The sequence below is a fragment of the Streptomyces sp. NPDC021093 genome (assembly GCF_044333135.1).
GTDB lineage: Bacteria > Actinomycetota > Actinomycetes > Streptomycetales > Streptomycetaceae > Streptomyces.
Genome location: NZ_JBIRQJ010000001.1, coordinates 726,824 through 842,166, shown reverse-complemented (window position 1 = coordinate 842,166; position 115,343 = coordinate 726,824). Strand labels below are relative to the sequence as shown.

Here is a 115,343-nt window from a genome sequence, read left to right as displayed (position 1 = left end):
CGCTGTTCAACCTCACCGGGGAGAACGCGCGCAAGGCCTTCCGCGAGCCCCAGATGGTGACCGTCGCCAACGCGCTGCGCGACGCCTCCGCCACGTACTCGGGCAGCAACAACACCTCCATCGGCCAGCTGGTGATGTTCCTGCGCGCCGGCTACTACGTGCAGGACAACAACGCGGACGTCGTGGGCGACTACGGCACCGCGCTGAACGGTGCGGCGCTCGGTGCGCTGGACGCCTTCTTCGCCTCCCCGCGCAGCAAGGACGTCACCGACGCCAACGGCGAGATCCTGAACGAGGTCGTCACGCTGATCGACAGCACCCACACGGCGGGCCGGTACGCCCCTGTCGTGAAGTGGATGCTCGGCGGCTACGACGGCACCTGGCCCGGCCAGATGAACCTCGCCATGCAGCACGTCGAATGGGTCGTCGAGAACGGCTTCAAGGCCAAGAACGACGCCCGCGGTTGGCGGGCCGCCCTCAAGGCCGACCCCGCGATCCTCGACACCTGGGCCGGCTTCATCACGCGCAACGGCGCGCAGTTGAACCGCCTGGACGTCGTCAGCAACGTCGGCCGCTTCCTCGGACACTCCCTGGACGTACCCGAGTTGAAGGACCGGGTCCGGCCGCTGCTGAAGGACCTGATCAACCGGTACCCGAACGTCGGCCCCACCGCACCGATCACCATGAACCTGGGCTGGGCCACGCGCCAGTACGACAGGAACAACTGCGCGGCCTACGCCATCTGCGACCTCGGCGAGCGCGTGCTCCCGGCGATCCTGCCGACCCAGCACACGTGCACTCCGGGCCTGAAGATCCGCGCCCAGGACATGTCTCCCGGCCAGCTGGCCGCCACCTGCACCAGCCTGGTCAACCAGGACGCCTACTTCCACCGGATCATCGGCGACAAGAGCGCCGTCCCCGGTGACGTGAACACCAACCTCGAAGTCGTCGTCTTCGACGAATACGCCCAGTACTCGCTGTACGCCTGGGCCATCTACAACATCGACGTCGACAACGGCGGCATGTACGAGGAGGGCGACCCGGCCGCCCCCGGCAACCAGGCGCGCTTCATCGCCCACGAAGCCCAGTGGCTGCGCCCGGAGTTCCAGATCTGGAACCTCAACCACGAGTACACCCACTACCTCGACGGCCGGTTCAACATGGCCGGTGACTTCGAGGCGGGCATGACCACGCCGACCATCTGGTGGGTCGAGGGCATCGCCGAGAACATCTCCTTCGGCTACCGGAACGAGCGCAACGCCGACGCGATCGCCGAGGCCGCCAAGAAGACGTACAAGCTCAGTGACCTCTTCGACACCGTCTACGGCGGGGAAGCGGACCCCGAGGCCGGCTCGAACCGGGTCTACCGCTGGGGTTTCCTCGCCGTCCGCTACATGCTCCAGGCACACCCCGCCGACATCGAGACCGTACTCACCAAGTACCGCGCCGGTGACTGGACCGGCGCCCGCACCTTCCTGAAGCAGACCATCGGCACCCGCTACGACGCCGACTTCACGACCTGGCTGACGACCGCCTGCGCGACCGACGACTGCGGCCCGCTGCCGGACGCGTCGTCGCCCACCACGCCGACCACCCCGCTCTGCACCCTCAGCGACCCCCGCCAGTTCGACCAGAACTGCCGCCGCGACAACCTCGCCGTCGCCACCGGCGGCCTCAGCTATCACTTTGTGAACCTTCCGGCCGGGGTCAAGCAACTGACCATCACCAGCAGCGGCGGCACCGGCAACGCCGACCTGTACTACGGCGGCGGCAACTGGGCCACCACCAGCAGCTACCAGGCGAAGTCCACCAACACGGGCAACAGCGAGACCCTGACCATCGACAACCCGCCCTCCGGCTGGGTCTACTTCAGCCTCGCCGCCACGCAGGGCTTCGGCGGCGTGAGCGTCGCCACGCAGTCCAAGTAGCGTACGTCGCCACGCAGTCCACGTAGACCGTTCCGCCGGGAATTGCCCGGCCCCGGCCCGGCCCTACTGCGTCGGCTCCCAGGCTGCCGCGCACAGGGACTCGGCCACGGCCGCCGTGTAACGGGCCGCGGTGAGCCAGGAGATGGCGAAGCCGACGGTGTCGGCAGGGAGGAGGCGGCCGAAGAGGTCGCGATCGCGTTGGGCCGCCGAGGCGCACAGGGCGGTGAGGAGTCCGGCGGCCGTGGGGAGGCCCGCGCGGCGCATGCGGCGGGTCTCGGCGGTGACGTCGCCGAGCATGCCGAGGGCGGCGCGGCCCGCCAGGACCGTCTGTTCGACCCGGCGTTCCAGGAGGTGGAGGGGCGAGTGCGCGTCGGCCCCTCCGGGCTGTGGCGGGGCGGGGTGCACGGGGGCCGCCGGGTCGGGGAGGTCGGCGCGGCGCAGGCGGTCGAGGCCGAGGTCGATCGTGCCCTCGCCGGTGGGGTGCGAGCAGGCGAGGAGGGTGAGCCGGGGGTGGGGGGCGGGCACCAGGCGGCCGATGATCCTCAGCCGTGTCCCCGGCGCCGTGGCCAGCAGCATCAGGTTGTTGCGGTGGGCCAGCGCGGGGTCGTCGTCGGCCACGGCGAGCCGGACGGGAATGCCTCCCTCGCACAGCGCGAGCAGGCAGGTGCCGCCCGACTCCCTTACCGCGCCGAGGAGTTCGACGTCCAGGAAGAGCAGATCGCTGTCGCCGCCGTCCGGGTCCGCGAAGCGGGAGGTGGACCGCAGGGCGCGGGCGGCCTGTTCGGACGGCGGCGTCTCCCAATGGGCGGCGAGCGGCTGCTCCGTCCATGCCGCACCCCGGGCGGTGACGGCCTTGACGCCCTTGCCCGCGCCCAGTCTGCCGTCCGGCGAGACCGTCGCGCCCGAGACCGCCAGACCGGCCCGGCCCAGCTCCCGGTGGGTGAGCGCGCTGTCCCCCAGGCGCACGGCCCGGTCGGCCACGCCCAGTGCGCGGCCGACACCACCTGGTGCCACGTCGCCGACCGTACAGAGGCGGCCGTCGGCTCCGGCGACCCAGGTACGGACGCCGCCGTGCCCCGAGTCGGTGACCACGGGTTCGGTGAACAGGCCGTACAGGCGCAGCGAGCCTTCCGGGCTGTACGGGCGGCGCGCGCGGCCCCTGACGGCGGCCAGCTCCGCCCCGGCCGCCGTCCCCACCCGGTGTGCGGTGCCCAGGAGTTCGGCCAGGGCCGTGACGAGGTCGGCGGTGCGGTACGACGGATCCCCTGCGCGGGCCGCGCGCAGCAGCGTGACGACGGACAGCGCGGCGCCCGCGGCACGCGGCAGGTGCCGGAGCCGGGCGGTGTGCGCGGCGCGGAGGAGAGCCGACTGGGTGACGGCACCGGCCCCGTCGACGCCGGCCTCCAGCACGGCGGCACCCGCCGACCACAGGGCGTCGGCCGCGGCACGCTCGGCGGGGCTCGCCACCTCGGGTGAGGAGGCAGAGTCGGGGGTGGCGGCTGAACCTGGGGTGGCGGCTGAATCCGGGGTGAGGGCGGAGTCGGGGGTGGGGGCGGAGTCCGTGGCGGAGGCGGAATCCGTGGCGGAGGCGTGTTCCGGGACCGCCGGGGTGGGCCGGTCGGCGGGTTCCGGCGCCGGGTCCGCCATGGGGGCGGCGCAGGCGGCGGCCGCGCGGTGGACGCATGCCGGGGCGAGGAGGCAGCCGCAGGTGATGGCGTCCGCCGTCGCCACCACGCCGCCCGGGGCGTGCAGGCGCAACTCGGTCTCGTCGTCGACCGCGATCGTCACCGTGTCCCCGGCGCGGTGCGTCGGGCGGGTGCCGAGCTTGGTGACTGCCGCGTCCAGCCGCTTGCGCAGCCGGGGCGAGAGATTCTCCACCAGCGTGGCCGTGACCTCCGGCGCGACGGATGGCAACTGGACGGTGGTCATGCGGTCTTCTCCCCAATCCAGCGGGCCAGTTCGAGTGGGCTGAGGGCCGCCACGGGCATGCCGGCGGCCACGAGCTGCCCGGCGACGCCCGTCGAGTAGCGGGGCCGGCCGGCGTCGTCGAGACTCGCGCACCCGAGGACGTGGCAGCCGGTGGTCACCAGGGCCCGCACCTCGGCCAGCAGTCCGCCGAGCGGCGCGCCCTCCTCGAAGTCGCTGATGACGACGACGAGGGTGCGGGCGGGCACCGTGATCAGACTGCGGGCGTGCCGCAGTCCGGCGGCGATGTGCGTGCCCCCGCCCACGCTCACCTCCAGCAGGAGCGAGAGGGGATCGTGCACATGGCCGGTGAGGTCGACGACCTCCGTGGAGAAGGCCAGGAAATGGGTGCTCAGGGTCGGTACCCCGGCGAGCACGGAGGCGGTCAGCGCGGACCAGATCGTGGACGCCTCCATGGAGCCGGAGACATCGGTGACCAGGATCAGCCGCCAGTCGGCCGACCGCCGGGCGCGACTGCGGAACACCGGCTTCTCGGGGATCACCCGGACCGTCCCGTCGGCCGTCCGGCGGGCGGTGGCGAGGTTGGCGCGCAGCGTGCGCGGCAGGTCAAGGCGGCCGCCGGGGCGGCGGGTGGGCCGGGCCAGCATCGTGCCGGTGAGCGCGGGGCGCAGCCGGGTGGCGAGCTGCCTGGTCAGTTCGTCGACCAGGTGGCGGACCAGGGGACGGAGTGCCGCGAGGCGGGCTTCGGGGAGGCCGCCGGCGTACCGCAGGACCGTCCGGAGCAGTTCCACGGAGGGGGTGGCGGCCGCCGGGTCGAGTTCGGCGAGTACGTCCTGGCGACCTGTCACGGCTGCGGCGGCGAGGACCTCCTCGCGGATGCCGGGGCCGAACAGCGCGGCCAGTTCCTCGGACCACTCACGGACACCGGGGAACGACGGTTCCCTGCCTCCGTGCGGTCCGGAGCCGCCCCCACGACCGGGTCCTGGCAGGCCGCCGCGGGATCCTTCGCCGTGTCCCGAGCCGTACAGCTCGTCCAGCGCGCTCGCCAGGCGGGCGGCGCCGGAGGGCAGTTGGTCGGGACGCCGGCCGAGCACGAGCCGCCACCGGTCGGCGGGCGCGAGGGTGAGCGCGGGGGTTGCCCCGGTGGAGGGTGCGGCGGCGGGTGTGACGGTGGGGCGCGTCGCTGTGGGGTGGCCGGACAGCGGTGGGAGCCGGTCGTCGTGTGCGGGTGAAGGGACGGGCAGGCCGAGGCCGGTGGGAAACCGGTCGTCGTGCACGGGCGGCGGGACGGGCAGGCCGAGGCCGGTCAGGAGCTCGCGGGCCGCGAGGTCGGCGGCCGTTCGGCGGGCCAGCTCCGCCGGGTCGTCCGCGTCGAAGGTGTCCACCCGTTCGCCGAGCCGCTCCTCGATGGTGTCGAGGAGCCGGTCACGGGCGGCCGGGCTCAGGGTGTCGAAACCACCGCGCAGGGCCGGCAGCCGGGCCAGGAACGCGGTGTCGTCCAGCTCGACGACCCGGTGCAGCAACGGGTCCAGGGCGCCGGCGCCGACGGTCAGGAGCGGGCCCGCCACCGTCAGGACGCCGGTGAGGCGGGCGGTGAGCGCGGTCCGGGAGGTGCTGTCCACTGCTCCGTCCACCCAGGAGGCGACGCGCCCGCCGAAGGCCTCGGCCTCGTCGTGGCCCGTGAGGACCCTGACCGCTCCGGCGGCCGCGGCGATCAGCGGGGTGCCGTCGGTGGCCAGCCGGGCGAGGGCGTCGGTGAGCCGGATGCCCCCCAATCGGTCCGCGCGCTGGGCCAGTTCGAGCAGCGCACGGGCGTCAGCGGACTCCTCGGAACCGGTCAGCCCGTCGACCTGGCGGACCGCCGCCGAAGTCAGGAGCTCGGCCGCGTGCGCGGTGCGGGCTCCACGGGCGGTGGCTGGGGCAGCGGCGGACGGGGCCGGGGGATTGTCGGGCGCGGCCAGGCCCGGCAGGTGGCCGGCGTCGATGCGGTCCAGCAGGTCGAGCCCGGCGAGGAGTTCGGGAAGGGTGCCGCTCGCGGGGAGTACGGCCGCCAGTTCCGTCAACCGTTCGTCGGCCAGGCCGGGGAGCCCGCACTCGGCGGCTTCCGTGAGGCCGCCGACGACCTGGGCAGCCGTCGGGCCGCCCTCCGCGCGCTCGGCCGCGTGCCGCTGCCGCAGCACGCCCTCGGCCGCCTGGGCCGGGGTGACGCCGCGGGCCCCGGCCGCGGTGAGCATTGCCGCCGTCGCCGGGGTCCACCGCACCTGCCAGCGCGTCGTGAGTCCTTCCGTGCCCGCCGCGCCGGTCACCCCCTGCTCCTGCGCGTAAGGGATGCCGCACACCGTCAGCCTGCGCAGCAGCAGTTCGCGGCGCCGGTCCAGGGTGGAGCGCGCCGGGTCGAGCCGGAGGTCTCGCGGTGTCTTCTCGTACGCGTCCCCCGGGCCGGGGAGGGAGAGCGCCGAGGTCTCGGCCTCGACGGCGGGGCCCAGTCCGCTGCGCGGCGCGGCGGGCGCGGGCCGTCCGGTACGGGCTCCGACGAGTACCCGTTCGAGGGCCTGGGCGACGGCGCGGCCCGTACCGTAGGTCTCGCCGCGTCCCAGTACCGTCTGCACGGCTTCCAGGAGTTCACCGCGGCCGGGGGCGGGCAGGTCGCGCAGGCGGGCCAGGTCGCCGGCCACCCGCACGACCTCCCGGCCGTCCGCCGGGCCGTAGGGGTGGCCCTGTTCGCGCAGCGCGGCGCAGACGCGGACCGCGGTGCGGATCAGCGCCTCGTGCAGCGCGGCCGGGTCCCCGGCGGCGTCCAGGACGGTGTGCTGCCACTCCGGGTCCCGGATGCCCGCCGGGTAGCCGGACCGTGAGTCGAGCAGCGGGTACGTGTACGGAACCAGGGAGACCGTGCACGTCGCCGTGGACGCTTCAGGTGCGCCAGGTGCGTCAAGCGCCTCCGGTACATCCGGTACGTCCGGTACGGGGCCTTCGGCGGTCCCGGCGGCGGACGGCAGCAGCGCCGGGGTGTGGAAGGCTCCCACCACCACGGCGGGCCGCCGCCCGCTCGCCAGTGCCTCGGCGACATGTCCGCGCATGCACGCCTCGCGCGCCAGGTCCGTGCCCTGCACCCCGCCCCGCGCCTCGGCCTCGTGACGCAGCGCCCAGCCGGTGAGCAGGGCGGCACGGCGGAGCGCCTCGGGTGTCGAACCTGGCGCGGATGCCTCCACCAGCCGGTCCCACAGGTCGTCGCCGTCCCGGCCGGTGAGCCGGGACCGGAGTGCGGCGGACAGCCCGTGCCCCTCCCCCGGCGCGGGCGCGGAGTCGGCGCCCGGGGCGGGCGCGGGGGTGTCCTGGCCGCTCCCCGTCCACGCCCGGTCGGCCAGCGGCAGATCGCAGGCCACGGCCGGGACCCCGTTTCTCGCCGCCCAGCGCAGGGCGACCAGTTCGGGCGAGAAGTCCGCGAACGGGTAGAAGGCAGGCCCCCGTTCGCCTGCCGGGCCGGTCCCGGGCCCGTCGGCGGGCACGGCGGCCAGCGCCACCGGGGCCTCGGTCTCCTCGTGTGCGAGCCAGCCCAGCCAGGGCTGGAACTCGGCGGGCAGTTCGACGAGGAGGACGTCGGGGGCCGCCGCGTCCAGCAGTGCGGGGAGGGCGGCCGCCAGCGAGGGCGCGTGGTGGCGCACCCCGACCAGGAACGGCAGCCCGGGTCCGGTCGCCGCGAGGGCCGCCACCGCGGCTTCCGGGGTGGCGGGCCCGTCCGCCGGGACCTGCGCCGGTGAGGCTGCCGACGCTCCGGCCTGGGACGACAGCTCGGTGGTGGTGGGCGACACCTCAGTGGTGGGCGACACCTCAGTGGGCGACACCTCGGCCGTGGTCGTTGCTTCGCCCGTGGTCGTCGCTTCGTCCGTGGGCAACACCTCGGCCATGGACGACGCCTCGGCGGTGCACCGCGTCTCGGGGGTGCACCGCGTCTCGGCGGTGGTCGACTCGCTCATCCGTCAGTTCTCCAGGACCGTGCGCAGGTCCCACAGGGCGCGCCAGGTGGCCGATCCCTGCTCCGCGCGCCTGCGTACCGGCCCGTCCCAGTACCCCAGCAGCCGTGCCGCGTCGGCGGGGTCGTCCTTGCGGACGACGCCGAGCAGATGGCCGGGCAGGAGGGAGAGCACGTCCCGGTCGCCGGGGAAGTAGGCGGCGGCCAGGCCCAGTGCGCCCGCTACGGAGACCGCCTCCGCCGTGCTCATCACCGTGGAGGGACGCTCGACCTCCCAGCCTTCCACCGAGCGGCCGTCGCGCAGGTCCCGGAAGGCGGTGACCAGGGCTTCGAGGACCGCGTCGTCCACCTGGTAGGCGGCGCCCACGCGTTCGACGGCGGCCCGCGACTGGCGCCGGACGAGTGCGGTCTCGGCGTCCACGTCCCCGATGGGGCCCACGGTCTCGAAGTTGAAGCGCCGCTTCAGCGCGGCGGACATCTCCGAGACGCCCTTGTCCCGCAGGTTGGCGGTGGCGATGAGGGTGAACCCGGGGGCCGCGTGCATCTGGGCGCCCTCGCCGCCCGCGAGTTCGGGAACCGCGATCCGCCGCTCGGAGAGCAGTGACACGAGGGCGTCCTGGACCTCCGGCAGGCAGCGGGTGACCTCCTCGACGCGGGCGACGGCCCCCCGGGTCATGGCGGTGAGCACCGGGGAGGGCACCAGGGCCTGCTCGGTGGGGCCCTGGGCGAGCAGCAGCGCGTAGTTCCAGCCGTACTTGAGCTGGTCCTCGGTGGTGCCCGCGGTGCCCTGCACGGTGAGCGCGCTGGTCCCGCAGACGGCCGTCGACAGCAGCTCGGAGAGCATGGACTTGGCGGTGCCGGGTTCGCCCACGAGGAGGAGTCCGCGCTCTCCGGCGAGGGTGACCACGCACCGTTCGACCAGGGCGCGTTCGCCGACGAACTTCTGCTCGATCACCAGGCGGCGCGGCACCCCGGCTCCGGGCCTGGCGCCCTTGGGCAGGCCCAGGGCCTCGCCCGTACTGCCCATCACGAAGGTGACGACGGCACGCGGGGTGAGCAGCCAGCCGGGCGGGCGGGGCCCGGAGTCGTGGGCGGCGAGGAAGGCCAGTTCGGTGGCGTACCGGTCTTCGGGCAGCGTGACCTGGCGGTGTGCCCGCCCGGGCGCAGTCGCCTGGCCCGGGACGCCGCCCGTGGTGGTGCTGTCCACGGTGGTCGTGGTGTCGTTCGTCATCGGCGGCGGCCCTTCCGAGGTGCGCGGGTTTCCAGTTCTTCGAAGGCGGGGGCGTCGCCGCCGCGCACCCGTGCCCAGGCGGCTGCGTACAGCGCGGGCACGGGGAGGTGGGGCAGGGTCCGGCTGGATCCCGCCACGGGGTACAGGCGTTCCTTCCAGGTCTCCAGCGGCAGCCCGGGGGCGCTGCGTTCGAGCCAGCCGCAGGGGAGGAACAGGGTGCGGCCGGCGCGCGAGCGCTTCGCCTCCACGACGAGGTCGGTGGCGGCGAGTTCGGCCCGCGCCTTCTTGATGCGGGCCGGCTTCCACCCGGTCCAGCGGACGCAGTTGCGGTCCGTCGGGTCGGGCAGGGCGAGCAGCATCAGATAGAGGGCGGCGGCGTCCTCGCTCAGGCCGAGCGTGTCGGCCGCCTCGGCCACCAGGTCCGGCACCGCACGCGTCGGGTCCTGGGCCGGGTGGTGCGGGGAACCGTCGGGGGCGCCCGCCGAGGCCAGCGCGTCGGTCTCCTCGCCCAGCAGTGCGCGCAGGGCGAGCAGATTACTGCTGCGGTGCGGGCCGACGGTGCCCTCGACCAGGCCGAACGCCGGGTCGTCGGGGCCCGCCAGGCCGGCCGGGCGGATCAGCAGCCGCTCGTTGTCCCCGTAGCCGGGGGCGAGGAGCAGGGCCGTGCCCGCCCGGACCAGACCGTCGGCGCCAGCGCCGCCGGACTCGGGGAGCCCGTGGGCGGCGCGGATCACGGGGCCCGTCCCGTCCCCCGACTCGGTCCAGTCCAGGCCGAGTTCCAGTACCAGGTGCGGGTCGGCGAGACGGTCGCGCAGGACCGCGAGCCCGACGGGCAGGTGCGCCCGCAGGGGGTGCCCGTACGGCAGCGTGTAGGCGAGGGCGCGCAGGGCGTTCAGAGCCAGGATGAGTGCGCCGTGTGCTTCCACCCGGCACAGTCCCGGGCGGCCGGTGCCGTCCTGGACCTGGGTGCCGTGGGTGAGCCAGTTCCGGGAGCCCGCGTTGAGGATCAGGTCGACGGCGGCCGGGGTGGTGTCCGACAGGTCGAGGTCCAGTTCCTCGGGAACGCGTACGAGGGAGGCCAGGCGGTCCTGCCAGACCTCGGCGGCGGCCCGGACGTCGGGGCCCGTGGACCACAGCTCGGCCGGGTCGGCGGGCAGCAGCGCCCGGCGCAGGGCGTGCAGGTCCTCGTAAGGCAGGGCGCCCAGCCTGGCCTGCGCCGCCTCGAAGGCACGGGTCTTTGCCCCGAGCAGGGCGAGCGCTTCGGCTTCGGGCTCCGCGACGGCCGCCGACAGCAGGGCGGTGGACTGGAGGGGCCCGATTCCGGTGGCCGCGTGGAACGCCTCGGCGGCTTCCGGGCGCCAGGGCGCCGGGCCCTGCTCCCGTACCAGGGTGATGAGTTGGGTGAGCCGGTCACGGGCGATCCCCTGTCCGAGCATGTGCTCGCGGTCCAGGGTGAAGCCGGGAACGGGGCCGAAGGTGCCGGTCGGGTCGTGGTCCAGGGCGAGCCAGCGTGCCGCGTCGTTGCGCTCGTTCCAGCCGTGGTGGGCGACGACCACGACGGTACGGGCGCCTCTGCGCAGCACCTGGCCGCGGCGGTGCACGGCCTCCTGGCGTCCCGTCCCCGGTGCTCCGTCCAGCGGCTCGATGAGTTCCACCTGCCGGACCGTGCCCGCCGGGTCGGCCAGCGGGCCTGCCGCGAGGGTTTCCAGCAGTACGAGGAGCCCGGCACGGTGCTCGGGAGAGGTGGTCTCCGAGGCGGCCCGGTAGGCCAGTTGGGGCAGCTTGTCGAGGAGGGAGATCCAGGTCAGGGAGTCTTCGGGCACGGTGAACTCGTCCCGCTGCCAGCCGTCCACGGAGGCGAAGGGGACCTTTGCGGGCGTGGGCGGGCCGAACGCGGGCTCGCCGCCGAGGACGTGGTTGACGGCGAGGATCTGCCGGATGGTGGTCCAGCGGCTCCCCGCTCCCCACCAGCCGCCGTGGATCCGCTCGGAGCCCCAGGCGGTGGCGTTGCACAGGGTCGTGTCGTCGGCGTGCTCGGGCTCGTGGTCGAAGAACATGCCCCGGGTGCGCGCGGTGTCCCGGGGCGTGGCCGGCCGCGCGGGCTCCGGCGGTGCCAGGTAGCGGGCGGCCGCGACGGCCCGCTCCACCGCGTTCCGGACGAACGCGGTGACGCCTGTGCGCAGCCGTGCGTCGGACACCTCGGGCAGCACCCGGACGACGGCCTCCTCGCTCATGTCGTGGGCCGAGGGCCCGGTGTACTCCTCGACGGCCCGGAACGCCTCCCGGTGCCGGGCGACCGCGGCGGCGACCTCCTCGAACAGCTCTCCCGCCCGGGAGTCCGACAGGTTGCGCAGGGCGGTGGAGCCCCGCTCGTCCCTCGGGCGCAGGGCGTGCCAGTACGGGACGGGAGGCACGTACGGAGTGCCCGCCGCGTCGTTCCCGCCGGTGGAGTCGGTGCTGACGGACCACAGGCAGCCGCCGGCGCCGTCCGTGTCCGCCGGGTGCGCTTCGACGTGCCGGTGGTTCAGGGCCGCGACCGGCCGTGCTCCACCGGGCAGGGCGAGGGCGCCGAGGGGCACCGGCGAGCCGCCGCCGGGCAGCGGGTGCGGCAGGGCGACCGTGCGGCCGTCGGGGGTGCCGGCGACGATCCGGTGCCCGTCGGCGGGGGCTGCCGTGCCGGGTTCGGTGACCGTACGGCGGACCCAGCGGCCGAGGACCGTGCCGTCCGTGCCGAACGGGGTGCCCTCCAGACCGGGTTGGAGGGGCAGCACCTGGCAGTGCTCGGGGAGCAGCCGGGTGCCGTCGCGCACCCCGGAGCGGAGAAAGGCGGGGAGGGAGGCGCGGCCGTGCGTGCCGGTGGCCGGGTCGTACTCCAGCCACACCCGCTGGGTGCCCTGGTGGCCCTCCCGCCAGAGTCCGGTGCCGTCGGAGATGACGGCGCGCTGGGGCGGGAGGGAGGTGTCGCCCGCGTGCAGGGCCTTGCCCCCGGTGGCGCTGCCGCCGCCGGGCAGCGGCAGCGAGACCTCGTCGGACGCGCCGGAGCCGCCCCAGCGGGGGAACTGCTCGCCGCCGACGGTGAACACCTCGGCGGGACGGTGCGACCAGTAGCCGCGCTGCTTGCCGTCCTCCCACCAGCTGACCAGCAACTCGCCGTCGACGTAACGGAAGGCGAGCGTCCGCCAGTGGTCGACGGTGGCGGGCAGCCGCAGGGTGTGCCGTAGCAGAACGCCTTCCGGGCCGATGACGACGGCTCGTTCGAGGGTGTTGAGGATCAGCGCGGGCCAGGCGCCGGTGACGCCGATGCCCTCCGACCTGTGGTGCCGCTGATGCGCGGCGGTGGCCGCCTTGGCCTCGGCGGCCAGTTCGGCGTAGGCCTCGTCGAGCGCGGGCCAGCCCAGTTCGTCGAGGACGCCGGTGCGCAGGGTGGCCGCGAGCAGCGGCACGACGTCGTGGCCCTTGAGGAGTCGCACGGCCTCGGGGGCGACGTCCGCGACCACGGAGCGGAACGGCGAGAGCCTGTTCAGCGCGGTGCGCAGTCCGGGGAGCCCTCGCGAGGCCGTGTACTCCTCGGCGCGCGCGGTGAGCCACTCGCGGAGGATTTCCGAGAGCACCGGGTGTGCGGCCGACTTGGCCAGGCCCGATTCGCCCTGCCGCCCGCGTCCGTCGCCGAGGCTGCCGACGCTCTCGCTCAGCAGTGCGCGGAAGACCGGCTGTGCGGCGACGGCGGTGAGGTCCCGCGCGCCGGGTGCGGTGTCGGTGAGCCACGGGCCGACCGGGAGCAGGGGCGGCCGCACGGTGTCCGAGTCGTGGCCGTCGGGCTCGGCGACGGGGATGCCGGAGGCCAGACAGAGGTCGAGGAGGTCCAGGTCGGCGGTGCGCTGCCAGCGGCCCTGGAACAGTTCGACGGGGGACCCTTCGGCGCGCAGCCGGTCGGCCGTCCTGGCGACCAGGTCGAGGGTCTGCGGGCTGCGGCCCGGGGTGGCCCGGTTGCGTCGGCGGTGCGCCTCCCAGCGGGCGAGCCAGTCCGCCGGGGACACCGCCGCGGCGGAGCCGGAGGGTCCGGAGGGTCCGGAGGTCTCCGGGAGGGCGGTCAGCAGGTCCTCGGCGCCGGACTCGGCCAGCAGCGCGAGCCACTCGGACTCGCCGTCCGTGTCCCCGCCGCTCTCGCTGAAGGTCTCCGGGAAGAAGCCGAGGAGCCGGGCCCGTACGCCCGCGTCCCGTCGGGCGAGGGCGACGAGCGCGGAGCGGTAGGCCGTCCAGAACGAGGCGGGGGCGCGGACGACTCCCGGGGACCCGATCAGATCGGCCACCAGCTCGCGTTCGGCGGCCTCGCGGTCCAGCCCTGCGCCCTTGACCAGCGCACGCACGTCCTGCGGCAGGGCCGCGTACGGCGGCATGCCGGCCGCGCAGCGCTCGACCAGCAGACGGCGGAACTGCGCCCAGGCGTCCGCCGGTTCGAGCCGGGCCGCCAGGTCCCGCACGTACTGTCGCAGCGCCTTGACGGTCAGCGCGCCGGCGAAGGCGAACTCCAGGAAGACGGCCCGCTGCCGGTCCTCGTCCACGACCAGACCGTGCACCCGCTCGGCCTCGCGGGCCTTGCCGAAGAAGGAGGCGGCGTAGGTGGTGTTCTCGGCCTGGAGGAAGAGGCGTGCCACCTGCTCGTAGTAGGTGGGGAGGAAGTGGGGCACGGACCGGCCGAGCCGGGTGCCGAGTTCGTCGAAGCCTTCCTTGGCCGCTCCGGCGCGGGTCCTGGCCTGCCGTCCGAGCCGCTCGATGTCCTTGACCAGGGCCAGGGCGTGGTGTCCGTTGGCCGGGTCGTTGACCAGTGCCCAGGCCGGGAAGCCCAGCGTCTCCCGGCGCACTTGGCCCACGACGGGGGCCTCGGCGGTCCGGGCAAGACCGAGGAACTCCAGGGCCAGGTCCTCGGCTTCGCCGAGAGTGCCGGGCACCAGCCGGACCACGGGGCGGTCGCCGAGGGCGGTGTGCGTGTAGGAGCGGGCGGTCAGCGCGTCGGCGTCGTCCCGGTCGGTGGTGCCTGCCGGGAGAATCGCGCCCGCGTCCAGCAGGGCCGCCGCGCGGGCCCCGGCGACGGCGGTGTCCTCGCCGCGGGCCTGGGCGGGGAGGACCGTCGTCTCCGTGTCCGCCGTGCTCATCGGGGTGTTCGTCGTCGTGGTGCTCATGCCGCCCGCTCCTCGTCCGTCACGTCGCGGCCGGCGTAGAGCGCCGCCGCCATGCGCATGCCCTCGGACCACGCGACGGCGCCCACCTCGGCGGCCGTCAGCGCGCGCCCCGCGGGGTCGGTCCAGCCGAGCGGGCCCGTCTCGGTGTCGTACTCGCCGTATCCGTCGTTCTCGCCGATCCAGATGCGTGCCTCGACGGTGACGCCGTCCTCGACGACGGGGCAGACCGCGTATCCGCCGCGCGACCGGTACCCGAGCTGGGTGACGCGGCCGTGCAGGAAGCGCAGTTCCTTGAACACGCCGCCCGCGTAGGTGTCCACGGACGTGGTGTCCCGGGAGAGGCCCGACGGGCGGCGCCACACCTCGCGGAACAGCTGCTCGACGTTCTGGCCCACGCCCAGCTCGACCGCGAAGTCGCGCAGTTCGTCCAGGTCGTCGAGGAGCACCGGGTGGGGCACGCTGACGACGTCCGGGGTGATGCGGACCGTGTCGCCGTCCAGGTCGACGAGGCCGAGTCCGCGGTCGGGGTCGACGTCGCGCAGGAACCCGGCGACACCGCCGTCCGCGCCGGTGACCACCACGTCCCGCAGGGCCGCCTGCCACGCGGGGTCCGGCCAGACGCGGGCGAGCACCGCCGTGGGGACGGGCAGCGAACGCACCATCCACTGCTCGACGTCGGTCAGGCACTGGCGTTCGTGCCGTTCCAGCCACTCGGTCAGCTGCCGGAGTCCGACGACCGCCGGATCGTCCTTCACCTTGGCCGGGACGGACTTCAGCCGTCGGCCCTTCCCGTTGCGGCAGACCACCTTGCCCGCCTCCAGGGCGACTTCGTAGTCGCCCGCCGGAACCCACCCCATGCGCTGTTCTCCCCGTCGTTCCGGACGGCCGCCGAACCGGCGGCACGTTGATGAAACCCGTCAGCGGCAACGCACCGTGACGAGTGGAAGAGACTCTAGGCGGCCCCACTGACAATGAGTTCGATCGCATTCCGCTCCGTCGTACGGGCCCTCGCCCCGGAGGGGACCGCCCGCGGAGGAACGCGTCCGGGACGTTCGTTGTTCGTCGCGCGTCATGTTGCCGCCGACCGCGTCCACGGGCACCGGAAACCGGACGGAGTTCGAGCGCGTCCTGAACCTCGATAGGCTCGTTCGCTGAACTGCACGGACACGGGGGATGGCATGAGCCAGGTGCTCTATACGGAACGGTCGTGGAATCCGCTGGCGCGGACCGTCGAGCTGACGGAGGAAGAGCTGCGTCGCGGCGGCAGGGTGACGCCGCTCGGCGAGCTGAACCTGCCGGCCATGGCCGAGGCGTTCCACCGCGGTCACTGGCTCGGCGGCGGTGGTACGGAGCGTCCGCTGAACCTGTTGACCGCGGGCAGCGGTGTCGTCCCGGTCACCCGCGTCACCGGCACCACGGCTCCCGTGAAGGTGCGCCAGGCCGCCGAATTCGCCCGGGCACTCGGAGAGTTGGCGCTGCGGCACTGCGGTGGACCCGCGCAGGTGAACGCCCTGGCCGAGCGGGCGCGGGCGGAGGGAGTGCCGCTGTGGATGGCCCGGCGGTACGCGCACGGGCCGGTCGGCCCGGTGGGCGTGGCAGTGGACCGCCGACTGGTGCGCGTGGACGTGTGGGGGCCGGGCGCTCCCGTCGTACGGATACGGGCGCCGCACGGCTTCCTGAGCAGTGCCGCCGACCAGGCGCAGGGACTGCGGATGACCGTCGGCGACGTACCTGCTTCCCTGGTCTTGAAGAAGAAGCTGCGCAAGTCCAAGAGCTACGCACGGGCGCGACTGCCCCAGGGGGTCTGGGAGTTGCGGCGGGCGGACTACACGAGTTCCTGGCTGCTGCGCGACGAACAGCGGGTCGCCCTGATCCAGCGGCCCCCGCGCCGCACCCGCCGCGACCCCGACATCCTGCTGCTGCCTCTGGCGACCGTGCGCTACGAGAGCCCGGACCCGCTGGACGCGGTCATGGCCCAGGCCTTCGCGGTCGCCTTCGGCATGGGCGACACCACGGGCACGGCCCGCTTCCGGCTCTCGCGCCCGCACACCCGCGCCGGTGAGCCGGTCGCCACCGACGACGCCTGGGACCGCCCCTGGTTCAGCAACCTGGGCAGCGGCAGCGACGACAACGAACCGGGCGGCTCGGACGGCTGGGGCTCCGACGGAGGAGACGGCGGCGACGGAGGCGGCGGGGGCGGCGACGGGGGCGGGGGAGACAGCGGTGGCGGCGGCGGGGGCGGCGACTAGCGGCAGGGCCACGGCTTGTTCACGGGCCGCCTGACGGGAGTCCGGCCGACGTGACCGGCGGCCTGTCGGCCGGGCCGGTTCAATTCGGCTCGTGGTCGTGGCCGTGGGCGTGGGCGCGCTGAGCGGGTGCGTCTTCCGGCTCGGCGAAGCGGAACTCCGGCCCGTGCTTCGGTGGGCGCGCCCTGCGGATCGTAAGGACAAAGTGGTTTCGGTAAGCCGCATCACCTGGGCGGATCGGACCCTGCCGACCAGCTCGACGGGCAGGTCCAGGAGGTACGGCCCGCCTCCGGAACCGCGACGAAGGAGTAGGGCCCGCCCGGGAGAAACCGGGACGCGGGCTTCGCACGGCAGTAGACGTGGCAGAGGCCGGTCCGCGAGAAGGCGGACGGATTCCGGTGTGGGCCCGCATTCGGGTGGCGCCTGTCGGCCTTCCTCAGCCGCTTCCCCGTCGGTCGACGGCCGCGGCGCTCGCGCGGCATCCGGCCATGTTCGGCCGCCCCGGGACCGCATTCGGCCACGCGGAATTGCCAGAGCCACATTCACATGCGCGCCGACATCTCCGGCCCCTCTCCCCCACCATGTTCTTTTCTTGATCAGGAATTACATTGACGATTTACAATCCTGAATCATTTCACTACCCGATTCAGCCAACCTGAACGGATCAAGCCCGGGGTGACATGGCACCGATGCGCGACGGGCATATCTTTCGTGTCCGATGGATAGTTGATCGCTCCTCAGGTTTCACGGGCACTCTCCCTCGCGGTTATACGTCTATACCTCCCTGGTCTTTCATGGTCTTTGGCGACCCCTCATGACTCCCATGACTCTCATGAGAGTCATCATGCTGCCGAACGTGGGCCACCGCCCAAGGCGGTAAAGAACTTCTCCCGCACCTCCGAGTCCACGCCTGTTGAGAGCCGCGCCATTTCAGACTGCAGTACTTCACTTGACGCTGGTCGCTGAACAGGAGTCCGCGATGGCCACCTCGCACGAGCCACAGACCCCAATTCCCGGAACGGGTCATGGTATCGGTCGGTTTCGGCAGCAGTTCGACGGCGGTCGTCTCCTCACAAGTCCCGCTCGCCGCCGAGCGACCGGCTCTCCCTCCCTGGGGTGTGCCCTGTGAACGGGACGCCCATAGCCGTTGTGGGTATGGGGTGCCGGTTGCCGGGCGGGGTGAATTCGCCGGAGGAATTCTGGGCGGCACTGCTGGCCGAGCGGGATCTGGTCAGCGAGGTGCCGGCGGACCGGTGGAATGTCGGCCCGCTCTATGACCCGACGCCCGGAGTGCAGGGCCGGACCGTCAGCCGATGGGGAGGATTCCTCGACGATGTCGCCGGATTCGACGCGGAGTTCTTCCGTGTGACTCCGCGTGAGGCCGTATGGCTGGACCCACAGCAGCGACTTCTGTTGGAAGTCGGCTATGAGGCTCTCGAAGACGCCGGTATTCCACTGGAGCGGGTAGCGGGATCCGAATGCGGGGTATTCGTCGGTCAGAGCTCGGCCGACTACTGGTCGATCATGGAGGGCGACAGCCGACGGTTCGGCTTCTACGGCATGACGGGAGCATGGGCCCGGTCGGTGATGTCGGGTCGGCTGTCGTTCGCGTTCGATCTGCGCGGGCCGACACTGTCGATCGACACCGCCTGCTCGTCGGGACTGGCCGCGTTCGACGTCGCGGTGCGGTACTTGCGTTCGGGCGGGCCCATGGCGTTGGTGGGCGCCGTCAACCTCACCCTGATTCCGGACGGCTCGATCATCTACTCGGGCAGCCGGATGCTGTCGGCCACAGGACGCTGCAAGTTCGGTGACGCGGACGCCGATGGTTTCGTACGCAGTGAGGCCGCCGGCGTGGTGGTGCTCGAACCACTTGACCTGGCGCTCGCCCATGGCGACCCCGTCTCCGCGATTCTGCTCGGCTCGGCGAACGGCAGCGACGGCCGAGACGGTGGACTGCTGGTGCGCCCCGGCCCCGACGGGCAGCGGCGGGTGATCGAGCGTGCCTGCCGGGACGCCGGGATCGACCCGGCGGACGTGGACTTCGTCGAAGCGCACAGGCCCGGCACCCAGGCCGGGGACCCGGTCGAGCTGACCACGCTCGGGTCGGCGCTCGGTACGGGCCGACCGGTGGAGCGGCCGCTGTTGGTGACCTCCGCGAAGACCAACCTGGGGCACGCCGAGGCCGCTGCCGGAGTGGTCGGCGTCATCAAGGCGGTGCTGAGCCTGAAGAACCGGACGGTGCCGGCCAGCCTGCATCTGAACCGGCCGAGCCCCGCCGTCCCTTGGGAGAGCCTTCCCTTGAGCATCGTCAGGTCCGCCACGCCCCTGCCGAATTCCGGGCGCTCGGCACTGGCCGGCGTCAACAGCTTCGGCATCTCCGGGAACAGCGCACATGTGGTGCTGTCGGCTGCTCCGGCAGCCGTCGGGGACCACGACGGAGCGGGCCGTCGCGATGCCGCTCCGGTCGAGGACGGCGCGGAGACCGCTCGGCCGGAGGCCCTGCTGCTGTCGGCGGCCGGCCCGGAGGCGTTGCTGGCCGTGGCTGAGCGGTGGGCGCAGTTCCTTGAGTCGTCCGATCTCTCCTTCACCGATGTGTGTCACGGCGCTGCGGTCCGGCGCACTCATCATCCGTTCCGTCTCGCGGCCGTCGTGGACTCGTCCGCGGACGCGGCATCGGCGCTGCGGGACTACGTGGCAGGTGTGCCGGGGACGGTGACGGTCGCGGAGGCCGGCCCACGGCCGCGGGTGGCGTTCGTCTTTCCGGGCCAGGGCTCTCAGTGGGCGGCGATGGGCCGGACCCTGCTGTCCGGCGAGCCGGTGTACGCGGCGGCGTTCGACGAGTGCGGTGCCGCGATAGCCGACGAGACCGGGACGTCGATCCGGAAGTTGATCGAAGAAGGATCGGATGAGTGGCTGACGCGCACGGAGGTGGTCCAGCCCGTTCTGTGGGCGGTTCAGGTCGCGCTGTCGACGCTGTGGAGGTCCTGGGGCGTCCAGCCCGACGCGGTGATCGGACACAGCATGGGTGAGGTCGCCGCCGCGTGCGTCGCCGGTGCGCTCAGCATCCGCGACGGGGCCGCCGTGATCTGTCGCCGCAGTGCCCTGGCTGCGCGCTTGCGCGGGCGCGGCGCGATGGCGTGGACCGAACTGACCGCCGCCCAGGCCGAGCAGGCCGTCGTCGGCCGCGGGGTGGTCGCCGCGGCCTTCAACGGCCCGCGTGCCACTGTGTTGTCCGGTGCTGCCGAGGCAGTGTCGGACCTGGTCGCCGAACTGGAGGGAAGCGGGACGGTCGCCCGGCTGGTCAATGTCGATTTCGCCTCGCACTGTCCGCAGATCGACGAGATCACCGATGACCTCCTGGCCGCCCTCGACGACTGCGCTCCCGGCCGAGCCACCGTGCCGATCCGGTCCACGCTGCTGGGCCGGATCATCGAAGGCACGGAGATGGACGCCGCCTACTGGGCGCGCAATATTCGCGAACCGGTCGATTTCACCGGCGCGGTCCAGGACCAGCTCGCCAATGCCGGCGCTGACATCGGCGCTGACATCGGCGCCGACACCGACACCGGCGCAGAGACGATCTTCCTCGAAATCAGCGCGCATCCCGTGCTGACCGCGACGATCCGCGCCCACGGCCCGGCAGTCCGTGCCCTCGGCTCGTTGCGCCGCCACACCGGCGAACGCGAGGCCCTGCTGGGCACCCTCACCGAACTCCATGTCGCCGGCACCCCCATCGACTGGTCCGCCGTCGCTCCGGGCGGCCGCCACGTTCCACTGCCCCGCTATCCGTGGCAGCACCAGCAGTACTGGCTTCCCGCTGCCGATGAGCCCGATGAGTCCGATGAGCAACAGCCCCCGTCGTCGGCCACGCACGACCGGCGGACCGCTGATCCCGCGTTGCATCCGTTGCTGGGGACGGTGCGGGTGAGCGAGACGGACGGCTCCCGGCAGTGGACCGGCCGACTCGATCTGGCGGCCAACGGCTATGTGCTCGACCACTGTGTCCAGGACGCCGCGATCCTGCCCGGCACCGGCTACCTCGATGTGCTGGCCGCAGCCGCTCGGAGGATCTACGGCCCGGTCCCCGTGGCCCTCACCGAGGTCCGCTACCTGCGCGCGGTCTTCCTCGATCCGGCCGAACCCCGCGAACTGCGGGTGACGGCCCGGCCGGAGGGGTCGGCGTGGCACTTGACCATCCACAGCCGCACCGTCGGCGAAGCCGAGTGGACTCTGCACGTCGAGGCGACCGGCCGACCGGTGGACGGGCCGGAGAGCCACGGCGAGGAGGTGAACGGGCCGGAGAGCCACGGTGCGGAGTCGGAGCCGGGCGGCCCGGCCCGGCTCGACGACGCGAAGACCCGCTGCACCGAGCACCAGAGCGGGCCGGACTTCTATGCCCACCACGCGGCACGCGGCAACCAGTGGAACGGCACCTTCCAGGGGCTCGTCGAGGTCTGGCGCGGTCAGGACGAGGCCGTGGCCAGGGTCCGCCTGCCCGAGGCCGTGGCCAGGGTCCGCCTGCCCGATGCCGGGTCCCAGCGGGGGGAGCTGTTCCATCCGGCCCTGCTCGACAGTTGTGCGCAGGCGATCGCCGCAGCGCGCCCGGAGATCGCCGCGAGCGCGGACGCCGCTTTCGTACTGCGCAGCATCGGCGCCTATCGGCTGTACCGGCTCCCCGGCCCCGACGAACTGTGGAGTCATGCGTTCCTGCGTCCTGGCCACGCGGCCGATTCCTGCGTGGCGAGCTTCCGCATATACGACGGCGAGGGCCTGGTCGCCGAGATCGACGACATGCGCATGCACTACCTGATGGGCCGTGCCCCGGCCCCCGCGCCGACCACGCGTGAACAGAAGTCCCCGCCGCCGCGCAAGAACACGGACTCGCCCGCAGCGGCCCGCGACTGGCTGTACCGCCAGGAATGGGTCGCCGCCGAACGGCGCACCGAGGAGGATCCCGCAGAAGGTCGCTGGCTGGTGTTCCAGGACGGTGGACACGTGGGCCGCGACGTCGTCGACGCCCTGCGGCGGCGGGGACACGAAGTGGCCACCGTGACCGCGGCAACCGCTTTCGCCCACTCCGACGACAGCCGTCTGCGGTTCCGGGCCGATCCGACGTGTCGGCAGGACATCGCGGCTGTCGTCTCGGCCGCCTGCGCGGGCGGTCCGCTCAGCGGCGTGGTGTACCTGTGGGGCCTGGACTCGACCCGGTCCAGCGAGCCCACCGGCTGGGAGCTGGAGCGCGCCCTGAACCTGGGCTCCACCGGAGTGGCACATCTGGCGCAGGCACTTCACCGGACGGCCCCGTCCCGGCCGCCGCGACTGTGGCTGGTGACCCGGGGCAGCCAGTACGTCACCGACACCGACTTGGTGACCGGTGTGTGCCAGGCGCCCGTCTGGGGGCTCGGGCCCGCCCTGGCCGGTGAACAGCCGGAGTTGCGCACCACCCTGATCGACCTGGACGAGCGCGACAGCACGGTCGCGCCGCTGGTGCGGGAGCTGTTGACCGCGGACGAGGAGGACCGGGTCGCGTTGCGCGGCGGCTCCCGGTTCGTCGCGCGCCTGCGTCGGACCGAGACGGTGTCCGCAGACCGCCTGCGTCGGACCGAGACGGTGTCCGCAGACCGCCTGCAGCAACCGGGTCCGGGTCCGCGGACCACCTGCAGCGAACCGGGTCCGGGTCCGCAGACCACCTGCAGCGAACCGAGAGCGGGTCCGCGGACCCAGCCCTTCCGTTGCGGCTGTCCCAGCCCGAGCACGGGGTGCTGACCGGGCTCCGTTTCACCGCCGCCGCCCGGCCCAGCGAGCCGCCACCGGACCAGATCCTGATCCGGGCCGAGTACGCGGGCCTCAATTTCCGCGACCTGTTGTGCGCCACCGGCGCCTATCCGGGCCAGAACGGTTCGACCCACCTGGGCCTGGAATGCGTGGGAACGGTCACCGCGATCGGTGCCGACGTGGCGGACGTGGCGGACGTGGCGGTCGGCGACCAGGTGGCCGCCATCGCCGAAGGTGCCTTCTCCACCCACGTGCTCAGCCGGGCCGAGCTGGCCGTTCGGCTGCCCGGCGGGCTGCTGCCCGTGCAGGCGGCGACGATGCCGATCGCGTTCGCCACCGCCTATCACGCGTTGCACGTGCTGGGCCGGGTGCAGCCCGGTGAGCGGGTACTGATCCACACCGCTTCGGGCGGCGTGGGGCTGGCATCGATCCAGGTCGCGCGCTGGCTCGGGGCACGGGTGTACGGCACCTGTGGGCTCGCCAAGCACGACGCGCTCGCGGAGTTCGGCCTTGAGGACGTCGCCGACTCGCGATCTCTGGCATTCGTCGACCAGTTCAGTACGGTCACCGACGGCCACGGCTTCGACGTCATCGTCAACACCCTGGTCGGCGACAGGGTGGCGGCCAACCTGTCGCTGCTGGCCCCCCACGGGCGGTACATCGAGCTCGCCAAACGCGACATCGCCGACGGTGCGATGCTGCCGATGGAGGCGTTCCAGCAGAATCGATCGTTCCACGCGCTGGACATCGTCGACCTTGCCCGCACCGCGCCCCTGGTGCTCGGCAAGACGCTGCGCGCGGTGTTCGCCGGATACGAACGGGGCGACTTCCTTCCCCTGCGGTCCCGCCGGTTCGAAGCCGGTCAAGTCGTGGACGCCTTGCAGCAGATGACCAAGGCACAGCATGTCGGCAAGTTCGTCATCGCGCTGCCCCGCACCGCACCGACAGCCGAACCGGCCCCCGCCCCCGGCAGGGCGACCACCTCATCGGGCACCCACCTGTTGACCGGAGGTCTCGGCGGCCTCGGCGGCCGTCTCGCCCACCATCTGGTCGACGCCGGGGCCCGCGACCTGGTCATGCTCGGCCGTGGATCGCTGTCGTCCGCACCGGACTCGCCGGGACCCGCTCTCCTGCGCGAGCTGCGCGGCAAGGGGGCCCGGGTCGACTACCACGCCGTCGACGTCGCCGACACGACCGCGCTGACCGCACTGCTCGCCGCCCGCCGTGCTGCCGGAGCGCCCCCTGTCCGGGCCGTCCACCACCTGGCGGGCGTGCTCGACCAGTGCGCCGTCGCCGACCTGGACGCGGAGCAGCTCGCGGCCGGCGTCCGGGCCAAGTTCGCCGGCGGCTGGTCGTTGCACCACGCGGTGGCGGACGAGCCGGTCGAGGAGTTCGTACTGTTCTCGTCCGGGTCCTCGGTACTGGGCTCCCCGACCTGTGGGGCGTACGCCGCGGGCAATGCCTTCCTGGACGCCCTCGCCCGGTACCGCAGGGCTCAGGGCAAACCGGCCACGCTGCTCAACTGGGGCTACTGGCAAGAGGTCGGGATGGTCGCCCGGGAGAAGACCGCCGGGCGGGACATGACCCCACGCGGCATGGACATGTTCGCTCCGGAGGACGCCCTGCTGTTGTTGGACGCGCTGCTGGACCGCGATGCCGCGGAGGCCGTCATTCTGCGCGCCGACTGGCCGGTCTGGTCGGCGGCGTACCCCGCCGCGGCGCACGCCCCGCTCCTGCGCGACCTCATCGGCTCCACCCCGGTCCCGGCACAGCCGTCGGCCGGCCCTGCCCGCTCCCGCCCCGAACCCGACCTGTCGGCCTCCGTCGCCGCACCCGCTCCCGTCGCCGCACCGGCGCCCGTCGCCGCACCGGCGGCCGTCACCGCACCGACTTCCGTCACCGCATCAGCGCCCGTATCCGCACCAGTGGCGGCGAACGCCCCCACTGCGGAGGAAGCCGACGGAACCGTCACCGATGTCCTGCTCGCACACATCGCTCAGGTGCTCGGGCTCCGGTCCGGCCGAGTCCGGCGCGATCGATCGCTCACCCAGCTGGGCGTCGACTCCCTCACCGCCACCGAACTGCGCGCCTTCATCGAGCACCGGTTCGGGGTGTCGGTGCGCGTGGTCGAGATGCTGCGCAGCGGGACGACCCCGGAGTCGTTGGCACGGCTCATCGCCGCAGGTCCGGCCGAGCAGGTGTGAGGTCGCCGAGTCCGAGGTTCGGCAGACCCACCGACAGGAGGAAACCCCATGCTCCATGACGACATCGCCGGCCGGACGGGGAAGGGCACGGATCCGGGCGAGCCGTTCCCGCTCACCCCGATGCAGCAGGCCTACTGGATGGGCAGGCATCAGGGCCAGGTGCTCGGCGGTGCGGGATGCCACGACTACTTCGAGGTCGACTGCGCCGACATCGACCCGGAGCGCCTGCGGATCGCGATCCGGGGACTGATCGCACGTCAGGGCATGTTACGGATGCGGGTACTCGACGACGGACGCCAGCAGATCCTGGAGACGTCGCCCTGGCCCGGCCTGACCGTCCACGATCTGCGGGCGAGGCCCCGGGAAGAAGCCGAGGAGGAGCTGCTGAGGCTCCGGGAGAGGCTGGCTGACCATCGGCTCGACCCTGACGCCGGCCTCGTCTTCGACATCCAACTGTCCCTGGTCGGCGCGGACTTCAGCCGCATCCACTTCCTGACGGACCTGGTGGCCGTCGACGGGCACAGCATCCTGATCCTGCTGGCCGACCTCGGCCGCAACTACGCCGATCCGTCCCGTCCGCTGCCCCCACTGGACTACGGGTTCCCGCAGTACCTCGCCGACGCGTCGGCCGAATTCGCACAGGACCGTGCGGATGCCATCCGCTACTGGCGGCGCGTACTGCCCGATCTGCCCGGCCGCCCCGCGCTCCCGCTCGCCCGGCAGCCGGAGACCGTGACCACCCCGACGATCCGCCACATCGAGAACACGATCTCGCCCGACGAGTGGAGCCGGTTGTGCGACAACGCCCGCGCCCACGGCGTCACACCGGCGACGGCGCTCGCGACCGCCTATGCGGAGACGCTGGGGTTCTGGAGCGCCGAGCCGAGGTTCCTGGTCAACTTCCCCGTGTTCAACCGGAAGATGATCAACCCGGCGGTGCCGCAGCTGATCGGGGACTTCACCAACCTGGTCCTGGTGCCGGTCGACGTCTCCACGCCGATGCCGTTCGCGGACAGGGCCCGCGTCGTGCACGACAGTTTCCTGGACAACCTGGAGCACTGCGACTTCTACGGCGTCGAGGTACTGCGGGAGCTGATTGCGGCCCGCGCCGATACGGCGAACCACGCCCCGGCGGTGTTCACCTACTTGATGGGCGACGGCAGGACCACCGACCCCGAGGGTCGACAGCGCCTCGGCAAGATGGTCTACACGACGGGGCGGACCCCTCAGCTCTGGATCGACTGCCAGGCCGTCCTTCTGGAAGGTGAGCTCACGCTGTCCTGGGAGGCGATCGACGAGCTGTTCCCGCCGGGCGTGATCGAGGACATGGCCCACGCCCAGAGCCAACTGGTCCGTCGGCTGGCCACGGCCGAGGCGTGGTCGCAGCCCGCCCACCTCAACGTGCCGCGCGACCAACTGCCGGCGCGGGCAGCGGTCAACGCCACCACGGCCCCGGCTTCGAACTCCTTGCTGCACAGCGGGTTCTTCGACCACGCACGGCAGCATCCCGGCCGTGTCGCACTGGTGTGGGGCGAGGACGGCCACCTGACCTACGGACAGCTCGCGGACACCGCGCTGCGGGTCGCCGCGGCTCTGCTGCGGCACGGCGTGCGACGGCAGGAGCCGGTCGCCCTCTCCCTGCCGAGGGGCCCGGAGCAGATCGCCACCGTGCTCGGCATCCTGGCGGCGGGAGCCTGCTACGTACCCCTGACGGCCCAGCCGGTGGCCCGCCTGAGGCTCATGGCCCGCAGCGCGGGCGTCCGCTGCCTCATCACCGACTCCCGCGACGCCGAAGGGATCGACGCGGAGCCGCTCGTCTACGCCGACCTCCTGTCGACTCCCCCGCTGGCGCGACCGGTTCCGGGGACGCCGCGGGACCTCGCCTACACCATCTTCACCTCGGGTTCCACGGGCGAACCCAAGGGCGTCGAGCTGCCGCATGCCGCGGCGGTCAACACCATCGACAGCGTCAACCGCCGCTTCGACGTCTGCCGGGACGACCGCGCCCTGGCCGTGTCGTCCCTCGACTTCGACCTGTCCGTCTACGACGTCTTCGGGCTGCTCTCGGTCGGTGGCTCCCTGGTGCTGCTCGACGAAGGCCAACGCCTGGACCCCGAGGCATGGGTGGCACTCGCGTCCTCGCACCGCGTGACCCTCTGGAACTCCGTACCCGCGATTCTCGACATGCTGCTGACCACCGTCGGCCCCGACCGGTCCCTGCCCGACCTCCGGCTCGCGCTGGCGTCCGGCGACTGGATCGATCCGGAGTTGCCCGGCAGGCTCGCCGCCGCGACCGAGAACCGCTGTCGGTTCATCGCTCTCGGCGGACCGACCGAGACAGCCGTGTGGTCGAACGTCTTCGAAGTCGTCGACCAGCCGGACGACTGGCCGTCGATCCCCTACGGCTTTCCCCTGCCCAACCAGCGCCACCGCGTGGTCGACCGGCTCGAACGCGACCGGCCCGACTGGGTGCCCGGAGAACTCTGGGTCGGCGGGCTGTGCCTGGCCGACGGCTACCGCGGCGACCCGGCACTGACGGCGTCCCGGTTCGTCGAACGCTCCGGTGAACGGTGGTACCGGACAGGGGATCTCGTCCGCTACCGCCCGGGCGGCATCCTGGAGTTCCTCGGCCGCCTCGACCATCAGGTCGAGATCGGCGGGTTCCGTGTCGAACCCGGCGAGATCGAGCACGTCCTGACCGAGCACCCGGCGGTCCACAAGGCGGTGGTGGTCGCACCCGCGATCGGAAAGCAGCGTTCTCTCCGCGGTTTCGTGCAGCTGCGCGACCCCGCCCCCGGTCAGGGCCCCGACGCCTACGACCTCGGCGAGGTCGAGCTCGACCCCCTGGAGCGCCTGCGCTTCAAAGCGAGCCGCCACGGGCTGCGCGAGGTCGACGGCCGTGCGTTCCCGCTCCTGGACGCTCTCGAACCGATCGGCCGTCGAAGCTGCCGTCGCTACAGCTCCGCCCCCGTGACAAGGTCCGCGCTCTCCCACCTGCTGTCCGCGCTGCGTTCCACCGAGGCCACCGACTGCGCGCTCCCCCGCTACCGCTACGCGTCGGCCGGTGCGCTGTACCCCGTACAGGTCTACCTCCATGCCCGGCCCGGCCGGATCCAAGGCCTGGACGCCGGGGCCTACTACTACGATCCGCGCGGCCACCGACTGGTGCGGACGGCAGAGCGCGACGGGCTGCCCGACGATCTGTTCCCGGCGAGCAACCGCGCGCTGGCGGCGCACTCCGCGTTCACGCTGTTCCTCGTCGCGCAACGGCGGGCCGTCGACCCGCTCTACGGACGCGTCGCGCGCGACTTCTGCCTCCTTGAGGCGGGGCTGATCACCCAGTTGCTGGAGACGACCGCGGCACAGACAGGCCTGGGCATGTGCCAGGTCGGCGCCGACGCCGCCCACCCGGCCCTGCGCGAGACCTTCGCCCTGGACGACGGGCACGAGCTCCTCCACACGGCGGTCGGGGGCGTGCCCGAGGCCGAACAGGAGGACCGGGAGCGGGCCGACCCGCAGCAGACGATCGCGGAACTGCGGAGAATGCTGGCGGCGAAACTGCCGCAGCACATGATCCCGGCCTCCCTCGTCGCGGTCGATTCCCTGCCGCTGACCGCCCGCGGCAAGGTCGACCGCACCGCACTGCTGCGGCGCGCCGCGGCCCCCGCGGCAGAGCGGAACTACCGGGAGCCCGGAAACGACATCGAGCGCACGATCCTGGAAGTCGTCCGCCAGGTCCTCGACCTGGAGCAGGTCGATCCCGACGGCCACTTCCTCCAGATCGGGGCGAACTCGGTGGAACTGACCCGGATCTTCACCGTGTTGAGGGACCGCCTCCCGCAGCACGACTTCAGGCTCCTGTCGCTCTTCGAGCACTCCACCCCCCATGATCTCGCGGACTGGCTCGCCGGCGGGGCCGAGCCGGAGGCCGACGCGGCCGAGGAAGGGCGGGCGCGCGCCAGGCGCCAACAGGACCAACGGGCTGCGGCGAGGGCCCGGAGGAAGCGGGGATGAGCACCGTGGACACGGCGTCCGAGATCGCCGTCATCGGAATGGCGGGCCGTTTCCCCGGGGCGACGAACCTGACGGAATACTGGCAGAACCTGCGCGGCGGCGTGGATTCCATCACCCGGCTCACCGATGCGGAACTGATCGCCGAAGGGGTTTCCCGGAAGACGCTCGAAAACGAAGGCTATGTACGGGCGGCGCCGACCCTGGAGGGAATCGACCTCTTCGATGCCGGTGCCTTCGGGTTCACCGGGCGGGAGGCGACCCTCCTCGACCCACAGCAGAGACTGTTCCTGGAGTGTGCGCAGGAGGCCGTCGAACATGCCGGGCTCCGCATCTCGACGGCGGACTGCGCAGGGATCTACGCCGGATGCAACCTGCCCTCGTACTGGATCTCGTACTTGACGGCAGCCCCTGAGATCAGTTCGAGCAGCGAGAGCTTCCAACTGCTGATCCACAACGAGAAGGACTATCTGGCGAGCAGAACCGCCCACAGGCTGGGGCTGACCGGACCCGCGGTGAACGTGCAGACGGCGTGCTCCTCCTCGCTCGTCGCGGTGCACATGGCCTGTCAGGCCCTGCTGGGGCACGAGTGCGACGTGGCACTCGCCGGAGCGGCCACCGTCCGGGTGCCGCACCGCGTCGGCTACGTCTACGAGAACGGGCTGGCCCTCTCCCCGGACGGCAGGTGTCGCCCCTTCGACGCGGCGGCGGCCGGTACCGTGCCGGGCAACGGCGTCGGAGTCGTCGTGCTCAAACGCGCGAGCGACGCCGTGCGCGACGGTGACACCGTACGCGCGGTCATCAAGGCGACCGCCGTCAACAACGACGGGGCCGACAAGATCGGGTTCACCGCGCCGAGCGTTCTCGGCCAGACCCAGGTCATCGCCACCGCGCTGGAACTCGCGGGTATCGATCCGGAAACGGTGACGGCGATCGAGGGGCACGGCACCGGAACCCACCTCGGCGACCCGATCGAAGTCGCCGCACTCACTCGCGCCTTTCGCGCGTACACAACGAAAACAGGATTCTGCGCACTGAGTTCGGTGAAAGGGAACATCGGCCACGCGGAGACCGCAGCAGGAATCGCCGGACTGATCAAGGCCGTGCTTCAGCTCCAGCACGGGCAATTGGCCCCCACCGCTCATTTCGAGCGCGCCAATCCAAAGCTGGAGCTTGAGGATTCCCCCTTCTACATCAATGACAGGCTGTCCGACTGGAAGCCGCTGGCCCGCTCGCCGCTGCGTATCGGAGTGAGTTCGTTCGGAATCGGCGGGACCAATGCCCACGCCGTTCTGGAAGCGGCTCCCGTCGTGCGGGAGCCGACCGTCCGGCCAAGAGCCGTGCTGCGGACCCGGGCGGCGCTGGTCCCGGTGTCGGCCAAGTCCCCTACCGCTCTGCGCCAGTTGGCTCAGCGGATCCGTCATCACCTGGGCGCCCAACCCGAGTGGGAGGCGGCCGATGTCGGATACTCACTGGCCACCGGGCGAACCCCGCTCGACCAGCGGGCGGCCCTGGTGGCCGCCGACCGCCAGGAGTTGCTGGACGGTCTGCACGCACTCGCCGAGGGGAGGCCCCTGCCCAACCTCGTCACGGGCGTGGCCTCCGTCGGCCGACGCGGCAGGACCGCGTTCCTCCTCAGCGGCCAGGGGGGCCAATGGCCCGGTATGGGCAAGGGGTTGTACGAGGCGTCCCCGGCATTCGCCGACGCGTTCGACGAGATCTGTGCGGTCCTGGACGGTCATCTGGACCGGCCCTTGCGGGAGATCGTCTTCGCTTCCCCCGGCAGTCCGGAAGCGGAGCTGCTGGACCGGACCTGCTACACCCAGCCTGCCGTGTTCGCTCTGGAAGTCGCCCTGTTCCGGATGTTGGAGGGGATCGGGGTGCGCTGCGACTCCGTCGCCGGACACTCCATCGGCGAGGTGGCCGCCGTCCACGTCGCCGGAGCGCTGACGCTGGAGGACGCCTGCACGCTGGCCGCCGCCCGCGGGCGGCTCATGGAGTCGCTGCCGGCCGGCGGTGCCATGGCCGCCGTGGGTGCCGACGAGGACGACGTCGCCGAATCGCTGGCCGGGGTACGGGACAGGGTGGGCATCGCGGCGGTGAACGCTCCGGGCGCCGTCGTCGTCTCCGGCGACCAGGACGCGGTCGACGGGATCGTCCGCCACTGGCAGGCCAACGGCCGCCGCGCGAGCCGGTTGACCGTCAGCCATGCCTTCCACTCGCCACGGATGGAACCGATCCTTGCGGACATACGCAGCCTCGCGGGCGGTCTGTCGTTCCGTACTCCGCGGATCCCCCTCGTCTCCACCGTCACCGGTCGCTCCGTCGGCCTCGAAGAACTCCGGTCCCCCGACTACTGGGCCCGGCAGGCCCGTCACACCGTCCGGCTGCACGAGGCCGTCCGCACCTTGTGGGAGGACCGGCACCGCACCTTCGTCGAGATCGGCGCGCACCCCGCCCTCACGCCCGCCGTCCAGCAGACCTGTGAGGGCCTGCGCCCGGCCGACGGATCGGGCCGGGACCCGAACGGGGCTGACGACGTCGTCGTCACCGGCACGCTGTGCCGCGAACAGGACGACGTTCGCCGGCTCCTCACCACCCTCGCCCACCTCTGTACCGGCGGGACGGAAGCCGACTGGTCACAGCTGTACGCCGGACGCGTCTCCCGCCGGGTCGACCTGCCCACCTATCCGTTCCAGCGCCGATCGCACTGGCTGCGGCCCGCGGTCTCCTCCCCGCCGGTCGCGGACCGCCCCGATGGAGCCGAGACGGAGTTCTGGCAGGCCACGGAGCGCGGTGACATCACCGCGGTGGCGTCACTGCTGGAGATAGCCGCGGACACCACCGTGGCCTCGGCCCTGCCCGCCCTTGCCCGCTGGCGACGGGACCACACGGACCGGACCACGGTCGACCGGTGGCGGTACCACGAGGTGTGGGTTCCGGTGGCCGGACCCGAGACGGTCGCCCTGTCAGGGGTGTGGCTGGTCGTGGCCCCGGCCGACCCGGCCGCCCAGGACGTGATCACCGGATGCGCGCAGGGGCTTGAGCGGTGCGGTGCGACCGTTCGGGAACTGCTGCTGGACACGACCGACCTGACGCGTGACCGGCTCGCCGAACGTCTGCGGGACGGGCTCGGCGACTGCCGACCGGCCGGAGTGCTCTCCCTGCTGGGGCTGTCCGAACAGCCGCACCCCGAGCACGGATCGCTGCCGGTGGGACTGGCCGGCACGCTGGCACTGATACACGGGCTGACGCGGGCCGGGGTGGAGGCACCGCTGTGGTGCGCCACCCGGCAGGCGGTCTCCACCGCGCCCTCCGACAGCCTCGTCCACCCGGTACAGGCCACCGTATGGGGGCTGGGTCGCGTCGCGGCACTGGAGTACCCCCCGTACTGGGGTGGGCTCATCGACCTCCCCGAACGCATGGATGACCGGTGCGGGGCCCGGCTGGGCACCGTCCTGGCCGGTCACCACGGTGAGGACGAAGTGGCGGTACGCACCGGGGGGTTGTTCGCCCGTCGCATCGTCCCGGCTCCCCCACCCGAGCCCGCTGATACGCCGACCGAATGGCAGCCGAGCGGGTCGGTGCTGGTCACGGGCGGTACGGGAGAGCTGGGTGCGCGGATCGCCCGCTGGCTGGCCGGCCGTGGCGCGCGGCATCTGATCCTGGCCAGCCGCAGGGGGCCGAAAGCACACGGCGCCGGTGAACTGCGTGCCGAGCTGGCCGCGCTCGGCGCCGAGGCCCGGATCGTGGCGTGCGACGTGGCGGACCGCGCCGCCCTGGCCGCGCTGCTGGCCGACGTGCCTGCCGAGCAGCCGCTCACCGCCGTCGTTCATGCCGCGGGCGTACTGGACGACGGAGTGCTGGAGTCGGTGTCACCGCACCGCCTGGCACACGTACTGCGGCCGAAACTGGTGGGCGCCCTCAACCTGCATGAACTGACCAGGAGCCTGAACCTGTCCCGCTTCGTACTGTTCTCCTCGGCCACAGCGTCCTTCGGGAGCCCCGGTCAGGCCGCCTACTGCGCGGCCAACGCGTTCCTGGACGCGCTGGCCCGCCACCGCAGGGATCTGCGGTTGCCCGCCACCGGCCTGGCATGGGGCCTGTGGGGAGGCCCGGAAACGCCCGAGGGCGAACCGGCGGTACGCGAGGGCATGCGCAGCCGGACCGACACCGACCAGCTTCGTCGACATGGCGTCACGCCCATGGACCCGAGGCTCGCGCTGACGGCGATGGGCCGGGCCCTGGACAGGGACGAGGCCGACCTGCTGATCGCGGACCTGGGGTGGCCACGGTTCGGCGAGTGGCTCACTTCGATGCGCTCCAGCCACCTGTTCGACCGCATCCCCGGCCACTCCTCGGCAGCCGACGAGTCCGACGGCGGCGGCCGGGCGACGGAGTGGCGACGCAGGCTCACCGCGATGGGAGCGGAGGAACAGGAGCAGGCGATTCTGGAACTCGTCCTGGCGCACACCGCCGCAGTGCTGGGACGTCCGGATCCCGAGGGGGTGGAGGTGAGTTCGGCGTTCCAGGAGCTGGGTTTCAGCTCGCTCAACACCATCGAACTGGCCAACCGGCTGAACGCCGCCATGGGCATCAGGGTGCCGGCGGCAGTGCTGTTCGAGTACGGCAGCCCGGCGGCCCTCGGCCGGCACCTGCGCATGTGGCTCCTGGACGGCGTCGAGGAGCCCCCGCGCTCGGTCACCGAGCAGATCGACCAGTTGGAGGAGGCACTTTCCGCCGCGGCGGCCGAAGGCGAGCGCGAAGTCGCACTCGCCCGCCTCCGGTCGCTGATGACGCGTTGGGACAGCACCCGGCTTCCCGGCGGCACGGCGATCGAGACCGCGACCGCCGAGGAGCTGTTCGACCTGATCGACAGCCAGGTCGGCGCGCCCGTCGACGACGCGACGCCGGACGACGTTCCGCCACCGGAAGGAGGCGCGTCCCCATGACCGACGACGCCAAGCTGCTCGCCTACCTCAAGCGGGTCACCGCCGAACTCCAATACGCCAAGCGGCAGTTGCGCGATCTGGAAGACGCTTCCCGGGAGCCGATCGCCGTCGTCGGCATGGCCTGCCGCGCGCCAGGAGGCGTGGACAGCCCGGAAGGACTGTGGGATCTCGTGTCCGGCGAGGTCGACGCGGTCCGTGAGGTCCCCTCCGACCGCGGCTGGGACCTGGAGCGCGTGTACGACGCGGACATGGGCGGCGTGGGCACGACCTACACCGTCGACGGCGGGTTCCTGGACGACGTCGCGGGTTTTGATCCGGAGTTCTTCGGCATCTCGCCGCGCGACGCCCTGGCCATGGACCCTCAGCAGAGGCTCCTGCTGGAGTGCGCCTGGGAGGCCTGCGAACGCGCGTGCATCGATCCGACGTCCTTGATGGGCAGCGACACCGGCGTGTTCGCCGGCGGACTGGCCACCGACTACGGCAAGGGCGTCACCCGGATTCCGTCCGGCATGGAGGGTCTGCTGCAGATCGGACGCATCAGCAACATGCTCGCCGGGCGCATCACCCATGCGCTGGGCCTGCAGGGCCCGGCACTGGCCGTGGACACCGGATGCTCCTCCTCGCTGGTCGCCCTGCACCTGGCCTGCCAGGCCCTGCGCGCGGGCCAGTGTTCGCTGGCCCTGGCCGGTGGCGTCATGGTCTATTCCACTCCCGAGCACTTCGTCGAGTACAGCCGGCTCGGCATGCTGTCCCGGCGCGGCCGGTGCCGGTCCTATTCGGCCGCCGCCGACGGCATGGGCTGGGGCGAGGGCGCCGGAATGCTCCTCCTCGAACGCCTCTCGCACGCCCGCCGCCACCGCCACCGCGTGTTCGCCCAGATCCGAGGCACCGCGCTGACCAGTGACGGCCGCGGCAACGGGCTTCTCGCCCCCAACGGCCTGTCCCAACAGCAGGCGATGCGCCGCGCCCTGCGCGACGCCGGAATACCGCCCCACCACGTCGACGCCGTGGAGGGCCACGGCACCGGCACCGTACTGGGAGACACACTCGAAGCCAGGGCCCTGCAGCAGGTGTACGGCCGCGACCGCCACCCGGAACGGCCGCTGTGGCTCGGCTCGGTCAAGTCGAACATCGCGCACAGCCAAGCCGCCGCGGGCGCGATCGGGATCATCAAGATGTCCATGGCCCTCGGGCACGGAGTCCTGCCCAGAAGCCTGTACTCCGACCTGCCCGTGCCGGATATCGACTGGGACCGAGCCGGGGTCCGGCTGCTGAAGGAGACCGTCTCCTGGCCCTCCACCGGCCGTCCTCGGATGGCCGCCGTGTCGGGGACCGGGGTCAGCGGAGTCAACGCCCACGTCATTCTCGAACAGGCCGCCGACCAGGACGTGCCGCGCCGACCGCCGTCACAGGATCCGCGGGCACCCGCGGTGCCCCTGGTGATCTCCGCCAGGACCCCCGCGGCTCTGCGGGCCCAAGCGGCGCGCCTGCGGGCATTTCTTCAGGACCGCCCCGAACTCGACACCGCGGACGTCGCCCACTCCCTGGCGACCACCCGCACCTCGTTCGCACACCGCGCGGCCGTACCGGCCGAGGACCGCGACCAGGCCTTGCGCGCCCTGGGCGCCCTGGCCGAGGGAACGACGGAGCCCGGGCTCATACGGAATCCAGGCGGCCGCGGCCGCGCCGCCGGGCTTCCCCGAGTCACAGCCGACGCGGTCGAGGCCTACCTGAACGGCGAGACCGTCGGCTGGAAGACCGTCCTCGCGCAGACGCCACCGCTCGAAGCGGGCACGCGGCCGGTCGAAGCGGACACGCGGCCGGTCGAAGCGGACACGCGGCCGGTCGAACTGCCCACCTACGCCTTCCAGCGCCGGCGCTACTGGCTGCACGATCCTCGGCCCGCACCCGCCACCGAGGTGCCCGGAAGCGACCTGTCCCTGCAGTACCAGGGCATCGAACACCGTGGTGCCCTCGTCGTGGCCGGCCTGACGACCCCGACCAACAACGCCGACGATCAGGACGGCCTCGTGGCGGTCACCCACGTATGGGAGCGGTTCATCGCCGACGGCCTCGCCGACCGGCTGACCGGCGCGGCGGGCAACAGCGCTCTCCACGCGGTCTACACCGACTACGAATCGGATCACAACGGCGACTTCACCTACCTGCTCGGCTACGCAGTCGACGACCCCGCCGCTCTCCCCGACGGCATGCAGATACGGAGAATCCCCGCATCCAAGTACGCGGTATTCACGTCCGGCCGAGGCCCTCTGCTGAAGACCGGCCTCGCGGCATGGCGACGCATCTGGGAACTGGAGGACAGCGGTCGGCTTCCCGGAGAACGCACCTACGTCGCGGACTTCGAGGTCCATGAGCACCACGACCCCGACCTCCAGGACGGTCTGTCCCGTATCTACGTCGGAATCAGGTAGCCAGGGCTCGGACGAACCTGTCCGGGAAGCCGGAAGCCCATCTGCCCGGGAAGCCGGAAGCCCACCTGCCCGGGAGCTTCCCTGCAAAGGATCCGCGCCCAACGGCGTTTCCCCCGGCTCAACTCTTCACTTCAAGAGAGCCGCACCCCACGGTGATGGTCCAGCTGATGCCGTGCGGGGCGAGGGAGCCGAGGAAGCTGGTCGGGTCGTACGCCTGCGCCGGGGCAAGCACGCCTGGTTCGGCGCCGTCCTCGGCCAGGCGGCGGGCGGCTTCGACGGCGATCACGGCTGCGCTGCCGTAGGTGTCGTGGCCCCGCACCACCCCGCGGACTGAGAGGCCGTCGCGGCGGACAGCGTCGATGAGGTACGTGAACCGCTGGGTGCGACGGTCCTCCTCGGTGGGCCCTTCGGGCAGGCTGTCGATGATCCCCGGAGTGAGCGGGGTGTCCAACTGGGCGGCGACCGCGGCGTCGACGTGGCTCTCGACGTGCCGGACCGGTATGTGGCGTGGGATGGTGACCACCTCTGACAAGGGGTATTTCGCCACTCCTGTCGGTTGCAGGGCGTCGGGAAGGGTCACCGCGGTGTGCCGGGCGGGGGTCCCGGTACGCCAGCCCCCGTCGTCGTAGCTGAGGCCGCCCGCCTTGATCTCGTCGATCGTATCGACGGCCGAACGCAGCGAGCCGCGAGAGAACCCGCCCCCGCCGGTGATGAAGTGGCTGACGGTGATCTCCTCGATCTCCTCCATCGGCTGGGCGCGTTCGGCGAGCAGGTGGGCGATCAGGTCCCCGGGGAGGCAGCCGTCGTTGGTGGCGGGGACGACGGTGACCCCGGCGCGTTCCGCGTCTTCGGCGAAGGTGTCGAAGACCGCTTTGGTGTAGAGCTGCTCGCCGGCGGTGTCGACGTAGTGGCAGCCGGCGGCGATGGCCGCTCGGACCACGGCGGGGCCGGAACCGGTGAACGGTCCGGCGCAGTTGATGACCGCGTCGCAGCCGCGGAAGGCCGTGACGAGGGCGTCGTGGTCGTCGGTGTCGGCCACCAGCTGCTCGGCGTCGCCTGTTCCCGCAGCTCCTCCCCCAGCCGTTTCCGCAGCCCCTCCCCCGGCCGTTCCCACGGTCGTCGCGGCCTCGCGCAGGCGGGTGGCGTTGCGGCCGACGAGCCGCATGTCGATGTCGCGGCGGGCCAGTTCCGCAAGGACGAGCTTTCCCTGGTAGCCGCTTGCGCCGTAGACGGCGATCTTCACGTGAATCTCCTGGTTCGAGCGACAAGTGATGCTGAGTGATGTCGTGTGTCGTAAGTCGTGTGTCGTGCGGGGCAGTTGACCGGCTCGCCGACGAATTCACCGTATGGCGGTACGAGTGAGACGCCCCATGCGTGAGCGTCCACCGAACATGCGCGACCGTCTTCGCTGGGACCGTGCCGATACGCTGGCCGGGTGGATGTGCTCTCCGACGCGGTCACCGTCATGCGCACCGGCCAACCGCATTCCGGCCGGGTACGTCGGCTGGCGCCGTTCGGCATGCGGAACCCGCCCGTCGCGGGGGCCGGGTTCCACATCGTCCTGCAGGGATCGTGCTGGCTGTTCCCACCGGACGGCGCACCGATCGTCCTCGGCGTGGGGGGATGTGGCCTTCCTGCCCCACGGAGCCGCCCACGGCCTCGCCGACAGCCCGTCGACCCCGCTGGTGGACGCCGTCGCCACGTCACCGGCTGAGATCCCACCACCCGGCCAGGACGACAACGGGCCAGCAACCGGCCGGACGGACGGTTCGGCCGCCACGACGGTCATGCTCTGCGGCGCGTACCTCCTGGACCGGTCCCGGGCACATCCGCTGCTCGACGATCTACCGGAGGTCATCCACCTTCCGGCCCGGGTCGGACGCCACCCGGGACTGCGCGCCGCCGTCGACCTGCTCGGCGGTGAACTGGAGCAGCCACGGTCAGGCAGCGACGCCATGCTGCCCGCGCTGCTGGACGTGCTGCTGCTGCACATCCTGCGCGCCTGGTTCGACGAACAATCCGCCGACGCCGCCACCGGCTGGGCAGCGGCGCTGCGCGATCCCGCCGTCGCCGCCGGGCTGCGCGCCATCCACAGCGACCCCGGCCGGCAGTGGACGGTCGCGGAACTGGCCGCCCGGGGCGGGCTGTCCCGCGCGGCCTTCGCCCGACGGTTCGCCGCACTGGTCGGCCAGCCGCCACAGGCGTACCTGACCTGGTGGCGGATGACCCTCGCGACCCGGCTGCTGCGCGAAGGCGACGCGACGTTGGCCGCGGTGGCCAGGAAGGTGGGCTACACCTCGGAGTTCGCCTTCGCCCACGCGTTCAAGCGGGAGTACGGAACAGCGCCCGTCGGATTCCGCCGATCCGCCTCCGGGCGCACGTAGTCCGAGCAGGACCAGAAGGGTGCCTTCGGCGGGCTGCGGGGCGGTGGATAGCGTGCGGGCATGGTGATGACGGGGAAGCGGCGGGTCCTGTACCGGCAGGGCAGTGGGTTCTGGCGGATGACGGCGAAGTGGGTTCTGGTCTTCGGGGCCCTGTATCTGCTGGACGGCGGGCTGCTCCGGTCGTGGGGCGACGCTCTGGTCTGGCCGTTGATCGGGATCCTGCTGTGGGTGCCGTTCGGGATCGGCGTCGCCTGGTACCCGAAGAAGGACCAGCAGGTCGTGCTGACAGCGCATGAACTACGGGTGCGGCGCAAGCGGCTGCCGATGGAGAAGGTGAACCTGCTGCACGTGGCGCGGCTGTGGCTGGAGGGGCAGTCGACTGCGGACGCCCAGCCGGTGCTGGAGTGGATACGGTTCGACCGGGTGGTGTGGGTGCCGATGCGGGACGGCCGGGCGTTCGGTGTGGAGTTCCGCGATCCGGCCGCGTTCGCCCAGGCCTTCGGCGCCTTCGCGGTCGCGGCGTGCGGCGGTCCTGACATCGTCCGCGCGAGGGCCGCAGCGGAGACCTACCCGGATCCGCTCCCGATACGGCCCCGTACTTCCGCCGCCGACGACGGCTCCTGGCTGGACCTCCTGGACATCTTCAACTGACGCCAAGCGCCGGACGCGGCGCCGAAGCCGCCCGCGAACGACGTGACGGCGAACATAGCCGACATCCCGCACCATCCCTCACCGAGCGCGAGCGGAGCCCCGCCCACCCACCAGAACCAACGCGGTGGGCACGCCCGAAGACGCCGTATCGTACGTGTCGATTATCGCAACGTTGCGTTAGCACACGCATATGGTCTGGTGGCGCAGCACCGAGAACGGGGAGGCATTGCATGGCATGGGAGGAGTGGGAGCAGCTCAAGGCCACGACAGCCGAGCAGCACACCACACGAATGCAACTGAACCAGGTGGATCCCGGCGTTGCGGGCGACACCGGAACTCTGGTGTCGAACAAGGCGGCCTGGGCCAAAGCGGGCCAGGACATCGGCTCGTTCCAAGAGGGCATAAGCACGGCCCTCGGGAAGCTCTCCGAGGGCCAGAAGGGCCTGGTGGCTGACGCAGGTTGCGAGACTGCGGGCGCCCAGAAGGAGGTTCACGATTCCTGGGAGGCCTACGTCAAGAGCGTGAGCGGACGGTGCGGAAAGCTCGCGGGTCTGCTGGAGAAGATCGGCAACGACCAGGTGAAGACCGACCAGGCGGTCCTGGCCGAGATCGGCGGTCTGAAGGTGGAGTACGGCGACACACCCGCAGTCGGCGGAGACGGCAAGGGACGGTAGGACGTCATGGATCTTGCAACACTCAAGGCCCTCAAGCCGACGGAGTACGCGGAGGCGGCCAAGGGCCACCGCAGCGTCTCGGACATGGCGAACGCGGCCCATGACCGCGTCACGAATGAGATCGCCGCGGCCATGCGGAAGGCGTTGAAGGGCGAGGCCGCGACGGCGGCGATCGGCCAGCTCACGGAGCTCGGGAAGAACTTCCACTACGTCCAGACCGAGTGCGGTCTCATCAGCTCGGCCCTGACCGCGTTCTCGTACGAGATGGAAGCGGCCAAGAAGAAGCTCGACGGGGCGCTGGCGGACGCGCAGGCCGGGGGCCTCACCGTGAACGCCGACGGCTCGGTCAGCTACCCGCCGGGCGGGGAACAGGGCAAGGACGGCAAGACCCCGGAGGGCGGCAAGTCCGTCAGCCTGGCGGACGACACCGCATCCGCCGTCCGCCGCCAGGCGGCCAACCTCGACCCCAACCCCAAGGCCCGCCTCGCCCAGGACTGCGCGGACAGGATCGCGGCGGCCCTCAAGGAAGCGACCGAGGTCGACACGAAGTGGGCCCCGAAGCTGCGGGCGCTGAAGGCGGACGACGATCTGACCGTCAGCGACCGGGACTGGGCCGACGTCTCGTCGGACAGCAAAGGTGTGGAGGCGGCCGGCAAGGAGTACCTCGACTCGCTGCCGCAGCCGCCCGCGAAGGGTGACCCGAAGGCCAACGCGGAGTGGTGGAAGGGCCTTGACGCCGACGAGAAGGCGGCGTGGATCTCCATGCGGCCGGACTCCGTGGGCAACCTCGACGGGGTGCCGTCCACGGTCAGGGACGAGGCGAACCGGATGGTGCTCGCCGAGGCCCGGGGCACCGCGCAGGTCGAGTACGACGCATGGCTCAAGAAGAATCCGGAGCCCACGCGGCAGACGGATTACATCAACCCCATGACCGGCACCATCATGAAGAACGTCAAGGTCGACAGCGTCGCGTGGAAGAAGTGGGAAGAGGAACGCAAGAACGCCCACAAATCCATCGACGGCATGGACGCGATCCAGAAGCGCTTCGACCAGACCGGCGAGAGGGGGCTTCCCGAGGCGTACCTGCTGGGCTTCAGCACCAAGGACGACGGCCGCGCGATCGTCGCCACCGGAAACCCGGACACCGCGGATCACCAGTCGGTCTACGTCCCGGGTACGGGAGCGGAGCTCGGAAATGCCTCGGGCGACCTCAACCGCTCGGTCAACGTGTGGAGAGAGGCCGACGCCAACGCCGGGGGCAAGTCCGTCTCCAGCATCACCTGGATCGGGTACGACGCACCTGACGACGTCGTCAAGGACGCCCCGTTCGAGCACTACGCGTACGACGGCGCACCGGCGTTCAACCAGTTCTTGGACGGCCTGGAAACGTCGCACACCGGCGACGAGGCACCGCACCGCACAGTGATCGCCCATTCGTACGGGACGACCCTGGTCGGCGCGGCGGCCCAGACAGGAACCCTCAACACGGATGACGTCGTCTTCGCGGGAAGCCCCGGCGTCAAGGTGGCGGGCGCCGACGAGATGGACGTCCCCAAGGGACATGTGTGGAACCAGGAAGCCGAAGGGGACGTGGTCCCGGATCTCGGCCGCTATGGACACGGCGGGGGCGGCCTCAACTTCAGAATTCCCAGCGATGAGCAATTCGGTGCCAACCAGATGACCACGGACACCGAAGGCCACAGCGGTTACTGGGACGAGGGGTCGAGAAGTCTGAAGAATCAGGCCCTAGTGGTGGTGGGCAGGGACGAGGACGTGAAATTGGAGCCGCCGCCCAACCCATTGGCAAGTGAAGAAGTCAGGCGTGCGAAGTAGGAGAGCTCAGAAGTGACGACCAGAATGCGTGCCTCTGTGCTCGCCGTACCCCTTGTACTTACTGTCCTGACAGGATGTGGCATGACTGAAGACAAGAGCGATGAAATCCCGTTCGCAGGCACGAGCACCTCGTCAGACGCCGCCGACGCGATGGAAAAGGTCTCCAGCGGTATCTACGATCTGCTGGGCATGAAGGGAAAGGCGTCAGACAGCCAACCGGGAGTGATGGACTGCTCGGGCAAGGACACAAAGACGTACTTCCGCATCTTCCATCCATGGTCCTTCAAGGCTGCCTCGGTGAGCGACCTCGACAAAGCGATGGAGCGACTCAAGAGTGAACTTCCCAAGCACGGCTGGGAGATCAAGAGTTATGGACCGGATACCAGCAAGAACAAAAACATGAACCTGATCGCCGACAATGACAAGAAGAAGGTCAGCATCGACGTCACCAACATGGCGAAGGGCGATGCGCCGATGCTGAGCCTGGATCTGGTGTCCGGCTGCTACAAGGTCCCGGACGGCAAAGAGGTCGAACGCTTCTGAGAGGGACTGGATTCGGGCTCGTACCGAGGGAACTGTGCACGGATGCGGTGGCCGCCAGCGTCCTGACGTCGGGGTCCGCCGCGCGGGGCACTGCCTGGCGCCGTCGTACCTGCGGCGGCGGTGCGCCCGCAGCCGGGCCACGCCGCAGCGCCCCGGACCCGAGGAAGGGGCCGGGGCGCGCGTCCGGTGAAGGGCTACCGGTAGATGACCTCGATCGCGGACGAGCCGCCGCTGACCGAACCCCGGTTGCAGGTGGCCCAGTTGTAGTTCTTGCGGTACTGGGTGCTTTCACCGCCGCCGGCCCATGTGCACCAGACCCTGACCTTGAACGTCTTTCCGCTGCATCGGGCCCAGCCCTCGGCCTTTCCGTAGCCGCCCTTGGTGCAGGCAAGGGCGGCTTCCTGCTCCGCAGTCATGACCGCTCCAGGAGCCGGCATCGCCACTGCGGCGGTTGCCATGGGGGTGGCGACGAGTACTCCGCCGAACGCCGCAGCTGTGGTCACGCCCAGCAGGACACGGTTTCGTAGAGACACGATTTCAAACCTCCGTGCAGAGGAGGGCTGTTCTGGAGAGCCCTCGAACCGACTTTGACGTGACACATCTTTGGCCTGCCCAAGTGCGTTCACGAGGCGCTTGCGCTGTCCCGGACAGCCCCGGACAGCCCGAACGGCGCCCATCAGGTCGTCCGCTCGCTGTCCGGGACAGGCCGAGGTGTCGGCGTACGGCTTGGGCATGGATGCGGTCGGTCCGTATCTGGGTACGGGGCGGCGGGATGATGAGTGCGCCTACTCACGCCAGGGCGGTTGCCGACGGCCGACGATGACGATCAACACTGTCGAGCCAGGGAGACCGAACATGCTCAGCCGCCTCGCCGACGCACTGGCTCCCGCCGTGGGGCACCTCACCGTCACCGCCGACGGCCCCGAACTTCCCCCCGGCAGTATCGTCGTCGCCAATCACACGTCCCTGGCCGACCCCCTCGTCGTGCTCGCCGCGCTCCACCGTCTCGGGGTCCGGCCGGTCGTCATGGCGGCAGCCGGGCTGTGGCGCGTCCCGGTACTCGGCCGCGTGCTCGCCCGGGACGGGCACATCCCCGTCCACCGCAGGGACCGGCGTGCCGCCCACGCCCTGGACGAGGCCGCGGACGCCCTCCGGCAGGGCCGCCCGGTGCTGATCTACGCCGAGGGCGGTCTCCCCCGCCGCCACGACGCCGCGGAAGCGGCGCCCGGGACCTTCCGCAGCGGCCTGTCCCGGCTCGCCCACCGGACCGGGGCACCGATGGTGCCCGTCGGGCAGGCGGGCGCCCGCAGGATCAGCTCCGGAAACGTGCCCAAACAGCTTGCGGGCCTGTTCACCGCACCGCTGCGCCGGCCCGGGCTTCACGTCCACGTGGGAAGTCCGCTCCAGCTCACCGGGCACGGCGCGGCGTACACGGAGCGGGCCCATGCAGCGGTGACGGCCGCCTGGCGCACGGCAGCCGCACATCTGGGGGAGCACGCTCGGCCCGCCGCGTAACGCAGGGAGCCCGTCTGCTGCCGCCGCGGGCCGATCACATCCGCCGGGCCCCGTGCCAGTGCTCCTGGGCGATCGCGTACTCGGCTGTGCGCAGGCCGGTCAGCCCGAGGTCCTCGAACCCGTGCCGGAGCAGCACACGAGACCCCTCGCTGCCGAGTCCCCGCCGCCAGCAGCGCCGGTGAACCTTGAACCCCAGCTGCCCTTCCACCAGTTCCCGGTCGCCAGGTCCCGGCGGCCGCAGAATCCAGGAACCGGCGAAGCGTCCCTTGTCGGACAGCGGGACCAGCTGGACCCGTTCGGCAGACAAGATCGCTTGGGACATGGCACCGAGCATCTCCAACACCAAGGTGAACAAACGCTCCGGATGTCCGCGGCACCTCCGTGTCGCCACCGACTCGGGCCTCATCCACGCCGCGGCTGCCAACGCAGGCGTCTGGCCACGGTTCTTATCTGGCGGGCCTCCGTGCGGTAGCCGGTCCGGGCGAGGTGGCGGGCGAGGGACCGCCAGTGGTCGATGAGTTCGGACGACTGGCGGGCACGGTGGTCCGCGGGAAGCACCGTCACGAGCTGGACGGATTCGAGGGCGAGCAGGGGGACCACGGTGTCGTTGCCGAGTGCGGCGTGGCACTTGGCGAGCCTGGCCACGATGTGGATGAGGGCCTCGCGGTGGTCGGCGGACCCGTCGGGGACGGATCCACGGTGGATTTCGAGGGCCTCGGTGAGAGCGGCGAAGGCCTCTTCGTGGCGGCCGGTGTCGGTCAGGCGGACGGCCATGTTGGTGAGGCACCGGGCGAGTTCCGCGCGGTGGTGCCCGGTGGGGTCGAGGCGGCGGAGGAGTGCCACCGCCTCCCTGGACAGCGGGAGCGCGTCCTCGGGCCTGCCCAGGTCGGCGAGCCGGGTGCCGAGGCTGTCGAGGGCGTCGGCGAGGCGTGGGCCGCCGAGGTCCGGATCCTCGGCGGTGATGTCGCGGAAGAAGCCGACGGCCTCGTCGGCGGCGCGGAGCGCCTCTTCGTGGAGTCCGTGCCAGGACGTCACGAGGGCCAGGTTGTGCAGGGAGACGGCCAGGGCCAGGCGGGTGTCCACGCCGTCGTCGGCGACCAGTTCCCGGCGGGCGAGCCACATCGCCTCGCGGCCCAGGCGGACGGCGGGCTCGTAGTCGCCGGCCTTGGCCAGGTCGAGACTGAGCTGGGTGTACTGCTCGATCTTGAGGAGCTCGGGCCTGGGCATCATGTCCTCCGAGGGTCGCGACCGGCTCGGGCGAACCCCGCTTCCGGGGCGTCCCACCTGCATGATCCCCCGGCGGTATGCGGCGGAGGCCTGAGGGTCGCACTTGAGTGCCAACTCGCGCAACGGGAAAGGAAGTTGGCGTCGGCCGTCAGCGCCGACCTCCGGGTGCTCACACGGTGGCCCCGCCACCGGCTCGGAGTCGTTGTCAGTCCTCTGAAGTAGCCTTCCCACCTCCACCGCACACCACCTGGAAGGACCGAGAGAGTTGACTGCGCTGTCCCCGTTCCCACTGCCTTTTGCCGCTTCCCGCACCGCCTCGTCCGCGCGGCCCCGGACACTGCGGGAGCTCGAAATGATGCAGTGCAGCGCCCACATACGGTCGAAGCCGGAGTGGTTCGCCAAGATGGACGACGCGGAGATCGTCGCCAGGTGGACGAGCGAAGCGGCTGCCCAGGGCCTCACCGAGGCGCAGATCCGCTATGTGCTGGCCGAACTCGCGCACTACGCCGGGCTGAGGGACGAGCGGAGCGGCATCGAGGTGTCCGCCGTGGACGGGGTGTGGCATTCGGACACGCTGGTCGACGAGGGGCTCAGGTCCCGGCTGCGCGAGGCGGTCCGGGTGCTGGAAGAGGTCCCCGAAGCGGACAAGGACTGGCACCCGGGTTCCGACGGCCAGGTACTGGACCTGGTGCACCCCTCACTGTTCTGCAACGTACGAGAGGTGAGCGGCGGACCCGAGCGGGCCTGGCAGCGCCCGGAGACGAGCAGGTGGACGCAGTACGAGTTCTCCGACAAGTTCCAGTGGCTGCCCACGGATGCCGAGGTCGGCGAGGACGGCGAGGCCGTCTTCCGCTCGTACGTCAACAATGTCCACCCCGTTGACCACCGCGAACTCGCCGCAGTCCTGCCCGTCCTGTTCGGCCGTATGCGCCCGCTCTTCGAGAAGGTGCTCACGGACCTGAACGATCCCCGACCGCTGCGGATCAACCCCAATCCCTACTCGTGGTACGACGGCACCGAGCCCGTCGAACCCGACGGTGACAAGGGCGACGACGGCTACGAAGAGGCCTGCAGGGCCTACGAAAGGGCCATGGACGACTGGTGGCAGGACCGCGTTCCGGCCGTCCCGGACGCCCCGGAGTTCAGCCCGCCCGCGTTGCCCGACGACACCGCGCGAGTCGACCTGCGCGGCCGCCGCCTCCAGGTCATCGCGAAGCTCGCCACCATTCACCTCACCCCGGACAGGCCCGAGTACGCCGGTGGTTCCTGGCACGTCGAGGGGATGATGAACGAGCGGATCGTCTCGACCGGCATCTACTACTGGGACAGCGAGAACATCACCGAGAGCCGGCTGAGCTTCCGGGCGGCACTCGACGAGCCGGACTACGAACAGAACGACAACACCGGTGTGAGCGAGGTCTACGGTCTGGACGACGAAGACCCCCTGAACCAGGTGCTGGGATCGGCACCGACCCCGGCGGGCCGCTGCCTGGCGTTCCCGAACGTCCTGCAGCACCGCGTCGGAGCGTTCCGCCTCACGGACCCCACCCGGCCGGGACATCGCAAGATCCTTGCGTTCTTCCTGGTCGACCCTTCACAGAGCGTCGTCTCGACATCCGACGTACCGCCGCAGCAGCCCTGGTCCGACACGTCCACCATGACGCTGGAACAGGCCAAGGCGTACCGCGAACAGCTCATGCAGGAACGCAAGTTCTTCGTCGCCGAACACAACGAGCAGCTCTACGAGCGGGAGTTCTCCCTCTGCGAGCACTGAGCCCGCGGGTTGATCGGGCGCGGCTGGTACCGCCCACGGGCGAGCGCCTCGTCGTACGACACCGCGGGTGCGAGGTACGCGAACGGGGCGCTCGGCGACGGGTGGAACAGAAGGCTGCCGTCCTTGAACACACGCGACGGAGTCGCCGATACCTGCGGCGACGGCAAATCCAGCACACGATCCCCGCGCCGAGACCGACGAACCAATCGCCGACGGTACGGGAGCCGAGTCAGTCGCCCCGCTGCTCTCGACGTCGAGTCACTGTGCCGGAGCCCGCGGCGCGGCCGTGGTGGCGGAACGCGAAAGACTGGCCTGCCTCCAGTGCGACAGGCGCTTCGAGCACCACGGTCACCTCGGCTCCGTGAAGCGGCCGGACCGTGTCGACACCCTCGGGCAGCGTGACGGTGCCCCACACCGCGGCGGTGCGGATATGGAAACGGAGGCGATCGCCGGAGACCACGTCCGCACCGCCTTGCTCCTCGGACAGCAGGGTGACGTCGGCGGTGAATTGGGCCTGGGCGCTGACCGAGCCCGGCGTCGCGAGCACCTGGCCCCGCTCGACGGCGTCCGTGGCAACGCCGCGCAGCAGCAACCCCACGTTCATCTCCGCACCCGCCGCTCCGACACGCACCTGATGCTGCTCGATGTCCGCGATGAGGACCGTCGCGCTGCGGCCCAAGCCGATGATCTCCACCGTGTCGTCCTTGCGTACCCGGCCGCGTTCGATCCGGCCCGTCACCATGACCGCCCTGCCTTGTTGCAGGCGGAAGACGTCTTCGACGGGCATCAGGAACGGGTTCTCTGCTGCGCTCTCCACTGACTGGCCTGAAGATCCACCCATGCGCGCCTCATGCTCCCTTGCGACCGTGCGCGAAAGCCGCGAACGAGAGCCCGAGGCTAACAATGGTCGCCGACCGCACAGCCCGGAAGCGACGCAGGCGTTGATCGCCGCTCCGGGCCGGGGTCCGTCCCCGCACGAGCGGAGACAGCCCGCCGGGCTTCCCTTGCTCTGACGTGCGTACCGCTCTGTCATGCGTGGCTCAAATATGGCAGGGCTGTTCCGGCACCTGCCTAGGTTCTGGAGTACTGATCACATCAGGGGCCGGCAAGGAACCAGGAGCTGAGAGTGGAATCCGAACCGATGCCTGCCTGCCCCCCGCCCTCCACACGGAAAGCCTTCCATGCGCCAGATCCCCACCTGCATCTTCAGCAGCAACCAACCGCCCCAGGCACTCCACGGACACGCAACCGACCGGTACGTACAGATCGGTTCACTGAGCAAGACACTCACCGGCACCGCGCTGGCCCAGCTGGCCGAAGCCGGGATACTCGACGTGGACGCCCCGGTCGACGAGTTCCTGCCCGCCCCGCCGGGCACCGGAATCACCCTGCGGCATCTCGCCCTGCACACCTCCGGCCTGCCCCGTGTTCCTCCGGGCCTCCAACGGCGCGACCCCTACGTCGCTTTCGACGCAGCCGCCCTGCAGGCTGTGCTCGCGAAGCTGGACTCGTTCGTCGGCACCGAACCGGGCAGCACCGAGGAGTACTCCAACCTCGGATACGCCATTCTCGGAGCCGCGCTCGTCTCCGCCGCGGGCATCCCGTACCAGGACCTTCTGACCCGGTACGTCCTCGCTCCGCTGGACATCACCGAGGTGTCCGCGACTCCTCCGCCGGACCGAAGCCTGTACAGCCGCGGGCTCTTCGGCCGCCCGATCCGCCCCTGGACCATGACGGGCGCGATCCTGCCCGCAGGAGGTCTCTGGGCCACTCCGAGGGCTGCCGCCCGCCTGGTGTCCGCCCTTCTCGTCGACCGGGCGCTGGGAGAACCTGCCCTCTCCTGGCAGAGGTCCGGGAACGTGCTCTGGCACAACGGCGCCACCGGTGACGCCTCCGTCTTCGCCGGCGCCGTCTCGGACGGCAGATGGGTGCTGGTGCACCGTCTCAGCGGGCGGGCGGACCAGACGGACACATTGGGCAGCACCCTCCTGAAGCAGGCCGCACCCAGCCCGCCCAACTAGCGATCTTCATCGTGATTTCGCAGGTCAGTTGAGTGTCGCGCTGGGTACGGACGCCGGGACCCTCGTGGCGTCGATTTCGACGCGTTCCCCGGCCGCACCGCCACGCTGGCCCGTCCCCGCAATCCCCCGTAGGAAGTACCCAGACCCACAGGAGTGATCGAACGCAGCATCACAGCACGACACCCTCGGCCGCACCAAGGACCGCCGGGCTATTCGAGATCTTGTTCTAGATTTCGTCCCCGCGCACCCGTGACGGCGACAGGAACGGCCCAGTTAACCGATCACCTGTCCGCATAGCGCCCGAGGAGCAACCATGCATCGTCTTCACCGCCCTGCCTTCGTTCATCCTGCGTTCGAAAACTCCGCTCCTTGCACGGGTGCGTCCGCTTGCCTTGCTGACAGTTGCTCCGGACGCCTCTCCGGCGGGTCCCGACCGGATATGAGGTACCGGGCATGACGGAATCCACAACCCTCCCGGTGTCACTGGCCCGGTGGGTGGAATCGGTGGTGGGCCCGGTCCACGCCGTACGCGACGCCTCGCACGCGCGCCCGGACCACGAGGCCCGGGCCGAGGCCGCACACGCCGTCGAGGCCACGGTCGCCGGTCTGGAGAGGCACCTTGCCGCCGTCGGCGAGCACCTGTCCGTGGCCGAAGTCGGCCTGCTCCGCCGTCTTGTCGGCGCTCTGCCCTTCCTCCTCGCCACCGGAGTACGGCCCGAGAACCCGGCGCTGGGCCCGGCATTGCTCAGTGGTTACGGGCGTCCGTTCTCCGCCGTCGAGCAGCAGGCCCTGGTGGCGTTCTGCGCCGCCGACGCGGCCAGCACCTTGGCCCACGGCCTTTCCCGCGGCGACCCCGAGGTGACCGCGCGTGGCCGACGTACCGTCGAGCGCCTGGCCGAGGAGGGGTGGCGATGAGTGAGGAGCACCATCTGCTGATCGCGGACGTGGCCCAAGTCCTGCTGCGTGCGCACGGGTTCGCCCTGTGCGTACGACAGAATCCCGACGCCGCGCTCGCCCGGGGACGGCTCACTGTCGTGGGGGGCCGTCTGAAGGCCGGGGAACCGCTGGATCATGCGGCCCGGCGGAAGGCGGAGGAGGAGACCGGAGTCCGCGTCAGCCCCCGTCACCAGGAGTTCTGCGGGCTCGTCCATCGTCACGCTCCGGGAGGGACCGACCGGATCACCGCCGTGTTCGTGGCGCAGTCCTGGGCGGGTGAGCCGCACAACGCCGAGCCGGACAAGCACGAAGGGCTGTTCTGGGTGTCGATGGAGAACCCTCCGCCGGACTGTCATCCCCATACCGCCGCCGTCTTCCGGATGCTCACCGAGGGCCCCTCGTACCGGGCGCTGAACTGGCCCAGCACGGGAGGCGCACGGTGAAGAGGTTCTTCGGACCCGTGCGGATGGCCGAGCCCAAGGTCTCCGATGCCGAGCGGGAGTTGTTCGGCGGACCGCTGCGCTACGACATGGGCTGGTCCAAGCACGAGCATGCCGCGCTCGACCTGACCATGCTCTCCGCACTCCGCTCCATGCCGTCACTGGTGGGTGCGACGCTGCGCATGGCCTGGCACGCCGACCGCCGGGGGCTCGTCGCCGTGATGGTCAGCGAGATCGGCCAGGGCATCGCCGCGGCCGTCGGTCTGCTCGCCGTCAACGCCGTCATGCACGCCCTGCTCGGCGGCTCCGGCACCCCCGCCCAGCGGGTGTACGCGCTGCTGCCCGCTCTGCTCGCCGCCGCGGCCATCGCCGTCGTCAACTCCGCCCTGGCCGGGTGGTCCACCGCCCGGGCCGGCCGCCTGGAGCCGGTCGTCGAGCGGATCGCCACCACCCAGTACCTGGCTGCCGCCGTTTCCGTCGAGTTGGAGGCCATCGACGATCCGGAGTTCCGCAGGCTCATCGACATCGCCCAGCAGGGCCCGGGGTCCGCGCGCCGCATGATCGGCGTCAGCGTCGCCGCGCTGAACAGCACCATCTCCTTGGTGGCCACGGCGGGTGTGCTGACCGTCCTGGACCCGGTGCTGCTGCCCATGCTGGTGCTCATCGCCGCACCGCGTGGCTGGGGTGCCATGCGGGTGGCGCAGGAACGCTACGTGTCGGTGATGAGCTGGATCGAGCACGTGCGGGCGAGCCGTCTCCTCGGCAATCTGCTCACCGACCGCACCGCCGCCCAGGAGGTCCGTATCCATGCCGTCGGCGAATTCCTGCTCAGCAGGTACACGGGCATGGCCAGGAGCGCCGAGGCCGAGCAGGAACGGCTGGCCTCCAGCAAGGCGGTCACCGAGTGGGTCGCCGCCGCGCTGTCCGGTCTGGCGATGCTGGCGACGTACGGGACCATGTTCTGGCTGATCCTCGGCGGCCGGATGAGCCTTGCCGTGGCGGGTACCGCGGTCATCGCGGTGCGTTCCGGCTCGGCGAGCCTGGGTGCGCTGGTGATGAACGTGAACCGTTTGCACGAGGAGTCCCTGTACGTCCGCGACCACGGGCGCTTCCTTTCCCAGGCCGCCGAGCGCGCCATCCCCGAGGGCGGCGCCCCCGTCCCCGGGAAGGTCGACCGGATCGCCCTCGACCAGGTCACCTACCGTTACCCCGACCGCGAGAGCCCGGCGCTGGACCGCGTCTCCCTCACGCTGCCGATGGGGTCGGTCACCGCCGTGGTCGGCGAGAACGGCTCCGGCAAGAGCACCTTGATGAAGGTCCTCTCGGGCCTGTTGCTGCCCCAGGACGGAACCCTGCGATGGGGCGACGAAGACGTCGCCGGGCTCGACCGCGCCCAGCTCTTCGCACGGGTGGCACTGCTCACGCAGGATTTTCAGCGCTGGCCGGTGACCGCGGAGATGAACATCCGCTTCGGGCGCCCCGCACACGCGGCCTCGGCGGAGGACCTTCAGCCGTCGGTCGACTACGCCGGAGCCGGTTCCGTCATCGCCAAACTCCCCGACGGTCTGCGGAGTCTGCTGGCCCGGATGTTCCGCGGAGCCATCGAGCTCTCGGGCGGGGAGTGGCAGAAGGTGGGGCTGGCTCGCACGCACTGGCGCAGTACGACGTCGAGGGCGGACAGCGTACTCATCGTGGACGAACCCACCTCCGCGCTCGATCCGGAGGCCGAGATCGAAGCGTTCGGCCGCATCCGCCGGCTGGCCGCCCCCGACCGGGCCGTCGTCCTTGTCACCCACCGCATGTCCGGCGTCCGGCACGCCGACCGCATCTACGTCCTGCACCGGGGACAGCTGGCCGAGCACGGCAGCCACGACGAACTCATGGCCGCCCGGGGCCGTTACGCCGCCATGTTCAACGCCCAGGCCGCCCAGTACGCCCCCACCGCACGCGTCCCCCATCCCGCCTCCCCCACCGCGGCGCATCCCGCCTCCCCCACCGTGGCGGATCCCGCATGACCCCACCCGCTGACGCCGCCGGGCGGTGCCTGCCCGACGTCTGAACATGCCGGTGGGCGGGGAACGCCGAAGCGTTCCCCGCCCACCGGACGGACAGTGCTACCTGCCCGTCAGTTGCCCAGTGCCCCTACCCGCGCGGCCGGGGAGGCCACGGCGGGAGCGGCCCGCCACGCTGCCGCGCGGCGTCCGACGCCCGCCGCAGCACCTCCGTGGGCGGTGACCACGCGTACCCGAACTCTCGTTCCGCCACCGAGTCGAAGATGTGCTTGCACGCCTCCGCCTCGGACAACCCGACCGCGTGGAGGCGTTCGGGGGCCCCGCGTTCGCCGATGGGGGAGCCGAACCACCATGTGCCGTCCGCCTCCGGCGCCGCCATGTCGACCCCGCTCTCGGGGAGCGGGCGGTCGTCGAATCCGCCCAGCTTCCACCCCTGCGGTGCGCGGCCCAACTGCTGGAAGGCGGCGTGGAGTTCGGCGGCGGTCATCGCCGGCTCCCCCCGCTCCTCCCGTACGGACCACAGGCTGTGCCACTGTTCGCGCAATGCGGCGAACCGCGGATCGCGCAGGGCCGCGGCACGGTCCTGCTCGGCCCGCTCGCGCTCCCAGTGCGCCCGCCACTCGGCCTTGGCCTCGGCGAACGCGGCCCCGTCGGGGCGGGTCAGCTCGCGGTAGAACACCTCGCACGCCTCCGCCTCGGAGCCGTAGGTGCCCAGCGTGGTCGTGTGCCCGAAGGCGATGTCGACGTCGTCCCCGCCGAACACCCACCACGCGGTGGTGGAGCCGACCAGCGCGAGCCCGCCACGCAGGTCGTACGGCCCGGGCGGGCCCTCGACGTGGCCGCCCGGCGGGAGGAGGAACCCGCCGGGCTCCACACCGCTGCCGATCGGATGCAGGGCGTACCCGGCAGGGTCCACACCGGCCGAGCGCAGTGCCCGGTCGAGCTGGTCGGTGTTCACTAGTCCGTCACTTCCACGATGTACTTGTTCTCCAGGAGCCACTGGACGTTGACGCTCTTGGGCAGCTTGTACTGGACGCCGCCGCCGGGCTGGCCGAACCAGGGGGCGATTTTACCGCCTTCGATGGTTCCGTACCGGTCCGCCTCCGCCTTGCCCCAGTCCCTGGTCCACTTGTACACGTGGTACCCGCCGCCCATGGCGGTCTTGTCGGCGCTGACATTGGCCGGGGGCAGCGCCCGCTGGCTGTAAGGGGTGCCGTCCTTGGGGGCGAGGAAGCCTCCGCCCTCGACGCTGAGCTTGCCTGCGGCATCCTTCGTGATCTTGCCCGGGGTGCCGAAGCGGTCCATCTCCTCGCCGACCTTCGGGGAGTGCGGCTTGGACGGGCCCTGGAAGCCGTCGGGGAAACCGGCGGCACGGTCGGGGTAGTTCACCCAGCCGGTGCCCTTGTTCCAGAACTGGTGGAACCATTCCTCGATGGTCAGGTTGCCGAACGGCTTGTACCCGGCCATCAGCTTCTGGGCATCGGGGCGCATGCCTGCGGTGATCTTCGGCATGTCGATGACCTGGTTGAACGTGAACGACAGGCCGCCGGTCCCGCTCTTGTCGGCCTTGATCGCAGAGGTGATCAGGCCGTTGAGGACGCTGGAGTGCTGGGCGCTGATGCCCTTGCCCGCCTTGAGGTCGTTCAGCGCACCCTTGGCCTTGCTGATCTGCGCGGCCGTGAACTTCATCTCCACGAGGGGGTCGGTGACGATCTTCGCCGGGCCGCGGATTCCGCCCAGCGGAGCCATCGCGCCCAGCTGCATCCCGGCTTCCGCGCACTGCTGGCCCGTGGCCCGGAGGATCGGCCCGCCGGTGGCCCGAGCGCTCGGCGAGGCGACGACCGGGGGTTCGGTGGTGGAGGTGTCGCCGGTGACGCACTGCATGAAGATCTTCGGCAGGTCCCCGAGCATCTGGCCCATGAACTTGTCCCAGCCGTCGGTGATCCGGTTGTACTCGCGGCTGAACTCCTCGGACTGCGACTCCCCGGCGAACCCGTCCCAGTGCGTCTCCGCCGCGGGGCACTTGTTGCCGATGTCCGCGGCGACGCCAGGGGCGGTGCAGTAGAACATGTCGACGTTCAGCACGTAGTCGGTGCGGAACTTCTGCGTGCAGTGCAGACCTCCCTCGCAGCCGCCGACCGTCGACACGGTGGCCTTGTTGTCCTGCACGCGGGCGGCGATGAACTGACGCGGCACACCGAAGTAGCCGTTCTCCGGCAGGGCGATGTTGTTCAGGTTCAGCTGCTTCACGGCATCCGCGCCGTGGGCGAGGGCGTTCTTCTTGACGTCGGCGATCTCGGCCTGGTCACGGTCGTAGGCCGCGAGCGCTTCCTTGGCGAGCTGCTGCCACTTGGCCTTCGCGTCCGCGGGGACGTCCTCGGCCCTGTTGCCGGAATCCCCACCGGGTACGGGGACGACGGGGGGCACGACGGGGGCAGTGACCTTGAACTTGGACCACGGCGACCAGTCCGTCTCGTACGCGGCCCCGTCGTAGGCCGAGGAGCGGACCAGGTACGTCCAACCGTCCTTGAGCTTCCCCTTCGGGACGTTGACGGACGCGGCCGTGCCGGCGGCGGCGTACCCGGAGACGAGGACGTCCCACTTGTTGTCGTCGGTGAGGTTGACCCTGGCGCCGGGGTCGCCGTTCGCCTTGACGGTCCACACCTCGAAGGTGCTGGTCGTCTTGTCCTTGTCCGGGTCCACGGGGGTGTTGCGGAGAGTGGGCGTCAGCGTATTGGTCTGCCACACGCCGGAGGTCTGCTTGAAGGGCGGGCCGACCTCGGGCGCCTTGGGCGAGTTCGGCGGACGGTTGGCGCTGGCTGCGGCGCCCGGTGCGCCGTACGCCAGGGACACCGGCGCACCGTGCACCGGAGGCGGCGTCGCCGAGGGCCGCTCGCCGCTGGGGGCGGTGACCGTCGGCCGGTCGTCGCCGACGGCGGCAGCCGCCACTCCGGAGCTGAGAGCCATGACCATGGCCGTTGTCACGGCGACGGAGGCTCTCCTCTTTTGGGAGGCGGGTATCAAATGTCTGAAACGACCGAGAGAGTTCACACAGATCCGTTCATATGCACCTTTGCGTGACGCGTACGCATCACGCGGTAGGCGACAGTAGCCATTGGTCCAGACCAACGCTATGACCCGAATCACTGAGGCGAAATGTCAACTACGCCCATTTTGTTGAGTTTTGCTGAACTGCTTGACATGCAGGCGCGAACTACTGCAGCCGCAGATGAATTGCCCCGCTATTTCCATTTCTCCTCGAACCGCGCGTGAATGCGTGGGAGGTGCTCACCGCCGGAAACTTCGCGACGGCGAGGACGGGAGCGCGCATGCGGCCGTCCGCACGCACGCCCATGACCGTCCCGACCGCGGCGGTCACCGTACGGGGCTGGCGGCAGCCATCGCGGACCGTCAGTCGGCGCCCCTAATCGCCCCACCGGTCGGCCAACTTGCCTGTACGGACGCCGACTTCGGCTTCCGGCGCGGCATCCGGCATCCGCCTCCCGACCGGTGTTCGGCATACGGGCCTGCTCGATGACCGCCGATGCGTCCCATCGGCCCCGGTTGGGCCACGGACCCGAGCCGGACGTGTACACAACTGCCCGGGCACTGCGGCGGATACGGCTCCGGTTAGGGTGCTGGTTTCGTCGACGCACGGGGGAACCTCGCCATGACCTATCCGCATCCGGACGCGCGGCACCAGCCGGGACCGTACGGTCCGCCGCCGGGGCAGCCGCAGCCGTATGGAATCCCCGCCCCACCGCAGCAGTACGGGAATCCCGGCCGGCCCGGGCCGGCGGGACCGCAGGCCGGGTGCGAAGTCTGCGGGGCGCAGCCCGCGACCAGCGTGACCGTGCGCTCCCATCAGGGCATGGTCGTGATCATGCGTACGGTCACCCGGCGGGGAGTTCTCTGCCGTACGTGCGGCCTCGCCGTCTACCGGCAGATGACCTCCAGCACCCTGGTGACCGGCTGGTGGGGCCTGTTCTCCCTGTTCGTCACACCCTTCGTGGTCCTGGCGAACGTCCTGGGCGCCCGCGCTGCCCTGCGGCGGCTGCCCGAGCCGTACGGTGCCCTACGGCCGCCGCTCGACCCGGGCCGCCGGGTTCTGCGCCGTGGCCCCGCGATGCTGATCCTCACCCCCATCGCGCTGGTCTCACTGGCGATCCCGACCCTGGTGGCCGTGGGCCTGCTCGCGGGGGACGACGCCCCCGTCGCCCTGTCGGTGGGGGACTGCGTACACAACGAGGCCGACTGGCCCGAGCAGCGGCTGACGAAGGTGGACTGTGGGTCCCCGCTGGCGGAGTACCGGGTGACGGACGCGGCATCGTGCGGTCCCAAGGACTACCTGCTGCACGCCGAGTACGCGAGCGACTCCTCCGGACGAGTCGGCTCCTGCGTCACCCGCCTCTAGACACACGGGACCTGCTGCCCTTCGTACGCAGCCGACGTCGCGAGGCGGTCGTACGTCGGCTCATCGAGAACCGGGCCCCGGCCGGGCCGGCCGGTGCCTGGCTCAGTGCACCGGGAAGCCGAAGGAGTAGCCCTGCTTCTTGAGTTGGGGCAGGAGCCGGCGCAGGGCTTCGACGGTCTGGGTGCGGTTGCCGCCCGCGTCGTGGAAGAGGAGTGTCGGGCCGTTGCGGAGTTCCCGTTCGACGGTGGCCACGATGGCGTCCGTACCGGGACGTTCGAAGTCCTTGGTGTCCACGTTCCAGCCCAGCGGGCGCATGCCCCGGTCGGCGGCGAGCTTGCGGCTGTAGGGGGTGAAGGCCCCGCCGGGCGCCCGGTAGTACATCGGCCGCACGCCCCCGGACGCCTCGGTGATCATGCGCTCGGCGTCGAGCATCTGCTGCGACTGGTAGGTCTGGGACTTCTTGTCCATGGCGGTGTCGTGCGACACCGTGTGGTCGCACAGCCGGTGCCCGGCGGCGACCACCTTCTTCACGAGGTCCGGGTGGGCCTGCGCCTGCGTCCCCACCATGCAGAACGTGGCCTTCACCCCGTACTCCCGCAGCAGATCGAGTACTTGAGGGGTCCACGCGGGGTCGGGGCCGTCGTCGATGGTGAGGTTGATGCCGCGCGGCCCCGCGTCCGAGGCGTGCGCGATGGTCGCCGCGACCGGCTTGACGGCACTGCCCGGCGTGGCCGGCGCGTTCGCACTCGGCGCCGAGTCGCCCTCGGTACTGGCCTGCGCGGTCCACACCGAGACGCCGGTGGCGAGCATCGTCACCCCGAGCGCGGCCCCGACCGCCTTGCCGTACCAGCTCCGCCCGCCGTCCTGTCGTGCCATGTCCGCCCCTTTTCGCGCAGTCCCTCGCCGATCCCCCGTGGTCGCCCTTGCAACCACATGGCAGGACGGGACACGGCGGCAAGGGGATCCGTCTGTTACCGATCACGAACAATCTCGGGAAAGATCGCGGACAACTCTCCGCGGCCGGGGGCCGGATCCCGACGTCGTGGACGCGGCGGGAGGGGATCCTGCTCCGTATGAATCCCGTCATCAAGACCGAGGGCCTGACACGCGAGTTCGGCGGACGCCGGGCCGTCGACGGACTGGACATCGAGGTGCGGCCCGGAGAGATCTTCGGTCTCCTCGGGCCCAACGGCGCCGGAAAGACGACCACGATCAGGATTCTCACCACCCTCCTGTCCCCCACCAGCGGCCGGGCGACGGTGTGCGGACTGGACGTCTCCCGCGACGCGGCCGAAGTGCGACGGCGCATCGGCTACGTGTCCCAGGAGAAGGGCGTACGCCATCTCCTCACGGCCCGTGAGAGCGCCGAGATCGAGGCGGACCTGCACCACATCCCGCGCCGGGAGCGGGAGCGCCGGGTGTCCGAGGTCCTGGACGTGGTCGGTCTGCTGCCCGAGGCGGGCCGGCAGGTCGCGGAGTTCTCCGGCGGCATGCTCAAGCGCCTCGACCTTGCCTGCGGGCTGCTCCAGCAGCCCGAGGTGCTGATCCTCGACGAACCCACTCTCGGTCTCGACGTGCAGGCCCGGCACCGAATATGGGAGCACGTGGCCCGACTGCGCGGCCACGGCGTGTCCGTGCTGCTCACCACCAACTACCTGGACGAGGCCGATCGGCTGTGCGACCGCGTCGCCATCATCGACGAGGGGCGGAAGGTGGTCAGCGGCGCGCCGGACGAGTTGAAGTACGGCGTCGGCGCCGAGGTGCTGCACGTGGTCACGGACGACGTCGCGGGGATCCGCTCCCTCGTCGACGGCCAGGACTGGGTCCACCGCTTACTGGAGCCTGAGCCGCGCACCGTGCACCTGCACGTCGACGACGCCATGGCGGCGCTGGCGTTCGTGGCGGGTGCGGGCCACGAGCACGGTGTCGTCGTCGACCAGATCGGCTACCAGCGGCCCACGTTGGACGACGTCTTCCTGCTGCACACCGGCCACCGGGTGAACGCCGCGGACGAGGAACGGCCCCCGGCGCCCGCGCGGCCTCCGTCGCCGGCCGCGTCCGCGCACCTCGGCGCGCGCGGCCGGCTGAGCGGCTACCGGCAGGAAACGGTCGCGCTGCTCCGCCGCTGGTACCTCCAACTGCGCAGGGAGCGCCTCAACCTCGTCTTCACCCTGCTCCAGCCGGCGATCTGGCTGGTCTTCTTCGGCAGTTCGCTGCGGGGCGCGGTGGATCCCGGGGCGGTCGCCGGCGCGGACTACATCGCCTTCATGCTGCCGGGCGTGATCGCGTTCACCGCGGTCGGCCTCGGGGTGAGCGGTGCCGTGCCGCTGCTGTGGGACAAGGAGACCGGGTATCTCGGGCGGCTGATGAGCATGCCGCTGGCCCGCGGCTCCATCGTGGTCAGCCGGATCCTCTTCCAGATGGCGCTGGGCGCCGTGCAGACGGTGATCATCCTGCTGGTGGCCCTGGCGCTGGGAGCGCGGCCCGCCGCGCACGTCGGTGACACGCTGCTCGTCCTGGTCGCCGTCATGCTGCTCACCGCCGCGCTCACTGCTGCGTTCATCGCCCTGGCGTACACCTCTTCCAGCCATACGACGTTCTTCGCGATCAGCGGGTTCGCGTCATTTCCCCTGCTGTTCGCGAGCAACGCGTTCGTGGAGCTGGACGCCATGCCGCAGTGGCTCGCGGCGGTCGCCCGGCTCAATCCGCTGACGTACGCGATCGAGGTGGTCCGCGGTCTGGTCCTGAACGGTTGGCGGGCCGGACTGTCCTGGCCGCTGCTGGTGCTGGCCCTGTTCGCCCTCGTCTGCCTGGTCACCGCCGGGCGGCAGGTCCCGGCCCGCGCGGGTCGCGGCCTGCGCTGACGGGGTCGCGGCCTGCGCCGACCGGGCATCGGCCTGCGCCGACGCCTCCGTCCTGCCGTCCGGGTGGCGCTCGCGCCAGGACAGGGCGCCTTCCAGCACCGCGCGGTGCACGGCGCGGGCGAGCCGGGCGCCCCACAGGGACCGCGGACCGCAGAAGGGTTCGGGGGCCGCTCCTCCCGTGGCGTACGGGACCGCCAGGCACACCGCGTCGGATGCCGTTCCCGTACAGGCGAAGCCCGCCTCCAGGAGGGCCTGGGTCTTTGCCTCGGTCACCGTCATCACCGCGTTGACCAGAGCGGCGTCATCCAAGGGCACCGGCAGCGTCGCCACGATGTTCACGGTGCCGGGCCGCGGCACGGCCTGCGGGGGCTGCCCTTCGTGGTCCACGGCCCAGGTCGGCACGCTCAGTCCCACGGTCGCCATCGCCTGTGCGCCCTGCACGTCGGCGCGGGTGTAGTGGCGGACGGCGGCGGCCGTCAGCATGCCGACGCCCGCGTCCTCCAGGCCGCAGGCGTCGGCGAGTTCGCCCAGGTGCGCGGCGAGGTCGGTGCGCGCGTAGGAGACCGGCACCTGCGCGTTGATCACCCAGGAGCGGCTGCCGAGACCGCCGCCGAGGGAGCCGGACGAGAGCATGCGCCGGCCCGGCCCCACCCGTATCAGCAGCAGCGGGGCTCCCACGGCTCCGCGCAACTCGATCTCCATCGCGTTCTCCTGTCCTCGGTGAGCATTTCGAGCCGATTTCTCCGCGGCTCTCCCTGTCCGCGACACGTGCTGGTACGTTCCTCGCTGCTACGACCCAGCGGGTGTCGGAAGGAAGAGCCACATGGCTCATACGAGCAACCTTCACTTGGCCGAACAGCTGTCGGACGATGGATTATGTCTGATCAGCGGCGTGGTCCCGGACGATCTGACGGCACGTCTGCGGGACCTGGCCCAGCGGAAGCTGCACTCCGAGACCCCCGCCCACCTCCAGCGGTACGCCCACCACGGAAGTCTGATTCCGGTCCGGCTGGAGGACGATCCGCACGCCGACCTGCTGACCTCGCCCGCGCTCCAGGACGCCTTCCGGCTGCTCGGTTTCACCGATCCGCGCTGGATCAGCGGGTACGTCATCACCAAGCCGCCCCGCTCGCCCGGCCTGTGGTGGCACCAGGACTGGTGGGCCTGGGACCACGAGCTCAGCTTCGCCGCGCGGCCGCCCCAGATCTTCTGCATGCTCTACCTCCAGCCCACCCGCAAGGAGAACGGTGCGCTGCGGGCGGTGCCCGGCAGCCATCGCACCTGGCACCCGCTGCACAGCGCCCTCCCCGAACCGCACACGGTCACCATCGAGAACCAGCCGCAGGACACCGTGTCCCATCTGCCCGTACCCGACGAGATCACCATCGAGGCGGACCCGGGCGATCTGGTCATCGGGGACGTACGGGTGCTGCACGCCACCCACCCCAATGGGACCGACACCGCGCGCACCGCCGTCGATCTGCTCTTCGCCCCGCACTTCCAGGACCTCCCCGAGGAGTTCAGAGCGCATTACGTACGGCAGTTCTGCCTGCCCGAGGCCGGCTGGTGGCGGCAGCCGGGGCACCCCCTGCGGGGCACCCGGGTCAGCCGCGTACTGCCGACCTACGACGGTCCCGACCACCCGCCGGTGCCGTACCGTCGACTGCCGCGCCGACGGTGAGACCCGCGTCGCGAGGCCCCGCCCACGAAGAGTCGCAAGGCCCGCCCACGCAAGGTCGCGAGGCCCCGCCCACGCACAGTCGCAAGGCCCCGCCCACGCAAAGCGGCTCCCGGCAGAGATGAGGAAGCGCCCGTGCACGCCAGCGACAGGCCCTCCGGTGCGATCGACAGCGGCGACCGCCCGACCGACGGTCCCCTCCCCGTACGGGACAACGGGCACTACGCCCGGGACGTCGTCGGCGCCGGTCGGGGCCTGCCCGGCGGAGGACTGCACATCTATCTGACGGGCGACCTGTTGCATCCGCCGATGGTCCCCGATCCGGCGATCTGGTCGGACGGGCGGCGGTGGCGGGACGGCGCCGCCCTGCACACCCGGCAGATCGCCGAACTGGCCGGACTCACCGCGGGGGAACGCGTGCTGGACGTCGGAGGCGGCCTCGGCGGTCCGGCACGGCTGCTGGCGCGGGAGCACGGGGTGCGCGTGACGTCGGTGACCAACTCGGCGGCGCACGCCGCGACCAGCCGCAGGCTCAACGCGATCCGGCCCATGGGAGAAGGCAGCGTCACCGTGGTGCTCGGGGACTGCCAACGGTCCGTACCGGGCGGCCCCTTCGCCGCCGCGGTCAGCATCAACATGCTCTACCAGGTGCAGGACCACCGGGCCCTGTTCGAGCAGGTCTTCTCCAGTCTGGAGCCGGGCGGCCGGTTCGTAATCGACGACTGGCTGCTGACGCCGCTGGCCACCCCGGAGGACGTGGCCGCTCTGGTGGCCCACTTCCAGTTCCCGCACTTCGCCCGTACCCACACCCTTGAGGACGACCTGATGGCGGTGGGTTTCCTGCCCGCCCACACCTCGCTCGACTTCGGCGACGTGGCCCGCGGTCCGATGGCCGACCACTTCGAGCGGCAGATGTGGGAGTACTTCGCTCCGCAGGTGATCTCCGACTGGCCGGGCGATCCGATCGGCGCCCCGGGCAGGCCCGCCTACGGGGAGCTGATGGTCAAGGAGTTCGTCGAGGCCGTCAACATCACCCTCCAGCTCTATGCGCGCCGGCACATGACCTACCGGCGCGTCCTCGTCCGCAGACCCGAACTCCCCTGAGCCGGTCCCGTCGTCGCAGTCACCGCCGTCACTCACGTCCGGCGGACACTGAAGCCCCCTCCTCCGAAGATGACGCCCATGGACATCCGCGCCTTCACCGACTCCGGCCGTCTGCTCTCCGACAGGGCCGCGCTGACCCGCCGACTGGCCACGGACGGCTACGTCTTCCTGCCCGGTTTCCTTCCCGCGCACCGCGTCGCCACCGTGCGCGACACGGTGCTGACACTGGCCCGCGAGGCGGGCTGGCTGCTGCCCGGCCGTCCCCGGGACCCGCTCCCCGTCGCGAACCCCGCCGCCGCGGTGTGGCCGCCCGACCCCCGGTACGCCCGTGTGCACCGCTCGATGTGGAGCTGCCGCGCCCTGCACGCACTGCTGCACGACCCCGCTCTGCTCGCCCTGCTGGAGGACCTCCTGGGCGAGCCGGTGTTCGTCCACCCCCGCAAGGTGCTGCGCGTCGTCCACCCCCGGGCACCCGGCGCCCCGCCCGAGAGCGGCTGGCACCAGGACCATCCCGGGGTCCAGGGCTCGCCGCGCACCCTGACGGTGTGGACCCCGCTGACACCCGTCACCGCGGATTCGGGGTCCCTGTGCGTCCTTCCCGGCTCGCACGGGCACGGACAACTTCCCATGCGCCTGAGCAACGAGGCCGTCGTCGGATGGGAGGCCGACATACGACCGTCATCCTGTCTCAGCAACCCCATGAACCCCGGCGACCTCCTGATAATCGACCCCTTCACCGTGCACCGGGGCACCCCCAACACCAGCCGCACCCTGCGGATCTCCACCGACTGCCGCTACCAGCCGCTCCACGAACCGGTCAACGAAGGCTGCGTCGAACTCCTCGGCGAGCCGTACACCTGGGACGAGGTCTACCGCACCTGGCCGCGCGGCACCGACGATCCCCTCGCGTACTACTGGAAACGCCAGCCGGCCAGAACCGTCCCCTACGACGCGGCGCCCGACGACCGGCGCGACCAGCAGGCGCTGGCCGCCGGACGGGCGGGGGACAGAGGCGCACTGCGCGCGCTGCGGATCGCCGCGCGGCACAGCCCGGATCCGGACACGGTGGCCGAGGCACAGGCCCTGTGCCGCTCCCTGAGCACCCCGCCCGCCCAAGACCACAACGCCGCCCCCACGCACCTTCAGCACCATGAGAACCACGAGAACCACGGCTGAGGACGTGAACCGGCCAGTGTCCGTACTTCGGTGGCAGCACCCGCCACATCTCGGAACACTGGACAGAAAGCGCACACGAGTGCCGTGCGCACGCGTCGGACCCGATGCTCGCCCCCGACGCGTACACCACGCTCTCCGACGCGCGTACCGCTGTCCTACAGAGGAGGCACCCGCATGCTGTCGTCGCAGGCCGAACTGGTGTGGCAGGGAAGGATCCACCTCGGTGACGAGCCGGGGATCTACGCCGACGCGGCGTACTCGGGACTCGCGACCGAACTGCCACTGACCCTGGAGCGCACCAACCCCAACGGCCCCCACGCCACCACTCTCGTACTCGACACCGACGACCTGCGGACCTTCCAGGGCTACCCGGGCCACCCCGTCGAGGTGTTCCTCTTCCTCCCGGACCCGGCCGACCCCAACCACTGGAACCGCACCACGCTCGCCACCGCACGGCTCACCGGCAGCAACACCCGGTACGAGATCCCCCTCGACCTCACGGGCCGGGGCTCGCGGCTGTACCTCGGCGTCCGCGTCGGCGTGGACACCACCGTCCCGGCCGGGCTGTACGACGACTTCGTGCTGCGCCGACTGTCCAACAAGGCCGTCGACTTCACCTACGTGGCCTCCTTCGGCTTCCGCGCATGACACGGCCGCGCCCGCCCGCGCTCCTGGCCCTGCTCACGGCCCTGCTGCTGGCACTCGCGGCCTGCAGCTCGGACCCGCCAGGCCCGCAGGACACCGCCAAGGGGCGCGACAAGGGCTGCGACGCCCCCTTCTCCTCCGACCGCGACTACTTCCCGGACAAGTCCACGGTCCGGCACGCGAAGAACTTCACCATCCGCTACGAGAAGAGCTACCAGGTACTCACCGTCAAGGAGCCCTACCCGAAGGGCAGGCCTGAGTCGTACGTCCTGGTGCGCTGCGGCGCACCCAGCCCCGAACTCACCGGCGACCTGGCCGGCGCCCAGCGGATCACCGTCCCCGTCAAGAGCCTCTACTCCGGTTCCACCACCCAACTCTCGCTGCTCACCGCCTCGGGAAGCCTCGGTGCGCTCACCGGGGTGGCCAGCACCAAGTACGTGGTCTCCGCCGACGTACGCAAGCGCATCGCGGCGGGGAAGGTCGCCGAGTACGCGCCGAACGGCACCGTCAACACCGAGAAGGTCATCGCCGCTCGGCCCGACGCGGTGATGACCGCGGGCATGGACGACCCCCAGTTCGCCAAGCTGCGCAGGGCGGGCATCGGTGTCGTCGCCAACGCGGAGTGGCTGGAACCCACCCCGCTGGGACGAGCCGAGTGGGTCAAGGCCGTGGCCGCCCTGACCGGCGCGGAGAAGCGCGCGGGCGAGGTGTTCCGCGAGGTGGAGCAGGACTATCGGCGCGTGGCGGCGACCGCGGCCAAGGCGGCCCCGCCCACCCCCGTCCTGCTCGGCACGCTCCTCCAGGGGTCCTGGACGCTGGCCGCCGGCGGTTCGTACTTCGGCCAGTTGGTCACGACGGCGGGCGGCAGCTACCCCTGGCAGGGGGACCGCAGCACCGGCAGTCTGCGGCTCAGCTTCGAGACCGTGTACGCCAAGGCCGGGAGCGCCCGGACCTGGCTGGTCGACCAGACGTGGAAGTCGACGGCCGACGCGGTCAGGGCCGACCCTCGCCACGCCCGGCTCACCGCCGTCAGCAGCGGCGAGGTCTGGTCCAACACCAAGTCCCTCGGCCCCGACGGCGGCAACGACTTCTACGAGAGCGGGGTCCTGAGGCCCGACCTCGTCCTGGCGGACCTCGTCGCCGTACTCCACCCGGACCTCGCCCCGGGCCACCGCTTCACCTACTACGAGCGGGTGCCCCGGACATAGCGAGTGCCCCGGAAGCAGGGAGGCGACGGAAGTGGGGAGGCGGCGGAAGCAGGGAGGCGACGGATGCGGATCGAAGCCCGCCGGGCGGCTCGCAGGCCCGGCGTCCGCGTCGCCGTGCCGGGAAGCCGCCGACGCACGCTGGTCATGGCGGGCTTCGCCCTGGCCGGCGCCGTGCTGTTCGTCCTCACCATCGCGCTCGGGCCCCAGCCGGTCCCCCTCGACGACGTCTTCCGCATCCTCCTGGGACGGCCCGCGCAGGACCCGCGCTGGACCGTGATCGTCCATGAACTGCGGCTGCCGCGCGCCCTGACGGCGGCAGCGGCGGGCGCGGCGCTCGCCGTGGCCGGGGTGCAGATGCAGACGCTCTTCCGCAACCCCCTGGCCGACCCGTACTCCCTGGGCGTGAGCTCCGGCGCGAGCATGGGCGTCGCCGCGGTGGTCGCCGGCAGCGGCGGCGCGGCGGGTGCCTTCACAGGTGACCTCGCAGGACTGGGCCGCATCGGCGTGGTGCTCGCCGCGGCGGCCGGAGCGGGCGCCGTCCTGGCACTGGTCCTGCTGCTGTCGCTGCGGACGCGCTCGGCCGCCACGCTGCTGCTCATCGGCGCCATGATCGGCTCGATGGCGACCTCGCTGGTCAGCGTGGTGCTGGTGTTCGCCAGGCCGGAGTACGCCCAGCAGTTCCTGCTGTGGGGGCTGGGCACGTTCGACTCCACCGCCTGGCCCGACCTGGCGGTGATGCTCCCCGTGCTCGCCGCGGGGCTGGCGCTGGCGCTGCTGACGACGAAGCGGCTCAACGCTCTGCTGCTCGGCGAGGACTACGCGCGCACGATGGGGCTCAACGCCCGCAGCAGCCGTCACCTCTCGCTGCTCGGCACCACCGTCCTCGCGGGCGGCGTCACCGCCTTCTGCGGCCCGGTGGCCTTCCTCGGCCTGGCAGTGTCCCATCTGACCCGGATCGCTCTGGGCACGTCGGACCACCGCGTCATGGTGCCCACCGCGCTGTTCTCGGGTGCCTGCACCGCCCTGGCCTGTACGTTGCTGAGCCATCTGCCCGGCGTGGAGACCGCCCTCCCCCTCAACGCCATCACCTCCCTGTTCGGTGCACCCCTCGTGGTGGCGCTGCTGGTCCGGAGCCGCCGCGCCATGCGGGAGATGGAACCGTGACCGAGCGCGCCCGGGGATCGCTCCGGCGCGCACCGGGTCCGGCGCGCGGAGCGTCGGTCCCCGAGAACGGCGGGCTGGCCGCCCATGCGCTCACCGTCGGGTACGTCCACCGCCGGGCCTGGGGTCGTCCGGTGCGCCGCCGGGTCCTGGACGGCCTGGACCTGCTGGCGCGCCCCGGGGAACTGACCGTCCTGCTCGGCCCCAACGGAGCGGGCAAGTCCACCCTCCTGCGCACCCTGTGCGGGCTGCTGCGGCCTCTCGAAGGGAGCGTCCTCGTCGACGGTACGGACGTGCACAGCTGTCCCCCCGCCGTGCTGGCCCGCCAACTCTCCGTCGTCCTCACGGACAGGATCGCCCCCGGGCTGCTGTCGGCGAGGCAACTGGTCGCGCTCGGCCGCCACCCCCACACCGGCATGACCGGCCGCCTCACCGCGGCCGACCACACCGCGGTCGCCTGGGCGCTGGAGGCCGTCGCCGCAACGGATCTGACGGACTGCCCGGTCGGCGAGCTGTCCGACGGGGAACGCCAGCGGGTGCTGATCGCACGCGCCCTCGCTCAGGAGCCGCGCGTCGTCCTGCTCGACGAGCCCACGGCCTTCCTCGACGCCCCGTCCCGCGCGGCGCTCATCGCGCTGCTGCACGGACTGGCCCGGCAGCGGAACCTCACGGTCGTCGCCAGCACGCACGACCTGGAGCTGGCGCTGCGCATCGCCGACGTGGTGTGGCTGATCGACCGGCAGTCCCGGCTGCACGCGGGCGCGCCGGAGGACCTGATCCGCAGCGCGGCCCTGGCCGCCGCGTTCGACTCCGAGCACTTGGCCTTCGACCCGGTCACGGCGACGTTCGGCCTGCGACGCGCCACCCGGGGCACAGTGACGGCCGACGCGCCCGCACACCTGCTCCCGCTGCTGGAACGGGCCCTGGCACGGGAGGGCCTGACGATGGTCCGGGAAACCGGGAGCGCGGAGCCCACCATCGTGGCCGAGAGCGAGGGGACGCTCCTGCTCCGCCGGGGACACGGACGCGTACGCATCCACACCTTCGAGGAGCTGGCGCGGGCGGTGCGCGAGGGGACCCGGTAGAGGTCCGTACGACCTTGTCCGTGGGCGAATTCGCTGCTGACTCTCTCGACCGCCGAGGCGGTCGTCCGCCAACTCGTCGAATACCGGGCGCCGACCGCCTGGGACCGCACAGGATGCCCGCTCAACTGGTCGTGTCAGGACCCGACATGAGCTCGTGCACCCGGTGTCATCACCGACCCACTGGTGGCGGGGAGCACGAGGCAGGGGGTCCTGGGTGGCGGCCTTTCCCTGCGGAGGGAAACCACCGGGAAGGCCACCACCTTGGACGGGAGGGCCCTGAGGGGCCGGTCCGAGGACTACGCCTCGCGCTCCTCCGAGCTGCCCGGCTCGGCAGGCTCGTCCAGCTGACTCGGTGCATCCCGGTTGGTTCCCAGCAGGTTCATGCAGGTTCATCAGGGGCGGCGCGGCTGCTCACCCGACATCCTGAACAGCCGGATTTCGGTGTGGATGCCACGCTCGTCCACGTACTGCTTCTCCCGGCCCCACTGTTCGAAGCCCACCCGTCGGAGGAGCTTCGCGGACGCCGTGTTGCGGGCGTCGCAGCTGGCCGTGATCCGTTGCACCGTGACGAGGAGACGGTCGACCACGGCGGTCATCGCTTCGGTCGCGCAGCCCCGATGCCGCATGTCCGGCGCCGGCGTGATGCCCACCACCGCCTGACCACGGTCGCTCTCTCGCGCGACAGCGAGATCCCCGATCAAGCCGGGCCAGAACTGACGCATCGTCATGGCTGAATCGCCGTAGCCGCAGCCGACGCGTCACGATGTCGATCATCCCTCCCTCGCAGACCGGCTCTCGAAGCGGGAGCCACGACCTGTCATGTGCAGCCCGCGGGGCTGGCGCCGCAGCCCTCGGGGGTCACCGGGCCTGCGGAATCCGTCCCAGCGCGCGGGGCTGAACCCGTATGGGCCGACACGCCCGCGACGCCGAGCGCCAAGGCCGCCGCCACACCGACCGCCACTCGAACAACCTGCCTGAACACCACGGCCCTCCAAGAACGCGAACGGAACACTGGCTCCCAGTAGGCCCGCCGCCGATGAACGACCGATCAATAATCGATCAACTCACACGAGGCCCCGAGCCGATGCGCGCTTTGTGCCGTCACGGCCGTCGCTGCCGTCACGGCCGTCGCTGCCTCACATGCCGAGGTTCCAAGGAGACCGCCTCCGCCCGGAAGACGCTCCGTACGGCGGCGTCGCACGCGGGTGCGTCCGCGGATCTGCACACCGAGGGCCTGGCTCAGCACCGCAAACGGAGAATCGATCCGCTGGATCCGGTCCGTGGCCCACGGGCTCTTCGGTGTCAGTCCCCCTGGACGAGCCACAGAGCCAACGCGAGCGCGTACGCAACAGCCATGACGGCTTTGCCGTAGAGCAGCGCACACAAGAAGGCCCCGAGTCCCGCACTCCATACAGCAGCGCGCTGCCGGTCACGGGCAGCCAGGACCCAGACGGCCACCAGGAGGCAGAGCGGCAGCACGTACCCCAACTGCCACACCGGCGGCACTGCTTCCCGTACCCGCCCCGCGTACCCGGCGGCTGCGGTGAGCGCGGTGATCCCAGCCGGAATCACCCACCACAAGGGATCCCGACGGACGACGCCATCGGCGGAAGCCGTGCAACGTACCTCGTCGGCAACTGGATCCAACGATGCGGCGGGTGTGTTCATGGGACCACTTCAGCACCGGGCGCCACACGGCGCCTGAGTGCCCATACTCAGTTACGGCCTGGGTACGAGCTGGCCCTGCGGCTCAGCACCCTTGTCCCCTGCCGCACCCGTTTCGTCTCAGGGCGTCCTGTGGTGCACCCTGCGCTGCGAGAACCGAACGGCGAACCGCTCAACCGGACTTGGACCGGCTCACCGACCTCCTCGACGACCCCGCAGTCGAACCCCGGCAGCCGACCGACTCAAGTTCCCCTGAGTGAACCGCGTACAGCTGCCCGCGCCCAGGTCTGCGGATCCTCGGCTCTTCCAGGTTCCGAGGTCGCGGCTCGTAGACGTGTCGGAAGATGTCAGCCCCGTCAGCCCCGCCGGGGCTGGGCCAGGGTGATTCTTCAGGCCCGGAGCCTGTCCGCCGCCGCCAGGGCGTCCTTGACCTCCCGGACCACGCGGGCCGCGTCCTGGGGGTTGTTCACCACGTCCGTGTGGCTCATGTCGACGACGAGGACCTCGCTGGCCGAGTAGTGGTTGTGCACCCAGTCGTCATAGCCGGACCACAGCGTCCGGTAGTACTCGACGAGGCCCTCGTCCTGCTCGAAGTCACGGCCCCGCAGCCCGATCCGGTGCAGCACCGTCTCGAAGTCCGCCTTGAGGTAGACCATGAGATCGGGTGCCTTGCGGTACGGCAGTCCGTCGATCTCGCGCATCATCTCGTTGAGCAGCCCCTCGTACACCCGCATCTCAAGGGAGCTGATCCGGCCCAGGTCGTGATTGACCCTGGCGAAGTACCAGTCCTCGTAAATGGACCGGTCGAGGACGTTGTCGCCCTTCTTGTACGCCTCCTTGATCGAGGCGAACCGGGTCTGCAGGAAGTAGAGCTGGAGCAGGAAGGGGTAACGCTTCGCCTGGATCTCCTCGGGGCTCGCCGTGTAGAAGAGCGGCAGGATCGGGTTGTCGTCCACGCTCTCGTAGAAGACTTCGCTGCCCAGCTCCTTGGCGATCAGCTCGGCGACACTCGTCTTGCCGATGCCGATCATGCCTCCGACGCAGATCACTGACATACCTCGCTTCTCCCTGGGGTCTTCTTCTTCGCGGCCGGGTGGGCTGGACACCCCGAACCGCAGGGACGCGTCGCGGCGTCCACTCGATTCCCCAAGATCTTCATGATCAGCGACCTGTGGTCCCGTCCGGGCCGAGGCTCCGATACAGGACCACCTCCGCAACCGGCCGGACCGACCGGGCCAGCCACTGCCGCGCACGGCGACGAGTCATCGCCCCGCGACCGTCCAGAAGCATAGATGACGCTGCGCACCACCCCGGCCAGAGCACCGGATCACCGCACCTGGCCCTCGCGGGCAACGTGGCGTTCGAGGCGACGGTGTACTGCCGACTTGCCGGAGAAGCCCTCGACGGGCTGACTCCGCGCAGCACAGCACAGCACAGCACAGCGATGCGCAGCACAGCGCGTGACACTGCTGGCTGCCCCCCCCCCACCGCCACCGCGGACCAGCGGACCGGTGTCCAGGCATCCACCTGCCCGGCAGAGATCTGTCCGCTGCCGTTGACCGCCAGGCACGTCGCAGGCTCCGCGAGGGCGCGATCCGGCGCCGCCGCGGTGCCACGGGCAAGTCCGAGAACGCCAAGGCCACCTGGCACGACACCCACGAATTCCGAAGACACCCCGGAACAGTCGTCCCCCACGACCGAGCAAGGCCGCCGCCCCGGGCATGCACTCCGTACGAAACGAGACGGAGGACCATGATGGCCTCGACCCCGCGTGCCCTGACCCCACGGGGGCAGCGCGCACTCCTACTGACCACCGCAGCCGTGCCGTTGACCGGCTGGACCGTGCACGCCGTCGTCCTCCACAAGCGGCTCGCCGCGACCAGGCGTGATCCGCTCACCGGTCTCCTGCGACGCGACGCCTACACCGCCCGCGCCCGGCAGTTGCTGCGTCGGTACGGTGACACCACCGCGGTGGTCATGGTTGACGCCGACCACTTCAAGGACATCAACGACCGCCTCGGGCACGCGGCCGGCGACACCGTGCTGGCGGCGTTCGGCAGCCGGCTCGCCTCCTGGGCAGGCCCGCGCGCCTCCGTCGGCCGGCTCGGGGGCGACGAGTTCGCCATCGTCCTCGAACTCCCGGCGGCCGGGCGCACACACCGCCTGGAGCAGCTGATGCGCATGCTGTGCACCCCGGTGCGTCTGGACGACGGGCACACGGTCCACGTCGCCGCCTCGATCGGCGCCGCGACCCCGGACGTGATCGGCAGCCGTGACCTGTCGGTACTGCAGCGGGCTGCGGACGCCGCGATGTACGACGCCAAGCACTCCGGGCGCGCCATGCTGGCCACCGCTGAGCACGCCACGGTGCCGTCCGTGAACGGGCGCCGGGCGGGGCGACCGGGCACGCACCTCTGGGGGCGGGCGGCATGAGCGCCGACCCGTCCGGAACCGCCGGCGAATCTCGTCGAGTGCCTCCGCAGCCGGTGCCGGGGCCGGGCCGGTGTGTCACCGATCACATGAAAGCGCCACCTGCTTCAGAGCAGGGTGCGAAACTGAATTGTCCGCGATCGGCGGTTCGTCGTGGTGTGTGGTGTGTGGTGTGTGGTGTGTGGTGCTTCCAGGGTGGGGAGACGTGGCATTCACCGAGGCTGAGATCATTGATGTGGCCAGGGCGATCCGGCCCCACCTGCCCGAGCTCCTCGGGAGCCTGGCGCCGGACGTCGCCCGGGAGCTCGCTGTCCTCATCGAGCAGAGTTCGCGGGGCGAAGCGGTGAAGGTCAAGGTCATCGGTCTGCTCGTCGCGCACGATGCCACCCGGCGGTGGGCCCACAGTCTGCTCACCGTGCCACTGCGCGAGCGGGCGTTCGAGGACGTGCTCGGGGATCCGCAGCGCATCCAGCTCGTACGGTACGGCTGTCCTCGCTGCGATCGGCCGCCGTGGTTCCGGTTCGATCTGCGCGACGAGATCCCCGTCTGCCCGAGCGACGGCATCCCGTACGAGGTCCAGGACACCTCATGATCGGGAAATTCTGGGAGACCTTCGCCGGCAAGGCGACCGAGCAGTGGATGGCGCGCCTGCTGACGCCCGCCCTCCTGTTCTGGCTCGGCGGCCTCGCCGCCTGGACCTGGAGCTCCCCCAGAGGCGTGACGGCCAGGCTCGACGAGATCGGGCGACAGGCGACGCGGCTGCCCGTCACCCAGCAACTGGCCCTGCTTCTCGGCGCATTGTTGGCCGTCGCCCTCTCAGCGGTCTTCGCGGAGCGGATCACTCCGTCCATTCTGCGCACGCTGGAGGGTTACTGGCCCCGACCGTTCCACCGTCTCTTCGTACCCTGGCACTTCTACCGGCGGCTTCGTGCCCAGCGTGCCGCCCAGGCCGCGGCGGCCGCAGCGGCCTCGGCCCTGGAGGCCGTGCCACGGCCGGCCGTCCCTTCCCCCGCCCCGGTCGGCATGCGGGCGCTCGCGGCGGATGCCCGCGCCGCCCGGCGCGCCTGCCGGGCACGGGAGGGGACCGCCAGGGTCCAACGGCGTCTCATACGTGCCCAACTCACCCTGCGCACCATCCCGGCCGACTTCGATCTCCTGATGCCCACCCGGCTGGGCAACCTGCTGCGCGCCGTGGAGAGCCGCCCGCGCGACCGGTTCGGCCTCGACGTGGCCGTCTGCTGGCCCTACCTCTGGCTGCTCCTCGACGAGGCGACGAAGGCGGAGGTCGTGACGGCGCGGAGCCGGCTCGACACCGCCGCCCGCGCATGGCTGTGGAGCGCCGTCTTCGTCCTCTGGACGTTCTGGGCGTGGTGGGCGCTTCCGGTCGCGATCACGGCGGGCGTCCTTGTGTACCGGGTCTCGCTCCTCCCCTCGGCGGGGGTGTACGGCACGCTCGTCGAGGCGGCCTTCACGCTGAACCGGCACCGGCTCTACGAGGCCGTGCACCTTCCTCCGCCCGCCGACCCGGCCGAGGAGAGGGCACGCGGCAAGGATCTGACCGCTTACCTCTGGCGGGGCGTACCGCCGCAGGGCGCGGCTTTTCACTACGTCTCCCCAGAAGGCCCGTCGGGTGAAAGGCGGCTGACATGACGGAGCCCCCCGGTCCGGTCATCCGGATCGACCGTCGTCGGGTGCACCTGGTGATAGGTGCGTACGAGATTCCAGTGAAGAACGTCAAGCAGGCCAGACGCCTCCTGGAGGGTGTCACCCTGTTCCTCACCCCCGAGACCCCCATGGACGAGGCCGACGCGCTGAGCGACTTCCCCGAACTGCTCACCGAACTCGGTGAGCAGGTGGCGAGCGCGCTCGTCTCCAACCTCGCCCCGGGGTTCCACCGCGAAGGCCTGGACTTCTTCCTCGCCCAGATCAAGTACCTGAGGCGTTGCCGTGAACTCGGCGTCGGGCCCGCGGTCCTGGAACGCGCGCTGCGCGAATCGTGGGACCGCATGGAGCTGGCCGACGGGCTGCTTCGCAGGTCCATGGCCACGGGCAACGGGGTCGACGTAGCGGCGACCCTGGAAGCATGGCGAGACGTCCTTGCCGATCAGCGGCTCATGGCTCTGGACGCCACCCACGGCCGTGTCCGCTGGCTGCGCCACCAAGCGGGCCTGGCGCACAGGCACGCCTACGAATCCACCCGCGATGCCGACGCGCTCACCACGGCGATCGAGCTGTTGGAAAGCGCCCGCGACCATGCCGGGGCAGGCCCGCCGGGCCGGTGCGAAACGTTGTACGAGCTCGGCCGCTGTCTGCTGCTGTTGGCCGAGGCGACGGAGGATCCAGTGATCCGGGCGCGGGCAACAGCCACGTTTCGCACGGCGCGCGACGAGGCTCCCACCGGATCGCAGGACGCGATGGTCTACGAGGCCGCGCTCCGCGCCGCGGAGCGGACATGAGCTGGTTCCGGGCGGACATGAGCTGGTTCCGGGCGGACATGAGCTGGTTCCGGCGGGACCGCGCCGAGCGGCACGCGGCCAGGGCCGACGGATGGCTTGAGACCCTGCTCGCCAAGGGGGCCCGGCTGGAGCCGGCCGACCAGATGACCCTGCTGTACCCGAACTCCCCTGCCGCCTGGCTGAATCTGGCGAGGGTCCACGCCGACGACGGCGACCTCGAAGCGGCGCTCCCCGCCTACTCCCGTGCGTTCGAGTTGTCCCGCGGGTCACCGCGCGTCGCCGACTACGCGATCGATCTGGCTGCCGTCCTCTTCGTCCGCCAGGGCCGCGGCGGAGCCATCACCGACCTGGAACGCGCGACGGAAATCCTCGCCCTCGCTCTTGCGGACCCGGCGGTCGGCAAGGGCAGATCCGCAGTCCTGGCCATGCAGTGCAGGGTCTGGTCCTCCCTCGCCAACCGCACCGAAGAGAGCCACCATCTCGACCGCGGACTCACTGCAGGCCGTCGGGCGGTGGAGACGGCCCGGACGCGGGACGATCGCATCGAGGCGAGGGAGCAGCTCGGCCAGGCGCTCATTGTCGAGCACCACTTCCGCCGGGATCCCGGTCTGCTGGCGGAGGCGGTTGAACTCTTCGAGCAAGCACTCCACCTCGCGAGACGCGAGGAGGCGGAGGACCGGGCCATCCTCCGGCACCGACTGACCGAGGCCTGCCTCCGCCTCTACCGGGCCAACCGCGACCTGGCCGTGCTCCACCGTGCCGTCGAGCTGGCGCGCACGGGTGTGACGGACGCGCAGGACGACTTCATCGAGCGCGGTGGGGCACTGCTGAATCTGGGCTGCGCGCTGCGGGAGCGCCATGCCGTGTCCGGCGGCCCCGAGGACCTCGACGAGGGGACGGCCGCGCTGCGCTCGGCGATGGAGACGGCAGCCTCCGACAACCCCGGCGCCGCCGTCTCGGCGGCCGACGAACTCGGCGACTGGTCCCTGGAACGCCGCTCGTGGCGCGAGGCCGCCGAGGCCTTCTCCGTAAAGCTGTCGCTGTTGCGAAGGATGCTGGAGGCCCAGGAAGCCCCGGCCAACCGGCGGCTGATGCTCAGCGTGGACATCCGGCTGGCGTCGAAGGCCGCCTACGCGTGGGCCGAGGCGGGACAGCCGGAGAAGGCCCTGCTCGTCCTGGAGGAGTGGCGCACCGTACTGACCGACCCGCAGCTGCCGAAACTCGACGAGCTGCTCGCCGCCTCCAGGGACACGCCCGCGGTCTTCCTCGCGACCTGCGCACCGTCGGGCTTCGCCGTGATCGTCCGGGAGGGCCGGGCGACCTACCTGCCGCTGCCCGATCTGGCCTCGGAGCCCGTGATCGGCTGGGCGGAACGGCTCTTGCGCGCCAAGCAGGAGCGGGGTACCGATCGCGACACCTGGGAGCGGATGCTGGACTGGGTGGGCGAGTGGCTCTGGAGCAGTGCGATGGGTCCGGTCCTGGCCGAACTCGGCGCTCGGCCGCGGATCGCGCTCGTCGCATGCGGTCCCCTGTCCGTGCTCCCGCTGCACGCGGCCTGGCGGCCGGAGGCGTCCGGGCCCACCGGCCGCCGGTACGCGATGGACGACACGCTGATCGTGTACGCGCCGAGTCTGCGGGCGTTGCGACGGGCGCAGCGGCGTGCCCGGTGGGTGAGTGACGACGTACTCCTGACCGTCGAGGATCCCGCTGATCCCGGTGTGGCGGATCCGCACCTGCTCCAGCTGCCGTTCGCCGAGACCGAGGGAGAGGCAGCCGGCGCCTTCTGGGCGCGCAAGGCGCGGCTGGCCCGCGACAGGGCGACCAAGGAAGCGGTGCTGACCGTCCTGGCCAGGGCGAACGTCGTGCACTTCGCCTGCCACGCCATCCCCCAGGGCTGGGACGGCGGAAACGCCGGTCTGGTGCTGGCTCATGGCGAGACACTCACCCTCGACGACATCTACTCCCTCGCGCTGAAGATCCGGCTGGCAGTGCTGTCGGCCTGTGACACCGCCACACCTCAGGAGCAGTTCCCGGACGAGTCCGCGGGCCTGGCCAGTGCGTTCGTACGTGCAGGGGCAGCTGGTGCGGTCGCGTCCCAATGGCCGCTGCCCGACCGTGACGCCATGATGATCATGACGATGTTCTACGGGTACTGGCGGGCGGACGGCCTCCCACCGGCCGAGGCGCTGCGCCGGGCCCAGCAGTGGGTGCGCGACACGACGAACGGGGAGAAGAGCGCCTACTTCGCGGCGCACCTCGACGCATCCGACCGCTTCTCCCCGGCCGTCGCGACGGCGTGCTGGGAACAGGTCGTACTGGCGGACCCGGGTGAGCGAACCATGGCCGCGCCCATCTTCTGGGCGGCGTTCACCTTCACCGGTGCCTGAGGTGTGTGTCTGAGGTGTGTGCCTGTACCGCTCGCGCGAGAGTTCGTCATCCGGCTTGCCACGCGCTCTTGAACTGGGCGAAGGCCTCCGCATGCGCATCGTCCCCGGCCTCCTGCCGCACCATGCCGACGCTGACCGACATCATCCGGAACAGTTCCCGGAACGGAAATCCGGGTAGCCGGGCGTGGAAGTCCGGCGCCAACGCCTCCAGCACCTCGTAGCCCGCGTGGGTGATGTCACCCATCCCGATCCCGTAGAACCTGAGCCGCCTGGCCCGTTGTTCACCGGTCAGCACGGGGACGAGTGCCTTCCATGTCTCCGTCAGGTGCCCCTGGGCGTCGGTCGGCATCCCGTCGGTCACCAGCAGGACGGTCGGCCTGCGGTACAGAGCCCCTGCGCTCGCCAACTCACCTGTGCGAGCGGCGACAAGACGGACCGTCAGGTTCAGTGCCTCGACCATGGGCGTCACACCGGCCGCCGTGAGGCGGGGAGGCTCGAAGAGGTCGGCACGCACGAACGGGGTGACCGATGCCCGGGACGGCACAGGGCGCGGGCCTCGCCACAGGGTCGCGCCCTGCCCGCCGAAGGTCACCACAGCGACCTCGACGGTGGAGCTGAGGAAGGGATCCCCGCGCAGCTCCTCGGTCCACTCGTACAACGCGGTATTGAGGGCCTGAATCGGCGCACCCGCCATGGAGCTGGAGGTGTCCAGACACAGCACCAGGGGCTGCCGCGGAGTGAACGATGCTTCGGCCACGACATCGGCTTCAGGGTCGGGATGCTCAGGCCGCCGAGGAGGGCGAGCCCGGTCGTCAGCGGCCGGCGCATCCATCGGCGCGGGTACCGGCACGGGCCGGAAGGCCGGCGACGCATCGGAGAACGCCAGGAGAAGGCGTCGTACCCGGCCCCCTTCCGGAGTCCGGCCCTGTGTCCGAAAGACGGGTGCGGCGTCGGAGAAGGCGAACAGCAGGCGGCGCCAGAACACGCGGGGCGAACCCATCCCGCTCACTCCTCTCGCCCGCCGACGCCCGGTGGAACGGGGTCCAGAGCGGCCAGCGCATAGCGTCCGACCTTGGCCATCGCGGCCGGTGCGACAGCGCCAAGTCCGAGCGCGAGCAGGGGCGTAGCGATGATCCCGGACAAGGCCGCAGCGAGCGTGATACCGACGCCTATCGCACAGTGCAGCGCGCTCGCGAGGAGGAAGAATCCACCGCCCGGACCGTCGGGGTACCGCCAAGCAGGGCCTTTGGCCCGCCGGTTGGCCTCCATGAAGATCAACGCGCGGTTCACGGCTGCGCCCACCGCTCCCCACACCGCGTACTCCCACATGAGGGGACCATAGGGGTCATCACGCCAACGCGCCATCACACCATCGCGCACTACGCCTTGCGTCTGTCCGCGATGCCTCCCGGAGTCTTCACTGCCAAGGACCGCACGCTGGGGACCAAGCCTCGCGGGAGCGGCACGGCATCCGAATCCAGAAGTCTTCGCGAAGGTGGTTGAACACCGTGACGGCCTCGCGCGGGGGCGATCGGGGCCAGGGTCAGCCGGAGGCGAGCCGGCCGCGCTGGACCGCCCGTACGCCGGATGCGAAACGGCTGGCCGTGCTGAGGCGTTCCATGAGGTCGGCCGTGCCGTCGACCTCAAGCGTCCGCCCCGGCCCATCGGTGTCGTACGGGCCCTACGGACTGACGTCCTCGTCCAGGCGGCCCGGACCCCGCGGAAGCGTCAGCGGTATCCAGGTCGCCCGCCTAGCCGACGTCGATGCCGTCAGCGACTTCCTTGAGCGTTTTGCCTCGTAGCTCCGTAGCGCCTGAGACCACGACCCAGTATTCCGGCCCCGGGAGGTTGGAGGGCTTCTCACCCGTGGCTTCGAGACACATGTACTTCATCAAGGTCGTCGGCTTGTACAACTCGCCGTCGGCAGCCCACCTCAGCCCGCGAGGGTCCTCATTGGTCCACGTCGCTCTGGTGCGGTCAGGCAGTTCCTGGGCCCAGTCAAGCAGCCGTTGGTACCTGGGCAGGGCCTGGCCCGTATGGGCGAAGCTGAGCCGTATCTGAGTGCCCTCCTCCAGCTGGCCCGCTTCTTGGATGCGCTTCACGCTGTGCGCGACGTGCTCGCGGCGCTCGGCGCGCGCCTTGAGCTCCGCCTGTTCGGCGCGAGCGGGGGTCACCGTAAAGGTCTCCAGGCCGGGTACCGGGTAGAGCTTGGAGAACGTGACGATGGTGCCTGATCCGGTGTTCCACGCCTGGGTTTCGATGAGGTCGACGTCGATTCCCATCTCGGTCAGCCACACCGCGGAACTGGTCACCTCGCGTCGGAAGTTGCCCCCGACAATCATCAGGCGAGGCCGCTTGAGTTCCCGAGCGTCGAATTCGCCATCACAGTGCTCTACTATCCTCTCCCTGGCCTCGTCCGTGGAGACGAAGGTGCCCGTGGTCTTTGAGAGGAATTGGGCGTAGACGCCAAGCAGCGTCTCCTCATTGAAGCGAGACACCATCGCCGCGTACGTGATCGCCTGAAGATGGACGTCCTTGGGTGCGTCGTCTCTCTTGAGCTCGATGACCACGAGTCGCCCTTGGCCGTCGAGGGCCAGCAGATCGAGGCGCTTGGACACCTTGGAGTTGTCCGTTGTCTCCCATGAGGAATATTCCTCAGTGAGGATCAGGAGATCGCCCAGCAGTGCGGGGTGCTTGATGATCCACTGCTGAAGGTCTTGGCGCTCCACAAAGCCCGCGCCTGCCAGAGTCGTCGGGTCGGCCCGGCGAGGCCCGCCGTCCCCGCCAACCACCAACACGTGCTCCCGGCTCATCCGGACCTCCGACTCCAGAGTCGACAGAACCGCTTCTCATTCTCGCAGGGCTCCAGCCGCTTCGAGTACCGGGGACATACTGCCCCCTCCTATTGACTCCGGTCGATGGATCGAGGAAAGGAGCCCCGGGGACCAACGAGCTGTTCGATTGCTGCCAGGATCCTTTCGGCCGCTTGGGGTTCGGCGGCAAGGGCAGACAACGAGACGGAGGGAATTCCAGGAAAGCCGGATGCCCGTTCTTTCTCCAGTTTCTTGCCCATCCCGCCCACGGTCGGCAGGGCCTCCGCGAAATCGGCGGTCGTATCAAAACCGAATCGTTTGACGATCGGAGCAAAGCTGAAAGAGAACTGTTCCTTCATCGGCCCGTCGTACAAAGAGAGTGTGCCGACTGGTAGTTCCCCTGCCTCCGTTCGGTAGTAGACGTTCATGCTGGGGTATTGCGCGGTGCCGCCCACGAGGCGGCCGTGTTCCTCCGCGTGGTCGAGCAGGAGGCGCGCCACCCGGCGCACCTCGGGAGTGCACCGGCTGTCGATTGCTGCATCCATTTCCGTGCGCGTCATCTTCCGCTTGCTGCGCTGTCCGGAAGGAGTCTTGGCGGCGGTAGCGACTTCACCGTGAATGCGGGGCACGAGGACGCATAGATCGCCGCCGCCCTTGTACTGGGCCAGTTCGACCGCGTACACATCTGTCTGCCGCATTTGCCGGTTCAGGAACTCCACGATTGCCCGCAATTCCAGCGGAATTTCGTCGGCAACGAAAAGCAGTCGCATTTGCCCGACTGACAGCCGTTCTTCCACTGTTGTCCAGAAATCTTCCGGATCGCGGTCACCGAGCAGTTGACCGTACGCTTCCTCCAGCGACCGGCCATCCGACTGGCAGGTCCTCTCGAAAGAGTGCTGGAGCAGGGCCGCAGGCCAGTAGCGGGCACCGTTGGCGGCGTAATCGAGCATCTGGCCCACGACCTCCCGGCGGATACGGGTGTCGCTGGCCCGCTTGACCTCCACGAGGGTCGGCACGCCGTCGGCATCGACGAACAGGTGGTCGAGCCAGTACATCGACCCGCTGTCCGTGCTCGTCGGAACCCCCATCTCGCGGGCCACAAGCGTCAGCCGCAGCGGCTGTCCGTCCGCGAGCGTCCCGAAGTCCAGCACCCTGGGATGGCGCGCCAGGAGCTCCTGGAATTCCTCCTCCGTCTCGAACGCGGCGGGCTCCAGCGCTTGGAGGTTCTCGCTCAGGACGAATACCGGCTGATCGCTCATGTGCTGCTTCACACCTCTGGTTCTGTGACCGTGGTCAGTAAGTGCTTCTGCACCGATTCAAACCGGACTGCACTGACATCGCCGCCCCGGTGGGGAGCAGGCGGACCAGGTCATTGTTCCGCGTCGCGGACCAGGAGCGCGATCTGTACCCGGTTCCGGGCCGCCAGTTTGGCGAAGAGGCTGCCGGTGTGCGCCTTGACGGTGGCGACGCTGATGTGGAGCTGCCGGGCGATTTCCGGGTTGTCCAGTCCGTCCGCGATGGCCCGGGCGGTTTCGAGTTCTCGTTCGGTCAGCGTGGACAGCCGCGTACGTGCGGCTTCGCGGGATGCGTCGCGGGTGTGCGGGGACTGCGGTGCGGTGGCCGCGGCGATCACCCGTGCGGTGACCGCCGGAGACAGCACGGGCTCGCCTTCCGCAACGGTCCGCACCGCGTCGAGGATCTGCGGCGGCCGGGTGTCCTTGAGGACGAACCCGAGCGCTCCGGCGCGCAGGGCGCCAAGGACCAGGTCGTCGGCGTCGAACGTGGTCAGCATGAGCACCCGTGGCGGCGACGGCCGGGTGAGGAGTTCGCGGGTGGTGCTGAGGCCGTCGCGGCCGGGCATCCGCACGTCCATCAGTACGACGTCCGGCCGCTGTTCGTCCACCACGGCGAGCGCGGCGTCCCCGTCGGCCGCCTCTCCGACGACAGTCAGGTCCGGTTCGCCGTCGATGACGAGCCGCAGCGCCATCCGCACCAGTTGTTCGTCGTCGACGACGACGATGCGCACCGGCTCCCGCTCGCTCTCCACTTCATGCTCTCTTTTCTTCATGCTCTCTTTTCGCTGTGGCGGTTGGGCCAGGGCAGTTGTGCGGTGAGGAGGTACCCGTTGTCGGTTGTGGGGCGGTGGTCGAGCTGTCCGCCCGCGAGGGTGACGCGTTCGGAGAGGCCGAGCAGGCCGAATCCTGATGCGGGTGGTGGTGCGATGCTTGCGGTGCCCCGGGAATTGCGGACGCTGACCCGCAGCATGTCGCCGGCTGTTCCTTCGAGGGCGAGGTGCACGTGTGCGCCCGGGGCGTGTTTGGCTGCGTTGGTGAGCCCTTCTTGGACGATCCGGTAGCAGGTGCGCCCCAGGGCGTCGGACGGTTCTCCCGTCACGGTGCAGGTGAGCGCGACGTCCACTCCCAACGAGCGGGCCTCGGCGGCCAGTTCGGGGATGCGGTCGAGAGAGGGCTGTGGCGGTTCCGGGCGGCCCGGATCCGCCCGGAGCACACCGAGGACGTCCCGTAGCTCTTCCAGCGCCTGGTGGGAGCCGTCGGCGATGCCGCGGATCAGCACGCGGCTCTCCTCGGCCGCCAGGTCGCCGCGGTGGTCGAGGACTCCGGCCTGCATGGCGACCAGGGAGATCCGGTGCGCGAGCACGTCGTGCATCTCGCGGGCGATCCTGTTGCGTTCCAGGGCGCGTGCCTGCGCCGCGCGGGCGGCCTGTTCGCGTTCCGCGCTCCGTGCCCGGGCCCGCAAGGACCGGACCTCGACCCGCCGCGCACCGATGGCCGCGCCCACGGCCACCGCGATGCCCGCGGCCAGCACCGGCAGCACGAGCTGGAGCCACCACGAGCCCGGCGGGCTCTGGATCGGGTAGAGCCCGACGGAGAACTGTGCCCCGGTCACGAAGGCCAGTACGACGGCCCCGATCTCCACGGGCCGGCGACGGGTGGAGATGGAGACCAACGCCAGAAGTACCGCGCCGGTGGCGGATGTTGAGGCGGTCGAAGCGATCGCGACCGTCATGGCGACGGCGAGCGGGAACCGCCGCCGCCACACGAGCGCCGTCAGGCAGCCGAGAGCCACCAGCGGATCGCCGACGAGGAACCAGGAGCCGGGCTCGTGGCCCTGCCACCGCAGCAGCACACCGGTATTGAGCCAGACCGGTACGCCCACGGCCGCGGCCGCCGTCAGACGCCAGGTCTGCCGGCGCCCTCCGAGGCGGGGTGCGACGTCCGTGTTCACCCGGTGATTATCGCGAGAACGTAAGGCCGGTGCGTCAGACCAGAGGTGGATGCACCCTCGACCGGAGTCGAATGACCGCCCCGACCGCGGTCGAAGCCGGTTCGGGCCGCCGGGCCGATGTGACGGGGGCGCCGAGGGGACAGAGTCGTTCGCGTGGTGAGACCGCCGGCACCGAGAAGAAGCCGGGTGGTCCGCGGGAACGAGCGGCGGACCCGACCACCCCACTCACGCTGTTGGCGCCCTCGTGCGCCTCTGAGGAGGAATTCGTATGTACAGGAAGGCCCGGATGCACGGGAAAGCCCGGATGCACGGGAAGGCCCGGATGCACGGGAGGGCCCGGTCCCTCGCCCTCGCTCTCGCCGCCACGGCCACCGCCGTCGCGGCGACCGCGCCTCCAGGACCGTCGGTGGCGGCGAACACGGTGAGGGCCGCGCCGGACTCCCTCCGTTGGGGCCCGTGCCCGAAGGAGGCCGATTCGCCCCGTCTTGAGTGTGCGACGCTCGACGTTCCGCTGGACCACCGCGATCCGGACGGCCGACAGATCGGGATCGCGGTCTCCCGGCTGGTGAGCAAGGACCCCGCGAAGCGCCGCGGTGTGCTGCTGACCAACCCGGGCGGTCCCGGTGCCTCCGGGCTCGGCTACCCGGCCCTCCTCGCCGGCGCCGGGCTGCCGAAGGACGTCCTCGACTCCTACGACGTGATCGGCTTCGACCCGCGTGGCGTCGGCCGCAGCACACCGGTGACCTGCGACTTGACGCCGCAGCAGCAGGAACGCGGCAACTTCCCGCCGTACGCGCACACCGCGGCCGACGTCACCAGGGAGGCGAAGTACGCACGGACCGTCGCCCAGCAGTGCGCCACCTCGCGGACGGCGTGGATGCTGCCGTACACCACCACCGCGAACACGGCGCGCGACATGGACCGTCTCCGGGCGGCGCTGGGCGAGCCGAAGCTCTCCTACCTCGGCCACTCCTACGGCAGCTACCTCGGCGCCGCGTACACCACGATGTTCCCCGCGCGCAGCGACCGGTTCGTGCTCGACAGCAACATGGGTCCCGGCGGCTACGACCTCACGGCCTTCCGCCTGCTCGGTCGCGGAATGCAGGACAGGTTCCCGGACTTCGCCGCGTTCGCGGCCGCGCGCCCCCGGTACGGTCTGGGCACCACGCCGGAGCAGGTCACCGCCAAGTTCTTCGAACTCGCGAAGCGCCTCGACGCCGAACCGGTCGACGGCATGGACGGGACGTTGTTCCGCGGGATGACCTTCGACCGGCTCTACGTCGAGGGCCTCATGCCCACCCTGGCCGAAGCCTGGCAGGCCCTCGACGGGGGCAGGCCGGTGCCGCCGCCCCCGGCGATCTCGGAGAACCTCCTGGCCAGTCGTTTGTACGTGCTCTGTGGTGACACGCGTTGGCCCGGGGAGGTCCGGGAGTACCAGCGCAATGCCGCGATCGACCGGTCGAGGTACCCGATGGTGGGCGGGTCCACGGGATCCATCGGGCCGTGCGCGTTCTGGCCGGAAAAGCGGGTCGAGCCGCCGGTGCGCATCGGTGACCGGGGCCCGTCGAACGTGCTCATGGTGCAGAACGAACGCGACCCAGGAACACCGCTGGCCGGTGCCGAGAAGCTGCGGCGGGCATTCGGCGAGCGGGCCAGGACGGTGATCGCCGACCAGGGCGGGCACGGTGTCTATCCGTTCAGCGGCAACACCTGCGCGAAGAACACGGTGACAGCGTTCCTGACCACCGGAAGGCGCCCGGCGAAGGACCTCGCCTGCGCGGCGCAGCCGGGCAGTTAGGGCCTGTCCGCGCGCTGTTCGCACTGCGGCTGACGCACGGCGGTCGGCAGTCGGCGGTCGGCGGTCGGTCTACGCCGTCGAAGTGAGAGTGAGCGCCTTCGGTCTCAAGCGCTGCCACTACGTCACCGCCGAGGGGGCCGAGTACCAGCTCGTCCCGGACCCCTGCTCCGCCGAAGGGCGCCGCGCCGGCCGGGGCGATGTGCGCGGCATCGCCGAGGCAGGCTACGCGTTTCACCCGCCCCGGCCAACCGCGGCCCCGGCGACCGCTCGCAGAAGGTCAGGCAGCAGGTCAGGCGGCCTCCCAGGCCGCCTCGATCATCCGGAAGACCTCGTCCACCGCAGCCTCCGGTTCGGCTGCCTCGCGCGCCAGCGAGTAGGCGTCGATCACGAACCTCGCCATCGTCCGGCGGGCCGTCGCGCTCTGCGTCAGGTCGGGATCGGCCACGAGGGCCGTGGCCAGCGACTCCGAGTGGCGCAGCTGCATCGACTCCCCGTACTCCCGCAGGGCGCGTGACTCGTCGATCATGCGGTAGATCGGAGCGGTGCCGTCCGCTGTGCAGTGCCGTACCAGGGCCTGGATCTCGCGGCGCAGCGCGGGGATGAGCGGCTCGTCCGGCGCCCGGTCGGTGACCGCCTGCACGAGGCGTTGTTCGAAGCCCTCGTCCTGCTCGAAGACCAGGGCCTCTTTCGACGCGAAGTGGGAGAAGAGCGTGGTGACGGCCACGTCGGCCTCGGTGGCCACGTCGCGGATGCCCACCGCGTCGTACCCGCGTTCCAGGAAGAGCCGCAGGGCGGTGTCGGCGATCTTCTGGCGGGTCGCGGCCTTCTTGCGTTCACGGCGTCCGGTCGGCACGGTCATGCCGTTGACACTACCAAATCCAAAGGAATATCCGTTCCGAAACGCTAACCGTTAGTGTTACGGTCGGTCGCATGACGCACATGAAGAGAGTGAGCTTCGCCGAGTTCGGCGGTCCTGACGTTCTGCGACTCACCGACGCCGAGGCGCCCCACGCGGGCCCCGGACGGATACGCGTCGCCGTACGGGCGGCAGGCGTGAACCCCGTCGACTGGAGGATCCGTGAGGGCCAGTTCCAGAAGGTCCGTCCGATCGAGTTGCCCGCCGGGATCGGACAGGACGCCGCCGGGGTGGTGGACGAGGTCGGCGAGGGCGTCGAAGGGGTCGAGGTCGGCGACCGCGTGTTCGGGCGGGGTGCGAGCACCTATGCCGAGTTCGCCGTACTGGCGGCCTGGGCCCGGATTCCCGAGGGCCTGACCTTCGAGGAGGCGGCCGGGTACCCCTCCGTGGTGGAGACCGCGCTGCGGATCGTCCGCCAGGTCGGTGTGCGGTCCGGGCAGACGCTGCTGGTCAGCGGTGCGTCCGGGGGCGTCGGATCGGCGGTGCTGCAGATCGCCCGCGACCGGGGCATCGCGGTGATCGGCACGGCCGGGGCCGCGAACCAGGACTATCTGCGCAGCCTGGGCGCCACCGCCACGACGTACGGCGAGGGCTGGGCCGAGCGGGTGCGGCAGCTCGGTCAGATCGACGCGGCGCTCGGCCAGGTCGACGCGGCGCTCGATCTGGCCGGCTCGGGCGTGATCCGCGCGCTCATCGAGCTGACCGGGGACCCGAACAAGGTGATCTCCATCGCCGATCTCACCGCGCCGGACCTCGGCGCCCGGTACTCCGGCGTGACCGGGGACGTACCGCAGGCCCTCGCCGAGGCCGTCGGCCTCATCGCGCGGGGAAGGCTCCACATCCCGGTCGAGAAGTCGTACCCGCTCGCCGACGCCGCCGCCGCGCACATCGACAGCCGTGCCGGTCACACGCGCGGGCGCCGCGTCCTGATCGTCTGAGCCGATTCCTGTGCGGTCGCACAGGGCCGGAAGTTCCTTGACCTTCCAGCGGTCCCGCCGGGCCCACCCGGCGGACGCACGACACACGAGGAGCCCCATGCACACTCCTGTCACCATCATCGGCGCGGGCCTCGGCGGCCTCGTCCTGGCCCGCGTCCTGCTCCTCCACGGCATCCCGGTCACGGTCTACGAGGCGGAGTCCTCCCTGGCGGCGCGTGCGCAGGGCGGGATGCTCGACATCCACGAGGACAACGGCCAACTCGCCCTCCAGGCAGCCGACTTGATGGACAAGTTCCGCAGCATCGTCCTGCCGGGCCGGCAAGCGATACGACTCCTCGACCGGGACGGGACCGTCCTGTTCGACAAGGCCGACGACGGCACGGGCCCCAGCCCCGAGGTACAGCGCGGCGAGCTGCGGCAGATCCTGCTCGACGCACTCCCCGCCGGCACCGTCCGGTGGAACCACAAGGCCACCGGTGTCCGCCCCCTCCCCGAGGGCCGCCACGAAGTGACCTTCACCGACGGCAGCACCGTCACCACGAGCCTGCTGGTCGGCGCGGACGGCGTGTGGTCACGCGTCCGGCCGCTGCTCTCCGACGCCACCCCCGCATACGTCGGCAGGTCCTTCGTCGAGACCTGCCTGTACGACGCCGACACCCGGCACCCGGCCACCGCGAAAGCGGTCGGCGACGGGACGCTCGTCGCCCTCGACCCGGACGGGAACGGAAAGTGGTTCGTGGCCCACCGGGAGAAGGGCGGGGTCCTGCACTCCTACATCACCCTGGCCAAGCCGCAGGACTGGTTCACCACCATCGATTTCACCGATGCCGCCGCGGCCACCGCGCGCATCGCGGAGGAGTACGACGGCTGGGCACCCGAACTCACCGCCCTGATCACCGCCGACGGGACCCCACCGGTCCTGCGCCCCCTCCACGCCCTGCCGGTCGGACACCGCTGGGAACGGGTGCCGGGAGTGACCCTGCTCGGCGACGCCGCCCACCTCTCGACCCCCAACGGCGAAGGCGCGGGCCTGGCCATGCTCGACGGCGCCGAACTCGGGAAGGCCGTCGCCGCGCACCCCGACGACATCGAGACCGCCCTCACCGAGTACGAGCGAGGGCTCTTCCCCCGCAGTGCCGCGGCCGCCGCCGAAGTCGCCCACGACCCCACCCCCCAGGAAATGATCACCTTCTTCACCGACCGGGAACGAGCGGGAGTCTGACGGTTCCTCAGAAGTGAAACGAGCGGGAATCCGACCGTGCCGCAGCAGTGAGCGGCCGCGAGTTCCCCTGCCTCGCCACACCCAACTACTCGCCCTGCACAGGAGGTTGTCCATGTTCGCTGTTCGATACCACCGCTACGGCGGCTCCGAAGTCCTCTCCCTGGAGGAGGCCGAAGAGCCGCACGCCGGGCCCGGTCAGGTCCGCATCGCGGTGCGCGCCACCGGTGTCACCCCCGCCGACTGCTACCTGCGTTCCGGGATGCTGCGGTCCATCACCACCCTGGACTTCCCCCACATCCCCGGCATGGATGCCGCCGGAACGGTCGACGAGGTGGGAGAGGGAGTGACCGGCACCGCCGTGGGAGACGCGGTCTTCGGCCTCGTACCCTTCCTGGATCAGGGCGGCGCCGCGGCCCAGTACGCCGTACTGGAGGCTTGGGCGCCCAAGCCCCGGGCCTGGTCCTTCGAGGAGGCGGGCGGCGCCGCGGGCAACATCGACACCGCCACGCGCGTACTGGAGGCGCTGGGAGCCGCCGAGGGCATGACCCTGCTGATCGAGGGTGCGGCCGGAGGCGTCGGCACGCTCACCGCGCAACTCGCCCGGGCCCGCGGCCTCACCGTGATCGGCACCGCGAGCGAGGGCAACCACGGCTTCCTCGAACAGCTCGGCGTCGTACCGGTCACCTACGGGGCGGGTCTCGCCGACCGCCTCGCCCCCCTGGCTCCGCACGGCGTCGACGTGGTGCTGGACGCGGCGGGCAAGGGCTCTCTCGCCGAACTGGTGGCCCTCGTCGGCGACCCGCACCGCGTGGTGACCATCGCGGACTTCGACGCCGACCGGCACGGCGTGCGGTTCTCCCGCTCCGAAGCGGGAGTGTCGCCGGGCTGGGCAGGACTGCCGCTGGCGGCCGACCTCGCCGACCAGGGCCGGCTCACGGTCCCGCTGCACGCCGTGTTCGCGCTGAAGGAGGCCGCCACGGCTCATGACGAAAGCGCCACCGGCCACGCGCGCGGCAAGATCGTCATCACCGTGCCCTGAACCGCCGTGGTCCGGAGCGGGCAGGGAACCGGGGCGGGCAGGGAACCGGGGCGGCCCGCCGATCGTTGGCCGTCCGACGTGCACGTCATACCGGACGGCACGTCGTACCGGCCGAGGAGGCCCATGGACGTCCGCCGGGCCGAGCACTTCCTCGCCGTCGTGCGGCACGGAGGCATCACCCGTGCGGCATCGGCGCTCTATCTCTCCCAGCCGTCCCTGTCGTTGTCGATCCGTTCTCTTGAGAGGGATCTCGGGACGGCCCTCTTCGTGCGGGCGGGGCGGGGGCTGGTGCTCTCGGACGCCGGGCGGGATCTCGTCCCGGCGGCCGAGCGGCTCGTCGAGAGCGTCGCGGACGCGGGCCGGGTCATGGACGAAGTCCGGAGCCTGCGGACGGGGACCCTCTCGATCGCGGCGCCGGCCGACCTGGTGGACGACCCGCTGGCCGCCGTGGTCGGGCGGTTCCGGCAGGCGCATCCGGGAGTCGTCGTCGAGATCGTCGACTCCGCCGCCGCGGGCGCGCCGTTCCGCGGACTCCAGAGCGGACGCTGCGACGCCGAGCTGTCCACGGATCCGCCGGGAACCACGGACCTGGTGTGCCGTTCGCTCGGTACGCAGCGGCTGTTCCTGGTCGCCGCTCCGGGGATCCGCCTCCCTGGCTCCGACTCCGCCCCCGTCCCGCTCGGGGATCTCGCCTCGGTGCCGATGATCCTCACGCCGCCCGGGACCCCCGACCGGCTCCGGGTAGACGCGGCGTTCGCACGGTGCGGGTTCTGCCCGGTGGTGGTCTGCGAATGCGGGCCGCGGGAGATGATCTGGCCGCTGGTCATCGACGGTGTGGGAGCGGCGGTCCTGCCGCCGGGCATGGCGGCCGCGGCAGCTGAACAGGGCCTTGCGGTACGTGAGACGGTTCCGCCGATCGAACGGCGGCTGTTCCTCGTGCACCGCGCGGGTCCCGGCTCCCCCGCCCTGGAGGCCCTGCTCGCCGTCACCGCGGCGGGAGAGGCGCCACGGCGAGTTCGGTGGACCGGGCGAGCTCGGTGAACCGTTCGACGAGCGGCGATCGGCTGTCACGGCGGTGGACGATGCCGATCTGCCGGGCGAGCCGCAGGTCGAGCTCACGGATCACCGCCCCGCGTGCCCGGGCCAGCTCGGCGTAGCGCTCCGTCACCAGCGCGGCCCCCGCCCCGGCGAGCACCAGCGACACCTGCGCCTCGCGGTGCGCGGTCCGCACGCCCAGCTTGGGTTGGACCCCCGCGCCCGCGAGTTCCTGCCCGACGAACGAGATGGGTGTTCCGACGGTCGGGACGACGAGGTGGTGCTCGGCCACCGTGCTCCACGACACCGGGCCCGGATCGATCCGGGTGCCGGGCGGGAGGATGAGCCACTCCTTGAGGTGCCCGAGCGGTATCGCCGTGAGGTCGTGCAGCCAGAGCGAGGGCAGGAGGACCGTTCCGACGTCGCAGTGTCCCTCTCGTACCAGTCGGCACACCGATTCTTCGTCAGCGGCCTGCTCGATCCGGGTGCGCACCGTGGGAATCTCGCGGTGCAGGCGCCCGACGAGAGTCGCGGTCGGGTGGCTGGCGAGGGTGCTCCACGTCGCGATCTCCAACAGCCCGCCGTCCGGGGCCGTTTCGATGCGCGCGTCGCGGACGATCCGCCGCGCGGATCCGAGGAAGACGCGGCCCGCGGACGACAGGGCCAGGCCGTGACCGAGTCGTTCGAACAGCTTGAGGCCCAGTTCTCTCTCCAGTGCGGCGATGGAGCGCGACAGCGCCTGCTGCGTGAGGCCGAGGGCCGCGGCGGCGTTGCGGACGCTGCCGTGGTCCGCGGCGGCGACGAAGTGCTCGACCTGGTGAATCTGCATTCTGCCCACCCTGCCCGGCCGCCTGGCCTGCGGCCATAGGTCCTGGTTGTCGAGAGCTCCGATTTCTCTATTGGATCGCGGTGATCGGGGCTGCGTTGAATGGACGGCAGGACGGACCGCCCGCCCTGACGTCGACAGAAGGACTCCGATGGCGATTCTGGAAAACGGCGTTCCCGTGGCCGACGTGCTGGCGGAACTCGGCCGCCGGCACCGCACGGACGCACCGCACGCGGACCGCCCGGGAATGGTCAACACGTACGACACCGGGATGGCTACGGTCGAACGGCTCGCCACCGACGCGTTCGGCATGTACCTCCATGTCAACCCGCTCTACTCGACGGCCTTCCCCAGCGTCTACGCGATGGAGCGCGAGCTCGTGGGCGTCGCCACCGACCTGTTGCACGGTGGCCCCTGCGCCACCGGGAACTGGACGAGCGGCGGCAGCGAGAGCTGCCTCCTGGCGCTGAAGGCCGCCCGTGACGCGCGGCCCGACGTGGCCGAACCGCGCGTGGTCCTGCCGGTCTCGGCGCACGCGGCCTGGTGGAAGGCGGCGCACTACCTCGGGGTGAGCGCCGACGTCACACCGCTGGATCCGCGCTCGTTCCGTGCGGACGTGGACGCGATCCGCGCTGCCGTGGACGACTCCACCGTGCTCGTCGTCCTGTCGGCCCCGCAGTACGCCCACGGAGTCGTCGACCCGATCGTCGAGGTCGCCGGGATCTGCCGGGAACGGAGCGTGCGGCTGCACGTCGACGCGTGCATCGGCGGGTGGGTCCTGCCCTTCAAGGAGTTGCTCGGGCTGCCGGTGCCCCCGTGGGACTTCCGGGTCGACGGCGTCAGCTCGATCACCGTCGATCTGCAGAAGTACGGATACACCACGAAGGGGTGCTCGCTGGTCCTCTACCGCGACCGCGGTCTGCGACGCCCGCAGTACTTCGCGCACGCGGGCTGGACCGGCTACCCGATCGCCAACTCCACGGTCCAGAGCTCCAAGCCGGGCGGCCTCCTCGCCGCGGCGTGGGCGGTCGTGCGCCATCTCGGCGAGGACGGCTACCTGCGGCTCACGGAGGAGTCGCTCGGGCTCACCCGGGTCCTCGCGGACGAGGTCTCGCGGATCGACGGGCTGACCGTGCTCGGGGAACCCGAGTCGACGCTCCTCGCGGTGACGACGACCCGGGACGGTGAATTCTTCGCCTTCGTCGACGAGTTGGGCAGGCGGGGGTGGGAGATGCAGCCCCAGCTCTCCCAGCCGGGCGTGCCACCGAGCATCCACTTCACGATGACCGCCGGGCACGGCAAGTACCTGGACGACCTGCTCGCCGTGCTCCGTGCCGCGGCGGCCGCCGCGGCCTCGCGCGAGCCGTTGCTGCCGGCCGGGCGGATCGAGGAACTCCGTTCGCTGCCGTACGACATCGCACCGGAGCGCCTGCGCGCCGTCGTCGGGGCGAGTGTCGCGCCCGGCCGGGAGACCGCGTCGTTGCACCACATCGTCGACTGTCTGCCGCTGCCCCTGCGGGCCATGGCGATGCTCGACCATCACGAGGCACTGACGGCGCCGTGCTGACGGCTCCCCCGCGCTGATGCCACCACAGATTTCCGGAACGGAAGAAGAGGGACCCATGTCAGGAGAGGGACCCATGTCAGAAGAGGTAACCGTGCCGCAGTCCACCACGAAGGACGGGGAGTCTCATCCGCCGTACGGCACGGCGGCCGAGAGCGACGCGGTCTACGCACGCCACGTCAGCGCGTCCCATGTCGCGCTGCTGCCCCCGCAGATGAACATCCACCTCGGTGAGCGCGAGGGCGCACGGGTCCGGGACGCCTACAGCGGAGAGTGGTACTGGGACTGCTGGCGGCAGGGGTCGAAGTTCAACCTGGGGCATCGCCATCCGGCCGTGGTCGCGGCGTACCGCGACGCCATCGACCACGTCGACTCCGGCACCTGGGCCCTGGCCTCGGGGTACCGGGCGCGGTTGGCGGAGAAGCTGGCCGCAAGCACGCACCACGCGTTGCCCGGTGTGACGTTCGGCGTCGGCGGGGCCGACGCGATCGAGATCGCCGTGCACGCCGCCCGCGCCCACACCCGCCGTACCGGACTGGTCTCGATCGCGGAGAACTCCTACCACGGCGGCACCGACCTCTGCCTGAGCCTGAGCGGGATCAGCGCCCACCGTCGCGAGCGCTACCTCGTCGGCAGCACGCACGTGACGAGGGTGCCGTTCAACGACCTCGACGCGATGCGGCGGGCGGTGAGCCGCGAGACGGCCGCCGTGGTCATCGAGCCGACGCCGGCCCAGGCCGGCTACCCGGTGCCCCTGCCCGGCTATCTGGAGGGAGTCCGCCGGATCTGCGACGAGCAGGGCACGGTCATGATCGTCGACGAGACGCAGACAGGGCTCGGCTCGTGCGGCGGCGGGGTCGTCTGGCAGTACCAGCAGCACGACCTGGTGCCGGACGTGCTCACCACAGGGAAGGGGCTCGGCGGCGGGGTGTACCCGATATCGGCCGCGGTGATGGCCGAGCCGGTCTGGGACTCCTACACCCGGGACCAACTGGTTCCGCACGAATCGACGTACGCCGGAACGGACATCGGCTGCCTCGTCGCTTCCGCGGTCCTGGACCTGACCATGGACGCGGGTTTCCTCGACCGGGTGGACCGGCTCGCGCGCCGCTTCGCCGACGGCTTCGCCGGCGCACCCTTCGCCTTCTCACAGATCGGCACGAACATGGGGCTGCGCACGGAGACGCCCCTGGCCACCGCCGTGCAACTGCTCGAAGCCGGCGTGCTCGTCCTTCCTTCCGGCAGCGATCAGGTCGTGCCGTTCCGACCGGTCCTCACCCTCGGCGACGAGGAAGCCGACACCGTCATCGCGCTCGTCCGACAGGCCCTGGGATGACGGCGGCGCCGACACCTGCCACGCCCGCGGACCACCACCCACCGACGGAGACTCCCGGGACCGCACCCTGGACCGCACCCACCGCCGTGCCGCCCGTCATCACCCTGCCCCACGCCGAGTTGCTCACGGCGAGCGTCAACTTCACCGAGGAGGGCCGGTTCCACTCGGTGCTCGACGCGGTCACCCTGGTGGAGGTGACCAAGGCACTCGCCGAAGCACAGCAGTTGAGCGGGACGATCTGCCTCAGGGGCGGCAGCGCACGCCGTTCGGTCACCTAGGGGCGCGGGGGGGGCTCCGAGCCGGGGCCGCCCGCGCCGGTGACACCGACCGGAGCGATCCCCCCTTCGCCGGGCCGCCCGCGCCCCGCAGCATTCATCCGAGGATGCATCGGCCCAAGGAGCCGCCACCGTGGACACGTCCAACGGCACCCCTCCCGAATCCGAACTCCCCGCGTCCGCTCGCGCCACATCCGTTCCCCCGGCCAACGTCCCGGCGCCTGCGCCCCGCACCCGGGCTCCCCCGTACCGTCGCCGCAACAGGACACTCCTGGCTGCCGCCTCCGCGACGGACAACACCGAGGCGAGCGTGGTCTCGGCACTCCTCCCCCTGATCCTGCTCCAACGGCCGCTCTCCACCGAGCTGTTGTTCGTCGCGTTCGTCACGACTCGGTTCCAGTGGCGCGAACTGGCGCTGGTGGCCGCGTCGTTCGCGGTGCCCGGCGGCCTGCGCGCATACCGCGACCCACCGGCCTCCGGCACCGGCTCGGCGCCTCGATCCCAGAAATGACACGGCAAAGGAAGGCACCACGGTGACCACGAACGACCCGGCCCGTCGGCCGAACGACATCGTCCTGCTCCAAGCGTCCGAACTGTCGGAGGCCATTCACGAGAAGCGGGTGTCGTGCGAGGAGGTGATGAACGCCTACCTCGATCACATCGAGGCGCTGAACCCCACGGTCAACGCCATCGTCACGATGCGCCCACGGGAGGAACTCCTCAGGGAGGCCGCGGAGAAGGACCGGCTGCTGGCGGAAGGACGCGACCTGGGGTGGATGCACGGCTTTCCGCATGCCGTCAAGGACACCACCGACGCAGCCGGGTTCAGGACGACCCTGGGCTTCTTCCGCGACGAGTTCGAACTGCCCCCGGCACAGAGCGACTCGCTGCACGTCGCCCGCATCCGGGCCGCGGGAGCGATCTTCATCGGCAAGACCAACGTGCCCGAGTTCGGGCTCGGTTCGCACACGTACAACAACGTGTTCGGCGCGACCCGCAACGCCTACCACCAGGGCAGGTCGGCGGGCGGGAGCAGCGGGGGCGCTGCCGTGTCGGTGGCGCTGCGCATGCTGCCGGTCGCCGACGGCAGCGACTTCATGGGGTCGCTGAGGAACCCGACGGCCTGGAACAACGTCCTCGGCCTGCGGCCGTCCTTCGGCAGGGTGCCCACGGCCGGTTCGGACGTCTTCGTCCAGCAGGGCGCGGTCTCGGGGCCCATCGCCAGGACCGCCACCGATCTCGGCCTGCTCCTGGGGACCATGTCCGGTTACGACCCGCGCGCCCCGCTCTCCCTGGAGCCGGGCGACGCGCTGTCGTCCGGTCCTGACCGTGACTTCACCGGCGTACGCGTGGCCTGGCTGGGCGACCTCGGGGGCTACCTCCCCATGGAACCGGGGGTCCTCGGGCTCTGCACCTCGGCGCTCGACGTGTTCGAGCGGATCGGCATGACGGTGGAGTCACGTCCCGGGCTTCCGACAGCTCCCGGGTTCGACGGCAACCGCGACCTGTGGCCGCTGTGGCTGACCTTCCGGCACTGGCTGGCCGGCTCGCAGCTCCATCCCCTCTACCGCAATCCGGTGACCCGGGCGGCGCTCAAGCCCGAGGCCGTCTACGAGGTCGAGGGGCTGATCAAGGGCGTCGACGGCCGGCCGCCCATCGGCGCACTGGACGTGTTCGACGCATCGGTCAAACGGACCGCGATGTACCACGCGTTCCTGACTCTCTTCGACACCTACGACTTCCTCGTGCTGCCGTCCGCCCAGGTGTTCCCGTTCGAGGTCGAGGCCGACTGGCCGAAGGCGGTGAACGGAACCCCCATGTCGTCGTACCACCGGTGGATGGAGGTCACCACCCTCGCGACCCTGCTCGGCGTCCCCGCGGTGAGCCTGCCGGCGGGTTTCAGCGAGGACGGGCTTCCCATGGGTGTGCAGGTGCTCGCACGGAGCCGCGCCGACCTCGACCTGCTGCAGATCGCACACCAGTGGGACCTCGCCGTGCCCTGGGGCTCCCACGTGCTGCCGCCGCCGGTGAAGCAGCGGTCGGGCCCCGGCGATCGGCCCACCGGGGAGATCTGACACGACGCACCCCGCCGCCGGCGGCCTCAAGTACAGCCGCTTCCACACCGCCTTACGTCCCATGCGATCCGGGCGTCGATCGTCGTCCCGGAGAGCGGTGCGGACGGCGTCGTGCTCTCCCGGGGCGGGCGCTTCGGCGGCTGGTCCCTGTTCCTGTCGGCCGGGGCGGAACCGGCACGTTGGCCGTGGACGGCGGGCCGGTGGCCCGGCCGTTCCTCCAGGTGTGGCAGAGCGCATCGAAGTGGCGACCCAGTGAGGTGCACCCGCGGTCGACGCGTGGGCAGGTCCGCCTGGACGGCGGTGAGTTCGCGACGGGCGAGGGCGGTCTCCACCAGCGGTCCGTAGTCGGGGGATCTCATCGTCTCAGCTCTCTTTCGGTACGGGGGGCCGGCCGTTCAGCCCGGCATGCAGGGCCGCGGTGTCCCGGGGGAAGGTGCGGTAGAGCGGGGTGACGAGGATTCCGTTGGCAAGGACCAGGACGACGGACAGCCACAGGAACGCGGCCTCAAGACCCAGGGAGTCGCCGAGGAAGCCGAACAGCAGCGTCGTGAGGGCCCAGCCGACCGCTTCCGCCGCGGTCATCAGGGCGAAGGCGGCGCTGCGCAGTTCGGGCTGGACCACCGCCATGACGGTGGGCCGGGTGACGCCGGGGCTGCATCCCTGGATGGCGGCGAGGAGCGTGAACAGCGCGATGTACATCGCCAGGGAGGACCACACGAACTGGGTGCAGACGTAGGCGAACACCGCGTAGACGAAGGTCACGGTCTGCATCATCATGATGCGGCCCGCTCGTGGGCTCGCGCGGTGCACGGCGTCGGCGGCCAAGCCGCCGAGGAGGGTGCCGAGGAGATAGCCGGCCGCGAAGGGCAGGGTGACGACGGAGGCCTCGGCGTTGCTGAAGCCGCGCGCGTCGACGAGGAACGTCACGCCGAAACCGAGCAGGACGAGCTGGCCCGTGGTGGCGCGTTGCAGACAGACCAGCATCAGGGTGCGGTTGCGCATCAGCTCGCGGGCGCGGGCCCGGTTCAACGGCCGGACGTCGGCCCTGCGGGGCTTCTCCGCACCTTCCCGGGAGGCCGGTTGGGGCTCGGACGCACCGATGCCGGGATCTCGCAGGAACACCAGGACGAGGACGCCGAAGACCATCTGGACGGAGCCGAGGAGGAAGAAGCCGTAGCGCCAGCCGTCCTCCAGCGACGCCAGTCGGCCCAGGAGCGGCCCGGTCAGTCCCGTGCCCAGGGCGGCCAGGCCGTACAGCAGACCGACCGCCCTGCCACGCGTCCTGTCGTCGAACAGGTCGGCGAGGATGCCGTTCACCAACGGCACGCCGCCGGCGACCCCGACGGCGGCGACGGTGAACAGCACCAGGAGCTGCCCGAAGGACTGGGCGAAACCGGTCCCGACCGTCCAGACCCCCCAGAAACCGCAGCTGACGGCCAGGACCACCTTGCGCGGGAAGCGATGTGCCGCCAGCACCCACAACGGTGCCAGGGCCGCGCCCACGAGCTTGGACACCGCGATGAGCACGCCCAGCGCGCCCAGCGGCAGGCCCAGCGCGGTCCGCAGCGCGGGGAACATCACGGACGCCGCGTTCGACTCGCTGCCGTCCACGCTCATCAGGCCGCTCAGCAGGGCCAGTTGACGCCACCGCCGCGGCGTCCCGGGCGTCCGGCCCGGAACGGCCGTCGGGGGTGACGGCGGTTGCGCTTCGGTCGGCGTCACAGCGGGCGCACCGTCGCGTCCGGGACGTCGGCCGTGTCCTGGGCGTCAGCCGTGTCCGGGACGTCGGCCGTGTCCTGGACGGATTCCTGGTCACGGGTCTGCAGGAGCTGGGCCCACCGCTGCAGCAGCTCGGTGGTGCGCGGGCGGTCGGGGGCGTGCCAGGACACCGGTACGTTCAGGACCGCGAGGCGTTCTTCGAGGTCCGCGGCCAGATGGGCACGCCCGGTGTCGCGCAGATGCTGGGCGTAGCGGCCGGGGTCGTTGTAGTAGGTGGGCCCGGTCTGCAGGGTGTTCTGCATCGGGTCGGGCAGCGCGCCGGGGCGCCCGGCGTACTCGTGCCACCACTCGGCCAGGTGGGAGCGCATCCGCGCGGTCAGCTCCGGGTCGGCGTCCAGGAGGTCCCGGGTGAGGTGGGGGTCGTCGGTGACGTGGAAGAGCTGCTCCCACTCGGCGCGGAAGCAACCGGGGTGATACGTGCGGATGTAGAGGTGGTCGCGCGTGCGCACGGCCCGTTGGTAGGTGTGGGCGCCGTGCCCCAGGACCAGGTACTCCCGCGAGCCGGTCGGTTCGCCGCGCAGGGCCGCCGCGAAGGACTCGCCCTGCCAGCCACGCGGCACGTCCATGCCGAGCAGGTCGCACAGCGTCGGCGCGAGGTCGATGTGGTAGAGCAGAGAGTCGTTGCGGCGGGCCGCGGCGGGCAGGTCGTCGGTCAGGCCCGGCCAGTGCACGACCAGGGGCAGGCGGTGCGTCGGCTCGTTGGCCAGTCCGTGCTCGGCGTAGGAACCCTGCTCGCCGAAGGACTCTCCGTGGTCGGCGCTGACGATCACCGCGGTGTCCTCGGCAATGCCCAACTCCTCTAGCGTGGCCATGAGTTGGCCGAAGTGGTGGTCCCAGTAGGAGACGGCTCCGTCGTAGCCGTTGATCAGGTGCTCGAAGTCCGCGCGCGAGCGGATCGCGTCGGGCATGTGGTGCGGGACGGGTGACCCGGCCGGGCCGCGCAGCGAGTAGTGCAGGTCCAGGGCGCTGCGCGGGCCGTAGATCTCGGCGTGCGAGGCGATGGTCTCCTCGTCGGGCCACTCCTGTACGGGGCCGGAGGCGGCCATCCGCTCGGTCCATTCGGCGGGATGCGTGTAGTTGGTGTGCGGGTCCCAATAGGTGAGGTGCAGATACCAGTTGTCGTCGGCGGCGTGGCGGCGCAGCCAGTCGGTGGCCGCCCGGTTGACGTCGGGAGCGGGCTCGTCGCCGAGCCGGCTCGTGGCCCGGACCGACTCGCGGAAGTTGCCGTGGAAGAAGTACGCGCGGTGGCGCTCGGCGAACACGGAGACGGCGGCCGTGTAGTAGCCGCCCAGGCCGAGTCGCTGGCCGAGCAGCGGGCGGTCGGGTTCGGGCCCGTGGCCCGCGTCGAGCCGGAACTGCGCGGCCGGGCCGAAGTGCCCGATGACGCCGTTGGTGATGCCGAACTGCCCACTGGTCAGAGCCGTGCGCGAGGGCAGGCAGGGCGAGTCGGAGCAGTAGTAGCGGTCGAAGGTGACCGACTTCTCGGCCAGCTTCTGCAAGTGGGGAGTCGTGGGGCGGTGGTAGCCGTACGGGGTGGTGTGGTCGGCGCGGAGGGTGTCCACGTCGACGTAGATGATGCGCATGGGGAGCTCCAGGGGCGGATGGCCGAGGGTCACCGGGGCATGCGCGGGCGTCGTCGTACCACTGCGGGCAGCACGGCGCCCGGCCGGGCGGCAGGGCATGCCGAGGCGCGCGAAGGACGCACGACGGGCGCGCGACGGGTGGGGCGAACGGGTGGGGCGAACGGAGAGAGGCTGGGGTGCGCGGGCTCTTGCCCCCGCACGGCGGGCTTTTGGCTCCGCACGGCGGGCTTTTGGCCCCGTACGGCGAGTCTTGGGCTCCGCACGGCGGGCTTTACCTCCGCACTGCGGGCTCTTGTCCGCGCACGGCGGGCTCTTGCCCCCGCACCGCGGGTTCTTGTCCGCGCACGGCGGGCTCTTGCCCGCAGCGCATAGCTCAGCGGTTACATCGCGCCTGAAGGCGCGCCTGCGTCAGCTGGAGCCAGGCGATGTACGCGGCGGTGGACGCGTAACCCTGCTCGTGGGCCATGGTGTGGACCTCACGGGCCCATTCCGGGTCCAGTTCGGGGATCTGCGGTTCGTAGGTGTCGGGCAGTGAGAACTCGGACGGGGCGGTGGCGTCGTGCTTGAGCCGGTACGCCAGCTCGGTGCGCACCAGGTCGAGCGCGATCTCGGGGTCGAGCTGTCCGGCGAAGAGGAGACGGACCTTGAAGTCGGGGTCCATCGGGCGCGGGGCCGGTTCGAAAGGGCTGCGGGCCCATTCGAGAAGAGCCGCACGGCCCTGCTCGGTCAGGGAGTAGACCTTGGCATCGGGCCGTCCCTCACGCGGGTCGACCTCGAACTCGATCCAGCCGCGTTCCACCAGTCTGCCGAGCCGCCGGTAGATCTGCGGCAGTTGCACGCCGTAGCCGAGGTAGCGGCCGGGACCTTCCATCCAGCGGCGCAGGTCGTAGCCGGAGAAGCGTCGCAGGGCCAGTGCCCCGAGGATCACGAAGTCCAGCTGCATCGAGGCCACCTATGTTCCTGAGTAGGTATGGAGCAGGTTTCCCTGACGAGCCGGGCGGTGTCAAGACCCCGACACGGAAGCAGCGCAGCGAAATCCCGCGTGGCCGCTGGAACTGTCGACGCCGTTGGCGGTGCGGGCCGCCACGCGGTAGCGGTTGCAGTAGGACCTGTGGCACAGGTGGGACCCGCCGCGCATGACCTTCTCCGTACCGGCTGCCGGGCCCTTGGGGTTGCTCAGCGGACCGCTGCCGTGCCGGGTGGTCCACCAGTCGGCGCACCACTCCCAGACGTTGCCTGACATGTTGAAGAGGCCGTGGCCGTTGGGCGGGAAGGCGTCGACCGGGGCGGTGGCGCGGTGGCCGTCGGCTGCGGTGTTCTTCGTGGGGAACGTGCCGCGCCAGATGTTGCACCGGTACTCGCCCCCGGGGTCCAGCTCATCGCCCCAGGGGTAGCGCTGCCGCGCCGACCCGCCGCGTGCGGCGTACTCCCACTCCGCCTCGCTGGGCAGCCGCTTGCCCGCCCAGTGCGCGTACGCCCGGGCATCGCGCCAGGACACGTGCACCACCGGGTGGTTGCCGCGCCCGTCGACCGTACTGCCGGGCCCTTCGGGCCTGTCCCACCTGGCGCCACTCACTCCGCACCACCACGGCGTGCGTTCGGGGCGGGGCGCACCGCGTCGGAGAGCGGCCGGCAGGAAGCCGGCGAACACATAGGACCAGCTGTGGCTTTCGGCATCCGTGCGGTGGCCGGTTTCGGCGACGAACGCCGCGAACTGGTCGTTGGTCACCGCGCGGGCGTCGATGTGGAAGGGGTCCAGCCGCACGGCTCGCACCGGCCCTTCACCGTCGTGCGGGAACCCCTCGGCGTCGTCGGAGCCCATCAGGAACTCGCCGCCTGGCAGCAGCACCATGCCCTCCGGGGAACCGGCGTACGGCACCGGCGCGGGCGTCGCCGGCAGGGGCCGTACGGCGGCGGGAGTGCCGCCCCCGGCGGGCATGCAGCAGCGGGAAGGTGCCTCGGGGTCGCTCATGACGATCGTCCTCCTCGGGTGGACGGTGACCGGCTCGCTCCACGTTCTGCACCGGCTGCCTATATTCCACCGTACATAGCTGAGGAGGCGGGGACCCGGGTCAGCCGTTGGGGTAGGCCTCAGCGATCATCTTGGCGCGCAGGAACTGCCATTGGGCCGCCATGTCGTGCACGAGGTAGAGCTCGCGGTTGCGGGTCCAGGGCTGCCCCGAGTCGCGGTCATAGGTGTGCGGCATGGCAAAGCCGCGCGGGGCGAAGGCGGCCATGCCGAGGGCGCGAGTGGTCTGGACGCAGCGCTTGTGGTGGTCGCGGAAACCGACGACACAGGCGGTGCCGACGCCGCCGGGCAAGTCCTTGCGGGCGTCGGCGACCTGGGCGGCGACTCCGTCGGTGCTGAGATAGGTGATCGTGCCGTCCTCCGCGATCACCGGCTCGATGGAGGTGACGCCGTCCATGTGGTGCTTGCTGTCGAGGAAGCGGGCGATCTCCCACTGGGCGTAGACGGGAATGTCGCGGTCGGCGCGGATCCTGGCGACGGTGTCGGCGAGCGCCTCGTTGACCGGGCCGGGTTCGGGCAGGGTCTTGGCGGGGTCGCCGCCGCCGACAGCCGGGCGGTTGCCGAATCCGTAGGCGATGACGAAGTCCACGCGGTGCAGCGGCGCGGTCTCCGGGTGCCAGTCGAAACCGACGTCCATCAGGTCCGGGGTGAGGGCCCGGGCGGTGGTCCGGTCATCGAGCTCGCGGGTCAGGGCGGTACGCATGTGGGCTGCGAGGCCCGGCGCCGTGCGGCCGGACTTCTCGTCGGCCGCCGCGGGCGCGGCGGCGGCCAGTGCGGGAACGGCGAGGGAGGCGGTCAGAGCTGCGGTGAAACTGCGACGGTGCACGAGTGTCCCCTGATGGATGGGTGGATGGGTGATCTGTGAATGAGGCCCCCACGGTGCGCGAGGCGCACAGCGTGGAGGGGAACTCCTGGTGAACTCGGACAGCACGGAAAGGCGGTGCGGCGGTGATCACCGGGAGCGCGTCGGTCAGGACTCCGGTCCCGTACGCCACCGGGGTGGTCAGGTCTCGGTGCGCGGCAGGGGCAGCAGGACTCTGAAGAGGCACCCTTCACCCGGTACCGAGCGCAGCTCGATCCGGCCGCCGTGGGCGGTGACCAGTGCGTGGACGATGGCGAGTCCGAGGCCTGAGCCGCCGCCCGTGTCTCTGCTGCGTGAGGTGTCGGCCCGGTAGAAGCGTTCGAACACCCGCTCCTGTTCCTCCGCCGTCAGGCCCGGCCCGGTGTCCTCGATCTCCAGTACGGCGTGATCGTCGAGGGAGCCGACACCGACGCGGATGCCGGTGTCGGGCGGTGTGTGGTCCAGCGCGTTGCCGACCAGGTTGCTGACCACTTGACGCAGCCGTGCCTCGTCCGCGAGGGCCGGAGCCGAGGTGAGCTGTCCCCCGTCGGGGCCGGTCAGGCTCACGGACCGGTCCGGGGCCATGGCCCGGATGTCGTGCAGGGCGTCGACGGCGAGGGTGCGCAGGTCCATGGGCGCGAGGTCCAGCGGGTACGGCGTCGCGGTCGCCGGTGCGGGCCGTGCGAGGCCGTTGCCCTCGTCGAGCTTCGCGAGCAGCAGCATGTCCTGGACGAGCCGGCCCAGGCGTTCGGACTCCCGGGCGATGCGTTCCATGGTCTCGTCGACGCTCTGCCGGGTCGGCAGCGCGCCCATGCGGTAGAGGTCCGTGTAGCCCTTGATTCCCACCAAGGGGGTGCGCATTTCGTGGCCGGCGTCGGCCACGAAGCGGCGCATGCGCGCCTCGGCCTCCTCCCTGGCCTGGAAGGCGGTCTCGATCTGGACGAGCATCCCGTTGAGCGAGGCCGTGAGCCGTCCCGTCTCTGTGCGCGGCCCGGCCAGCGCGGGCACACGACGGGACAGGTCGCCGTGGGCGATGGTCGCCGCGGTCTCCTCGATACGGGTCAGGGGGCGAAGGCCGGAGCGGACGGCGAGCCAACCGGCCGACGTGAGGAGGCAGAGCAGGACGCTGCCGACCACGGCGGAGCCGGTCCGGATCTCGGTCACTGTGTCGTCCACCTGGCTGAGGGAGGCCGCCACGACCACGTTGCCGGGCGTGCCCGTGGCGGCACCCGAGGGACCGCCGGGCGGCTGCTGAGGCACCGCCATGACTCGCCAATGCCCCGGACCTTCCCGGGAGTCGACGGTGAAGGGTTCGCCCTGCCTCGCCGTGACGGCGTCGGCGTCGAGGAGGGGCAGGTCGGGACCGCCGCCGGGCGGTGACTGCCCTGGGGACAGCCGCTTCAGGAGTGCTCCGTGGTCGTTCACGTACAGGACCACAGGGTTGCTGAACCGGCTCCACTGTGCGGGAATCTGCTGTCCCAGTCCGGATTCCAGGGTGGTGGCGGACAGCCGGGCGCAGATCTGCGTAGTGACCTTGAGCCGGGAATCGGCCTGCTTCATCAGGTGCCCGTCCAACGCGTTGATCAAGAAGAACCCGTTGGTCAGCAGGCCGACGGCCAGCAGCGTCGCCGCGAGGAACAGCAGTCGGGCACGCAGGGAACACCGGCTCACGGCCCGCCGGATCCGGGAAGCCGCCGCACGTCGGATCACGAGTGCGGTCCGCGCACGACGTAGCCGACCCCGTGCACCGTGTGGATGAGTCTGGGACCTCCGTTGTCGATCTTGCGCCGCAGATAGCTGATGTAGCTGTCCACGATGCTGGGATCGCCGCCGAAGTCGTAATGCCAGACGTGCTCAAGGATCTGCGACTTGGTCACCGTGCTCCCCGGGTTCGAGAGCAGGAAACGCAGGAGCCGAAACTCGGTGGGAGAGAGCCGGATCGGGACTCCCGCCCTGGTGACCTGGTGCCCCTCCGGGTCCAGTTCGAGATCGCCGACGTTAAGGATCGCGCGGGGACTTCCCTTGGTCCTCCGCAGGATGGCCTGAATGCGGGCGATCAGCTCCTCCAGGTCGAATGGCTTGGTGACGTAGTCGTCCCCGCCCAGGAGGAGTCCGTTGACCTTGTCGTGGGTGGCTTCGCGGGCGGTGAGGAAGATGACGGGAATGGGGCCGAGGCGGTGGGTGGCTGCCGGATTGGGCTGCTCCCGCAGGCGCCGGATGACTTCGAAGCCGTCCATGTCGGGCAGCATGACGTCGAGCAGCACCAGGTCAGGAGGGTTCTGGGCCGCTCTGTCCAGGGCTTGCCCGCCGTTGGCGGCGGTGTCCACGGTGAAACCGGCATAGCGCAGGGCGGTCGGCAGCAGCTCACGGACGGTCTGCTCGTCGTCCACGACGAGCAGACTCCCGCCGACCGCCGGAAAGGGAGTGGTCAACTTCGGCATCATCGGCATCCTCAGCAGCGGTGGTCGCCTTGCGGCGCGGTCATGAGTTCTCGGCTGCGGCAGCCACACTCTCCCAACCCCACAGCGCTTCCGGGGAGTTCCTTGAGGTTTCCTGGGAATCCACAGCCACCTTTATGACAATTCGCACCGGATGACGCCGTTCTCTTCCGTCACCTGCGACCGCGCATTCCCAGAGAACACACAGAACGCGACGGCCCGAGATGAGAAAGCGCTCCCCACCGGGACCAGACTCTTTCGCAGCAGCTTCCCCTCGCGGCCGACGCGTCCGACACGTCCAGCGCGTCCGGCGCATCCCGCATCCGGCGCACCGAGGTGTCGGACGTCTGTCGCCGGACCGCCCGCGTTCTCGCAGCTCTTGCCCTGACCTTCCTACTTCTCGGGTGCCGCCACCCCGTCACCGCGGCGCCCGACACAAGGAGCGCACTGTGCCCAAGCCCGAACAGAAGCTCTCGCGCCGCGCGTTCGGCGGCGCCGTCGGAGCAGGAGTGGCCGCTTCGGTGGTCGGCCTGCCGACCAGTACCTCGGCGGCCAGTACCTCGGCGGCCGCCGAGGAGCGGCCCTTCCGAGCCGCCGCGGACCGGAGGTCCAAGCGGCCCAACCTGCTGTTCGTCCTCGCCGACGATCTGGGCTGGGCCGACCTCTCCTGCTTCGGATCACCGCACATCAAGACCCCGAACCTCGACCGGCTCGCCGCGCAGGGCGTGCGGTTCACCGACGGCTACGCGGGGTCGTCGACCTGCTCGCCCACCCGGCTGAGTCTCTACACCGGCCGCTATCCGGGGCGTACGGAAGCGGGGTTGGAAGAGCCGATCATCGAGAAGTCCACCGTCGGTCTCGAACCCACCCACCCCACGCTCGCCTCTCTGCTGGGCCGCGCCGGGTACACGACGTCGATGATCGGCAAGTGGCACTGCGGCTTCCTGCCCGACCACTCCCCCACCAAGTCGGGCTGGGACGAGTTCTTCGGGAACTTCGGGGGCGCCCTGGAGTACTACTCGAAGCTCACCAGCGACAGGCGGTACGACCTGTACGAGGGCGAGACGCCCTACAAGGACCTGCGCCACTACACCGAGGTCCTCACCGAGCGGGCGAGCGAGTTCATCGAGGGCGACCACGACAGGCCCTGGCTGCTCAACCTCAACTACACGACCGCGCACTGGCCCTGGATCGCCGAGGGCGACACGGCGGAAGCCAAGCGCCTGGAGAAGCTCATCCTCGAACTGCCGCTGGAAGAGGCCCAGCTCGCCCTCGCGCACCTGGACGGCGGGTCCCTGGACAAGTACCGGCAGATGGTCGAGAGCCTGGACCGTTCCGTCGGCGAGGTCATGCGCGCCCTCAAGCGGTCCGGGCAGGAACGCGACACCCTCGTCGTGTTCTCCAGCGACAACGGTGGCGAGCGGTACTCCAACAGCTGGCCGCTGACCGGCAACAAGTACGCGCTGCTCGAAGGCGGCATCCGGGTGCCGACCATCCTGCGGTGGCCGGCCCGGGTCGACGGGCACCAGGTCAGTCGCGTACCCGTGTTCACGCCGGACTGGACCGCCACCTTCCTCGACGCCGCCGGGGCCCGCCCAGACCCGGCCGTCCCGCTCGACGGCGTCAGCCTCACCGGCTACCTGCTGCGCGGCGAGGAGGCGCCCGAGCGGGACCTCTTCTGGCGCACCGAGGAAGAGCGGGCGCTGCGCCGCGGCAAGTGGAAGTACCACCGCGCGACGCAATCCCGGTTCCCGAACCGGAACGGCAAGGACACGCTCTTCGACCTGGAGCAGGATCCTCGGGAGTGCGCCGACCGCTCGGCCCACGAACCGAAGCTCGTGGCCGAGCTCCGAGCGTCCTGGGAGAAGACCGATGCCGGCCTGCTGCCCTATCCGGCCCAGAGGTCACGGGACGCGTGACACGTGTGGCAGAGCCCGTATCCGTTGGGAGAAAGGAGGGAGAAAGGACTGGGACCGACCCGCACGCTCGCCGCCGTCCGCAGGTGACGCGGCGGTGACGGCAGAAGTGGACAGTCGCAGCCAGGGGCCCGGGAGCAGACACGCGGGAAGGACGGTCACGTGGGCGGCTTCTTCAGTTCCAGGACTGTACGTACGACCGGTTCCGGCAGGTCCGTTCCGGCGCCTGCCGCCCGGGTGGCCAGCCGGTTGCCTGCGGTCGTACCCGAGGTACTCGGATCTGCCGGTTCGCCGCTCGATCCGGACGTCGCGAGGGCGGTCGTGCCACGGCTGGGGCACGACTTCAGCCGGATACCGGTCCACACCTCGCCTCCGCTGCGGCGGACAGCCGTCGGTGTGCCCGAGGACCGGTACGAGCGGCAGGCCGACCGCCTCGCGGCCGAGGCGGTCGCGCCGAATCCCGAGCGAGCGCCGGTCGCGCCGAATCCCGAGCGGGCGCCGGTCGGGCCGCATCCGGAGCGGGCGCCGACGGAAGCGCCGCCGGGCAACCACTTGAGCCACGTACGGATCCACACAGGAGCGAAGGCAGCCCAGGCGGCGCGGGCAATGGGGGCGTTCGCGTTCACCGCGGCGCACCACATCGTGTTCGACGCCGGGCAGTACGCGCCGGGTACGCCCCGCGGCGACCGGCTGCTCGCCCACGAACTGGTCCATGCCGCACAGCAGCGGGCGCTGGGCGGCAACGTCCTGCTGCAGCGGGACAGGAATCCGCAGGCGACGGGCGCGGCCGTGACGACGCTTTCGTACAGCGTCCGCATCAGCTCCCGGCTCGACTCCGACGGACTGCTGATCGCCTTCATCAAGCAGTACCGGTCGATCGCCACCGATGAGGAGGCACGGCGGATCCGGGACGATGAGCACTGGGCGTGGACCGACGCCGCGCCGGCCGTCACCGACGCGCACGTGCGGCAGGGCTACATCCCGATCCGGGTCACCGACCGGTCGATCACGTCAGCCACGACGGCCCAACGCCGGCAGCGCCGTGAGTTCTTCAGCGGGCTGCCGTTGGCCGAGCAGGGGGTGTTCCATGCCGAGACCGACCGTCGGCTCTGGGAGCGGACGCAAGTCCGGGTCGGGCAGCGACTCGACGGTTCGCGCGACGACCGGGGTGCGGCGCGGTATTGGATGCTGCTGCGCGACGACCTGATCGGGCAGCGGCAGGCGATCGCCGAGCTGCCGCCGGAGACGCGTGCCGTGCTCGGCGAGGAGAGGGTACGGGCGGTACGGCCCGACGACTGCCGGACCGTACTGCGGATCGCCGGCAAGCTCGCCCGACTGTCCCCGGCGGAGCTGGCCGAGTACCGGAGCCGGGTCACCGCAGGCACGACCCGCTGGGACGAACTGGAGGCGTCGGTCGAGCGGTTCCTCACCGAGCGCCAGGAACGCCGGACCGCCACCCGGGAACGGGAACTGATCGTCTCCCGGCTCTCCGGCCTGGACGCGCTCTACCGGCGCTACCGCCTGTACACATCGATGGTGGCCAACAGCACGGCGATCGCCGGTACGGTCGGCGGCGGCGGGATGAGCCCGATGGGCATGGGTACGGCGCTGGGCAACCAGTTCACGACCAACCGGATGCGATCGGAGCTGGAGGCCGACCTGGCGCCCTTCGGCGGCATCGCCGACCTTGAGGCTCTGGTCCGCCAGTACGAGCAGGCGTACGAGCAGGAATCCCTGGCCGTCGCGCGGGTGATGCTGGACCGCTATGAGCACACGCTCTACGAGCAGGAGCAGCGCTACCGGAGCACCGCCACAGGCCCGGAACTGCACCGGGCGGTGGCCGCGACCGGAGCGCGACAGCACTACGCGGAAGCCGAGCGCGAGGCGCGCAGCAGCGCGGCGTACAGCAGCTCCGTCCACGAGAGCACCACCATGGCGGATCTCGCGCTTGAGCACGCGTCACGTTCGACGGCAGCACGCCGGCGGGGCGAAGGTGCGATGCGCGGCGTCGCGGGCGCCCACCCGCTGATCGCCGACGCCGACTTCGACCGGGAACGGCTGGCGCGGGCGGAACCGGGCGAGGCCGGGCCGATGGTGCGCCAGTACATCGCCGCGCGCCGCCGCGACATCGCCAGGACCCGACGTCATCTTGCCGACCGGCCCGTGCTGATCTACCAGCTCGACGCCCTGATGGCAGCGTCGTACCGGTCTCAGCACATCGGCCCGGACTCGGTCCACGACCTGATCATCCGCGACCGCGCCCGGAACGTGGCCATCGGCGAGGCCGTCCCCGGCATCGTGCTGGCGGTCGTCGCGATCGCCGCCGGGCTGCTGTCCGGCGGCACCGGCGCGGTCGCGGTCACGGCGACCGGTACCGCTCTGGGCATCGGCACGTACCAGGCCGTGGAGGAGTTCCGCCGGTACGAGATGCTCTCGGCGGCGCACGGGGCCCAACTGCTGTCCGACGACCCGAGTTTCGCATGGGTCGTCGTGGCGCTGGTCGGCGTCGGCCTGGACACGGCGGCGGTTGCGTCGCTGCTGCGCGGCGGCGGCGCGCTGCGCCCGGCCGTCGAAGCGTTCAACCGCACCGGCGATGTGGCGGCGTTCCGTCGGCAGTTGCTCGGCAACCCCGCGCTGGAGGAGAGCATCCGGGCAGCGGCCGTCCGGGCGGCGGAGACAGAGGCGGAGGTGCGTGCGGCCTGGCGGGGCGTCCTCCGGTCGACCAACGGCGTGCTGCACACGGACTTGCCGCTCCTCCCCGGCTCGGCGCAGTTCGGCAAGCTCGTGTACGCGGTGTATCTCAGCATCGTGAAGAAGGGCATCCGTGAGTTCGAGCTGTTCCTGCGCACCCGGCAGGCGGCCGAGCTGGGCCTCGACGTGGGGCGGTTCGCCGCGCCGGAGACGGCCCAGAACCTGGCGACGCTGAAGAACTCCTACCTGCGGGCCATCGCCGACATCGACGCCGTCCGGGCGCACGCCCGGACGCTCGGGCACGGCGAGCGGGAGGCCAACGCGTTCCTGCGCATGTGGGGCGAGCGTCCGGCACCGATGACCCTTGAGCAGGTGACCCTGGAGATGGACGCCTGGAGTGCGGCGCGGCAGCAGGGCTTCCCGTTCGGCTTCTCCTCCGCCGAGCAGTTCGCCGAGTTCAGCGAGACCGCCGGCCGGGCACTGCGGCGGGCGATGCGCCGCGTGGACCCCGGCGCCGAGGCGTACCTTCAGGGCAGCGCACTGTCCGGCATCTCCTACGAACGGCAGGTGCCGTTCGACGCCGCCAGCGACTTCGACGTCGCCATCGTCAGCCGCAGGCTGTTCCGGCAGGCGGAGAACGACCTCGGGCTCGAACCGTCCCTCAGCCCGCACCGGATCTCCCCGCTCGACGACACAGCGGTGGACAAGCTCGGGCTGGGTCAGCTGAGGCGGGAGATGTCGAGGGTGCTCACGGAAGGATCCGACCGGTCCGCACGGGAAATCAACTTCGTGCTCTTCCAGAACGAGCGCGCGATGCGCACACCCATCGGCTCCCACTCCAAGGAGACCACCCGCGAGGCCCTTCCCCTGAGGTGAGGCGAGTGCCGAAGCACCACCCGTAGCGCCTGTGCACGAAGTTCGCTGCCGGCCGGCCCCCTCACCGCGGCGGAGCCCCCGGCCTTCGGGTGTTCGCGTCGAAGGCCAGCTCGCCTTCGATGAACGTCAACTTGACCTGTGTGGTGTGGACTTGACCGATCGGCACGTCGAAGGGGTCCTGGTTGACGACGATGACGTCGGCGAGCATGCCCGGCTCGACGCGTCCGACCCGGTGCGCCATGCCCTCCTGGCGTGCGGAGTTGACCGTGAACAGGTCGAAGGCCTGTTCCAGCGTGATGGCTTGGGACTCGCCGAAACTGTCGGCGCTCCCCCCCGGCTCCTGGCGGGTGACGAGCGTTTCGATGGCGGCCCACGGGTTCACCGACGGCACGACGCACCAGTCCGACCCCGCCACGACCAGTGCGCGGGCTTCCAGCATCTCGCGGACCGGCCAGGCGCGTTCGACTGCTGCCTGGCCGACCGCGGCCGCGATGTCGGAGCAGATCGGGGAGGGCCGCCACAGGTAGGGAGAGACTTCGAACGTGGCGCCGATCTGCGCCGCCCGCACGATGTCGGCCTTCGACACGAACGTGCAGTGACCCACGTTGTGCATGTGCGGGCTGTGCCCGTTGGCCGTACGGGCGGCCTCGATGGCGTCCAGGGCCGCCCTGACCGCCCCGTCGCCGGCCGCGTGGAACTTGACCGTGATGCCCATCCGGTCGAAGCGGGTGACCAGTCGGTTGAGTACCGCCGGTGCGATCGCGAGTATCCCGTACCTGCTGAACTCGGGGTCCCGGCCCGCCACGGTGTCCTTGTAGGGTTCGAGCATCGCGGCCGTATGGCTGTCGGTCGGTACCCCGTCGAGGAAGATCTTCACGCAGTCGGGCGTGAGGTGACCGATCGCGTAGTGGTTCCGTCCGGCAATCACGTCCTCGCACGAGGGGTCGTGGGGGGACCACACGAGGCACAGGCGCACTCGCTGCCTGACGGCTCCGCGTGCGGCGAGCCGGGTGTAGGCACGCAGTTCGGCCCGCGCCCCGGCGGTGAACCCGACCGCGGCCTCGGTGAACGACGTGATCCCGTAGGAGAGCATTTCTCCGAGGGACCACTCCAGAGCCGCTTCGACCTCTTCGTCGGACGGCTTGGGCGCCGAGGCGGCGAGCAGTTCGGCGGCGGTCTCGCGCTGCAGGCCGATCGGGTTGCCCGCGGCGTCCCGCTCGAAGATGCCGCCCACCGGGTCGGGTGTGCCGGGGCCGATTCCGGCGGCCCTGAGTGCCGCGCTGTTCGCCCACGAGCTGTGTCCGCTGGTGTCCTCCAGGAGAACCGGGTTGTCGGGGGCGACAGCGTCGAGCATGGTCCGGTTCGGGACGGTGCCCAGCGCGAACGCGTCCCACTGCCCGCCGAGGACCCAGGCGCCGGGGGCGGCCCGGGACACGTGCTCGGCCACGATCCGCAGGGTGGCGGCCAGGCTCGAACCCTGCGGGACCTTGCAGCGGCGTTCACGGATCCCGGCGTAGATCGGGTGCACGTGCAGGTCGTGCAGGCCCGGAAGTACGGTGTCGCCGGCCAGCTCCCACACCCGCGTGTTCGGTCCGCGCCGCCGCAGCATGTCCGCGCTGGTGCCCACCGCGTCGATGACACCGTCGCGCACGGTGAGTCCCTGGGCCCAGCCCGACGGTGTCCTGACGTGCCCGCCCACCAGAATCGTGTCCGCGTACTGATCGGTCATGGTGCTCCACCTCCAGCTCGGCGACTCAGCGGCGGTTGATGAATCCGGCGTCGACGGGCAGCGTCACGCCGGTGATGTAGCGGGCTTCGTCCGAGGCCAGCCAGAGGACGGCGTTGGACACGTCGACCGGTTCGATCATGCGCACCGGAAGGGCGTTGGGCGCCTGCCCGGACAGATTCGGGTCCCGGGCGACGAATTCGACGATGGCGGGATCGGCGACCATGCGGGTGGCCACTCCGGTGGGGTGCACGGAGTTCACCCTGATGTTGTACGGGGCGAGGTTGTTGGCGTACGTACGCATCAGGCCGACCACGCCGTGTTTGGAGGCCGCGTAGCCGAGCCCGCCGTTGCTGGCCCCGCCGATGCCGACCAGCCCCGCGGTGGAGCTGACGATCACGATCGAGCCGCCCTGCCGTGCGGCGACCATCGACCGGATGGCCACCTCGATGGTGTGGAAGGTGCCGGTGAGGTTGACGTCGATGGCGTCGTGCCACGCCTGCACCTTGTCGTTCACCAGCAGCGGTGCGATCCCGGCGTTGGCGACCACGATGTCGATCTTCCCGAACTCGGCGAGCCCGGCGTCGTACGCCTTCTGGAGGGTGGCTCGATCCCGTACGTCCGCCTGTCGCGCCACGGCGCGGCGGCCCCGGTCCCGCACCTCCGCCACCGCGTCGCGCAGGTCCTCCGGGGTGGACTGCGCATAGGGCACGGTGTCGACCGACCGGCAGATGTCCACGATGACCAGGTCGGCGCCCTCCTCCGCCATCCGTTGGACGTGGCTGCGGCCGAGCCCTCCGGCCGCACCGGTCACGAAGGCCACCTTGCCGTCAAGACGCCCCTTCGGCTTCTGAGTCTTCCCATATTGCATTTCGAGGCTCCTCGCCAGGTCCCGGGCGCTGTCGTGCGGTGCGTTGCCGATCTGTCCGGTGTGGTGGGTGGGTGCTGCGGACACGGCTGCGGGGCGGCGTCACAGAGGGCCCCGGCTCGTCCTCGAAGACGATCCGGGGCCCTGTACGGTCGGCTGCCCACCCTGCGCGCATTGCATAGTTCTGGCGTACCGCAGGGATCAACGAACGTCACCACCCGGCGCCGATCCGAAGTGGTCAGCGGTCCGGTCGTCCGGCCAAGGGCTGCCACCCGGCGCGATCCGGCCACGGGTGCCGAGGACTGTTCACCGGCGACCAGTAGAGTGACGGTGTGTCAAAGCCTGGCCCAAAGGCCCGGCTTGAGTGAAGTGTTCCGAGAAAACAGGGTGCCCAGGTTGAAGAAGTTCAAGGCCGCCGTCGTCGCCATCGTCACCATGGCCGGACTGGCCGTGGCCGCCACACCGGCGCAGGCGGCCGATACCTGCTCCGCAGGGGGCGGCGGCAAGTACATATGTGATTACGGCGTGACGAAGCACTCGCTTCCGAACGGCGAGAAGGAACAGTTCCTGGTCGGCCTCGACTATGCGGTGTGGACGCGCTGGACCGTCAACCAGAAGTGGACCTCATGGGTGTCCATGGGCATGCCCGCTCCTGTCGGTACTGCCCGCGCCGCGAGCTCCATCGAGGTGACGTCCGGCGACAATCAGGGCAACTTCCAAACGTGGATCACCCTCCTCAACAGCAACGGCGCCACCGTGGGCAAGATGCGCCCCGCCCTCGGAGCGAACTGGTACACATGGGACTTCCCCAACTGCTGCTGACCCGCGGACCGGGCGACTCTGATGCATGAGCCGTCCGCATACGACTGAGCGCGCTGCCCGACCGGTGTGGCCGGGCAGCGCGCTCAGCTGCCTCCGGGCGTCGATCACACACCCTGGAATTCGTGCCAGCGCTCCTGGGTGAACGCGTACTCGGCCGTGCGCAGGTCGGAACCGGGCGGGAAGTATTCGGCGGGCGACTGGAACTCACGGACGTAACTCAGCCCGAGAGCGGTCAGCGTGGCCCGCGAGGCGGAGTTGGCCGCCGCCGCCATGGCGGAGATCCGGGTCAGCCCGAGGTCCTCGAACCCGTGCCGGAGGAGCTCACGAGACCCCTCGCTGCCGAGCCCCTGCCGCCAGTAGCGCCGCAGAACCTTGCAGCCGAGTTCGCCCTGCCCTTCCGCCGGTTCCTCGTCGGCGGTGCCCGGCGGCCGCAGGATCCAGTAGCCGGCGAAGTCTCCCTCGACGAACCCGGCCCAGTACCCCAGCCCCTCGACCCGCTCTGCATCCGCGAGATTCCCGCGCAGCGCTGCCTCCACCTGCTCACGGCTGCGCGCACCGCCCAGGTGACGCATCACCTCGGGGTCGGCATCGAGCTCAAGCTGGTGTTCCAGATGCTCGTCGGACAGCGGGACCAGCCGGACCCGTTCGGTACTCAAGATCGCTTGGGACATGGCACGGAGCATCTCAAACAGACAAGGTTCAAACAAACATTCCAGGCGTACGCGGAGACGGGCTATGCCCGTGCGTGACGGGGCGGGAGGCCCATGGGGTTGGGGAACGGGATGGTGCCGGACGTGAGGACCCGGTCGGCCAGGAGACCGAGGAGGCCGAGGAGTTGGGCGGCCTCGGTCGGTGTGAGGGTGCGGTAGGGCTGGACGGCGAGGGCGTCGGTGCGAGCCTCGATGTGGGAGCGCAGGGCCCGTCCCCGGTCGGTGGGCCGTCCGCCGCTGTCCAGCAGTCCCCGTACGGTGAGGCGGTCCGCGGCCGCCTGCCAGTCCTGCGCGGACCAGCCGCGGTTGTCCCGCAGGATCCCCGCGGGTACGTCCGCGCAGGCGGCGAAGAGCACATGGGCCTCGCACCCGTTCAGGCCCTCGGCTGTGAGCACGGCGACGTGGCCGTCGCCGCGGTGTTCGCGCAGCGTCGTGGCGGCCTGCCAGAGGGCGCCGACCCGGTCCTCCGGCGTGGGCAGGCCGCGGTTGGCGGCGAACAGCGGGCGCCCGGCCCCGTCCGCGTCGGCAACCACCCGTTCCAGCAGCGGCACGATCTCCGCCGCCGCGTCCGCCGCGTCCATCACATCCGCCGCATCCACCTCATCCGCCGCATCCACCTCATCCGCCGCTGACAGTGCTGTGGTGGTGCGGCGCAGTGCTCCGGCAGCCGCCTCGGTGCGGGCGCGAAGCACGGTCCCGGGCGTGGCGAATCCCCACGCGTCCGGGATGGCACGTCGCACCATGGCGGGGTGGAAGTTGAAGAAGACCGCCTCCACCACACCCGCCGGAACCGCTCCCAGCGGTGCGGCCCGGGCCGCGAAGTAGCCCATCCAGAAGCCGCGCAGGCCGACCGCGCCGTTGGCTTCGCGGCTCTCGGGCGCGAAGTACGTGACCGCGTGCAGTGGTTCGAGTACCTGCCACACCGTACGGGCGAACGCTGCTTCCATGCACCCCAGTCTCACAGACGTCCCCGCACGCGGGCAGGGTCAGGCAGCAAGGGAGTGCTGCGGCGCGTGGGGCTGGGGCAGTTGGCACCACTGCGGGACCGTGGCGCTGGGGTGCCCGAGCAGCGAAGCCAACGCCTCGGTCATCGCGAAAACGAAGATGAAGAGGTTGACCACACCGATTCCCGCGAAGATCCGGACCCAGGGTTGAATCGGACCGGGCAGCTGGTCGCACCCGCGGAGGACGAGCACCGTCCGGTTCCGGACCTCGGCGCTGAAGACCATTGCCGTGAGAGGCAGTACACAGCCGAAGGCGAACGTCACGAAGCTGACCATGGGCCGCTGGTACCACTCGTCCGCGAACATGGTGATCCCGGGGAAGGTGTTGGCGAAGCAGAACCCCCCGAACCTGATGAGCAATTGAACTCCGACGACATCGACGAGCAACATCGGAATCTGAGTCACAGCGATGATCCGGAGTGTGCTCCAGCGCGGGCGGCGCCGGTGCAGGAATCGCATGATGGCGATCGCCACGAAGTACCACAAGCTCGCGGCGGCGAAACCGAAGACTGCCAGATTGAACGATTCCACGCCCGGCGGTTGCCCCTGCAGTCCCGGTAGGTATGGCCCCCACGAAATGACGTTGAAGTCATACCGGTTGGATGCGGAAACGTAGTGGAACGTGTTGATGTAGGGGCTGGCCCAGCCGGAGAGACAGAACCCGATGAGAAGGGCGGCGCTGATACTGACAGCGCCCAGCCGGCGGGAGGTTCGCCAGCACATGATTCCGGCCCCGACCACGATCAGGAAGAGAATCGCCTGGCAGATGTGGGTGAGGATCTTCAGATGGTCGGGAATGGTGTAGCCGGTGGCCGGATGGGCGTGCGCGTTGC

The 115,343-nt window shown here is 71.0% G+C and carries 82 protein-coding genes and 1 pseudogene (2 of these 83 running past the window's edge); 46 read left to right on the top strand and 37 right to left on the bottom strand.

Annotation, left to right across the window (positions count from 1 at the left end):
- Window positions 1-1,928, top strand: partial view of a collagenase gene (locus tag ACH4SP_RS03820; RefSeq protein WP_398408860.1) — the 3' portion only. The gene continues 403 nt to the left of window position 1, outside the view; only the last 1,928 of its 2,331 coding nucleotides appear in the window; its start codon lies off the left edge, out of view; it ends in the stop codon at window positions 1,926-1,928.
- A gap of 63 nt (window positions 1,929-1,991) precedes the next feature.
- Here the strand turns inward: ACH4SP_RS03820 and ACH4SP_RS03815 are convergent, their stop codons facing one another.
- Genes ACH4SP_RS03815 through ACH4SP_RS03795 form a run of 5 tightly spaced genes read right to left on the bottom strand, consistent with a single transcriptional unit; the run spans window position 1,992 to window position 15,095 of the window.
- The gene (locus tag ACH4SP_RS03815; RefSeq protein ID WP_398408856.1) at window positions 1,992-3,857 is read right to left on the bottom strand and encodes a hypothetical protein; all 1,866 of its coding nucleotides are present in this window, start codon (window positions 3,855-3,857) and stop codon (window positions 1,992-1,994) included.
- Complete coding sequence (locus ACH4SP_RS03810; RefSeq protein ID WP_398408853.1) at window positions 3,854-7,831, bottom strand: DUF5682 family protein; 3,978 nt, start codon at window positions 7,829-7,831, stop codon at window positions 3,854-3,856. The genes ACH4SP_RS03815 and ACH4SP_RS03810 overlap by 4 nt, the downstream gene beginning before the upstream one ends.
- A gap of 3 nt (window positions 7,832-7,834) precedes the next feature.
- A complete protein-coding gene (locus ACH4SP_RS03805; protein WP_398408851.1) occupies window positions 7,835-9,058 on the bottom strand; it encodes an AAA family ATPase in 1,224 nt (407 codons plus the stop codon).
- Window positions 9,055-14,238, bottom strand: a complete 5,184-nt coding sequence (locus ACH4SP_RS03800) for a hypothetical protein (protein WP_398408849.1) — start codon at window positions 14,236-14,238, stop codon at window positions 9,055-9,057. Before ACH4SP_RS03800 ends, ACH4SP_RS03805 begins: the two co-directional genes overlap by 4 nt.
- Window positions 14,235-15,095 carry a DUF4132 domain-containing protein gene (locus ACH4SP_RS03795; RefSeq protein ID WP_398408847.1) on the bottom strand — a complete coding sequence of 287 codons (861 nt, stop codon included), beginning with the start codon at window positions 15,093-15,095 and terminating at the stop codon, window positions 14,235-14,237. Before ACH4SP_RS03795 ends, ACH4SP_RS03800 begins: the two co-directional genes overlap by 4 nt.
- Before the next feature lie 321 nt (window positions 15,096-15,416).
- Here ACH4SP_RS03795 and ACH4SP_RS03790 point away from each other — a divergent pair, with 321 nt between their 5' ends.
- The 6 genes from ACH4SP_RS03790 (at window position 15,417) to ACH4SP_RS03765 (ending at window position 35,861) form a co-directional block, all read left to right on the top strand.
- Entirely contained in the window at window positions 15,417-16,487 is a 1,071-nt protein-coding gene (locus ACH4SP_RS03790; RefSeq protein ID WP_398408845.1) for a hypothetical protein, read from the top strand.
- Window positions 16,488-17,600: 1,113 nt separating this feature from the next.
- Window positions 17,601-22,253: a type I polyketide synthase gene (locus tag ACH4SP_RS03785; protein WP_398408843.1), complete on the top strand. Its 4,653-nt coding sequence runs from the start codon at window positions 17,601-17,603 to the stop codon at window positions 22,251-22,253.
- Window positions 22,220-24,466, top strand: coding sequence for a type I polyketide synthase (locus tag ACH4SP_RS03780; protein WP_398408840.1), 2,247 nt, complete (start codon window positions 22,220-22,222; stop codon window positions 24,464-24,466). Before ACH4SP_RS03785 ends, ACH4SP_RS03780 begins: the two co-directional genes overlap by 34 nt.
- A 48-nt stretch (window positions 24,467-24,514) precedes the next feature.
- Window positions 24,515-28,480 (top strand): amino acid adenylation domain-containing protein, encoded by a 3,966-nt coding sequence (locus tag ACH4SP_RS03775; protein ID WP_398408838.1) that lies wholly within the window; start codon window positions 24,515-24,517, stop codon window positions 28,478-28,480.
- Window positions 28,477-33,429 (top strand): SDR family NAD(P)-dependent oxidoreductase, encoded by a 4,953-nt coding sequence (locus tag ACH4SP_RS03770; RefSeq protein ID WP_398408836.1) that lies wholly within the window; start codon window positions 28,477-28,479, stop codon window positions 33,427-33,429. Before ACH4SP_RS03775 ends, ACH4SP_RS03770 begins: the two co-directional genes overlap by 4 nt.
- A complete protein-coding gene (locus ACH4SP_RS03765; RefSeq protein ID WP_398408834.1) occupies window positions 33,426-35,861 on the top strand; it encodes a beta-ketoacyl synthase N-terminal-like domain-containing protein in 2,436 nt (811 codons plus the stop codon). Before ACH4SP_RS03770 ends, ACH4SP_RS03765 begins: the two co-directional genes overlap by 4 nt.
- Before the next feature lie 118 nt (window positions 35,862-35,979).
- Here the strand turns inward: ACH4SP_RS03765 and ACH4SP_RS03760 are convergent, their stop codons facing one another.
- Window positions 35,980-37,104 (bottom strand): saccharopine dehydrogenase family protein, encoded by a 1,125-nt coding sequence (locus ACH4SP_RS03760; RefSeq protein ID WP_398408832.1) that lies wholly within the window; start codon window positions 37,102-37,104, stop codon window positions 35,980-35,982.
- A gap of 222 nt (window positions 37,105-37,326) precedes the next feature.
- Between ACH4SP_RS03760 and ACH4SP_RS03755 the strand changes: the two genes are divergently transcribed.
- The 6 genes from ACH4SP_RS03755 to ACH4SP_RS03730 all read left to right on the top strand — a co-directional run bounded on the left by ACH4SP_RS03755 (window position 37,327) and on the right by ACH4SP_RS03730 (window position 41,946).
- Window positions 37,327-37,575, top strand: a complete 249-nt coding sequence (locus tag ACH4SP_RS03755) for a cupin domain-containing protein (RefSeq protein ID WP_398409528.1) — start codon at window positions 37,327-37,329, stop codon at window positions 37,573-37,575.
- Window positions 37,487-38,245, top strand: coding sequence for an AraC family transcriptional regulator (locus tag ACH4SP_RS03750; protein ID WP_398408830.1), 759 nt, complete (start codon window positions 37,487-37,489; stop codon window positions 38,243-38,245). The genes ACH4SP_RS03755 and ACH4SP_RS03750 overlap by 89 nt, the downstream gene beginning before the upstream one ends.
- Before the next feature lie 60 nt (window positions 38,246-38,305).
- Complete coding sequence (locus tag ACH4SP_RS03745; RefSeq protein WP_398408828.1) at window positions 38,306-38,896, top strand: hypothetical protein; 591 nt, start codon at window positions 38,306-38,308, stop codon at window positions 38,894-38,896.
- 230 nt (window positions 38,897-39,126) lie between these two features.
- Window positions 39,127-39,570 carry a hypothetical protein gene (locus ACH4SP_RS03740; protein WP_398408826.1) on the top strand — a complete coding sequence of 148 codons (444 nt, stop codon included), beginning with the start codon at window positions 39,127-39,129 and terminating at the stop codon, window positions 39,568-39,570.
- Between the two features lie 6 nt (window positions 39,571-39,576).
- Window positions 39,577-41,403, top strand: coding sequence for an alpha/beta hydrolase (locus ACH4SP_RS03735; protein ID WP_398408824.1), 1,827 nt, complete (start codon window positions 39,577-39,579; stop codon window positions 41,401-41,403).
- 81 nt (window positions 41,404-41,484) lie between these two features.
- Window positions 41,485-41,946, top strand: a complete 462-nt coding sequence (locus ACH4SP_RS03730; protein WP_398408822.1) for a hypothetical protein — start codon at window positions 41,485-41,487, stop codon at window positions 41,944-41,946.
- 194 nt (window positions 41,947-42,140) lie between these two features.
- On the opposite strand, the gene ACH4SP_RS03725 is transcribed toward ACH4SP_RS03730, so the two are convergent.
- Window positions 42,141-42,449 (bottom strand): hypothetical protein, encoded by a 309-nt coding sequence (locus tag ACH4SP_RS03725; RefSeq protein WP_398408820.1) that lies wholly within the window; start codon window positions 42,447-42,449, stop codon window positions 42,141-42,143.
- Between the two features lie 352 nt (window positions 42,450-42,801).
- Between ACH4SP_RS03725 and ACH4SP_RS03720 the strand changes: the two genes are divergently transcribed.
- Window positions 42,802-43,461, top strand: coding sequence for a lysophospholipid acyltransferase family protein (locus ACH4SP_RS03720; RefSeq protein WP_398408818.1), 660 nt, complete (start codon window positions 42,802-42,804; stop codon window positions 43,459-43,461).
- A 34-nt stretch (window positions 43,462-43,495) separates the two neighbouring features.
- On the opposite strand, the gene ACH4SP_RS03715 is transcribed toward ACH4SP_RS03720, so the two are convergent.
- Window positions 43,496-43,783, bottom strand: a complete 288-nt coding sequence (locus ACH4SP_RS03715) for a GNAT family N-acetyltransferase (RefSeq protein ID WP_398408816.1) — start codon at window positions 43,781-43,783, stop codon at window positions 43,496-43,498.
- An 80-nt stretch (window positions 43,784-43,863) separates the two neighbouring features.
- Window positions 43,864-44,691: a tetratricopeptide repeat protein gene (locus ACH4SP_RS03710; protein WP_398408814.1), complete on the bottom strand. Its 828-nt coding sequence runs from the start codon at window positions 44,689-44,691 to the stop codon at window positions 43,864-43,866.
- Window positions 44,692-44,953: 262 nt separating this feature from the next.
- Here ACH4SP_RS03710 and ACH4SP_RS03705 point away from each other — a divergent pair, with 262 nt between their 5' ends.
- Window positions 44,954-46,462, top strand: coding sequence for a DUF4246 domain-containing protein (locus tag ACH4SP_RS03705; RefSeq protein ID WP_398408813.1), 1,509 nt, complete (start codon window positions 44,954-44,956; stop codon window positions 46,460-46,462).
- Between the two features lie 229 nt (window positions 46,463-46,691).
- Here the strand turns inward: ACH4SP_RS03705 and ACH4SP_RS03700 are convergent, their stop codons facing one another.
- Complete coding sequence (locus ACH4SP_RS03700) at window positions 46,692-47,279, bottom strand: EF-Tu/IF-2/RF-3 family GTPase (protein WP_398408811.1); 588 nt, start codon at window positions 47,277-47,279, stop codon at window positions 46,692-46,694.
- 364 nt (window positions 47,280-47,643) lie between these two features.
- On the opposite strand from ACH4SP_RS03700, the gene ACH4SP_RS03695 reads away from it, so the two are divergent.
- The 4 genes from ACH4SP_RS03695 to ACH4SP_RS03680 all read left to right on the top strand — a co-directional run bounded on the left by ACH4SP_RS03695 (window position 47,644) and on the right by ACH4SP_RS03680 (window position 51,874).
- Window positions 47,644-48,483, top strand: coding sequence for a serine hydrolase domain-containing protein (locus ACH4SP_RS03695; RefSeq protein ID WP_398408809.1), 840 nt, complete (start codon window positions 47,644-47,646; stop codon window positions 48,481-48,483).
- A gap of 453 nt (window positions 48,484-48,936) precedes the next feature.
- Complete coding sequence (locus ACH4SP_RS03690; protein WP_398408807.1) at window positions 48,937-49,398, top strand: hypothetical protein; 462 nt, start codon at window positions 48,937-48,939, stop codon at window positions 49,396-49,398.
- A complete protein-coding gene (locus ACH4SP_RS03685) occupies window positions 49,395-49,862 on the top strand; it encodes an NUDIX domain-containing protein (RefSeq protein WP_398408805.1) in 468 nt (155 codons plus the stop codon). Before ACH4SP_RS03690 ends, ACH4SP_RS03685 begins: the two co-directional genes overlap by 4 nt.
- Window positions 49,859-51,874, top strand: a complete 2,016-nt coding sequence (locus tag ACH4SP_RS03680; protein ID WP_398408804.1) for an ABC transporter ATP-binding protein — start codon at window positions 49,859-49,861, stop codon at window positions 51,872-51,874. Before ACH4SP_RS03685 ends, ACH4SP_RS03680 begins: the two co-directional genes overlap by 4 nt.
- A gap of 127 nt (window positions 51,875-52,001) precedes the next feature.
- On the opposite strand, the gene ACH4SP_RS03675 is transcribed toward ACH4SP_RS03680, so the two are convergent.
- Both ACH4SP_RS03675 and ACH4SP_RS03670 read right to left on the bottom strand, forming a co-directional pair.
- The gene (locus tag ACH4SP_RS03675; protein ID WP_398408802.1) at window positions 52,002-52,829 is read right to left on the bottom strand and encodes a hypothetical protein; all 828 of its coding nucleotides are present in this window, start codon (window positions 52,827-52,829) and stop codon (window positions 52,002-52,004) included.
- Window positions 52,829-54,856: a glycohydrolase toxin TNT-related protein gene (locus tag ACH4SP_RS03670; RefSeq protein ID WP_398408800.1), complete on the bottom strand. Its 2,028-nt coding sequence runs from the start codon at window positions 54,854-54,856 to the stop codon at window positions 52,829-52,831. The genes ACH4SP_RS03675 and ACH4SP_RS03670 overlap by 1 nt, the downstream gene beginning before the upstream one ends.
- Before the next feature lie 685 nt (window positions 54,857-55,541).
- On the opposite strand from ACH4SP_RS03670, the gene ACH4SP_RS03665 reads away from it, so the two are divergent.
- Window positions 55,542-56,285 carry a hypothetical protein gene (locus ACH4SP_RS03665; protein ID WP_398408798.1) on the top strand — a complete coding sequence of 248 codons (744 nt, stop codon included), beginning with the start codon at window positions 55,542-55,544 and terminating at the stop codon, window positions 56,283-56,285.
- A 102-nt stretch (window positions 56,286-56,387) separates the two neighbouring features.
- Here the strand turns inward: ACH4SP_RS03665 and ACH4SP_RS03660 are convergent, their stop codons facing one another.
- Window positions 56,388-57,161, bottom strand: a complete 774-nt coding sequence (locus tag ACH4SP_RS03660; RefSeq protein WP_398408796.1) for a polysaccharide deacetylase family protein — start codon at window positions 57,159-57,161, stop codon at window positions 56,388-56,390.
- Window positions 57,162-57,358: 197 nt separating this feature from the next.
- Here ACH4SP_RS03660 and ACH4SP_RS03655 point away from each other — a divergent pair, with 197 nt between their 5' ends.
- Window positions 57,359-59,149, top strand: coding sequence for an ATP-binding cassette domain-containing protein (locus ACH4SP_RS03655; RefSeq protein ID WP_398408794.1), 1,791 nt, complete (start codon window positions 57,359-57,361; stop codon window positions 59,147-59,149).
- 108 nt (window positions 59,150-59,257) lie between these two features.
- Here ACH4SP_RS03655 and ACH4SP_RS03650 read toward each other — a convergent pair.
- A pseudogene (locus ACH4SP_RS03650) lies at window positions 59,258-59,782 on the bottom strand (adenosylcobinamide amidohydrolase); the annotation flags it as partial.
- Between the two features lie 190 nt (window positions 59,783-59,972).
- On the opposite strand from ACH4SP_RS03650, the gene ACH4SP_RS03645 reads away from it, so the two are divergent.
- From ACH4SP_RS03645 to ACH4SP_RS03615, 7 genes are all read left to right on the top strand, one after another.
- Window positions 59,973-60,830 carry a phytanoyl-CoA dioxygenase family protein gene (locus ACH4SP_RS03645; RefSeq protein ID WP_398408792.1) on the top strand — a complete coding sequence of 286 codons (858 nt, stop codon included), beginning with the start codon at window positions 59,973-59,975 and terminating at the stop codon, window positions 60,828-60,830.
- A gap of 132 nt (window positions 60,831-60,962) precedes the next feature.
- Window positions 60,963-61,931: an SAM-dependent methyltransferase gene (locus tag ACH4SP_RS03640; protein WP_398408790.1), complete on the top strand. Its 969-nt coding sequence runs from the start codon at window positions 60,963-60,965 to the stop codon at window positions 61,929-61,931.
- Window positions 61,932-62,009: 78 nt separating this feature from the next.
- The gene (locus ACH4SP_RS03635) at window positions 62,010-63,107 is read left to right on the top strand and encodes a phytanoyl-CoA dioxygenase family protein (protein WP_398408788.1); all 1,098 of its coding nucleotides are present in this window, start codon (window positions 62,010-62,012) and stop codon (window positions 63,105-63,107) included.
- A gap of 174 nt (window positions 63,108-63,281) precedes the next feature.
- A complete protein-coding gene (locus ACH4SP_RS03630; RefSeq protein WP_398408786.1) occupies window positions 63,282-63,755 on the top strand; it encodes a hypothetical protein in 474 nt (157 codons plus the stop codon).
- Entirely contained in the window at window positions 63,752-64,960 is a 1,209-nt protein-coding gene (locus ACH4SP_RS03625) for an ABC transporter substrate-binding protein (RefSeq protein ID WP_398408784.1), read from the top strand. Before ACH4SP_RS03630 ends, ACH4SP_RS03625 begins: the two co-directional genes overlap by 4 nt.
- 63 nt (window positions 64,961-65,023) lie before the next feature.
- Window positions 65,024-66,124 (top strand): FecCD family ABC transporter permease, encoded by a 1,101-nt coding sequence (locus tag ACH4SP_RS03620; RefSeq protein ID WP_398408782.1) that lies wholly within the window; start codon window positions 65,024-65,026, stop codon window positions 66,122-66,124.
- The gene (locus tag ACH4SP_RS03615; RefSeq protein ID WP_398408780.1) at window positions 66,121-67,206 is read left to right on the top strand and encodes an ABC transporter ATP-binding protein; all 1,086 of its coding nucleotides are present in this window, start codon (window positions 66,121-66,123) and stop codon (window positions 67,204-67,206) included. The genes ACH4SP_RS03620 and ACH4SP_RS03615 overlap by 4 nt, the downstream gene beginning before the upstream one ends.
- A 392-nt stretch (window positions 67,207-67,598) precedes the next feature.
- Here the strand turns inward: ACH4SP_RS03615 and ACH4SP_RS03610 are convergent, their stop codons facing one another.
- The 3 genes from ACH4SP_RS03610 to ACH4SP_RS03600 all read right to left on the bottom strand — a co-directional run bounded on the left by ACH4SP_RS03610 (window position 67,599) and on the right by ACH4SP_RS03600 (window position 69,926).
- Window positions 67,599-67,934: a GNAT family N-acetyltransferase gene (locus tag ACH4SP_RS03610; protein ID WP_398408778.1), complete on the bottom strand. Its 336-nt coding sequence runs from the start codon at window positions 67,932-67,934 to the stop codon at window positions 67,599-67,601.
- A gap of 574 nt (window positions 67,935-68,508) precedes the next feature.
- Entirely contained in the window at window positions 68,509-68,778 is a 270-nt protein-coding gene (locus ACH4SP_RS03605) for a hypothetical protein (protein ID WP_398408776.1), read from the bottom strand.
- A 482-nt stretch (window positions 68,779-69,260) separates the two neighbouring features.
- A complete protein-coding gene (locus ACH4SP_RS03600) occupies window positions 69,261-69,926 on the bottom strand; it encodes a deoxynucleoside kinase (RefSeq protein ID WP_398408774.1) in 666 nt (221 codons plus the stop codon).
- A 700-nt stretch (window positions 69,927-70,626) separates the two neighbouring features.
- Between ACH4SP_RS03600 and ACH4SP_RS03595 the strand changes: the two genes are divergently transcribed.
- From ACH4SP_RS03595 to ACH4SP_RS03575, 5 genes are all read left to right on the top strand, one after another.
- Entirely contained in the window at window positions 70,627-71,304 is a 678-nt protein-coding gene (locus ACH4SP_RS03595) for a GGDEF domain-containing protein (protein ID WP_398409526.1), read from the top strand.
- 202 nt (window positions 71,305-71,506) lie between these two features.
- On the top strand, window positions 71,507-71,893 hold the full coding sequence (locus ACH4SP_RS03590) for a hypothetical protein (RefSeq protein ID WP_398408772.1): 387 nt from the start codon (window positions 71,507-71,509) through the stop codon (window positions 71,891-71,893).
- Entirely contained in the window at window positions 71,890-72,951 is a 1,062-nt protein-coding gene (locus ACH4SP_RS03585; RefSeq protein WP_398408770.1) for a hypothetical protein, read from the top strand. Before ACH4SP_RS03590 ends, ACH4SP_RS03585 begins: the two co-directional genes overlap by 4 nt.
- A complete protein-coding gene (locus ACH4SP_RS03580) occupies window positions 72,948-73,757 on the top strand; it encodes a hypothetical protein (protein WP_398408769.1) in 810 nt (269 codons plus the stop codon). Before ACH4SP_RS03585 ends, ACH4SP_RS03580 begins: the two co-directional genes overlap by 4 nt.
- Entirely contained in the window at window positions 73,754-76,144 is a 2,391-nt protein-coding gene (locus ACH4SP_RS03575) for a CHAT domain-containing protein (protein WP_398408767.1), read from the top strand. Before ACH4SP_RS03580 ends, ACH4SP_RS03575 begins: the two co-directional genes overlap by 4 nt.
- Window positions 76,145-76,190: 46 nt before the next feature.
- Here the strand turns inward: ACH4SP_RS03575 and ACH4SP_RS03570 are convergent, their stop codons facing one another.
- The 6 genes from ACH4SP_RS03570 to ACH4SP_RS03545 form a co-directional block, all read right to left on the bottom strand.
- The gene (locus ACH4SP_RS03570; protein ID WP_398408765.1) at window positions 76,191-76,901 is read right to left on the bottom strand and encodes a hypothetical protein; all 711 of its coding nucleotides are present in this window, start codon (window positions 76,899-76,901) and stop codon (window positions 76,191-76,193) included.
- Window positions 76,902-77,149: 248 nt separating this feature from the next.
- Window positions 77,150-77,473, bottom strand: a complete 324-nt coding sequence (locus tag ACH4SP_RS03565) for a hypothetical protein (RefSeq protein ID WP_398408763.1) — start codon at window positions 77,471-77,473, stop codon at window positions 77,150-77,152.
- Between the two features lie 422 nt (window positions 77,474-77,895).
- On the bottom strand, window positions 77,896-78,957 hold the full coding sequence (locus ACH4SP_RS03560; protein WP_398408761.1) for a hypothetical protein: 1,062 nt from the start codon (window positions 78,955-78,957) through the stop codon (window positions 77,896-77,898).
- Window positions 78,958-79,046: 89 nt separating this feature from the next.
- The gene (locus tag ACH4SP_RS03555; RefSeq protein ID WP_398408759.1) at window positions 79,047-80,216 is read right to left on the bottom strand and encodes a hypothetical protein; all 1,170 of its coding nucleotides are present in this window, start codon (window positions 80,214-80,216) and stop codon (window positions 79,047-79,049) included.
- 110 nt (window positions 80,217-80,326) lie between these two features.
- A complete protein-coding gene (locus ACH4SP_RS03550) occupies window positions 80,327-81,004 on the bottom strand; it encodes a response regulator (protein WP_398409524.1) in 678 nt (225 codons plus the stop codon).
- 17 nt (window positions 81,005-81,021) lie between these two features.
- A complete protein-coding gene (locus ACH4SP_RS03545) occupies window positions 81,022-82,203 on the bottom strand; it encodes a sensor histidine kinase (protein WP_398408757.1) in 1,182 nt (393 codons plus the stop codon).
- Window positions 82,204-82,525: 322 nt separating this feature from the next.
- Here ACH4SP_RS03545 and ACH4SP_RS03540 point away from each other — a divergent pair, with 322 nt between their 5' ends.
- Complete coding sequence (locus ACH4SP_RS03540; RefSeq protein WP_398409523.1) at window positions 82,526-84,001, top strand: alpha/beta hydrolase; 1,476 nt, start codon at window positions 82,526-82,528, stop codon at window positions 83,999-84,001.
- Window positions 84,002-84,290: 289 nt separating this feature from the next.
- On the opposite strand, the gene ACH4SP_RS03535 is transcribed toward ACH4SP_RS03540, so the two are convergent.
- Window positions 84,291-84,860: a TetR/AcrR family transcriptional regulator gene (locus ACH4SP_RS03535; RefSeq protein ID WP_398408755.1), complete on the bottom strand. Its 570-nt coding sequence runs from the start codon at window positions 84,858-84,860 to the stop codon at window positions 84,291-84,293.
- 80 nt (window positions 84,861-84,940) lie between these two features.
- On the opposite strand from ACH4SP_RS03535, the gene ACH4SP_RS03530 reads away from it, so the two are divergent.
- The 4 genes from ACH4SP_RS03530 (at window position 84,941) to ACH4SP_RS03515 (ending at window position 89,157) form a co-directional block, all read left to right on the top strand.
- On the top strand, window positions 84,941-85,855 hold the full coding sequence (locus tag ACH4SP_RS03530; protein WP_398409521.1) for an NADP-dependent oxidoreductase: 915 nt from the start codon (window positions 84,941-84,943) through the stop codon (window positions 85,853-85,855).
- 97 nt (window positions 85,856-85,952) lie between these two features.
- Window positions 85,953-87,077 (top strand): FAD-dependent oxidoreductase, encoded by a 1,125-nt coding sequence (locus tag ACH4SP_RS03525; protein ID WP_398408753.1) that lies wholly within the window; start codon window positions 85,953-85,955, stop codon window positions 87,075-87,077.
- 112 nt (window positions 87,078-87,189) lie between these two features.
- Window positions 87,190-88,116 carry an NADP-dependent oxidoreductase gene (locus ACH4SP_RS03520; protein ID WP_398408751.1) on the top strand — a complete coding sequence of 309 codons (927 nt, stop codon included), beginning with the start codon at window positions 87,190-87,192 and terminating at the stop codon, window positions 88,114-88,116.
- A 123-nt stretch (window positions 88,117-88,239) separates the two neighbouring features.
- Window positions 88,240-89,157, top strand: coding sequence for a LysR family transcriptional regulator (locus ACH4SP_RS03515; RefSeq protein WP_398408749.1), 918 nt, complete (start codon window positions 88,240-88,242; stop codon window positions 89,155-89,157).
- Here the strand turns inward: ACH4SP_RS03515 and ACH4SP_RS03510 are convergent.
- Window positions 89,102-89,980 (bottom strand): LysR family transcriptional regulator, encoded by an 879-nt coding sequence (locus tag ACH4SP_RS03510; RefSeq protein ID WP_398408747.1) that lies wholly within the window; start codon window positions 89,978-89,980, stop codon window positions 89,102-89,104. The two genes, ACH4SP_RS03515 and ACH4SP_RS03510, sit on opposite strands and share 56 nt — an antisense overlap.
- A gap of 148 nt (window positions 89,981-90,128) precedes the next feature.
- Here ACH4SP_RS03510 and ACH4SP_RS03505 point away from each other — a divergent pair, with 148 nt between their 5' ends.
- The 5 genes from ACH4SP_RS03505 to ACH4SP_RS03485 all read left to right on the top strand — a co-directional run bounded on the left by ACH4SP_RS03505 (window position 90,129) and on the right by ACH4SP_RS03485 (window position 95,227).
- Complete coding sequence (locus ACH4SP_RS03505) at window positions 90,129-91,544, top strand: pyridoxal phosphate-dependent decarboxylase family protein (protein ID WP_398408745.1); 1,416 nt, start codon at window positions 90,129-90,131, stop codon at window positions 91,542-91,544.
- Between the two features lie 73 nt (window positions 91,545-91,617).
- Complete coding sequence (locus ACH4SP_RS03500; protein ID WP_398408744.1) at window positions 91,618-92,877, top strand: aminotransferase class III-fold pyridoxal phosphate-dependent enzyme; 1,260 nt, start codon at window positions 91,618-91,620, stop codon at window positions 92,875-92,877.
- Window positions 92,874-93,155, top strand: coding sequence for a hypothetical protein (locus ACH4SP_RS03495; protein ID WP_398408742.1), 282 nt, complete (start codon window positions 92,874-92,876; stop codon window positions 93,153-93,155). The genes ACH4SP_RS03500 and ACH4SP_RS03495 overlap by 4 nt, the downstream gene beginning before the upstream one ends.
- 130 nt (window positions 93,156-93,285) lie before the next feature.
- Complete coding sequence (locus ACH4SP_RS03490; RefSeq protein ID WP_398408740.1) at window positions 93,286-93,663, top strand: hypothetical protein; 378 nt, start codon at window positions 93,286-93,288, stop codon at window positions 93,661-93,663.
- Between the two features lie 22 nt (window positions 93,664-93,685).
- Window positions 93,686-95,227 carry an amidase gene (locus ACH4SP_RS03485; RefSeq protein ID WP_398408738.1) on the top strand — a complete coding sequence of 514 codons (1,542 nt, stop codon included), beginning with the start codon at window positions 93,686-93,688 and terminating at the stop codon, window positions 95,225-95,227.
- A 363-nt stretch (window positions 95,228-95,590) separates the two neighbouring features.
- Here ACH4SP_RS03485 and ACH4SP_RS03480 read toward each other — a convergent pair whose 3' ends face one another.
- The 7 genes from ACH4SP_RS03480 to ACH4SP_RS03450 all read right to left on the bottom strand — a co-directional run bounded on the left by ACH4SP_RS03480 (window position 95,591) and on the right by ACH4SP_RS03450 (window position 103,900).
- Complete coding sequence (locus tag ACH4SP_RS03480) at window positions 95,591-96,949, bottom strand: MFS transporter (protein ID WP_398408736.1); 1,359 nt, start codon at window positions 96,947-96,949, stop codon at window positions 95,591-95,593.
- Complete coding sequence (locus ACH4SP_RS03475; protein WP_398408734.1) at window positions 96,946-98,589, bottom strand: sulfatase; 1,644 nt, start codon at window positions 98,587-98,589, stop codon at window positions 96,946-96,948. Before ACH4SP_RS03475 ends, ACH4SP_RS03480 begins: the two co-directional genes overlap by 4 nt.
- Window positions 98,590-98,962: 373 nt before the next feature.
- Window positions 98,963-99,532: a PadR family transcriptional regulator gene (locus ACH4SP_RS03470; RefSeq protein ID WP_398409519.1), complete on the bottom strand. Its 570-nt coding sequence runs from the start codon at window positions 99,530-99,532 to the stop codon at window positions 98,963-98,965.
- A 60-nt stretch (window positions 99,533-99,592) separates the two neighbouring features.
- The gene (locus tag ACH4SP_RS03465) at window positions 99,593-100,561 is read right to left on the bottom strand and encodes a formylglycine-generating enzyme family protein (RefSeq protein WP_398408732.1); all 969 of its coding nucleotides are present in this window, start codon (window positions 100,559-100,561) and stop codon (window positions 99,593-99,595) included.
- 100 nt (window positions 100,562-100,661) lie between these two features.
- Complete coding sequence (locus ACH4SP_RS03460; protein ID WP_398408730.1) at window positions 100,662-101,444, bottom strand: hypothetical protein; 783 nt, start codon at window positions 101,442-101,444, stop codon at window positions 100,662-100,664.
- Between the two features lie 177 nt (window positions 101,445-101,621).
- Window positions 101,622-103,130, bottom strand: coding sequence for a sensor histidine kinase (locus ACH4SP_RS03455; protein ID WP_398408728.1), 1,509 nt, complete (start codon window positions 103,128-103,130; stop codon window positions 101,622-101,624).
- Between the two features lie 35 nt (window positions 103,131-103,165).
- On the bottom strand, window positions 103,166-103,900 hold the full coding sequence (locus ACH4SP_RS03450; protein ID WP_398409517.1) for a response regulator transcription factor: 735 nt from the start codon (window positions 103,898-103,900) through the stop codon (window positions 103,166-103,168).
- Between the two features lie 446 nt (window positions 103,901-104,346).
- Between ACH4SP_RS03450 and ACH4SP_RS03445 the strand changes: the two genes are divergently transcribed.
- Window positions 104,347-105,816, top strand: a complete 1,470-nt coding sequence (locus ACH4SP_RS03445; protein ID WP_398408726.1) for a sulfatase — start codon at window positions 104,347-104,349, stop codon at window positions 105,814-105,816.
- A gap of 246 nt (window positions 105,817-106,062) precedes the next feature.
- Window positions 106,063-109,380: a DUF4157 domain-containing protein gene (locus tag ACH4SP_RS03440; protein ID WP_398408724.1), complete on the top strand. Its 3,318-nt coding sequence runs from the start codon at window positions 106,063-106,065 to the stop codon at window positions 109,378-109,380.
- A gap of 61 nt (window positions 109,381-109,441) precedes the next feature.
- Here ACH4SP_RS03440 and ACH4SP_RS03435 read toward each other — a convergent pair whose 3' ends face one another.
- Window positions 109,442-111,109 (bottom strand): amidohydrolase, encoded by a 1,668-nt coding sequence (locus tag ACH4SP_RS03435; RefSeq protein WP_398408722.1) that lies wholly within the window; start codon window positions 111,107-111,109, stop codon window positions 109,442-109,444.
- A 25-nt stretch (window positions 111,110-111,134) separates the two neighbouring features.
- Window positions 111,135-111,977 carry a mycofactocin-coupled SDR family oxidoreductase gene (locus tag ACH4SP_RS03430; protein ID WP_398408720.1) on the bottom strand — a complete coding sequence of 281 codons (843 nt, stop codon included), beginning with the start codon at window positions 111,975-111,977 and terminating at the stop codon, window positions 111,135-111,137.
- A gap of 393 nt (window positions 111,978-112,370) precedes the next feature.
- On the opposite strand from ACH4SP_RS03430, the gene ACH4SP_RS03425 reads away from it, so the two are divergent.
- Window positions 112,371-112,796 (top strand): hypothetical protein, encoded by a 426-nt coding sequence (locus ACH4SP_RS03425; protein ID WP_398408718.1) that lies wholly within the window; start codon window positions 112,371-112,373, stop codon window positions 112,794-112,796.
- 104 nt (window positions 112,797-112,900) lie between these two features.
- Here the strand turns inward: ACH4SP_RS03425 and ACH4SP_RS03420 are convergent, their stop codons facing one another.
- From ACH4SP_RS03420 to ACH4SP_RS03410, 3 genes are all read right to left on the bottom strand, one after another.
- Window positions 112,901-113,467: a GNAT family N-acetyltransferase gene (locus ACH4SP_RS03420; RefSeq protein WP_398408717.1), complete on the bottom strand. Its 567-nt coding sequence runs from the start codon at window positions 113,465-113,467 to the stop codon at window positions 112,901-112,903.
- A 62-nt stretch (window positions 113,468-113,529) separates the two neighbouring features.
- Window positions 113,530-114,453, bottom strand: a complete 924-nt coding sequence (locus tag ACH4SP_RS03415) for a hypothetical protein (RefSeq protein ID WP_398408715.1) — start codon at window positions 114,451-114,453, stop codon at window positions 113,530-113,532.
- A gap of 39 nt (window positions 114,454-114,492) precedes the next feature.
- Window positions 114,493-115,343 carry the 3' portion of a spirocyclase AveC family protein gene (locus ACH4SP_RS03410; protein WP_398408713.1) on the bottom strand. 142 nt of this gene lie beyond the right edge of the window, so the window shows 851 of its 993 coding nt (coding positions 143-993); the start codon falls outside the window, past its right edge; the stop codon is at window positions 114,493-114,495.

Excerpts from the sequence above, each read along its gene's own strand:
- ACH4SP_RS03815 (WP_398408856.1), bottom strand. The coding sequence starts at position 3,857 with ATGACCACCGTCCAGTTGCCATCCGTCGCGCCGGAGGTCACGGCCACG.
- ACH4SP_RS03810 (WP_398408853.1), bottom strand. The coding sequence starts at position 7,831 with ATGAGCGAGTCGACCACCGCCGAGACGCGGTGCACCCCCGAGACGCGG.
- ACH4SP_RS03805 (WP_398408851.1), bottom strand. The coding sequence starts at position 9,058 with ATGACGAACGACACCACGACCACCGTGGACAGCACCACCACGGGCGGC.
- ACH4SP_RS03800 (WP_398408849.1), bottom strand. The coding sequence starts at position 14,238 with ATGAGCACCACGACGACGAACACCCCGATGAGCACGGCGGACACGGAG.
- ACH4SP_RS03795 (WP_398408847.1), bottom strand. The coding sequence starts at position 15,095 with ATGGGGTGGGTTCCGGCGGGCGACTACGAAGTCGCCCTGGAGGCGGGC.
- ACH4SP_RS03790 (WP_398408845.1), top strand. The coding sequence starts at position 15,417 with ATGAGCCAGGTGCTCTATACGGAACGGTCGTGGAATCCGCTGGCGCGG.
- ACH4SP_RS03775 (WP_398408838.1), top strand. The coding sequence starts at position 24,515 with ATGCTCCATGACGACATCGCCGGCCGGACGGGGAAGGGCACGGATCCG.
- ACH4SP_RS03770 (WP_398408836.1), top strand. The coding sequence starts at position 28,477 with ATGAGCACCGTGGACACGGCGTCCGAGATCGCCGTCATCGGAATGGCG.
- ACH4SP_RS03765 (WP_398408834.1), top strand. The coding sequence starts at position 33,426 with ATGACCGACGACGCCAAGCTGCTCGCCTACCTCAAGCGGGTCACCGCC.
- ACH4SP_RS03755 (WP_398409528.1), top strand. The coding sequence starts at position 37,327 with ATGCGCACCGGCCAACCGCATTCCGGCCGGGTACGTCGGCTGGCGCCG.
- ACH4SP_RS03745 (WP_398408828.1), top strand. The coding sequence starts at position 38,306 with ATGGTGATGACGGGGAAGCGGCGGGTCCTGTACCGGCAGGGCAGTGGG.
- ACH4SP_RS03740 (WP_398408826.1), top strand. The coding sequence starts at position 39,127 with ATGGCATGGGAGGAGTGGGAGCAGCTCAAGGCCACGACAGCCGAGCAG.
- ACH4SP_RS03735 (WP_398408824.1), top strand. The coding sequence starts at position 39,577 with ATGGATCTTGCAACACTCAAGGCCCTCAAGCCGACGGAGTACGCGGAG.
- ACH4SP_RS03730 (WP_398408822.1), top strand. The coding sequence starts at position 41,485 with ATGACTGAAGACAAGAGCGATGAAATCCCGTTCGCAGGCACGAGCACC.
- ACH4SP_RS03720 (WP_398408818.1), top strand. The coding sequence starts at position 42,802 with ATGCTCAGCCGCCTCGCCGACGCACTGGCTCCCGCCGTGGGGCACCTC.
- ACH4SP_RS03715 (WP_398408816.1), bottom strand. The coding sequence starts at position 43,783 with ATGTCCCAAGCGATCTTGTCTGCCGAACGGGTCCAGCTGGTCCCGCTG.
- ACH4SP_RS03710 (WP_398408814.1), bottom strand. The coding sequence starts at position 44,691 with ATGATGCCCAGGCCCGAGCTCCTCAAGATCGAGCAGTACACCCAGCTC.
- ACH4SP_RS03695 (WP_398408809.1), top strand. The coding sequence starts at position 47,644 with ATGCGCCAGATCCCCACCTGCATCTTCAGCAGCAACCAACCGCCCCAG.
- ACH4SP_RS03690 (WP_398408807.1), top strand. The coding sequence starts at position 48,937 with ATGACGGAATCCACAACCCTCCCGGTGTCACTGGCCCGGTGGGTGGAA.
- ACH4SP_RS03685 (WP_398408805.1), top strand. The coding sequence starts at position 49,395 with ATGAGTGAGGAGCACCATCTGCTGATCGCGGACGTGGCCCAAGTCCTG.
- ACH4SP_RS03665 (WP_398408798.1), top strand. The coding sequence starts at position 55,542 with ATGACCTATCCGCATCCGGACGCGCGGCACCAGCCGGGACCGTACGGT.
- ACH4SP_RS03660 (WP_398408796.1), bottom strand. The coding sequence starts at position 57,161 with ATGGCACGACAGGACGGCGGGCGGAGCTGGTACGGCAAGGCGGTCGGG.
- ACH4SP_RS03655 (WP_398408794.1), top strand. The coding sequence starts at position 57,359 with ATGAATCCCGTCATCAAGACCGAGGGCCTGACACGCGAGTTCGGCGGA.
- ACH4SP_RS03645 (WP_398408792.1), top strand. The coding sequence starts at position 59,973 with ATGGCTCATACGAGCAACCTTCACTTGGCCGAACAGCTGTCGGACGAT.
- ACH4SP_RS03635 (WP_398408788.1), top strand. The coding sequence starts at position 62,010 with ATGGACATCCGCGCCTTCACCGACTCCGGCCGTCTGCTCTCCGACAGG.
- ACH4SP_RS03630 (WP_398408786.1), top strand. The coding sequence starts at position 63,282 with ATGCTGTCGTCGCAGGCCGAACTGGTGTGGCAGGGAAGGATCCACCTC.
- ACH4SP_RS03625 (WP_398408784.1), top strand. The coding sequence starts at position 63,752 with ATGACACGGCCGCGCCCGCCCGCGCTCCTGGCCCTGCTCACGGCCCTG.
- ACH4SP_RS03620 (WP_398408782.1), top strand. The coding sequence starts at position 65,024 with ATGCGGATCGAAGCCCGCCGGGCGGCTCGCAGGCCCGGCGTCCGCGTC.
- ACH4SP_RS03610 (WP_398408778.1), bottom strand. The coding sequence starts at position 67,934 with ATGACGATGCGTCAGTTCTGGCCCGGCTTGATCGGGGATCTCGCTGTC.
- ACH4SP_RS03600 (WP_398408774.1), bottom strand. The coding sequence starts at position 69,926 with ATGTCAGTGATCTGCGTCGGAGGCATGATCGGCATCGGCAAGACGAGT.
- ACH4SP_RS03595 (WP_398409526.1), top strand. The coding sequence starts at position 70,627 with ATGGCCTCGACCCCGCGTGCCCTGACCCCACGGGGGCAGCGCGCACTC.
- ACH4SP_RS03585 (WP_398408770.1), top strand. The coding sequence starts at position 71,890 with ATGATCGGGAAATTCTGGGAGACCTTCGCCGGCAAGGCGACCGAGCAG.
- ACH4SP_RS03580 (WP_398408769.1), top strand. The coding sequence starts at position 72,948 with ATGACGGAGCCCCCCGGTCCGGTCATCCGGATCGACCGTCGTCGGGTG.
- ACH4SP_RS03575 (WP_398408767.1), top strand. The coding sequence starts at position 73,754 with ATGAGCTGGTTCCGGGCGGACATGAGCTGGTTCCGGGCGGACATGAGC.
- ACH4SP_RS03565 (WP_398408763.1), bottom strand. The coding sequence starts at position 77,473 with ATGTGGGAGTACGCGGTGTGGGGAGCGGTGGGCGCAGCCGTGAACCGC.
- ACH4SP_RS03560 (WP_398408761.1), bottom strand. The coding sequence starts at position 78,957 with ATGAGCCGGGAGCACGTGTTGGTGGTTGGCGGGGACGGCGGGCCTCGC.
- ACH4SP_RS03555 (WP_398408759.1), bottom strand. The coding sequence starts at position 80,216 with ATGAGCGATCAGCCGGTATTCGTCCTGAGCGAGAACCTCCAAGCGCTG.
- ACH4SP_RS03540 (WP_398409523.1), top strand. The coding sequence starts at position 82,526 with ATGCACGGGAGGGCCCGGTCCCTCGCCCTCGCTCTCGCCGCCACGGCC.
- ACH4SP_RS03535 (WP_398408755.1), bottom strand. The coding sequence starts at position 84,860 with ATGACCGTGCCGACCGGACGCCGTGAACGCAAGAAGGCCGCGACCCGC.
- ACH4SP_RS03530 (WP_398409521.1), top strand. The coding sequence starts at position 84,941 with ATGAAGAGAGTGAGCTTCGCCGAGTTCGGCGGTCCTGACGTTCTGCGA.
- ACH4SP_RS03525 (WP_398408753.1), top strand. The coding sequence starts at position 85,953 with ATGCACACTCCTGTCACCATCATCGGCGCGGGCCTCGGCGGCCTCGTC.
- ACH4SP_RS03520 (WP_398408751.1), top strand. The coding sequence starts at position 87,190 with ATGTTCGCTGTTCGATACCACCGCTACGGCGGCTCCGAAGTCCTCTCC.
- ACH4SP_RS03515 (WP_398408749.1), top strand. The coding sequence starts at position 88,240 with ATGGACGTCCGCCGGGCCGAGCACTTCCTCGCCGTCGTGCGGCACGGA.
- ACH4SP_RS03510 (WP_398408747.1), bottom strand. The coding sequence starts at position 89,980 with ATGCAGATTCACCAGGTCGAGCACTTCGTCGCCGCCGCGGACCACGGC.
- ACH4SP_RS03505 (WP_398408745.1), top strand. The coding sequence starts at position 90,129 with ATGGCGATTCTGGAAAACGGCGTTCCCGTGGCCGACGTGCTGGCGGAA.
- ACH4SP_RS03500 (WP_398408744.1), top strand. The coding sequence starts at position 91,618 with ATGTCAGAAGAGGTAACCGTGCCGCAGTCCACCACGAAGGACGGGGAG.
- ACH4SP_RS03495 (WP_398408742.1), top strand. The coding sequence starts at position 92,874 with ATGACGGCGGCGCCGACACCTGCCACGCCCGCGGACCACCACCCACCG.
- ACH4SP_RS03475 (WP_398408734.1), bottom strand. The coding sequence starts at position 98,589 with ATGCGCATCATCTACGTCGACGTGGACACCCTCCGCGCCGACCACACC.
- ACH4SP_RS03470 (WP_398409519.1), bottom strand. The coding sequence starts at position 99,532 with ATGCAGCTGGACTTCGTGATCCTCGGGGCACTGGCCCTGCGACGCTTC.
- ACH4SP_RS03465 (WP_398408732.1), bottom strand. The coding sequence starts at position 100,561 with ATGAGCGACCCCGAGGCACCTTCCCGCTGCTGCATGCCCGCCGGGGGC.
- ACH4SP_RS03450 (WP_398409517.1), bottom strand. The coding sequence starts at position 103,900 with ATGCCGAAGTTGACCACTCCCTTTCCGGCGGTCGGCGGGAGTCTGCTC.
- ACH4SP_RS03435 (WP_398408722.1), bottom strand. The coding sequence starts at position 111,109 with ATGACCGATCAGTACGCGGACACGATTCTGGTGGGCGGGCACGTCAGG.
- ACH4SP_RS03430 (WP_398408720.1), bottom strand. The coding sequence starts at position 111,977 with ATGCAATATGGGAAGACTCAGAAGCCGAAGGGGCGTCTTGACGGCAAG.
- ACH4SP_RS03420 (WP_398408717.1), bottom strand. The coding sequence starts at position 113,467 with ATGTCCCAAGCGATCTTGAGTACCGAACGGGTCCGGCTGGTCCCGCTG.
- ACH4SP_RS03415 (WP_398408715.1), bottom strand. The coding sequence starts at position 114,453 with ATGGAAGCAGCGTTCGCCCGTACGGTGTGGCAGGTACTCGAACCACTG.